The organism is Streptomyces sp. NPDC127098, from assembly GCF_042722465.1.
Taxonomy (GTDB): domain Bacteria; phylum Actinomycetota; class Actinomycetes; order Streptomycetales; family Streptomycetaceae; genus Streptomyces; species Streptomyces millisiae.
In genome coordinates this window covers 1-112820 of the sequence record NZ_JBHXFJ010000012.1, presented here as the reverse complement: position 1 = coordinate 112820, position 112820 = coordinate 1, and the positions used below count along the sequence as shown (strand labels likewise).

Below are 112820 nucleotides of genomic sequence, written 5' to 3'. Positions count from 1 at the left end.
GTCGCCGGTCGGATCGCCCCGGGTGACCAGCGTCTCCTCGCCGGCTGCCGGGCCCTCGCCGCGCCGGCCGGCGTACTGCACGTGGCGGCCGAACTGCTCGGACCAGAAGTAGGGCACCGGGTCGTGGACGGCGGTTTCGCCGCGAATGCCGGCGGCGACGGTGCGTGGGCCCTGCAACGCGTTGTCCCAGTGGTGGACGAGCAGCCGCCGGCCGTAGCGGGCGGAGGGGTAGGAGGCGCAGTCACCGACGGCGTACACGTCGGGCACGCCGGTGCGCAGGCCGGCGTCCGTGCTGACGGAGCTGTCGGGGGCCAGCTCGACGCCGGAGCCGGCCAGCCAGCCGGTGGCGGGGCGGGAGCCGACGCCGACCAGCACGGCGTCGGCACCGAGCACCGTGCCGTCCGCGAGCTCGACCTCGCCTGACCTGACGGCCGTCACCCGCTGGCCGGTGCGCAGCTCGGCGCCGGCCGCGGCGTACCAGCGGCGCATGGGCTCGGTGATCTCGGGCGGCAGCGCGCCGGGCAGCGGGTGGTGGGCGGCCTCCACGACGGTCACCCGGCAGCCGGCCGCGGCGGCGGCCGTGGCGACCTCGGCGCCGATCCAGCCGGCGCCGACCGCCACCACGCTGCCACGGGCGGCGAGCACGGGACGCAGGGCGCGGGCGTCGTCGAGGGTGCGCAGCAGGTGGACTCCGGGCACGTCGCGGGTGCCGGGCAGGGTGACGGGTTCGGCGCCGGTGGCCAGCACCAGGTGGTCGTAGTCGAGAGGGCCGGCGTCGGTGTGCAGGCGCCGTCGGGCGGTGTCCAGCCCGGTGGCGGCGCGACCGAGCAGCAGTTCGGCGTCGAGCTCGGCGAAGTCGATGTCCAGCGCGGCGGCGTGCAGCGCGGACTCGTCGTCCGGGGCGAGCAGCGCGGCCTTGGACAGCGGCGGCCGGTCGTAGGGCCGGTGGCGCTCGGCGCCGAGCAGCGTGACGGCGCCGTCCCAGCCCTGCCCGCGCAGTTCGACCACCGTCTGCACGCCGGCCAGGCCGGCCCCCACCACCACGACTCGTCGTCCGCTCACGCCGGCAAGCGTAGGCGCTCCGCTGGTGGCGCCACGATGCCGCCGTCGATCGTGCACGGCACCGGCGTGACCGGCCGGCTGGGCCCCGGCGGGGCCCCGGTACTAGGCTGGCGGCGAGCAACCGCACCCACGGGAGCCCGGGCGGACCGGGCTGAGAGGGAGGCTGGCCGGCCTCCGACCGTATGAACCTGATCCGGGTCATGCCGGCGAAGGGAGGAGTTCGCATGGGCCAGCGCGCCATGCCCCGTACCGAGGACCGTGCCGACGTGCTGGTGGTCGGTGGCGGCGTCATCGGCCTGGTCACCGCCTGGCGGGCGGCCGGGCGCGGCCTGCGGGTGGCGGTGGTCGACCCCGAGCCGGGCCGTGGCGCGGCGTGGGTGGCCGCCGGGATGCTGGCGGCCGTCACCGAGCTGCACCACGGCGAGGAAGCGCTGCTCGACCTCAACCTGGCGTCGGCGGCGCGCTATCCGGCGTTCGCGGCCGAGCTGACCGAGGCGGCGGGCGCGGACATCGGCTACCGCGACTGCGGCACCCTCCAGGTGGCGCTCGACGCCGACGACCGGGCGGAGCTGCGGGAGTTGGAGCTGCTGCGGCGGCGTTGCGGCCTGGCAGCGAGCTGGCTGACGGGCCGCGAGTGCCGGCGTCTCGAACCGATGCTGGCGCCCAGGGTGCGCGGCGGTCTCCGGGTCGACGGCGACCACCAGACCGACCCACGGCGGCTCGCCGCCGCGCTGCGCACGGCCTGCGAGCGCGCCGGGGTGGTCTTCCACCGGGACGAGGCGCGGGAGTTGACAGTGGTCGGGGACCGGGCCACCGGGGTGGTGCTGGCCGGCGGCGGCCGGCTCGGCGCCGGGCAGACGGTGCTGGCCGCCGGCTGTCGCAGCGGCGAACTCGCCGGCCTGCCGCCCGAGGTGCGGGCACGGGTGCCGGTGCGGCCGGTCAAGGGGCAGGTGGTGCGGCTTCGGGTCCCGCCCGGCTACGCGCCGTTCCTCTCCCGCACGGTGCGCGCCGTGGTCCGCGGGGCCCAGGTGTACCTGGTGCCGAGGCTCAGCGGCGAGCTGGTGATCGGCGCGACGACCGAGGAGTTGGGCTTCGACACGACGGTGACGGCCGGCGGCGTGTACCAGCTGCTGCGCGACGCGCACGAGTTGCTCCCGGGCATCACCGAACTGCCGCTGGTCGAGACGCTGGCCGGGCTGCGGCCGGCCACCCCGGACAACGCCCCGCTGCTCGGCCCCAGCGGCCTCGAAGGACTGCACCTTGCCACCGGACACGGCCGCAACGGGGTGCTGTTGACCCCCATCACCGGCGAGGCGCTCGCCGAGTCCCTGACCACCGGCGAACTGCCGGACTACGCCCGCCCGTTCACCGCCGGGCGGTTCGTGACCGAGACCCGGGAGGTGCCGGCGTGAGCGACCGGTTGTCCCTCAGCTTGTCCGTCAGCGTGAACGGCACCGCGCGGCGGGTGCCGGCCGGCACCACCCTCGCCGCGCTGGTGGCCGAGCTGAGCACGGCGCCGAGCGGCATCGCCGCCGCCGTCAACGAGACCGTCGTCCCGCGCGGGCAGTGGGCGGCCACGGAGCTGGCCGCCGGCGACCGCGTCGAGGTGCTGACCGCCGTCCAGGGAGGCTGACATGCCCGACGTACCCGAAGCGAAGGATCCGCTGGTCATCGGCGGGCTGCGGCTCTCCTCGCGGCTCGTCATGGGCACCGGCGGGGCGCCGAGCCTCGCGGTGCTGCGGGACGCGCTGGTCGCGTCCGGCACCGAACTGACCACGGTCGCCATGCGGCGCCTGGACCCGGGGGTGCGCGGCTCGGTGCTCTCGGTGCTCGACGAGCTCGGCATCCGGCCGCTGCCGAACACCGCCGGCTGCCACACGGCGGGCGAGGCCGTGCTCACCGCGCGCCTCGCGCGGGAGGCGCTGGGCACCGACCTCATCAAGCTGGAGGTCGTCGCGGACGAGCGCACGCTGCTGCCGGACCCGGTGGGCACCCTGGAGGCGGCGGAGACGCTGGTGGACGACGGCTTCACGGTGCTGCCGTACACCAACGACGACCCGGTGCTGGCGCGCCGCCTGGAGGACGCCGGCTGCGCGGCCGTCATGCCGCTCGGCTCGCCGATCGGCTCGGGCCTCGGCATCCGCAACCCGCACAACTTCCAGCTGATCACCGAGCGGGCCGGCGTCCCGGTGATCCTCGACGCGGGCGCCGGCACGGCCTCGGACGCGGCGCTGGCGATGGAACTCGGCTGCGCCGGCGTGATGCTGGCCTCGGCGGTGACACGGGCCCGCCGCCCGGTCCTGATGGCGGAGGCCATGCGGCACGCGGTGGCGGCCGGCCGCCTGGCCTTCCTGGCCGGCCGCATCCCGCGCCGCCACTTCGCGGAGGCGTCGTCGCCGGTGGACGGCATGGCCGAACTCGACCCCGAGCGTCCGGCTTTCACGAGCTGATCGTTCGTACTGATATACGATCCACGGGCGTCGCCATCGACGCCGGCCACGTGGGCCGAGGGGGAAAATTTCATCGCGTCCTCGTGGGGGGATCCATGACGACGGCATCGCCAGCGTCTCCGCCTGACCCGCCTGGCGGCGGACCGCCAACCACGCCGGCCACGGACGCGGCGCCGACGCCGACGGAGCCGGCGGACGCGCGACCGGACGTCGGGCCGACCGCCGCGCCCGGTGGCGAACCGGCTCCGCCTGGCGGCGTACCGCCGGCCGCCAAGGCCCGGACACCACCGGCGGCGGCAGGCACCACGGCTGCGCCGCAGGCGGCACCTGGCAACGCGCCAACCTCGCCCACGGCGGCAACCACGCCCGGCGGCCAACCACCGGCTCCGCCTGCCGGCGGAGATGCGCCGCAGGCGGCCCTGACCCGGCCGCCGCAGGCGCCGTCCAGCGCCGACACCACGCCGCCACCGAGCAGCGAGCCGGCCGCCACGCGCGGCGGCGACGCACCGCCCGCGCCCAGCGGCCAGCCACCGGCACCGCCGGACAGCGCGCCGCCGGCGCCCGACGCCGACGCAGCGCGGCCGGACGTCAGGCCGACCGCCGCGCCCGACAACGAACCGGCTCCGCCTGGCGGCGAACGGCCGACCATCGGGCCTCAGCCATCGGGAGACGCGGAGGCCGCTCCGCCTGCCGGCGGAGAGCCCGCCGCCGGCGACGACACACCGCAGGCGCCAACGGCCCGCACGCCACAGCCGCCGCCCGGCACCGACACCACACCGCCACCACGCAGCGAACCGACCGCCACACCCGGCGACGAACCACCCGCACCCACGAAGCCGTCCCGCCCCGGTCCCGCCCCCACGCCCGGCGGCCAGCCGTACCGCACGCCGCCGGCCGTCGGGCCCTGGGCGTCTCCGACCGCCGCGTCCGGCGGCGGGTGGCCGCCCGTGGTGGGCCACGGTGGCCAACCGGTCGGGCCGTGGCCGGCCCCGCCGTACGGCGGCCAGCCGCCGCCGGCCGTGGCAGGCGTGGCGGTCGTCGCGTTGGTGTTCGCGATCGTGCTCTTTCCCGTCGGGTTGATCCTCGGCATCGTCGCGCTGGCGCGCGTCGTCGAGTCCCGGGAGCGCGGCAGGGGGCTGGCCGTCGCGGCGATCGTCGTCGCCGGGCTGCAGATCGTGGGGCTCGCGTCCCTCTTCTCCTTCGTCGCGCTCAACGACGACCGGCGGAGCGACCGGGCCGGCGTCGAGGAGGCGCGGTCCGGGCCGCCCGCCGAGGACCCCGGGCGGGAGATCTCCGTGTTCGACCTGGCGGTCGGGGACTGCTTCTCGGCGGGCGCCGGCCTCGACAGCGTCACCGACGTGACCGTGCTGTCCTGCGGCGCCCCACACGAGTCCGAGATGTTCGCCGCCTTCGACATCGACGAGTACGGCGACTTCGGCCTCACCTACCCGGGCGAGGAGGCGCTGTTCGACGTCGCCGAGGTGGGGTGCGCCGAGGCGTTGCCCGGCTATGTGCTGGACGTCTGGGCCATCCCCCTGGAGGTCAGCTGGTTCTACTACTACCCGGAGGAGGTCGGCTGGCGGTACGGCGACCGCGAGGTGCTGTGCTACCTCGGCGACGTGAACGGCGGCGAGCTGACTGGTGGTTCGCTGCGCGGGGACGAGGCGGCGCTGACGCCGAGGGCGCTGGAGTACCTGGAGGTCACCGCCGCCGTGGAGGCCCTGATCACGCGCGAGCCGCTGGAGGACGCGTCGGTGGACGAGCAGCGCGCGTGGGCGGGGCAGATGGCGGACGCGCTGGCGCGCGAGGCCGACGCGCTGGAGGCGGGCGGCTGGTACGGGGAGGCGTCCCGGCTGGTCGACGACCTGGTCGCGGCACGGCGGGAGAGCCTCGATCACTGGCGGGCGGCGGCGGACGCGACGGCGCGGGCGGACCTGGACGCGCTGGTCGAGCTCGGCTACTCGACCCTCGGGGTGGAGATCGAGGTGGAGATCCGCCGGCTGCTCGACCTCGACGTCGGTGGGTGGTGAGCCGCGCCGTCCCGCGTTCGGTCACCGTTCGGCTGCAGTCCCGCCCCGACCTCGTCGTGGGCCGGTGGTGCGGGTTGGCCGGCTCGTAAACTGACCGACCGTGGACACCACCCTTCAGGACCCGCTGATCGGGCATGTACTTGACGGCCGTTACCGCGTCGTACGGCGGATCGCGGTCGGCGGCATGGCCACGGTCTACCGGGCCGTCGACACCCGACTCGACCGGGTGCTGGCACTGAAGGTGATGCACCCCTCGCTCGCGGGGGACGCGTCGTTCACCGAGCGGTTCATCAGGGAGGCCAGATCCGTCGCCCGGCTCGACCACCCCAACGTGGTGGGCGTTCTCGACCAGGGCACGGACGGCCCGTACGTCTACCTGGCGATGGAGTACGTCGCCGGCTGCACCCTGCGGGACGTGCTGCGGGACCGCGGGGCGCTCCAGCCGCGCGCCGCGCTCGACGTGGTCGAGCCGATGCTCGCGGGGCTCGCCGCCGCGCACCGGGCCGGTCTCGTGCACCGCGACATCAAGCCGGAGAACGTGCTGATCGGCGACGACGGCCGGGTGAAGGTGGCGGACTTCGGCCTGGTGCGGGGCGCGGAGGGGCCGACCTCGGCGACCACCGGGGCGCTGCTCGGCACCGTCTCCTATCTGGCGCCCGAGCAGATCGAGAGCGGCACGGTGGACGCCCGCACCGACGTCTACGCCTGCGGGGTGCTGCTCTACGAGCTGCTGACCGGCGTCAAGCCGCACCGGGGCGACTCGCCTGCGCAGGTGCTGTTCCGGCACGTGAACCACGACGTTCCCGCGCCCTCGGCGGCGGTGCCAGGGCTGCCGGCCGCCCTCGACGAGCTGGTGGCGCGGGCCGCCTCGCGCGACCCGGAGGGCCGCCCGGCGGACGCGGCGGCGCTGCTCGGCCTGGTCAGGGCGGCCAGGGCCGGCCTGAGCGACGCGCAGCTGGACACGGCGCCGCCGTCGGTGGCGGCGGCCGACCCCGGCGAGGTGGGGCCAGAGGACCGAACCCGGATCGTGCCGCTGCCGCCCGGGGTGCGGGCGAGTGCGCCGGACGGTGCGGGCGGCGGCCTGGACGACGTGGCGCACACGGCCAGGATCGATCTCCCGCCGCTGCCGCCCGAGGAGCCTCCGGGGGTGGTCCTGCGTCGCCGGCTCTCGCGCCGTGGCCTGGTGAGCCTGGTGGTGGGCGCGCTGCTGGTGCTGGGGATCGGCGTCGGCGCCTGGTACGTCAACTCGGGCCAGTTCCTGCGGACGCCCGGGGTGCTCGGGCTCAGCCAGGAGGAGGCCGAGGAACAGCTGCGCGCGGCCGGGCTCGACGTGCGGGTCGAGGAGGACTTCTCGGAGAACGTGGACCCGGGCCACGTCGTCTCCACAGAGCCGGAGCGGGGGGCCCGTGTCCGGCGCAACGACACGGTGACCATCACCGTCTCGCAGGGCCCGCCGGTCACCGTGGTGCCGAACCTGCGGGGCATCCCGCTGGACGAGGCGCGGGAGCAGCTGGCGGACGCGCAGCTGACCGTGGGCGAGGTGGTGGAGCGGTTCTCCACCGAGGTGGCGCGGGGCTCGGTGATCGAGACCGAGCCGGACAGCGGCACCGAGCGCCGCCCCGACACGCCGGTCGACCTGGTGGTGAGCCGGGGCGAGGAGGTGTCGGTGCCGGACGTGGTGGGTCTCACCGAGAGTGCGGCGCGGCAGCGGCTCGCGGCGCTCGACCTCGAGGTCGAGATCGCGTCCGAGCGGGTGTTCTCCGGGGAGGAGGCGGGCACGGTGGCCGCCCAGGACCCGCGGGGCGGCCGGTCGGCGGCGGCCGGGGAGACGGTCACGCTGACCATCTCCAGGGGGCCGGAGATGATCGTGGTGCCCGACGTCCGGGGCATGGACGAGGACGAGGCCAGGGACACGCTCGAGGAGGCCGGTTTCGAGGTGTCGGTGCGCCGGCTCTTCTTCACCGGAACGGTCTTCAACCAGTCGGTGCACAGCGGGGACAGCGCGCCGCGCGGCTCGACCATCACCATCTGGGTGCGCTGAGAGGGTGCCCGCCGGACACGACGGGCATCACTCATAAAATCACACCAAATCCGGGCATCCTTCTCCTTATTCGCCTTTGCCGCAGCGAAATACCGGCAATCGTGTGATGCCGCTCACAGGACGCACGTCACATACGAAAGCGCTTAGTGGATAACCCCCACGGCAATTACCCCTGCGACACGCCCGCGCAGGGGTGGGGGCATTTATCAGAAACACTACCGACGCTAGTACAAGCGGTCATTGCATTCGCTTTTTAAAGGCTGTTAACAAGTTCCTCGCAATCCCTGCGATCGCCCGCGATCCCCACGCGAGAGAACGAGGTCCCCGCAATGGCCGCTCAGCCCAGCGCTTCCCCATCAGGCAACAAGCCCCGCATGACCCGATTGCAGAGAACCACCACGACCGCGCTCGCCACCTGTGGCGCGGCCGCTCTCGCGCTGACCCTGGTGCCCGCGTCCGCCGGCGCGAACGAGGCACGGAACGTGGGCTGGAACGTGCGCGCCGACGACGTGCCGGGCCAGCGGGCCGACTCGGCCGCCCAGCCGGGCCAGGACGCCCACGAGGAGGCCCAGGCGCGCGCCGAGGCCGTACGAGCCGAGCTGGCCGAGCGCCGGGCCGAGAGCGAGCGGGTGGCCGTGGTGGACGCCGCGGACGCGGCCGCCGCCGAGCGGCAGGCCGAGGAGGAGGCCGAGGCCGAGCGCCGGGCCGCCGAGGCCCGCGCCGCCGAGGAGGAGGCCGCGAGCCGCGCCGCCGAGCGGGCCACCCAGGTCTCCGAGCCGGCGAGCGAGCCGGTCGCGGAACCGGTCGCGGAACCGGTGGCCGAGCCCGTGGCCGAGCCGACCGCCACCACCTACCCGGACAACCTGGACGGGTGGATCCGCGAGGCGCTCGACATCATGGCCGACCACGGAATTCCCGGCACCTACGACGGCCTTTACCGCAACATCATGCGGGAATCCAGCGGTAACCCGAACGCGGTGAACGACTGGGACATCAACGCGATCAACGGAACGCCGTCCATCGGCCTGCTCCAGGTCATTCAGCCGACCTTCGACACCTATCACGTCGAGGGCACGCCCTACGACCTCTACGACCCCGTCGCCAATATCGTCGCGGCCGCCAACTACGCCTGGCACCGCTACGGTTCGATCGACAACGTCAACGGCCCCTACTGATCGGGCCGATGGCGAACTCGCCACGACCGCCTGGCATTCTGGGTCGGTGAGCAGCTCTCTCCATCGCGAACGCAATCCGATCGGCGGCCACGTCCCCGTAGCCGGGGGCCTGGCCGCCGTCGGCGTTCCCTACGCCCACGCGCTCGGCGCCGAGACCCTCCAGGTCTTCGTCGCCAACCCGCGCGGCTGGGCGACGCCGCCGGGAAACCCGCGCCAGGACGAGGAGTTCCGCGTCGCCTGCGCGGACGCCGGGCTGCCCGCGTACGTGCACGCGCCGTACCTGATCAACCCCGGCTCGGCCGACGAACTCACCGCCGAGCGCTCCGTGGTGTCCCTGCGTCACTCGCTGCGCCGCGCCCGCGACATCGGCGCGCTCGGCGTCGTCGTGCACACCGGCTCGGCCACCGGCGGGCGCACCAGGGCGGTGGCCCTCGCCCAGGTACGGCGGCTGCTGCTCCCGCTGCTCGACGAGTTGACCCACCCCGACGACCCCTGGCTGCTGCTGGAGCCGACCGCGGGCCAGGGCGCCTCGCTCTGCTCGCGGATCGAGGACCTGGGTCCCTACTTCGACGTGCTCGACCGCCACCCGAGGCTCGGCGTCTGCCTCGACACCTGCCACGTCTTCGCCGCGGGACACGACCTGGCCGCGCCGGGCGGCGTCGCGGCGACCCTCGCCGAGCTGACCGAGGTCGCCGGCCCTGGGCGGCTCCGGCTGATCCATGCCAACGACTCCAAGGAGCCGGCCGGCGCGCACCGCGACCGACACGCCAACATCGGCGCCGGCCACATCGGCGCCGGGCCCTTCGCCGAGCTGCTGCGCCATCCGGCGACGGCCGGCGTGCCGCTCGTCATCGAGACGCCCGGCCGACAGCCGGGCCACGCGGCCGACGTCGCCCGCCTCAAGGCGCTACGCGCGGCAGTCTAGAGCTCGGGGCCCTCGCCGGGCTCCTCCTGGTAGGAGTACCGCTGCTCACGCCACGGGTCCCCGACGTTGTGGTAGCCGCGCTCCTCCCAGAAGCCGCGCCGGTCGGCCGTCATGTACTCCACACCACGCACCCACTTGGGGCCCTTCCAGGCGTACAGGTGCGGCACGACGAGACGCAGCGGGAAGCCGTGCTCCGCGGTGAGGAGCTCGCCGTCCCGGTGGGTGGCGAAGACGACGTCCTCCCGGTCGAAGTCGGAGAGCCGCAGGTTGGCGCTGTAGCCGTACTCCGCCCAGACCATCACGTGCGTCGTCCCGGGCGCCGGCGGCGCGAGCCGGAGGAGGGTGGCGGCCCGCACCCCGCCCCACTCCTGGCCCAGCATGCTGAACTTGGTGACGCAGTGCAGGTCGCTGACGACCGTCTCGTACGGCAGCGCGGAGAACTCCTCATGGGTCCAGCAGTGCTTGTCGCCGTCCGCGGTGGCGCCGAAGACGCGGAACTCCCAACGTTCGGGCCGGAATCGGGGCACCGGACCGTAGTGCGTGACCGGCCAGCCCCGCTGCGGTCGCTGACCGGGGGGCAGCCGCCCCGCCTCCCCCACTCGGTTGTCCGGCTGACCCATGCCTCCATGGTGACAGACCCCTCGGGACCGGCCGCACCGCCACCCCACGACCGCCGCGAAAACGGCGAGAACTGCGCAATTCGGTAAGCCTTCACTTACTGGACGGATCGCCCGCGCGGTGCCACGATGCGCGGACGGTCCGGCCGGTCTGCCGGAGACGAGCGAACGCCAGGGAAGGAGCGCGCCGCCATGCAGGGCGACCCCGAGGTCATCGAGTTCCTGAACGAACAGCTGACGGCCGAACTGACGGCCATCAACCAGTACTTCCTGCACGCCAAGATGCAGGAGAACTTCGGGTGGACCAAGCTGGCCGCCTACACGCGGGCCGAGTCGTTCGACGAGATGCGACACGCGGAGGTCCTGACCGACCGCATCATCTTCCTGGAGGGTCTGCCGAACTACCAGCGGCTCTTCCACGTGCGGGTCGGCCAGACGGTCACCGAGATGTTCCAGGCCGACCGGCAGATCGAGGTCGAGGCCATCGACCGCCTGCGGCGCGGCATCGAGGTGATGCGGGCCAAGCACGACATCACGTCGGCCAAGATCTTCGAGGCCATCCTCAAGGACGAGGAGCACCACATCGACTACCTCGACACCCAGCTCGAACTCGTCGAGAAGCTGGGCGAACCGCTCTACATCGCCCAGCAGATCAAGCAGCCGGGCAGCTCGGACGACGGGCCTGGCGAGGACCTCTAGCTCGGGTAGCCCGGGCCCGGGGCCCGGCCGGCCGCCCCCACCGCGTCGAGCGCGGCGGGGGCGACGGGGGCCTGCGGAGCGAGCGCCGCGGCCGACGGGCGGGCGCGGCCGAGTATGCACTGGATGCGCCGCACGCACGAACCGCAGTCGGTGCCGGCCTTGCACTCGGAGGCGATCTGCCGCGGCGTCACGGCACCGGCCGCGGCGCGCTCGCGCACCTGCCGCTCCGTGATGCCGAAGCACGAGCAGACGTACACCTTCAACCCTCCGAACAGCGACACAGCAAAGTGAGGTAAACCTAACCTTACCCGCTGCCCGGAGAGGGCGACACCCCGGGGTCTGTGGCTCCCGCCACCTACGCCCGGTACATCTCCGCCACCAGGAACGCGAGGTCGAGCGACTGGCTGCGGTTCAGCCGCGGGTCGCACGCCGTCTCGTACCGCTGGTGCAGGTCGTCGACGAAGATCTCGTCCCCGCCGCCCACGCACTCGGTGACGTCGTCGCCGGTCAGCTCGACATGGATGCCGCCCGGGTGGGTGCCGAGCCCCTTGTGGACCTCGAAGAAGCCCTTGACCTCGTCCAGCACGTCGTCGAAGCGCCGCGTCTTGTGGCCGGAGGCCGCCTCGAAGGTGTTGCCGTGCATCGGGTCGCAGACCCACGCCACCTGGGCGCCGGACGCCGTGACCTTCTCCACCAGCGTGGGCAGCCGGTCCCTGATCTTGTCCGCGCCCATCCGGGTGATGAACGTCAGCCGCCCCGGCTCCCGCTCCGGGTCCAGGCGGTCGATCAGCGCCAGCGCCTCCTCGGGCGACGTCGTCGGCCCCAGCTTGACGCCGATCGGGTTCCGGATGCCGGCCGCGAACGCGACGTGCGCCCCGTCGAGCTGCCGGGTCCGCTCCCCGATCCACACCATGTGGCCCGAGACGTCGTACAGCTGCCCGGTACGCGAGTCCGTCCGCGTCAGGGCGCCCTCGTAGTCGAGCAGCAGCGCCTCGTGCGAGGAGTAGAACTCCACCGAGTGGAACTCCGCCGGGTCCGCGCCGCAGGCCCGCATGAAGTTCAGCGCGTTGTCGATCTCCCGCGCCAGCGCCTCGTAGCGCCGGCCGGCCGCCGAGTTGCGCACGAAGTCCTGGTTCCAGGCGTGCACCTGGCGCAGGTCCGCGTAGCCGCCCGTGGTGAAGCCGCGCACCAGGTTCAGCGTGGAGGCCGACGCGTGGTACATCCGCCGCAGCCGCTCCGGGTCGGGCACCCGGGCCTCCTCGGTGAACTCCGCGCCGTTGACCGAGTCGCCGCGGTAGGACGGCAGCGTCACGCCGTCCCGCGTCTCCGTCGGCTTGGAACGCGGCTTGGAGTACTGGCCCGCGATCCGGCCCACCTTCACCACCGGCACCGCCGCCGCGTACTGCAGCACGGCGCTCATCTGGAGCAGCGTCTTCAGCTTCGCCCTGATCTGGTCGGCCCCGACCTGGTCGAACGCCTCGGCGCAGTCGCCACCCTGCAGCAGGAAAGCCTCACCCCGCGCCACCGCGCCCAACCGGGCGCGCAGCTGGTCGCACTCGCCGGCGAACACCAGCGGCGGATAGGACTCCAGGTCAGCGACGACGGCCCGCAGGGCGTCGGTGTCCGGGTAGTCGGGCTGCTGGGCCGCGGGAAGGTCACGCCAGGCGGGCGTGCGGTGGCTGCTGTCTGGGTTCACGCTCACGCGCTCCACATTACGGGGTGGTGTCCACCTCTTTTCGGCCCCGGCCGGGGAATGAGACGGGCCCGACACCGACCCCCCTGGTGTACAGTCCCCCACATGTTCGCGCAGCAGACCAGCTCCTGGTGGTGGACCGCTCATCCGGCGGCCCACTGATCGCGCGACACCCGAAACTCCGCGAAGGCCGCCCGAGGGGCGGCCTTCGGTGTTTCCGCGGGCCGTCCCCTCTCGATCTCCCAGCAGATCCCCGCAGAAGGGACCACCCTCCGTGCCCGACACCGCGCGCCTCCTGGCCGCCCTCCACACCGACCCCGACGCCAGCACCCCGTTCGCGCTGCTGCGCCGCCGCGCCCCGGGCCGCGACCCCGGCCTGGTCGAGCTGCTGACCGGCCCCGTCGTCGAGCTCGACCGGCTCGCCGAGCTGCCACGCCACGAGCACGCGCTCGCCCTGGTCCCCTTCCGCCAGCTCGCCGAGCGCGGCTTCGAGGTCACCGACGACGGCACCCCGCTCGCCGTGCTGCTCCCCGACACCGTGCGCGAGCTGCCGGTCGACGAGGTGCTCGCCGCCCTGCCCGACCACCATGTCGCCGTCACGGACGGCGGCTTCGACCTCGACGACGCGGCCTACGAGCGCGTGGTGGCGGACGTGGTGGAGCACGAGATCGGCGCCGGCCAGGGCGCCAACTTCGTGATCAAGCGCACCTTCACCGGGCGGATCGACGGCTTCACGCGCCGCGACGCGCTGGCCCTCTTCCGCCGGCTGCTGACCGTCGAGCGCGGCGCGTACTGGACCTTCGTGGTGCACACCGGCGACCGGGTGCTGGTCGGGGCGAGCCCCGAGGTGCACGTCCGGATGAGCGGCGACACCGTGGTGATGAACCCCATCAGCGGCACCTACCGCTACCCGGCGGCGGGCCCGAGCGTGGCCGGGCTGCTGGCGTTCCTCGACGACCGCAAGGAGACCGAGGAGCTGTCGATGGTGGTCGACGAGGAGCTGAAGATGATGTGCGCCGTCGGCGACCAGGGCGGTGTGGTCGTCGGACCCCGGCTCCGGGAGATGGCGCACCTCGCGCACACCGAGTACGAGCTCAGGGGCCGCAGCACGCTCGACGTGCGGGACGTGCTGCGGGAGACGATGTTCGCGGCCACCGTCACCGGCAGCCCGCTGGAGAACGCCTGCCGGGTGATCAACCGGCACGAGCACGGCGGCCGCGGCTACTACGCGGGGGCGCTGGCGCTGCTGACGGCGGACGGTGTGGACTCGCCGATCCTGATCAGGACCGCCGACATCGACGCGCGCGACGGCCGGCTGCGGGTAACGGTCGGCGCCACGCTGGTGCGCGGCTCCGACCCGGCCGGCGAGGTCGCCGAGACCCACGCCAAGGCGGCCGCCGTGCTCACGGCGCTCGGCGTACGCCCCGGCCGGCCGGCCGCCACCGGGACGCCGCTCCCCCGGCTCGCCGACGACCCGCGCGTACGGGCGGCGCTCGCCGCGCGGCGCGCCGGCCTGGCGCCGTTCTGGCTCCGGATGCGGGACGCCGCCGAGGCCGCGACCGCCGCCGGTCCCGACGTGCTGGTGCTCGACGCCGAGGACACGTTCACCTCGATGCTGGCCCACCTGCTGCGCTCGACCGGCGCCCACGTCACCGTCCTCCGCTACGACGCGCCCGACGCGCGGCGGCGGGCGCTCGCCCACCCAGGACCGGTCCTCCTCGGCCCCGGCCCCGGCGACCCACGCGACCAGGCCGACCCCAAGATGCGGGTGCTGCGCTCGCTCACGACCGAACTCCTCGCCGGACCGACCCCGGTGATCGGCGTCTGCCTCGGCCACGAACTGGTCGCCGCCCACCTCGGCCTCGAACTCGTCCGCAAGCGGCGCCCCTTCCAGGGCGCGCAGGAACGGATCGACCTCTTCGGCCACGAGGAGACCGTCGGCTTCTACAACTCGTACGTGGCCCACTGCGACGACGCCTCGGCGGCGGGCCTGGCCGCGCGCGGCGTCACGGTGAGCCGGGACGCGACGACGGGCGAGGTCCACGCGCTACGGGGGCCCGGCTTCGTCTCGGTGCAGTTCCACCCGGAGTCGGTTCTGACGCTGAACGGTCCGGTGATCGCCACGGCCCTGACATCCCACGCGACGGTCCGCGCGTAACGGCCTGGCGGCCAGTGCGGGGGCGCTCCGCTCGGGTGGGACGGCGACGCCGGCGTGCGGCGCGCTCGCGCTCCGCGCGGTGTTGCCCCCACCCACCCGCCCTGGACCGCGCTCCGCGCGGACGAAGGCGCGCGGCGCGCGCGACCCGGCGCTCCGCGCGGGGGCGACGGCGCAGCCGCGCCGCACGCGGTGCGTGGCCTGGAGCCGCGGCCCTCCGCGTCGGGGTCCCCACCCACCCACCCGCCCTTCTCGCGCCCCGGGCGGGGGCAGGCGCGCGTTGAGCGGCCGGGGGGCTGCGGGGGGTGCCCCGGCGCTCCGTGCGGGTGCGGGTGCGCGCCGCCGCGCTGCGCGCAGCCGGGCCGGACGCGGGTGCGCTGCCGGCAGGGCCGAGGGCCCACGGCGGCTGCGCCGCCGGGCCGCGCGGCCCGTGCCGCGCGAGGCCACCCTCCCCCAGCTAACGCTGGGAGGTGCCCCCAGGGGCGGGTGGGTGGGCGCGGCACCGCATGGCCGCCAGGCCGGCACGCGGCTGCGCCGCGCTTGGCCCGCGGGCCGCAGGCCGCGGGCCAAGCGCCCAGCGGAACCTCAGTCCAGGCCGCGTTCGATCGCGTAGCGGACCAGTTCGGCGCGGTTGTGGAGCTGGAGCTTGCCCAGCGTGTTCTGGACGTGGTTCTGGACCGTCCGGTGCGAGATCACCAGGCGTTCGGCGATCTGCCGGTAGGTGAGCCCCTTGGCGACCAGCCGCAGCACCTCCGTCTCGCGCTCCGTGAGGTGCGGGACATCGTCGGCGACGGCGGTCGAGGCCGCGGCGGCGGCCGCCAGGCGGCGGTACTCGCCGAGGACGAGGCCGGCCAGCCCTGGGGTGAAGACGGGTTCGCCGGACGCCGTGCGGCGGACCGCGTCGACCAGTTCCGCCGCGCTCGCGGACTTCACCAGGTAGCCGGTGGCACCCGCCTTCACCGCCTCCAGCACGTCCCGCTGCTCACCGCTCGCGGACAGCACGAGCACCCTGACCTCGCCCGCCAGCTGGCGGCAGACCTCGGCGCCCGGCAGCCCCGGCAGGTTGAGGTCGAGCACCAGCACGTCCGGCCGCGCGGCCCGCGCCCGGCTCACGGCCTGTGGGCCCTCGCCCGCCGTGGCGACGACCTCCATGCCGGCCTCGCCCAGGTCGCGGGCCACAGCGTCGCGCCACATCGGGTGGTCGTCGACCACCATCACCCGCACCGCGGCTGTCGACGAACTCACCGGTCCACTCCCTTCGGCACCCGCAACTCGACCTCCGTGCCCTGTCCGGGCACCGATCCCCACTCGGCGCCGCCGCCGAGGTCGCGCAGCCGCCCCCGGATGGACTGGGCCACGCCGAGGCGGCCCTCGGCCGCCGCCGCGGCGAGCCGGCCAGGGGGGATGCCGGGCCCGTCGTCCCGCACCGTGACGAGCACCGCGTCGGGCTCGTCCTCCAGCAGTATCCACGCGCTGGCGGTCGGCCCGGCGTGCCGGCGGACGTTGTCGAGGGCGGCCTCCACGGCGGCCGTCAGCTCACGCGCCGCCCGGGCCGGCAGTTCGACGGGCGTGCCGGGCCCCACCAGGGTGACGCGTTCGCCGCGTCCGGCGGCGGCCGCCAACAGCACCCCGACGTCCTCGCGTTCCGACGCCACCGGCGTGCGCGGGGGCGGGTCGGCGACCAGCGTCCGCAGCGCGCGCTCCTGTTCGCCGGCCAGCCGGCCGAGCTCCGCGGCCTCGCCGCCGAGCGCCGTGCCACGCCGCTGGACCATCGCCAGCACCTGGAGCACGCCGTCGTGGATGTCCCTGGCCAGCCGCTCGCGCTCCCTGGTGGCCGCCTCGATCCGCAGCGCCCTGGCCAGCGCCCGCTCGCTGGCCCGCGCCACCTCGACCACGTAGCCGATGGCGACGGCCGCCACGCACACCAGCACGGCGTTGTGCAGCGCCGTGCCGGAGAGGCGGCCGTCCTCGGCGAGGTTGGCGGCCCCCATGCCGACCGCCGCCGCTCCGCCCCAGCGCCAGCCGCCCTTGAGGGCGACGGCGAGCACCGGTCCCGCGACCCAGATCGACGGCAGCGTCGGACCGACCGTCGCGTGCGGGTCGGCGGCCAGGGTGAGGAGCGTGCCGCCCACCGCCATCGTCAGGTCGACGGCCAGGAACCCGGGGGTGCAGCGCTCGGCCGAGGCCACCAGGGGGGTGGTGAACAGCGTCCAGAGGGTGAGCGCGGCCAGGTAGCCGGCGCCGACCAGCGGTCGGCCGTAGTCGTCGTGGGCGAGGAGGAAGAGGCCGAGCGCGTAGGTCAGGGACAGCAGCCGGTAGCCGGTGAGCGCGCGCCACAGCGGTCGCTCCACGGACATGCGCTACTCCTTCGTCTCCCCCGGGGCCGCGTCGCCTGACTCGTCCTTGGCCGCCTCGGCCATCATCCGCTTGGCGACGGTGGCGTACATGTCCACGTACTCCTGGCCGGAGAGTTTCATGATCGCGTACATGACCTGGTCGGTCACCGAGCGGAGGATGAAGCGGTCCTCGTCCATCCCCTGGTAGCGGCTGAAGTCGAGCGGCTCGCCGATCCGGATGCCGGGCCGCATCAGCTTGGGGACGACCTTGCCCGGCGGCTGGATCTTCTCGGTGTCGATCATGGCGACGGGTATCACCGGCGCCCCGGTGGCCAGGGCTATCCGGGCCAGGCCGCCGGGCTTGCCGCGGTAGAGGCGGCCGTCGGGGGAACGCGTGCCCTCGGGGTAGATGCCGAACAGCTCGCCCCGCTCGATCACCGATATGCCGCTGCGTATCGCGGCCTCGCCGGCGGCGCGCCCGCCGGAGCGGTCCACCGGCAGCTGGCCGACGCCCTTGAAGAAGGCGGCCGTCAGCCGGCCCTTGAGCCCGGGCGAGGTGAAGTACTCGGCCTTGGCGATGAAGGTGACCTTGCGGTCGAGCACGGCCGGTAGGAAGAAGGAGTCGGAGAACGACAGGTGGTTGCTGGCGAGGATCGCCGGCCCCTCGGCGGGCACGTGTTCCCCGCCTTCCACCCAGGGGCGGAAGACCACCTTGAGTCCCGCCCCGACGGACATCTTCATCGCCCCGTACAGCACCCCGTCAACCTCCCGTGTTCTATGAGGCCGACCTTACTGGGGAATAGGGTTACTGGCGCCCTACGAGCCGAACGGAGCGAGCAGACGATGCGCCTTCTTCCCGGGGCGGAGCCCTACGCACACCACGGCTCGTCGACCGGCGTCCTGCTGTGTCACGGATTCACCGGCACCCCGCACTCCCTGCGCCCCTGGGCCGAACACCTGGCGGATCGCGGCCTGACCGTCTCGCTGCCGCTGCTGCCCGGGCACGGCACCCGCTGGCAGGACATGCGGCACACCGGCTGGGCAGACTGGTACGCGACGGTCGACCGGGAGCTGCGGGAGCTCGGGCGCCGCTGCGAGACGGTGTTCGTGTGCGGTCTCTCGATGGGCGGCGCGCTGGCGCTGCGGCTCGCGGCCCGGCACGGCGCGGCGGTGGCCGGGGTCGCCGTCGTCAATCCGGGGGTCACCTTCCCCTCCAGGGCGGGTTTCCTGCTGCCGGTGCTGCGCCATGTGGTGCCGAGCGCCAAGGGGATCGTCTCCGACATAGCGAAGGAGGGCGTCACGGAGTCCGGGTACGACCGGGTGCCGCTGCACGCGGCCCACTCGCTGCGCACGCTGCAGCGGCTGGTGCGGACCGAACTGCCGCGTGTCACCCAGCCGTTGCTGCTGATGCGCAGCGCGGAGGATCATGTGGTCGCGCCGGGGGACGCGGCGCTGGTCCGCTCCCGGGTGTCCTCGACCGACGTGACGGAGGTGCTGTTGCCGTCGAGCTTTCACGTGGCCACCCTCGACCACGACGCGGAGCGTATCTTTCAAGAGACGGACGCCTTCATCACCCGGCTTGCACCGGCTCGCGACAAGGAAGACTCTCCGTGACGGAACGTGACCAGGAGCGCGGCGACGGCCGTGATCCGATCGACGAGGAAGCCGCGTGGGCCGAGATCGTCGCCGGCTACGGCGAGGAGCCGGCCGATCCCCCTGGTGTCTGGCCGAAGGCTGGCGAGGTCGATCTGACGGACACGGTCGACCGGGTGCCGGTCGCCGAGCCCGCGGAAGGTCCTGCCGACGCCCCGGCGGGCGCCGGCCCCGCCGGGGGGCCGCTGAGCGGGCCCAGGGACTGGGAGGCAGCGGAGGACGAGGAGGAGGACCACTTCGTGCCGCCGGAGCCGCCGCCGCTGCCGGAGACGGACCTGACCACCAAGCTGGCGTGGATCGCGGTGCTCGGCGGCCCGCTGCTGCTGCTCGGGGCCGTGCTGCTGCAGCAGCGGATGACCTGGTGGCTCGTCACCCTGGGGGTGGGCGGCTTCCTGGGCGGCTTCGCCGCCCTGATCACCCGGTTGCGGGACGGCCACGACGACGACTTCACGGACCCGGGCAGCGGCGCCGTCGTCTGACCCGACCGCGTGGCCTCAGGCGGTGATCCTGGCCAGCACCGGCAGGTGGTCGGTGGCGGCCCGCAGGTCGGCCGGTGCCGGCTCCTCGGGCACGCCGCAGCCGAGCACCGTCACCGCCTGGGTGCACAGCACGGCGTCGATGCGACGCTCGGGGCCGGCCGCGGGCGAGGTGAACTCGCCGCCCTCGGGGGCGAGTTCCCAGGCGTCCCGCAGGCCGCGCGAGGCCAGCAGGCGGAACGCGGCGCCGCCCGGGTCCTCGTTGAGGTCGCCCGCCAGCACCGCGGCCGGGGCGCCGAGCGCGGCGAGCCGGTCGGCGACCAGCGGCGCGTGCCGGCGGCGCTCGGCGTCCCGCAGGCTCAGGTGGCAGCTGACCACGGCGAGCCTGGGTCCGCCGGCGAACCTGAGTACCGCGGTGGCCAGGCCCCTGCGGTGCAGGCCCGGGGTGTGGGGCAGGGTGAGGTCGCCGGCCGACTCGACGAGGACACGCGGCGCCGCCATGATCATCGGGCCGGTGGCCGAGGCGCCGCCGCTCACCAGGTAGAGGCCGGTCGCCCGCGCCAGCCGCGCCACCCGGCGCCGCCAGCCGAGGAACCGCGGGGCCTCCTGGACGCACAGCACGTCGGGGGCGCAGGCGCGGATCACCCGGGCGAGCGCCGCCGTGTCGTCGCGCATCGAGCGGATGTTGTAGCTGAGCAGTCGCACCTCGGTCGGCATGGGGCCGCCGGTGCTCAGCCCTGGCGGGCCAGGTCGGCGGCGCCCACGAGGCCCGCCCTGCCGCCGAGCTGGGCGGCGAGGACCTGGGCGTGCGGCCGGTAGCGGCCACCGACCAGCCAGCGGCGGAAGGACTTGCGGATCGGTTCGAGCACCAGGTCGCCCTCGTCCGAGACGCCGCCGCCCACGATGAAGGCGGCCGGGTCGAACAGCGAGGCGAGGTCGGCGAGGCCGGCGCCGGCCCAGCGGGCCAGCTCGCGGAAGGAGTCGACGGCGACCTTGTCGCCGCGCCTGGCCGCCGCGCTGACGTGCTTGCCCTCGATGCCCTCCGGGGTGCCGTCGCCCAGGCCGAGCAGCACCTCGGCGGCCTCCGGGGTGGCGGTGGCGCGCTGCCGCGCGTAGCGGACGAGGGCGCGCCCCGAGGCGTACTGCTCCCAGCAGCCCTGGCTGCCACAGCCGCACAGCAGCCCGTCCGGGACCACCCGGACGTGGCCGAACTCGCCGGCGACGCCGAACCGGCCACGGTAGAGCCGGCCGCCCACGATGATGCCGCCGCCGATGCCCGTGCCCAGGGTCACGCAGATGACGTCGTCGTGGCCGGCGCCCGCGCCGAACCGGTACTCGCCCCAGGCGGCGGCGTTGGCGTCGTTCTCCACGACCACGGGCATGCCGACCCGCTGCTCGACCTTGTCCTTCAGGGCCTCACGGCGCCAGTAGATGTTGGGCGCGAACAGCACGGTGGCCCGCTTGTCGTCCACGTAGCCCGCGGCGCCGATGCCCACGGCCTCGGCCGAGCTGTCGCTGCCCACGGTCTTGACGGCGTGCGCGATGGCCTCCACGACGCCCTCGGGGGTGGGCGGGGTCGGCACCTGGCAGGTGTCGAGGATGGCGCCCTGCTCGTCCACCACGCCGGCCGCGATCTTCGTCCCGCCGATGTCGACGCCGATGGTCAGTCCCATGTGTCCCTGTATCCCTCAAGTGATGTCAGTGGATCCCCGCTCGCGAACACGGTACCGGAGCGGGGCCGGGCTGACCGCCCCGCGTCAGTCCAGGTCGATGCGGTGCGAAGGGCCCTCGGCGGGCGGGTCGTTCGGCTTCTCGGACGCGGTCTCGGACTGCTCCGCCGGCTGCTGCGCGGGCCGCTCGGACGGCTGTTCGGCGTCCCGGGTCCAGCGCTGCTCGTGGGAGAGCACGGCCGCCCGGTAGGCGGCGAGCAACTCCTGGCCCGCGTTGGCCAGATGCTGGATCGCCTCGGCGTTGCGCTCCAGCACCGGCTCGACCGCGGCCCTGGCCTGGGCCGCGAGCCCGGCCCCCGCGAGGCCGCCGAGACCGCCGAGGCTCCCACCCAGGCGGCCGAGTTGGCCGGTGATGGCCTCCGCGAGCCTGCGCAGCTCCTCGACCGCGTCGCCGGTCGCGGGCGGCGGCTCGCCGTACTCGCGGCGCCGGCGCTCCCGCTCGGCGGCCAGGTCCTCGGCGCATGCCTCGGCCCAGGCGTCCTCGTCGGCGGCGCCGGCTCCCCGCGCGCCGTGCTGCTGTGCGTCGTCCCGGTCGACGTCGTCGCTCATCGCGGCCCTCCGATGCGTGTGCCGTCGCTCTCGACGGTACCCCGGGTCAGCCGGCGCGCGGGACGCCGGCCAGGGCCCGGTCCGGCCAACGGTCCGGGTCGGGGGCGAAGCGGACGGCCAGTTCCGCGGCGTCGGTGAAGGCCGCGCCGGCCACCGTGCAGCGGCGCAGCGCGGCGGGCAGCGGCAGGGCCCGGCGGAACGGGCCCGTGGTGACGAGGAGTTCGTCGCCGCGGCGGACCAGGCCGAGGTCGTCGCGGGTGGCGCCGGGCAGGGGCAGGTGCCAGACCAGCAGCCCGTCGGTGGCCAGCCGGTCCTCGACGGTCGGCTCGGCGGCGCCGGCGTCCCCCGGCTCGCCGAGCGGCGGCAGCGGCAGCTCGGCCAGGTCGGCGGGGCGCACCGGCCGGCCGAGGTGCGGCACCGGGTGCGGGGCGGCCAGGCGGGTGGCGCGGGTGAACTCGTCGAGGACCGCGCGCTGTCCGGCGGCCAGGCCGGCGAGCAGCGGGTCGCCCGAGCCGGCCGGCAGCAGTCGGTTGGCGATCAGCGCCTCGACGCCGACGCCGTGCAGCGCCAGGCCGGCGCGGGCGGCGCGGGCCTGCGCGGCGGAGCGCTCGGTGGGGTCGAGGACGAGCCGGACGGCGGTGCCGGGGCCCTCGACCAGCCGCTGGAGGGCGGCCAGCTCGCCGTCCCAGCGGTCCGCGGTCTCGTAGAGGCTCTGGGCCGGCAGCGGCACGCCCAGCAGCTGGGCGACCAGGGGACGCAGGGCGCGGGCCGTCTGCCGCTCGGGCGGCAGCAGCCGGCGCAGGTAGCGGCGGAGCTGCCCGGGCAGGGCGAGCGCGCGGATCGCCTCGGTGACCGGCGGCAGGTCGACCACCACGAGCGACCAGCGGGCGGCGGCGTGGGCGGTCCGCAGCGCGTGCAGCAGGGCGAGCGGGGCGGCGCCCGGCAGCTCGGTGAGCTCGTCGTCGTCGAGGACGCCGGCGCCCAACGCGTCGAGGGCCGGGCGCACGTGCCGCTGGGCGGCCAGCGCGCCGGCGCGGAACCGGCCGGCCGCGTCGATCCTGGCGACCGCCGGCCCGTCGGCGAACTCGACCGGCTCCTCAGGCCAGGCGGGCGGGGCGGTGCCGAGCAGCGCGGCGAGCCGGTCGGCCGGCTCCTGGCTGAGCAGCAGTGTCGACCGGCCGGCGCGGGCGGCGGCGACCGCGGTGGCGGCGGCGACCGTGCTGGTGCCGTCCCCGCCGGGCCCGGTCACCAGCAGGGTGCGGGCGCCGGCCGCCTCGCCCGTCACTCGGGGACGCTCTCGACGCGCTTCTTCAGACCGGCCAGGGCGCGGTCGATGATGACCTTCTCAGCCTTGCGCTTGATGCTGCCCAGCATCGGGATCTTGACGTCGACGGTCAGCTGGTAGGTGACCTCGGAGTGCTTGCCGCCGGCCACCGGCGCCACCCGGTAGGAGCCGTCGAGGGTGCGCAGCATCCGGGACCTCACCAGCGACCAGCGGATCTCGTTCTCGTCCGGGTACTGGTAGGCGAGGGTGTGCTCGTCCTTGATGGCGCCCGCGTCGAGCAGCAGCCTGACCTCCTCCGCGCGGCCGTCCGGGCCGCTCTTGAGGATCTCGGCCTCCTTGACCTCTCCCGTCCACTCCGGGTAGCGGCCGAAGTCGGCGATCACCGCCAGGACCTCGGCCGGGGTGGCTTCGATGGTGATGCTCGACCTGGTGTGCTCGGCCATGGCCATGGCTCCTCGCGAATCTCCCGCTGCCTTCCGTCGAAGGCTATCGCGCGCCGCCGCGCGCCCCGCACGGGAGGCGCTGCGTGCCGATCGGAGTACCCTGCGCGAGGGGCGGAAAAGCGACTTCCCCGGCAAAACACGGCAACAAGGAGCGTCAGTGCGCGAGTTCGGCCTTCCCGCCCGTTACGAGGTGCCGCCGGGCGGCAGCCTGGCCGACGTGCCACGCGGCAACGCGGAGCGCGTGCCGGACCTCGCGGTCCTGGCCAGGCGGCGGGACGACGGCGGCTGGGACGACGTGTCGGCGAGCGCCTTCCACGCGGAGGTGCGGGCCGTCGCCAAGGGCCTGCTGGCCTCCGGCGTCCGCCCCGGCGACCGGGTCGGGCTGCTCTCCCGCACCCGCTACGAGTGGACGCTCCTCGACTTCGCGATCTGGACGGCCGGCGCGGTCTCGGTGCCGGTCTACGAGACCAGCTCAGCCGAGCAGGCCGCCTGGAACCTCGCCGACTCGGGCGCGGTCGCGGTGGTCGTCGAGAGCCGGGACCACCTCGCGACGGTGACGGCGCTCACCGACCGGCTGCCGGAGCTGCGCACCGTGTGGTGCCTCGACCCGGACGAGGGGCCCGGCGCGATCACCGCCCTGCGGGCCGCCGGCGCCGACGTGCCGGACGGCGACCTCGACGCGGCCACGGCCACCGTCACCCCGGACTCCCCCGCCACCATCGTCTACACCTCGGGCACCACGGGCCGCCCCAAGGGCTGCCTGCTCACCCACCGCGCGTTCCTCACCGTCAGCGGCAACGCGCTCGCCCGCCTCGGGCCGCTGTTCCGCAGCGGCCAGGGCTCGCTGCTGCTGTTCCTGCCGCTGGCGCACGTCTTCGCCCGGATGGTCCAGGTGGCGACCCAGCTCGCGCCCATCAGGCTGGGCCACGTGCCGGACGTGACCACCCTCACCGACGACCTGGCCTCGTTCCGGCCGACCATCGTGCTCGGCGTCCCCCGGGTCTTCGAGAAGGTCTACAACGCGGCCAGGACCAAGGCCGAGGAGGAGGGCAAGGGCCGGGTCTTCGACCGCGCGGCGCACACCGCCGAGCGGTACAGCCGGGCGCTCGACACCCCCCGCGGCCCGGGAGCCGCGCTCGGGCTGACGCACCGGCTCTTCGACACGCTGGTCTACCGGCGGCTGCGGGCCGCCCTCGGTGGCCGCGCCACGCACGCCATCAGCGGCGGCGCGCCGCTCGGCGACCGCCTCGGGCACTTCTTCCGCGGCGTCGGCTTCACGGTGCTCGAGGGGTACGGCCTCACCGAGACGTGCGCGCCGACCGCCTTCAACCCGGCCGACGCGCCCCGCATCGGCACGGTCGGCCCGCCGGTGCCCGGCACGCTGATGCGGATCGCCGACGACGGCGAGATCCTGGTCCGCGGCGACCACCTGTTCCGCGGCTACTGGAACAACGAGGCGGCCACCCGCGAGGCCATGGCGGACGGCTGGTTCCACACCGGCGACCTGGGCTCCCTCGACGCCGACGGCTACCTGACGGTCACCGGCCGCAAGCGGGAGATCCTCGTGACGGCGGGCGGCAAGAACGTGGCCCCCGCGGTCATCGAGGACCGGGTGCGGGCGCACGCGCTGATCGCCGAGTGCCTGGTGGTGGGCGACGGCCGGCCCTACGTGGCGGCGCTGATCACCCTGGACGACGAGTTCCTGCCGCGCTGGGCGGCGGACCACGGCCTCGGTGACCTGCCGCGCGAGGAACTGCTGCGGCGGGAAGAACTCCGGGCGGCGGTACAGGAGGCCGTCGACGACGGCAACGCGGCGGTCTCCCGCGCCGAGTCCATCCGCCGCTTCCACGTGCTCCCCGGCCAGTTCACGGAGTCCGCCGGCCACGTGACGCCGTCGCTGAAGCTACGGCGGCATGTGGTGACGAAGGACTTCGCGAGGGAGATCGACGACCTGTACGGCGGGGCGTGACGCGCCCTCACCCACCGAACGTCTTTCCCGCACCCACGCTTCCGCTCGCGCGGAGCGCGACGCCGCGCGCCGGCGCTGTACGCGGCGGGTTTCCCCCACCCGCCCGCCCTTTTACGCGCTCCGCGCGGGGTGGCGGACCGAACCGCGCTGCGCGCGGTACATGGCCCGGCAGGGCCGTGGGCCCGCGGCGGCTTCGCCGCCGGGCCACGCGGCCCCCCGCCGCGCGACGACCCGCCCGGAGGGCGGTGGGTGGGCGCGGCACGGCCGCCAGGCCGGCACGGCCGCCAGGCCCGACCTCGGCGGCTTCGCCGCCTGGTCGGGCCGGGGCGGGCCGCGGCTCAGGCCGAGCGCCCAGCGAAACCGCTAGGACAGCCCCGCCGCGAGTCGGTCGACGAGGAGGTCCCAGCGCCAGCGTTCCTCGATCCAGGCGCGGCCGCGTTCGCCCATGCGGCGCCGTAGTTCCGGGTCCCGCAGCAGCGTCACCACCCGATCCGCCGTCTCCGCCGGCGCGGACTCCGCGCCGCCGCGCACCACCCAGCCGGTCTCGCCGTCGAGGACCGCGTCCGGCGCGCCGCCCGAGTCGCCGGCCACGACCGGCAGGCCGGTCGCCGACGCCTCCAGGTAGACGATGCCGAGGCCCTCCACGTCGAGGCCGCCGCGCCGGGTGCGGCACGGCATCGCGAAGACGTCACCCGCGCCGAAGTGCGCCGGCAGTTCGGACCACGGGATCGCTCCGGTGAAGCGGACCGAGGCGGCCACGTCCAGGTCGGCGGCCAGCCGCTCCAGGTCGCCGCGGTAGGGACCGCCGCCGACGATCAGCAGCACGGCGTCCGGCTCGGCGGCCAGGATCCGCGGCATGGCGCGGATCAGCGTGTCCTGGCCCTTGCGCGGCACGAGGCGCGACACGCACACCACCACGGGCCGGTCGGTCAGGCCGAGCGCGGCCCGGACGGCGGCGCCGCCCGAGTCTGGGTGGAAGGTCTTCTCGTCGACGCCCGGCGGCAGTTGGACCATGCGCCCGGCCGCCTCGCGGCTCAGCGCGCGGGCGATCCGGGAGCGGGTGTACTCGCCGAGGTAGGTGACGGTGTCGGTGTGCTCGCCGATCCGCCGCAGCAGTTGGCGCGCGCCGGGGAGTTGCGCCCAGCCGGCCTCGTGGCCGTGGGTGGTGGCCACCAGCCGCTCGGCGCCCGCGGCGCGCAGCGCGGGTGCCATCAGGCCGAGCGGGGCCGCCGCGCCGAACCACACGGCGGTGCAGTCGTGGTCCCGCAGCAGCGCGGTGGCGCGCCGGGTCACGGCGGGCGTCGGCAGCAGCATGGTGGTGCGGTCCCGGAAGACCGGGAACGCCTGCTCCGCGTCGAAGTCGGCCGTGGCCCGCCGGCCCTCGGCGTCCCGCTTCCAGGTGGAGGCGTAGACCACGACGCGGTTGGGGTCGAGGCGGCGGGCCATGTTGTGCAGGAAGGACTGGATGCCGCCGGGGCGCGGCGGGAAGTCATTGGTGACGATCAGCGTCTTACGCATCGGACGAGACGATACCGACCGCGGGTTCGGCCCGTCTCAGGGGCGCACGACGGAGGAGACCGGCAGCATGCCGACGCCCTCGTACCGCACGGTGGCGCCCGGGTAGGGCGCGTGCACGATCTGTCCGTCGCCGACGTACATCCCGACGTGGCTGGCGTCGGCCCGGTAGACGACGATGTCGCCAGGGCGGGCCTCGTCGAGCGAGACACGGCGGCCGGCCGCGGCCTGCCCCTGTGAGGTGCGTGGCAGCGAGACGCCGGCCTGGGCGTAGGCCCACTGGACGAGTCCCGAGCAGTCGAAGGCGGTCGGACCGGCCTGTCCCCAGGCGTAGGGGCGGCCCACCACGCCGCGGGCCGCGGCCACCGCCGCGGCGGCGCGGGCGCTGCCCGGGCCGGTCACGGGGGTCGGTGCCGGGGCGGGCCGGGTGTCGCGCGCCGCCCGCTCGCGTTCGGCGCGTTCGGCGCGCTCGCGGGCGGAGAGTCGTTCGTACTGCCGGCGCGCCGCGGCGAGGCGCCGCTGCGCGGTGCGCTTGTGGCGGTTGAGTTCGTCCTTCTCCGCGCTGAGTTCGGCGAGCCGCGCGTCCGCCTCGGCGCGTCGCCGTTCGAGGCCGCGCTGGGCGTCGAGCAGGTCGCGCAGTCCCTGGGCGCCGCGGGCGCCGGCGCGTTCGACGGCGGCGGCCCTGACGAGGTAGGTGTCGGGGTCGTCGGAGAGCAGCAGGACCAGCGTGGGGTCGAGGCCGCCGGCCCGGTACTGGGCGGCGGCGGTGGCGCCGATGACGTGCCGCCGGTCGTTGACGAGTTGCTGTCCGCGGGCCACCCGCTCCTGGCTGCGCCCGAGTGCGGCCTCCAACTCCTCGACCCGCTCGGCCGCGCCGTTGTAGGCCTCGATGGCGCGCTCGGCCTCGGCGAAGAGCCTGTCCACCTCCCGGGCCGCCTCGGCGCTGTCGGCCGGCGGCGCGGTCGGCGCCACGGGGGCCGCCAGGACGGGGAGCGCGGTCATGGCGGCCGCGGTGGCGGCCGTCAACACGGTGGCGCGGGCGGCCATGACCGGGCGCGATCGAGGGGGACGTCGGTGTCGATGCTGGACCACAGCGGGCCGCGCTCCCTTCGTTGGGGACGTGAGCGCAGCAGAATGTAGCCCCGTGGCGGCGGCGGTTGGCGAAACGACGTCACCGCGCGGCCCGGGTCCAGACGGCCAAACCGCAGGTCACACCGGGCGCGTGGGGGTACCGGGCATTCCCGGAATCACCTGGACGGACGAGGCCGGTCGGCCCCGGTCAGCCGACCCGCACGCCGAACATGAACGGCATCACGTCCACGCCGAGGTACTCGACGCCATCCGCGGGGTTCGCGGCGTGGATGATCTGGCCGTTGCCGGCGTAGAGGCCGACGTGGTGCAGGTCGTCGTAGTAGAAGACGAGGTCGCCGGGGGCGAGTTCGTTCATCGAGAGACGAGTGCCGATGGTGGCCTGGGACTGGGAGGTGCGGGGCAGCGAGACGCCGGCCTGCGCGTAGGCCCACGAGGTGAGGCCCGAGCAGTCGAACGAGTTGGGTCCGGTGGCGCCCCACACGTAGGGCAAACCGACCTTGCTGGCCGCGGCGTTGACGGCGGCGGCGCCGTAGGAGGACGAGGTGCCGTCGGTGATGACGGTACGCCCTGAGTCGCGGTTGGCGCGCTCCTGGGCCTCGGCCTGGCGGGCCGCCTCCTCGGCGGCGAGGGCGGCGCGCTCCTCCTCGGTGAGCTGGTTGAGCAGCGCCTGGGCCTCGCTCAGTCGGCCCTGGATCTCGTCCTTCTGCTCGCTGAGGTCGGAGCGGACCTGTTCGAGCTCGGCGAGCCGGTCGGTGGCCTCGTCGCGCCGCTGGTCGAGGTCGCGCTGCACGTTCTCGATGAGCCGCAGGGTCTCGGCCTGGCGGCCGCTGACCTGGCTGAGCCGGGAGGCCTGGTCGAGGTAGGCGTCGGGGTCGGAGGCGAGGAACAGCTGCACGGAGGGGTCGATGCCACCGGTCCGGTACTGGGCGGTGGCCACCGCGCCGAGGTTGGCGCGCAGTTCGTTGAGCTCCTCCTGGCCGCGGGCGGCGGAGTCCTGGAGCTCGTCGATCTCGCTCTCCAGCTCCTCCTCGCGCTCCTTGGCGCCGTTGTACTCCTCGGTGATCGCCTCCGCCTCCTCGTAGAGACGGTCGACCTCCTCCTGCACCTCTTCCTTGGTGGTACCGGGTTCGGCGCTGGCGGACTGGGCGGTCATGCCGACGGTGGCGGCCGCGGTGGCGGCGGCGCCGAAGAAGGTGACACGGGCACGGCTTGGCTGCTTGGGACGACGGTGGGACGCCACTGGGGCGAGCTCCTTCTTCCTCCAGCCGCCTGCCGGGAGTGTGGGGGCGGGGCCCCGGCTCCGCGCACCTGCGCCGCGGAATCGGCGGTTCCTCCACGGCCACCCCGGATGGGTGGACTACCGCGCGAAGGTTCGAGCCAAGACCCTAGCGACAGCGCAATCGCAGGTTCAAATCCCCACCGATATTTTTTACTTACCTCACACTGGGCGCAATCGGAGCCACACGCTCCGTACGCCGTGCGGGGGTTCGGCGCGCCCTCAGGTGCGGGCGAGCCGCTTCAGCAGCATCGCCGAGGCGACCGGGCGGGCGCCGGAACGCGCCACGCCGTCCGCCACCTCGCGGTCCGAGGACACCACGACCAGCGGCCGGCCGACCGGCTCGGCCCGCACCAGCTGTCTGATCAGTTCGTCCGCCGTCTGCCCCGGCCGACTGAACAGCACCCGTACCCCGCGCGGCGGCGTCACCAGCACCGGCGCGGCCAACTCGGCGCCGTCGAACACGCACGTCATCTCGGCGCCCGTCTGCGCCGCGAGCACCGCGAGACCGCGAAGCAGCCGCAGCCGCTGCTTCTCCAACGGCATCGTCGGATAGCCGGTCTTGGTCACGTTGTAGCCGTCGACGACCAGGTGCGCCTGGGGCAGCGCGAGCAACTGGTCGAGCAGCGCGGGGTCGTCGGCCGCCAGCGCACGCTGGGCCACGTCCTGCGGGGTCAACCCGCCGGGCTCCACCGCGTCCACCGTCTGCGCCGGCCGCAACGTGGCCGGCGGCAGGGCCAGTTCACGCCGCAGCCCCTGGGCGGCGTCCAACACCGTGTCCAGCAGCAGCCGCAGCCGCATGTCCTCGATGCCGCGCCCCTCGCGCACCGACTTCCGGCTCGTCTCCAGCGCCGCCTCGGCCTCCGCGAGCCGCGCCCTGAGCCGCCTGGCCTCGCCGTCCGCCTGCGCCTTGGCCGCCGCCGCCTCGGCCCGGACCTCGTCGAGCTCGGCCCGCGTCTTACGCAACGCCGCCTCGCCACGCCGCACGTCGCTGACGGCGCTGCGCAGCTTGCGGTGCACCGCGTCCACCTCCTTGCGCGCCGCCTCCAACTCGGCCCGCAACCGGTCGCCGTCGGTCCTGGCGGCGGCGGTGAGCTCCGCCAACTCCCGGCGCAACCGCGCCAGCTCACGCTCCCGCTCCTGGCCGGCCCGCTCCTCCTGGGCGCGCTGCGCCTCCTCGCCGGCGGCGGCCACCAGCTTCGCCCAACCGGGCGGGCGCAACACGAACGCCGCGGCCGCCACCTCGACGGGGTCGGCGGCCGGCGGCGGGGTGCCGTTCTCCACGGCCTCGGCCAGCTCAGGCTCCGCCTCACGCAGCCGGCCACCGACCCGCTGCCGGAAGATGGCGTCGCTCTCCAGCGCGGCCGCGATCGCGCTGCCGCCGAACTTCACCCGGCGCGCCGGCTGGAAACGGGCGTACTGCCGGAGCGAGGGCGGCAGCTCGGCCATCGTCAGTGAACCGAAGGCGTCCCCGGCCAGCACGATCACCCGGTGACGGACCCGCTCGGGCAGCGGTCGGTCGAGGGACTCGGCCGCCTCCGGCCGCCTCGCCGCCCCCTCGTCATCCGTGGGATCCGCCACCGCTCAGTCCGTCCGTCGGTTCCATGTCAGCGACTGCCGCTTCTCCATCCAGTGTCACCCTACGGCCTGGGACCCCTCGCGTCTGCCGCGGCCGGCGCGCGGCCACGGGCCACGACCACGAACGGCGGTGCGACAGCGGTACGACTAAGGTGTGGCCTGGTACGGCCTGGTACCGCGTCCGGAAGGGGCCAAGCAGTGATCACGTCGATCGTCCTCATCAAGACCAGCGTGGACCGCGTCCCGGAGGTCGCCGAGCGGATCGCCGCGCTCGACGGGGTCAGCGAGGTCTACTCGGTGACGGGCCCTCACGACCTGATCGCCATGGTCCGGGTGCGGAACCACGACGAACTGGCCGAGGTGATCCCGGGCCGCCTGAGCAAGATCCCGGGCGTCGAGTCGACCGAGACGCACATCGCGTTCCGCACGTACTCGCAACACGACCTCGAGGCGGCGTTCGCGATCGGCCTGGAGTAGTGCGCCGCTAGGCGGCGGCCTGCCGGCCCGGTGCTCCGCGCCGGGGTTTCCCCACCCACCCGCCCTTTTACGCGCTGCGCGCGGTGGGCAGCCCGCCAGGGCCGATGGCCCGCGGCGGCTGCGCCGCCGGGCCTCGCGGCCCGTGCCGCGCGAGGCCACCCGCCGAAGGGCGGGTGGCTGGGCGCGACACGGCCGACAGGCCCGGGTCTGCGGGCCGGCGGCCAACGCCAAGCGCAGCGACACCGCCGGTGGCCAACGCCAAGCGCAGCGAACCGTCAGGCGTGCGTGGCCGTGGACCAGCGGTGGAGGGTTTCCGCCGCCGCGCCCGAGTCGATCGCGTGTGCGGCGCGGACCATCGCGCCCTCGATCTGCTCCGCCAGCGGCGCGTCCGTCGGGCCCGCCGCCGCGACGAGTGTCGCCGCCGCGTTGAGCAGCACCGCGTCCCGGACCGGGCCGGTCTCGCCGTCGAAGATCCGTCGCGCCACGTCCGCGTTGTAGGCCGAGTCCGCGCCCCGCAGCGCCTCCACCGGGGCCAGCGCGAGGCCGACGCTCCGCGGGTCGAACCGCTCCTCGGTGACCGCGCCGTCCCTGACCACCCACACCGTGGACGGCGCCGTGACCGTCAGCTCGTCGAGCCCGTCGTCGCCGCGGAACACCAGCGCCGAGGAGCCACGCTCGGCCAGCACCCCGGCCATGATCGACGCCATCCTGGCGTCGGCCACGCCGGTGGCCTGGGCCCGCACCCGCGCCGGGTTGGTCAGCGGGCCGAGGAAGTTGAAGACGGTGGCGACGCCCAAATCGCGGCGCGCCGCGCCCACGTGCCGCAGCGCCGGGTGGAACTTCACCGCGAAACAGAAGGTGATGCCCGCCTCCAGGGCGACCTCCGCCACCCGCTCCGGCGTCAGTTCCAGGTTGACGCCGAGCTTCTCCAGCACGTCGGAGGCGCCGCTGGCGCTGGACGCCGCCCGGTTGCCGTGCTTGACCACCCGGACACCGGTGCCGGCCACGACGATGGCGGCCATGGTGGAGATGTTCACCGTCTTGGCCCGGTCGCCGCCGGTGCCGACGATGTCCACGGTCGGCCCGGGCACCTCGATCAGGTTGGCGTGCCCGTACATGGCCTGGACCAGGCCCGTCATCTCGGTGACCGTCTCGCCCTTGGCCCGCAGGGCGACGGCGAAGCCGGCGATCTGGGCGTCGGTGGCCTCGCCGGCCATGATCCGGTCCATGGCCCAGGCGGCCTCGTCGGTGGTCAGGTCCCGGCCCGCGATCAGCGCGCTCAGCACGTCGGGCCAGGTGCGCGCCGCCGCTCGGTCGCCTCCGGCGGGGATCACAGCGCTCATGGGAATCACCTCTGGCTTCGTGTGGCAGCGGCCGTCGCCTGGCCTTTGGCCAGAGCCTATAGCGCGAGTGGCCCCCGCCCGTGCACGGGCGGGGGCCACTCGGCTTCGGGAGCGCGGACGGTCAGTGGTGACCGTGGCCGCTGGTGATCTCCCGGTACTCCTCGCGGGTCGGCTTGGGGATCTGTGCCTGCTCCCCGTAGTAGCCGCGGCTGATCCTGGCCCGCACCCGCTCCACCGGGCCGATCCGGCGCCGAACGCCGTTCTCGTCGGTCTCCGGGCCGACCTCGTACGGCTCGTGCTGGTCGTGCGAGGTGAGCAGGTGCAGCTTCTCCTGCGCCAGCGGCTCGTGGACCTCGATGAACTCGCCGTGCGGCAGCCGCTTGATGATGCCGGTCTCACGGCCGTGCAGCACCTTGTCGCGGTCCCGGCGCTGGAGGCCGAGGCAGATCCGCCGGGTGACGAAGAACGCGATCACCGGCAGCACGAAGAAGCCGATCCGGCAGAACCACGTGATCGCGTTGATCGACAGGTTGAAGTGGATCGCGAACAGGTCGTTGCCACCGCCGATGGTGGTGACGACGAACGCGGTCAGCCAGGCCACGCCGAAGCCCGTCCTGGTCGGCGAGTTGCGCGGGCGCTGCGCGATGTGGTGCTCGCGGCGGTCCTTGGTGACCCAGCCCTCGAAGAACGGGTAGAGACCGATCACGGCGAGCATCAACGGGAAGACCGCGAGCGGGATCAGCAGCCCGAAGTTGAGCGTGTAGCCGCCTGGCAGCACCCACTCCCAGCCGGGCATCATCCGGACCAGGCCCTCGGAGAAGCCCAGGTACCAGTCCGGTTGGGCGTCCGTGGACACCTGGTCGGGCCGGTAGGGGCCGAGCAGCCAGATCGGGTTGATGGTCACCGTGGCCGCGATGATCGCGATCACGCCGAACACCAGGAAGAAGAAGCCACCGGCCTTGGCCATGTAGACGGGCAGCAGCGGGTAGCCGACCACGTTGTCGTTGGTGCGGCCGGGGCCCGCGTAGTGGGTGTGCTTGTGGTACACGATCAGGATCAGGTGCGCCACCACGAGGCCCAGCATGATCCCCGGCAGCAGCAGCACGTGGGCCACGAAGAACCGCGGGATGATGTCGTGCCCCGGGAACTCCCCGCCGAAGATGAACATCTGCAGGTAGGAGCCGACGACCGGCACCGCCAGGATCGCCGCCTCCATCAGCCGGATGCCGATGCCGGAGAGCGAGTCGTCCGGCAGCGAGTAGCCGGTGAGGCCGGTGAAGATCGCCAGCACCAGCAGCAGGAAGCCGAAGAGCCAGTTGATCTCGCGCGGCTTGCGGAAGGCGCCGGTGAAGAACACCCGCATCATGTGCATGAAGATGCCCACGACGAAGATGAGCGCCGCCCAGTGGTGGATCTGCCGGACCAGCAGACCGCCGCGGACCTCGAAGTTGATGTCCAGGGCCGACGCGTACGCCTCACTCATCAGCAGGCCCTGCATCGGCTCGAACGAGCCGTGGTACTCGACCTCGGCCATGCTCGGCACGAAGAAGAGCGTGAGGTACACGCCCGTCAGGATCAGGATGACGAAGCTGTAGAGGCAGATCTCACCCAGCAGGAACGACCAGTGGTCGGGGAAGATCTTCCGCATGTTGGCCTTGGCCAACGAGTAGATGCCGAGCCTGCCGTCGGCCCAGTCAGCGACCCGCTCTCCCGCGGGCGCCTTGCCGCGGTTCCGCGGGGCGTCGCCCGTCGCCTTGGGGGTATCCGTTGCCGTACTCATCCGCGCTCCCAGAAGCTCGGGCCTGGGGGCTCCTCGAAGTCGCCGAGCGCAGCGAGGTAGCCGTCTTCGTTCACCGTGATCCGCAGCTGCGGCAGGGGGTGCCCCGCCGGACCGAAGATCACCCGGGCGCCGTCCGCGAGGTCGAACGTCGACTGGTGGCAGGGGCAGAGCGCGTGGTGGGTCTGCTGCTCGTACAGGGTCGCGGGGCAGCCGATGTGGGTGCAGATCTTGGAGTAGCAGAGGATGCCCTCGTGCCCCCAGTCCGCGGACTGCCGGTCCTTGATGTCCTCGGGCTCCAGACGCACCAGCATGACCGCGGCCTTGGCGATCTCCACCTGGAAGTCGTGGTCGTGCGGGTCGAGGCCCTCGGGCATCGCCTGCACCAGCGCGCCGACCGGGATGTCCTCGGGGCGCAGCGGCTGCTGGGTGGACTCGTTGATGATCAGCGAGCCCTCACGCCAGCGGGTGTGCCGCAGCTTGTCGCCCGGCAGCGGGCCGAGGTCGCGCAGCAGGACCACGCCGGAGAGCGGCACCAGGGCCAGCGCGCCGAACATGGTGTTGCGGACCAGCTTGCGGCGCCCGAACTGGGACTCCGCGGCACCCTGCCTGAAGTCCTCGAAGACCTGGGCGCGGACCTCGGGGGTCGCCTCGATCGGGTGCCGGTCGTCGGCCATCTCCTCGTCCGACATCAGGGTCCGCGCCCAGTGCACGGCGCCGGCGCCGATGCAGAAGAGGGCGAGGCCGAGCGTCAGGCCGAGCGCGAAGTTGAGCCCGCTGACGTGGCCGAACGGCCAGATGTAGACGATCTGGTCGATCGGGATCGCGACGTAGGAGGCGATGAAGCCGATCGTGGCGAGGATCGAGACGACGAACAGCAGCGCCACGGTGCGCTCTGAGCGCTTGGCGGCCCGCTCGTCGATGTCCTGCCTGCGGTGCTCGTGCGGCGGGAGCCCCGGGTCGGCGAACGGGTCGTCCGCCGGGGCGAGTTCGCCGTGCGACGTGTGCTCGTCGTTGTTGTCGTTGTGGCTGCTCATGACTTCCTGGCCTTAGTGCTCCTGGCGCCGATCCACACGGCGACGGCGATCAGGGCACCGATGCCGAAGGTCCAGGCGAAGAGACCCTCACCGACCGGTCCGTAGCCGCCCAGCGTGAAACCGCCCTGGTTGGGCGAGTCGTTGGTGGCGACCTCGTCGAGCCAGGCGATGATGTCTCGCTTGTCCTGTTCCGTCAGCGTGGAGTTGGGGAACGAGGGCATGTTCTGCGGGCCGGTGAGCATGGCCTCGAAGATGTAACGCGGCTCGATGTTGTGGAGGCTGGGCGCCTCCTTGCCGTTGGTCAGCGCACCGCCCCGGCCGACGAAGTTGTGGCACTGCGAGCAGTTGCTGCGGAAGAGTTCGCCACCGCGGGCCGCGTCGCCCTCCGCCGGGTCGTAGGACGACTCCTCGGGCACGCTGGGACCGGGGCCGAGCGAGGCGATGAACGCGGCCAGCTGGTCGATCTCGGCCTGCGTGTAGACGGGGGGCTTGGCCGGGGCCTGCGGGCCCGTCTGGGCCATCGGCATCCGGCCGGTGCCGACCTGGAAGTCGACCGCGGCGGCGCCCACGCCCACCAGGCTCGGGCCGTCACTGCCGCCCTGGCCGCCCCGGCCGTGGCAACTGGAGCAGCCGACCTCGTAGAGCCGCTTGCCCTCCTCGATGGCGAGGGACTGGGCCGAAGCCTCGGCCTGGGCCTCTTCCGCGGGGGCGAGCGTGGCGTACAGCCCCCCTGTGGCCGCCAGCGCGAGGAGGAGGACGACGAACGCCGCCAGCGGATGGCGCCGTCGTACGGAGAGCTTTTTCACGGATTACCCCGGTGTCAGGATCTTCAGCGTCGGTGCGATGGTGGGAGGTGCGTCGTGCGGCGCGGCGACCGGCGCGGCTACTTGATCAGGTAGATGGTGGCGAAGAGGCCGATCCACACGACGTCGACGAAGTGCCAGTAGTACGACACGACGATGGCCGTGGTGGCCTGCTCGTGGGTGAAGCGCCGGGCGGCGTAGGTACGGCCCAGGACGAGCAGGAAGGCGATCAGTCCGCCGAGGACGTGCAGTCCGTGGAACCCGGTCGTGAGGTAGAACGCCGAACCGTAGGGGCCGGACGAGAGCGAGACGCCCTCGTGCACCAGCTCCACGTACTCGGTCACCTGGCCGCCGATGAAGATGGCCCCCATGATGAAGGTGATCACGAACCAGAACCGGAGCTTCTTCACGTCACCGCGCTCGGCGGCGAACACACCGAGCTGACAGGTGAGGGAGGAGAGCACCAGGATCGCGGTGTTCGCCGTGGAGAACGGCACGTTGAGGATGTCGGCCTGTTCCGACCAGAACTCGTCACCCATCACCGACCGCAGGGTGAAGTACATCGCGAAGAGGGCCGCGAAGAACATCAGCTCGGAACTGAGCCAGATGACCGTTCCGACGCTGGTGACATTCGGCCTGTTGACCGAGGGGATCGCGTGCCCGGTATCTACTGCTGTTGCTGTCGCCACGCCCGTCATTATGTCGGGCGCTTTTCCGGGGGTTGTCTCGGGGGTCGGGTTCGGTGTGTCCACGCCGTCGGCCTGGGGCACAGCCCCTGCCTGAGGCCGGGTTCCACGGAGTACGATCCGCGCAACGGCAACGAAGCTCGACCCGCGGAGGAACGATGGAGCGCACCGTCACGGTGCTGGTCTACAGCGACGACGTCAACACCCGCGAGCAGGTGCGGATGGCGGCGGGCCGCCGCCCGGCGGCCGATCTTCCACCGATCGAGTACCTGGAGTGCGCGACGTTGCCCGCCGTGCTGACGGCGCTCGAGCAGGGCGGCGTCGACGCCTGCGTGCTCGACGGCGAGGCGGTGCCCGCCGGCGGCATGGGGGTGTGCCGGCAGATCAAGGACGAGATCTTCGACTGCCCGCCGGTGCTGGTGCTGATCGGCCGCCCGCAGGACGCGTGGCTCGCCTCCTGGAGCCGCGCCGAGGCCGCCGTCCCGCACCCGGTGGACCCGACCGAACTGACGAACGCCCTGACGGGCCTCCTCCGAAGCGTGCTGGCTGCGCCGGCCTGACCGCCCCCCTGGCCGCTCGGCCCACGACCGGGCCGAGCGGCCCTCCAGCCCGGGCGAGCCGTCCGGCCACAGCCCGCAGGGACCACGGCCCCGGCCAAGCCCCGATGTCCCAGGCGAAGCCTGGAGGACCCGGCGCAGCCAAGGAATCCCACCGACCGGGCCACGCCCGGAGAACCCGGGACCATACGGAGCGGCCCCCCGAACCGGGCACAGCCCACGGAGACCACGGGCCGGGCCGAGCCCCGATGTCCCGGGCTAAACCTGGAGGCCCCAGGGCCAGGCGGAGCCGGAGGCCCTCCGGACCGGGCACAGACGCAGGGCCCACAGACCGGGCCGAGCTCCGATGTCCCAGGCGAAGCCCGGAGAACCCGGGACCGGGCGCAGCCCGAAACCCCCGAGCCCGGCCCGCAGGAACCACGGACCAGGGCCACCCCCGGAAGGGACCGGGCCGAGCCCCCCCAGGCAAAGCCTGGAGGACCGGGGTCGGGCGGGGCCCCCGGCCGGCGGGGGTGGAGGTCCTTCGGGGCCTTGACCCCGCCAGGGGTTATCCCGCTGCCAGCGGAGCGAGTCGCGCCGGGGAGGCGACGCGGTCCTGCGGCTGGTAGACGCCGCCCAGGGCGCTGCCCTGCAGCCATTCCTCCCAGGAGAGGTTCCAGTCGCCGAAGCCGTTGCCGAACGGCGCCATGTCCTCGCCGAAGCCGTTGACGTGCTCCACGATGTCGCCCGGCTTGACGAGTTCGTAGAACCAGCGAGCGTTCTCCGTCGACAGGCCGGTGCAGCCGTGGCTGACGTTGTCGTAGCCCTGCGAGCCGACCGACCAGGGGGCGCCGTGCACGTACTCGCCGCTCCAGGTCAGCCTGGCGGCCCAGTAGACGGGCAGGTCGTAGGACTCGGAGGAGCCGGCCGGGATACCGATGCTGGTGCCCGTCATCCGCACGTAGGACTCGCGGCCGAGGATGACCTTCTTGCCGCTGCGGGTGGCGAAGCCCTCCTTCCCGGTGGTGATCGGGATGGTGCGCAGTTCCTCGCCGTTGCGTGACACCGTCATGTGGTGGTTGGCGATGTCGGCGACGGCCTCGATCCGGTCGCCGGTGGCCAGTTCGAGCGCGTCGGTCTCGCCGCCGCGCAGGCCGTCCCTGATCTGGACGCCGTCAAGCGACGAGGTGACGGAGATCGTCGCGTCGGTGGGCCAGTACTCCTTGGGGCGGTAGTGGAGTTCGGTGCCGTCCACCCAGTGCCAGGCGCCCTCGACGCGCGGCTCGGAACGCACCTCGAGCGCGCCCTCCACCTTGGCGCGCTCCGTCTCGTCGTTGATCTCCTCGCTCAGCTCGGCCGTTATCGGCTGGCCGACGCCGTAGGTGCCCGCCTCGGGCCCGAAGGTGACGTCGAGCCGCTCGGCGTCGGACTCGCTGGTGCGGAAGGTGTGTTCGCCGCGTCCCTGGGATCCGCCACCGTTCTCGGTGGAGACGCGGACGGTGTACTCGGCGCCGGCGGCCAGTGGATCGGTGCTGCGCCAGGCGCGGCCGTCGGCGGAGAGTTCTCCGGAGACCCTGCGGCCGGCCGAGTCGGTGGCGATCACGTCGGTGATCCTGGATCCGGAGCCCTTGGTGCTGATCTTCAGCGGGTCGTCCGGGTTCACTTCGGCGCCGTCCCCCGCGGAGCCGAAGGAGAGCTGTCCGACGGCGTCGTACGGCTCGCCGGCGAGGGGGTTGCCGCCGCCACCGCAGCCGGTGAGGCCCGCGATCAGCGGGGCCAGCAGCAGCGCGCACCCGAGCTGTATCCGAGGTGTGTGACTCATAGCCACAACGTAGGGAGCCGAGCGCAAGGCGGCACGCCGAGTGACTGCAAACGGGTTGACCCCCGGCAGCGACGCTGCCGGGGGCCGAACGGGTCAGTGGGCGCCCGCGATCACTGCGTCTGGTTCTCGCCCCGGTAGTACTCGAAGACCCACAGCCACAGGCCGATGGCCACGAACGGCGCGGTGAAGAAGAGCAGCCACCAGCCGAAGACCGGACCCATGAAGGCGCACACCCCGCCGGCGCCGAGCGCCAGCGGCGCCCAGCTGTGCGGGCTGAAGAAGCCCACCTCGCCGGCGTCGTCGGCGACGTCCGCCTCCTTGTTGTCCTGCGGCCCGGTGTCCACCCGGCGGGCGGTGAAGACCAGGTAGAACCCGACCATGCCCATCAGGCCGAAGGAGAGGAAGAGGGCCGTGGTGCCGACCGGCTCCTTGGACCACACGCCGTAGACGATCGCCATCACCAGCATGAAGATGGCGACCCAGCTGAAGAGCCATCCCTGGATCCTCATTCGCCGGCCTCCTTTCCGGTGAGCGCCTCGGCCTCGTGGCGGGCTTCGTTCTCCAGCTGGTCGAGCGCGGCGACCTCGGGGTGGTGCAGGTCGAACGCCGGCGACTCGGAGCGGATCCTGGGCAGGGTGAGGAAGTTGTGCCGGGGCGGCGGCGAGGAGGTGGCCCATTCGAGGGACCGGCCGTAGCCCCACGGGTCGTCCGCGTTGACCGGCGTGCCGTACTTCCAGGTCTTCCACACGTTGTAGAAGAACGGCAGCATCGAGGCGCCGAGCACGAACGAGCTGATGGTGGAGATGGTGTTGAGCGCGGTGTACCCGTCCGCCGCCAGGTAGTCGGCGTACCGGCGCGGCATGCCCTCGGCGCCCAGCCAGTGCTGGACGAGGAAGGTGCCGTGGAAGCCGACGAACAGGGTCCAGAAGGTGATCTTACCGAGCCGTTCGTCCAGCATCTTGCCGGTCCACTTGGGCCACCAGAAGTGGAATCCGGCGAACATCGCGAACACCACGGTGCCGAAGACCACGTAGTGGAAGTGGGCGACGACGAAATAGGTGTCGGAGATCGCGAAGTCGAGCGGCGGCGAGGCCAGGATGACGCCGGTGAGACCGCCGAAGAGGAAGGTGATCAGAAAGCCGATCGACCACAGCATCGGGGTCTCGAAACTGAGCGAGCCCTTCCACATGGTGCCGATCCAGTTGAAGAACTTCACGCCGGTGGGAACCGCGATCAGGAACGTCATGAAGGAGAAGAACGGCAGCAGTACCGCGCCCGTGACGTACATGTGGTGGGCCCACACGGTGACCGAGAGGCCGGCGATCAGGATGGTCGCGGCGACCAGGCCGATGTAGCCGAAGATCGGCTTGCGGCTGAAGACCGGGATGATCTCGGAGACGATGCCGAAGAACGGCAGCGCGATGATGTACACCTCGGGATGGCCGAAGAACCAGAACAGGTGTTGCCACAGGATCGCGCCGCCGTTGGCCGCGTCGAAGATGTGGGCCCCGAAGGTCCGGTCGGCCTCCAGCGCGAAGAGCGCGGCGGCGAGCACCGGGAAGGCCAGCAGCACCAGCACGGCGGTCAGCAGCACGTTCCAGACGAAGATCGGCATCCGGAACATCGTCATGCCGGGGGCGCGCATGCAGATGATGGTGGTGATGAAGTTGACCGCGCCCATGATGGTGCCGAAGCCGGAGAGCGCAAGGCCCATGATCCACATGTCGGAGCCGACGCCGGGCGAGCGGATCGCGTCGGAGAGCGGCGAATAGGCGAACCAGCCGAAGCCGGCGGCGCCCTGCGGGGTGAGGAAGCCGGCGACGGCCAGCAGGCTGCCGAACAGGTAGAGCCAGTAGGCCAGCATGTTCAGCCGCGGGAACGCCACGTCGGGGGCGCCGATCTGGAGCGGCATGATCCAGTTGGCGAAGCCGGCGAACAGCGGCGTCGCGAACATCAGCAGCATCACCGTGCCGTGCATGGTGAACAGCTGGTTGAACTGCTCGTTGGTGACGAGCTGGCTGCCCGGCCTGGCGAGCTCGGCCCGCATCACCAGGGCCATCACACCGCCGATGATGAAGAAGGCGAAGGAGGTGACCAGGTACAGCGTGCCGATGGTCTTGTGGTCGGTGGTGGTGAGCCACTTGACCACGATGCTGCCGGGAGATTTCCGGCGCGCCGGCGGCTGGCTGGCTGGCGCCACCTGCCCGGCCGGCTGGCTCTCTTCGACGGTTGTCACGATCGGCCCTCGTTGGTCTCGGCGTTCACGGCGGCGTCGGTCTGCGGAATGCCCGCCGGGACATAGCCGGTCTGGCCGCGGTCCGCCAGGTCCTGCAGGTACTGGTCGTACTCCTCGGCGGAGACGACCTCGACGTTGAAGAGCATGCGGGAGTGGTCCTGGCCACACAGCTCCGCGCACTTGCCCATGAACACGCCCTCGCGGGTGGGGGTCACCTCGAAGGAGTTGGTGTGCCCCGGGATCGCGTCCATCTTCATCAGGAAGGGGACCACGTAGAAGGAGTGGTTGACGTCCCTGGACGTGATGATGAACTGGACGGTCTCGTTCACGGGGAGCACCAGGGTCGGCCCGGGGTTGTTGGTGTCCGGGTTCCGGTCCTGGAGGGTGCCGGACTCGTAGACGCCGTCCGCGTTCTCGGGGAAGCGCTCCTGGAAGCGGTCGGGGATGCCGGCCAGCGCCTCGTCGGTGCGGGCGTCGTTGTCGCTGGCGCCGACGGGCTCGATGTAGTTGAAGGCCCAGCTCCACTGGAAGCCGACCACGTTGATGATGTGGTCCGGCTCGTCCGAGGTCTTCAGGAGCTCGGTCTGGTCCCGGGCGGTGAAGTAGAAGAGGACCGAGACGACCACCAGCGGAACCAGCGTGTACAGGACCTCGATGGGGAGGTTGTAGCGGTTCTGCGGGGGGACCTCGACCTTGGTCCGCGACCGGCGGTGGAAGAACACGCTCCACAGGATCAGACCCCACACCAGCGCGCCGGTGACGAGCGCGGCGGCCCACGACCCCTGCCAGAGGGACAGGATCCGCGGCGCCTCCTCCGTGATTGGGGTCGGCATGCCGAGGCGGGGGAAGTCCTCGGAGGTGCAACCTGTCGCGGTTGCCAGGACCAGGCCCGCGATCAGCGCCCGCGGCAGAATCCTCCGCCGCATCGGGCGCCGCGACGAGCGGTCGGAGCCGTTGGGACTCACGTAGCGCCTTCCCGAGAGTCTCGCCCATGGTTCCGGGCTGCCGTCGCACGGAGCGGGGGCCGGCCCTGACACGGGCAGGGTTTGGATGTTTATGCGGACCAAACCCTACTCGACGCCACCTGGGGGCTCGCGGGGAGGGGGCGTTACGCGTCGCCGGGGCCGCCTCGCGGTTGTTAGCGTGCCGTGTGACCTACTTCGACGCCGCCTCCTCGCTGCCCCTGCACCCGGTCGCCAGGGAGGCGCTGCTCGCCGCGTTCGCGGACGGCTGGGCCGATCCCGCGCGCCCACACCGCGAGGGCCGGCGGGCCAGGATGCTGTTGGACGCGGCCAGGGAGACGGCCGCCGAGGCGGTCGGCTGCCGCCCGGACGAACTGACGTTCACCACCTCGGGGACGCGCGCCCTGCACACCGGGATCGCCGGGGCACTGGCCGGTCGGGCGCGGGTCGGCCGGCGGCTGCTGGTGTCGGCCGTCGAGCACTCGGCGGTGCTGCACGCGGCCGAGGCGCACCGGGACGCGGGCGGCACGGTCACCGAGATCGGCGTGGACGGCGGGGGCCGGGTCGAACCGGGGGCGGTCGCGGCGGCGCTGGGCGCGGGCGGGGAGCCGGCGGCGCTGGTGTGCGTGCAGTCGGCCAACCACGAGGTGGGCACGGTGCAGCCGGTGGCCGAGATCGCGGACGAGTGCCGGGCGGCCGGCGTGCCACTGCTGGTGGACGCGGCGCAGTCGCTCGGCTGGGGGGCGGTGCCCGGCGACTGGTCGCTGCTCGCGGGCAGCGCGCACAAGTGGGGCGGTCCCGGCGGGGTGGGGCTGCTTGCGGTCCGCAGGGGCACCCGCTTCGCGCCGCGCGGGCCGGTGGACGAGCGGGAGTCGGGGCGGGCCCCCGGCTTCGAGAACATCCCGGCGATCGTGGCGGCGGCCGCCTCGCTGCGCGCGGTGCGGGCGGCGGCGGACGAGGAGGGGACGCGGCTGCGCGGCCTGGTCGACCGGATCAGGGCGCGGGTGCCGGAGGTGGTGCCCGAGGTGGCGGTGGTGGGCGACCCGGTGCGCCGGCTGCCGCACGTGGTGACGTTCTCCTGCCTCTACGTGGACGGCGAGGCGCTGCTGCACGGCCTGGACCGGGCCGGGTTCTCGGTGTCCTCCGGGTCCTCGTGCACGTCGAGCACGCTGACGCCCAGCCATGTGCTGCGGGCGATGGGCGTGCTGTCGGAGGGGAACGTGCGGGTCTCGCTGCCGCCGGGGACCGGGGCGGAGGAGGTGGAGCGGTTCCTCGCGGTGCTGCCCGGCGTGGTGGCGGAGGTGCGGGGCCGGCTCGGCGTCTCGCCCGAGCCGCCGGCACCGGAGGTGCCCGAGGTGGCGCCGGCCGCCGAGGAGGTGACCGTGGACTCGCTGGGGAAGCTCTGCCCGGTGCCGGTGATCGAGCTGGCCAGGGCGATCGGCCGGGTGCCGGTGGGCGGGGTGGTGACCGTACTCGCCGACGACGATGCGGCTCGCCTGGACATCCCGGCGTGGTGCGCGATGCGCGGCCAGGAGTATCTGGGCGAGCCGCGGAACCATGCCTATCGGGTGCGGCGGCTGGCCTGACTAGACAAGGTGGGGGCGGACCTCGTCGGCCGCCTCCTCGCCGTAGGCCTTGGCGAACCGCTCTATGAACGGGCCGCGGTTGAGGGTGTACTCCTGGGTGCCGACGGTCTCGATGACGAGGGTGGCGACCATGCAGCCGACCTGGGCGCTGCGCTCGAGCGAGGCGCCCCAGGCGAGCCCGGCGAGGAAGCCGGCGCGGAAGCCGTCGCCGGCGCCGGTCGGGTCGGCCTTGACGTCCTCCTCGGGGCAGCTGACCTCGATGGTCGGCTCGCCCAGCCGCTCGATGCGGACGCCGCGGGCGCCGAGGGTGGTGACCCAGACGCCGACCCGCTCCAGCACCTCCTGGGCGGACCAGCCGGTCTTGGTCTCGATGAGCGCCTTCTCGTACTCGTTGTTGAAGAGGTAGGCCGCGCCCTCGGTCAGGGTCCTGATCTCCTCGCCCTCCATCCGGGCGAGCTGCTGGGAGTAGTCGGCGGCGAACGGGATGCCCCGGGTGCGGCACTCCTCGGTGTGGCGCAGCATCGCCTCGGGGTCGTCGGCGCCGATGTGCACCAGGTCGAGGCCGCCGACCCGGTCGGCCACGGTCTTGAGCTCGATCAGCCGGGCCTCGCTCATGGCGCCGGTGTAGAAGGAGCCGATCTGGTTGTGGTCGGCGTCGGTGGTGCAGACGAAGCGCGCGGTGTGCAGTATCTCCGAGATACGGACGGAGCTGGTGTCCACGCCGTGCCGGTCGAGCCAGGCCCGGTATTCGTCGAAGTCGGCGCCGGCCGAGCCGACCAGGACCGGGTTGGCGCCCAGCTGCCCCATGCCGAAGCAGATGTTGGCGCCCACGCCACCGCGCCGCACCTCGAGGGTGTCGACCAGGAACGACAGGTAGACCGTGTGCAGCTGGTCGCCGACGAGCTGGTCGGCGAAGCGGCCCGGGAAGGTCATCAGATGGTCGTTGGCGATGGAACCGGATACGGCGATGCGCACGATGTGTCTCGCTCCTGGGAGATCTGCGTAGGAAACCCCAAGGCTATCCGCAGCCGGGGTCCTGGAACCGGGTTCGGCCGATCACCGTCCAACGGGCATATCAAATGACTGATCAGCGCGACCAGCGGGGAGAGAAGCGTGGTTGACGAGGAGAGCGTCGAGACGCCGGAGGAACCGGACGAGTCGAAGCGCCGGCGGTGGCCGGCGGTGACGGCGGTGGCGGCCGCCGTCACGCTGATCGCGGGCGGCCTGTACGGGGCGCAGAGCCTGTGGGGCGACGACGGCTCCGACCCCGCGACGCCGTCGGCCGGCGGCGACGGCGGAACGTCGGCGGCCGAGTTGGTGCTCGACGACGCGGTGGGGGCGCCCGGCCTCGGGATCGCGACCCTCGTGCCGGCCGGCGAGCTGCCGAGCGCGCCGGAGATCGCGGCCGTCTACCGCTACCCGGAGCAGACGGTGTCGCGGGAGACGGCGGAGGAGCTGGCGGCGGCGCTCGGGGTGGAGAGCGAGCTCACCGAGCAGGACGACGGGACCCTGCTGACGCCCACCGACGACGCCACGCTGGCATCGCTCGTGGTGCGGCCCGAGGCACCCGGCACCTGGACCTACGGCCCCGGGCTCAGCGAGGAGCGCCAGTTGGCGCCGCTCGAGGGCGATCCGGTCGACGCGGAGGAGGCGCTGCGCGCGGCCGAGCCGGTGCTGACGGCGCTCGGCCTCGACGAGGACACGGCCCGGATCGACGCCGACACGGCGGAGGGGCCGCTGCGGACGGTCGAGGCGGTGCCACTGCTCGACGGACTGCCGACGGTCGGGCTCGAGACGACGCTCTACGTCGGCCCGGACGGCGCGCTCCAGGGCGCCATGGGCGCGCTGGCCCTGCCGGAGGCGGCCGAGGAGCACTCGACGGTCGGCGCGCAGCAGGCGCTGGACGCCTACAACTCGGACCCGAACCGGCCGGTGGTCGGCTACGCGGAGCCGCAGTGCGCGGGCGTCGCCGAGCCGATGCCGTTCGCCGAGGGCGAGCCGGCGCCGGTGCCGCCGATGGACGACGAACCGCTGGAGTGCGGCGCGGTCACGGACGACAAGCCGGAGTCGGCGGAGACGACGGCGGAACTCGGCCTCGTTCTGCACCAGTCGGAGGGCGAGCCGGTGCTGGTGCCGTCCTGGCTCTTCGAGATCGCGCTGCCGGACGCCGACCCGGCCGAGGCCAGTTGGCCCGCGGTCGAGTACCGCGCGGCGGACGCCGCCGAGACCGGCGAGGGCAGCGCTCCGGCAGATCCGGGCGAGGGCGGCGAGGGCAGCGCCCCGGCGAACCCGGGCGAGGGCGGCGAGCAGGACCTGGACACCGGCATGTCGGTGGAGTCCTACGAGCAGGACGACACGTCGCTGACGGTCACCTTCTGGGCCGGCGTCTGCGACGAAAACCGGCTGGTCGCGGAGGAGTCGGAGGACACGGTCCAGGTGAGCGTCGAGCCGGTCGACCCGCAGCCGGGCCGCGAGTGCATCGCGCTGGCCGAGGAGCAGACGGGCGAGCTGACGCTGGACGCCCCGATCGGAGACCGGACCCTGGTGGACCCGACCGGCGCGGAACTGTCCGTCCGGTAGGGAGTTTCGCCCCACCCACCCGCCCTTTCCGGCTACGCCGGAGAACGCTGGCGCGGCCGCTGCGGCGCGCAGCGCCAGCCGGCGGCACGCCCGTGGCCACTCCCCCCGCACAGCACCGGCCGGCCTCGTGCCTCGCCCGGCGGCGTGGCCGTCGAGGTGCCGGCCCATACCCGGCCCGCCGGCACGGGCAAGCGCTTGCCGGCCGTCCGAACGCCGCCGGCGGCCTGGTCGCCCCTTCGGGGCGCTCCCGCCGCCAGGCGGGGTCCGTATGGCGAAGGGGCCTGACCGGCGGCTATGCCGCCTGGTCAGGCCCCCGTAGGCCATCTCAGCCACCGCGCACCAGCAACCCGAGCAGCCCCTTCGGGGCGCTCCCGCCGCCAGGCGGGATCCGCTCAGGCCGCCAGGCCAGGCCGTCAGCTGAAGGAGTCGCCGCAGGCGCAGGAGCCCGTGGCGTTGGGGTTGTCGATCGTGAAGCCCTGCTTCTCGATGGTGTCGACGAAGTCGATCGACGCACCGCCCAGGTAGGGCGCGCTCATGCGGTCGGTGACGACCTTCACGCCGTCGAAGTCCTTGACGACGTCGCCGTCGAGCGAGCGCTCGTCGAAGAAGAGCTGGTAGCGCAGACCGGAGCACCCGCCGGGCTGGACCGCCACGCGGAGCGCGAGGTCGTCACGCCCCTCCTGCTCGAGCAGGCTCCTGACCTTCGCCACGGCCGCGTCGGAAACGAGAATGCCGTTGTCGACGGTCTTTTCCGTTACGGACATCTGCGTATCTCCCGGGTAGTACGGAATGCTCTGGCAGCGTGCTGCAACAGACGCCCGCTCCGATCTATTCCGGCTTCGGTGCGCCCATGCGCCTTTTCTCTCCCACTCATGCTCGCACACCCCGCCGCGACGCGGAACGCGTCACAGTGACGCTATCGGTGTCGTCAAACTGACGCGAAGGAGTTATGATCCATCGCGTCAATACGACGATAAAGGAAGGGTGCGTGCCATGAACACCGCCCAGACGCTGGGAGTCGAGCCCACTCCCCTCGCCCTCCTGCTGCTCGGCCGGAACGCCGACGCCGCGAGCGAGCGTGGCGTCGACTGCCCAGGGGATCTGCCGGCGCCGTCCGACCCCGACCTGGTGGAGCGGGCGCGGGCCGCCAAGGCCCGGCTCGGCGACCGCGTCTTCGTGCTCGGCCACCACTACCAGCGCGACGAGGTCATCCAGTTCGCCGACGTCACCGGCGACTCGTTCAAGCTGGCCAGGGACGCGGCCGCCCGGCCGGAGGCCGAGTACATCGTCTTCTGCGGCGTGCACTTCATGGCCGAGTCGGCCGACATTCTCACCTCGGACGCGCAGTCGGTCGTGCTGCCCGACCTGGCCGCCGGCTGTTCGATGGCCGACATGGCGACCGGGGAGCAGGTCGCCGAGGCGTGGGACGTGCTCACCGACGCCGGCGTCGCCGCCGACACCGTGCCGGTGACGTACATGAACTCCTCGGCCGACATCAAGGCGTTCACCGGCCGGCACGGCGGCACGGTCTGCACCTCGTCCAACGCCCGCCGCGCCCTGGAGTGGGCGTTCGGGCAGCGGCCGGAGGGGGCGGGCAAGGTGCTCTTCCTGCCCGACCAGCACCTGGGGCGCAACACCGCGGTCCGGGACCTCGGCATGTCGCTTGACGACTGCGTCGTCTACAACCCGCACCGGCCGAACGGCGGTCTCACGGCCGACCAGCTGCGCCGGGCCAGGATGATCCTGTGGCGCGGGCACTGCTCGGTGCACGGCCGGTTCTCGCTCGACTCGGTCGAGGAGGTCAGGGCCCGGATACCCGGCGTCCAGGTGCTGGTGCACCCCGAGTGCAAACACGAGGTGGTGGCGGCGGCCGACCACGTGGGCTCGACCGAGCACATCATCAGGATGCTGGACGCGGCCCCGGCCGGCAGCAAGTGGGCCGTGGGCACCGAGCTCAACCTGGTGCGGCGGCTGGCCAACCGGTACGCGCCGGAGGGCAAGGAGATCGTCTTCCTGGACCGCACGGTCTGCTTCTGCTCCACCATGAACCGGATCGACCTGCCGCACCTGGTGTGGGCCCTGGAGTCGCTGGCCGACGGCCGGGTGGTCAACCGGATCGAGGTGGACGCGGAGACCGAGCACTTCGCCAAGGTGGCGCTGGAGCGCATGCTGGCGCTGCCGTAGCCCCTGCCGGGCCCGCGAAGCCACGTACTACGGCGCCCGGCGCGACGGCCGGCGGGACAGGACCCGCGCCGCCGCGCCACCATGGGGTCATGCTGCTGCGTCAGGTACGTGACACCCGCGCCGACGCCGAGGCCGTGCGGCAGGTGGTGCTCGCCGCGCGGGGCGAGGCCGAGGAGGACTGGCCGCCGCCCCGCACCGCGCGCTTCCACCGCAGGGCCAGGCACCTGGCGGGCACCGACCCCGGTGGCTGCTGGCTGGCCGAGGACGTCGCGGGGCGGCCGGTCGGCGCGGCACTGGCCAGCAGGCGCGAGGGCCTGTGGGGGCTCTCGCTGCTGGTCGTGGACCCGCGGGCGCGCGGCAAGGGCGTGGGCACCGCGCTGCTGCGGCGTGCCATGACGCACGCCAGGGGCACGCTGCGCGGGATGATCTGCGGCTCGGGCGACCCGCTGGCGGCCCGGGTGCACCGGGCCGCCGGGTTCACACTGCACCCGGTGATGCGGCTGAGCGGCACGGTGGACGCGTCGCGGCTGGCCGCGCCGGACGGCCCCGCGATCGAGGGCGGCCCGGCGCAGATCGACCTGATGGACTCGGTGGACCGCCGGCTGCGCGGCGGCGCGCACGGCCCCGACCACCGGGAGCTGCTGCTGCACTGCCGGGTGGTGGTGGCGGACGACCTCGGCGGCAGCGGCTACTGCTACCTGGACGACGACGGCACCGTCGAGCTGCTGGCCGCCACCTCACGGCGGATCGCGGTGCGGCTGCTGGCCTCGGCGCTGCTGAGCCGGCCGCCGGGGGCGACGGCCACCGTGCCACGGCTGACGGCGGAGCAGGAGTGGGCGGTGGACGTGGGGCTCGCGGCCGGGCTCGAACTGGCCCCCGGCGGCTACCTGTGCCTGCGCGGGATGCGCCCGCCGGCCCCGTACATCCCGTCGGCCGCCTTCCTGTGAGACGGCCGACGACGGACCCCGAAGGATCAGCCGGAGCGCGGCCGCACCAGGCCCGTCTCGTAGGCGGTGACCACGAGCTGGGCGCGGTCGCGGGCCGAGAGCTTGGTCAGCAGCCGGTTGATGTGCGTCTTCACCGTCAGCGGGCTGACCGTGAGCCGCGCCGCGATCTCGTCGTTGGACAGGCCGCCGGCCACCTCGACCAGCACCTCCCGCTCCCTGGCCGTGAGCACGTCGAGCACGCCGTCGTCCAGCGGCTCGCTCCCGTCGGACTGGGCGAGGAAGCGGGCGATCAGGCCCCGGGTGGCGGTGGGCGACAGCAGCGACTCGCCGGCGGCGGCCAGTCGGATGGCGCTCAGCAGCTCCGCCGGCTCCGCGCCCTTGCCGAGGAACCCGGAGGCGCCCGCCCGCAACGCCTGCACCACGTAGTCGTCGGACTCGAAGGTGGTCAGGATCACCACCCGGACCGCGGCCAGCGCCGGATCGGCGCTGATGGCGCGCGTGGCGGCCAGGCCGTCCATGCCGGGCATCCTGATGTCCATCAGCACCACGTCGGCGCCGCCCTCGCGGATCACCCGCAGCGCCTCCGCGCCGTCCGACGCCTCGCCGGTGACACTCATCCCCGGGTCGGAGTCGACCAGCACCCGGAACGCACTCCGCAGCAGCGCCTGGTCGTCCGCCAGCACCACCCTGATCACAGCACCACCCTGCTCAGCTCACCACTCACGCGGGCTCACCCGCACCAGCCGCCGGTGCGGGCCACCGGCTCGCCCCGCTCCCCGTCCTCGGTCTCCGCCCTGGGCGGGCTCAGCGGCAGCGTGACCCGGACCCGGAAGCCGCCGTCGTCCCGCGGCCCGGTCTCGCACGTGCCGCCCAGCGCCACGGCCCGCTCCCGCATTCCGGTGAGGCCGTGGCCGCTGCCGGTGGAGTCGCCGAGCGCGGCGGTCGGGGCGGCGCCTACACGCTCGGGCACGGGCACGGGTCCGTCGTCCTCGACGAGGATGTCCAGGACCGGGTCGACGGCCACCCCGCGGCGCACGATGCGCACCCGGGCGCTCGACTCGGGCCCGGCGTGCTTGTGCACGTTGGTCAGCGCCTCCTGGACCACCCGGTAGGCGGCCAGGTCGACGGCGGACGGCAGCGACGCCTCGGCGGCCGGGGCGTGCACGGCCACCGACATGCCGGCCCTGGCGAAGCCGTCGACCAGCTCGTCCAGCACGGCCAGGCCCCTGGCCGGCTCGGTGGGCGCGATCGGCTCGCCCTGCTGGCGCAGCAGCCCGACCGTGCTCTGCAGCTCGCCGAGGGCCCGCCGGCTGGCCTGCCTGATGTGGCCCAGCGCCTCCTTGGCCTGGTCGGGCCGGGTGTCCATGACGTGTGCCGCGACCCCGGCCTGCACGTTGACCAGGGCGATGTGGTGGGCGACCACGTCGTGCAGCTCGCGGGCGATCCGCAGCCGCTCCTCGGCCACCCGCCGCCTGGCCTCCTCCTCGCGGGTGCGCTCGGCGCGCTCGGCCCGCTCCCTGATGGCGTCCACGATGGCGCGCCGGGTGCGCACCGCCTCGCCGAGCGTGGCCGCGAGGCCGAGCCACGCGACGATGCCCAGGTTCTCCGAGGCGTACCAGGGCTGGGCGCCCAGCGTCATGGTCACCGGGATGAAGGCGGCGACGGTGACCACGGCGACCCGGAAGGTGGTGTGCCGGTCGGTGCGCATCGCGACCGTGAAGACGGCGATCACCACCGTCATGGCCAGCGAGGCGTGCCGCTCGCTCGGCGGGTGGGACTGCGTGCCGAGCAGCAGCTCGACCACGCTGACCGCGCTGACCAGCGCCAGCACCGTCAGGGGGGCGCGGCGCCTGGCGACCAGCGCCACGCAGGCCAGGAACGTCAGCACCACGGTGTGGGCCGGCAGCTCGCGCTTGCCGAAGCCCGGCGTGCCGCCGGCGGAGGACATGGTCACGGACGCGATCAGCACCACCACGAACACCGCGGTGGCGATCAGCGCGTCGAGCGCTAGGGGGTGCACCCGCAGCCACTGCTTGGCCTGGGCGCCTTGCTCGGGATTCACGACGGCGAACTGGCTCAGTCGGGGATCAGGCCGTCTTCGGTGAGCATCGCCCGCACCTCGTCGATGGTCGCGTCGGGTGCGGGCAGGATCAGCTCGGACGGCTCGAGCGCGTCGTCCGGCAGGGGGGTGCCGAGCTTCCTGACGGCCGCGAGCAGGGCCCCGAGGGTGCGCCGGAAGCCGTCCAGGTCACCGGACTCGACCTCGGCGAGCAACTCGTCGTCGAGCTTGTTCAACTCGGGGAAGTGGCTGTCGTCCAGCCGCACCTGCCCCTCCCCCATGATCCGCACGATCATGTAGCCCTCCGGCCGTCTCGTAGGGGGTGGTCACCGCCGGTCGGCGGTCACTGCTTGTCGAACCGCGGAGAGCGCTGCTCCTCCTCCTGGCGCTCCTCGACCCCCGAGCCGCCCTCGATGGCCTGGCGCCCGGCGGAGCTGCCGCCGGCGAGCTCGGCCTTCATCCGCTCCAGCTCGAACTCGACGTCCGCGTTGCCGGAGATCCGGTCGAGCTCGGCCGTGAGGTCGTCCTTGGAGGTGCCGGTCGCGTCGTCCAGGGCGCCGGAGGCCAGCAGCTCGTCGATGGCGCCGGCACGGGCCTGGAGCTGGGCGGTCTTGTCCTCGGCGCGTTGGATCGCGAGGCCGACGTCGCCCATCTCCTCGGAGATGCCGGAGAACGCCTCGCCGATCCTGGTCTGCGCCTGGGCCGCCGTGTAGGTGGCCTTGATCGTCTCCTTGCGGGTGCGGAACGCGTCCACCTTGGCCTGGAGGCGCTGGGCCGCCAGGGTGAGCTTGTTCTCCTCGTTCTGCAGCGTCTCGTGCTGCTGCTGGAGGTCGGCGATCTGCTGCTGGAGCCCGGAGCGCCTGGTCAGCGCCTCGCGGGCCAGGTCCTCCCGACCCAGCGCCAGCGCCTTCCTGCCCTGCTCCTCCAGCTTGCCCGACTGGCCGTTGAGCTGGTTCAGCTGGAGCTCGAGCCGCTTGCGCGAGGTGGCCACGTCCGCGACGCCACGCCGCACCTTCTGGAGCAGCTCGAGCTGCTTCTGGTACGAGTAGTCGAGCGTCTCCCGCGGATCCTCGGCCCGGTCAAGGGCCTTGTTGGCTTTCGCGCGGAAGAGCATCCCCATCCGCTTCATCACACCGCTCATGGGCCTCGCGCGCCCCCTTCATGCCGGGCTCGAACCTGTGACCAACCTGTTGATCCCCTACTACCCTACGGGTCACCTCTCCATTAGCGCACCGCTCGGCCGCGAATGGCTCCTACCTCAGGACGATTACGCGGGGCGCCCGCGTACACCCCACGGCCCGGGTCCGACGCGTCCCGAAGCGTCCGTTGCGTGATCGTGCCTGGCGGCCGGGGTCGTCCCGCCGGACGAGACCGTAGGCTTGGAGTCGTGTTCCGAAGCCGTTCGAAAGAAGACCAGGCCCGCTCCGCAGAAGCCGAGCGGGAAGACCGTGGCCGCGACCCGCAGGCGCCCAAGGGGCGGCCCACGCCCAAGCGCAGCGAGGCCGAGGCGCTGCGGCGTGCCGTCGTCAAGCCGCCGACCAACCGCAGGGACGCGGCGCGGCGGGCCAGGGAGCAGCGCAGGACCGCGATGAACAAGCAGCGCGAGGCCCTGCTCTCCGGTGACGAGCGGCACCTGCCGGCCCGGGACCGCGGCCCCGTGCGGCGGTTCGTGCGGGACTTCGTGGACACCAAGTGGCACGTGGCGGAGTTCTTCCTGCCCATCGCGGTGCTGATCCTGGTGCTGAGCATGCTGCCGTCGCTGACCGCGCGGAACATCGCGTTGCTGATGTGGCTCGCGGTCATCGTGATGATCGTGTTCGACTCGGTGCTGATGTCGCGCCGGCTGAAGAAGCAGCTGCGGGCCCGCTTCCCCGGCGAGAACCTCCGCGGCACCACGGCCTACGCGCTGATGCGCACCATGCAGATGCGCCGGATGCGGCTGCCCAGGCCCCAGATCAAGCGCGGCGAGGAGCCCCGCCGCTAGGGCCTGTCCTGGCGTGACCGGCGACACTCGAACGGCGGCCGCCGCTCGCGGAGGACGCGGGCGGCGGCCACACTGCCGTTGTGAGAGGGCGCACCGACTCCCGGGACCGCCGGGACCCCCGAGCCAGCACGTGGACGGCCGCCGGCTGCGCGGCGGCGCTGCTGCTGGCCGGCGGCTGCACCGGTGGCTCGTCGGCCGCGGAGGATCCCCCCGTGCCGCACGCCATCCCGGGCGACCTGGAGGCCGCCTATCAGGACGTGGTGCACGACGTGCTGCCGTCCGTCGTGCAGATCACCACCGAGGACGGCCTGGGTTCGGGCGTGCTGTACGACGACTCGGGCCACATCGTCACCAACGCGCACGTGGTCGGCGAGGGCCGGGACTTCGAGGTGCTGCTCGCCACCAGCCAGACGCCGCTCAGCGCCCGTCTGGTGTCCTCCTACCCGCCGCAGGACCTCGCGGTGATCGCGCTGACCGACCCGCCCGACGGGCTGCGGGCCGCCGAGTTCGGCGACTCCTCGCGCGTGGAGGTCGGCCAGATCGTGCTCGCGATGGGGAACCCGCTCGGCCTCTCGTCGAGCGTCACCCAGGGCATCGTCTCGGCGGTCGGCCGCTCGGTCAGCGAGGGCGAGGGCCAGGCGACGCTGGGCAACATGGTGCAGACCTCGGCCGCCATCAACCCGGGCAACAGCGGGGGCGCGCTGGTCGACCTGTCGGGCGACGTCGTCGGCATCCCCACGCTCGCCGCCAGGGACCCGGGGCTCGGCGGCGGCCAGGCCCCCGGCATCGGCTTCGCCATCCCCGCCTCCACCGTGACCTCGCTGGCCGACCAGATGATCGAGCACGGCCGGGTGGTGGACTCGGGCCGCGCCGCGCTGGGCGTCTCGGTGCGCACCGTGCTCGGCGACGGCTTCGAGCCGGCCGGCGCCGCGATCGTCGACGTCACCGAGGGCGGCCCCGCCGACCGGGCCGGGCTGCGCCCGGGCGACGTGCTGGTGAAGCTGGGCGCCGACCCGGTCACCGACGTGGTGTCGCTCACCGAGGCGCTGGCCTCGCACCGGCCGGACGACACGGTGCGGGTGCGCTACGCGCGGGACGGCGAGCGGAAGTCCGCCGACGTCACGCTGGGCGAGGCGTGAGCGCTCCGCGGGAGGCGGATCCGCACCACTCGCCGGGCGCGGTGCCGCGGCGAACATCGGCAGGAACACCCGGCTCCGCTCAGCTCCCGGCAGGGCCTCGTCACTCGTCGAGCGCCGAGTGCAGGCTCATCGGCCCGTAGATCTCGCGGCCGTCCTCCAGGAGGGTCACCTGGTCGACGCCCTCGTCGAGGAGCTCGCTCCAGATCTCCCCGATCCACGACTCGGCGTCGCCCTGGGTCCCGAAGTCGCCCGGGTCCTGGGAGGGCTCCGTCGTGGTGCCGTCCGCCTTCTCGAAACGCCACTCCCACGCCATGTCCGCCTCCTGATGCACCACCCGGCCGCGACTTCCTGACCGCAGACTAGATCACCGACCCGTCCCGCGGGGCACATGTGCGCACATCAGCCGACGAGCCGGACCGATCCGAGAGGATCAGGCCATGGACGTCACCCTGCTCGGCACCGGTGCCCCCGCCGGCCTCCCCCGTCCCGGCTGCCCGTGCGCGAACTGCGCCCGGGCGCTCGGCGAGGACGTCAGAACGGCCACCTCGCTCCTCGTCGACGGGGTGCTGCTGCTCGACCTGACGCCGGGCGTCGCGCTGGCCGCGGCCCGGGCCGGGCGGTCGCTCGGCGGGGTCCGGCAGGTGCTGCTGACCCACCCGCACGACGGCCCGGCGCTCGAGTTCCCGCCCGGTCTGCCGGGCCCGGTGCGGCTGCCGGACGGCCGGGAGCTGACGCTGCTCAGCGGCCACCGGGTCACCGCCGTCGCCATGGACACCCCGGGCACCGGGTACGCGGTGACGGGTCCCGACGGCGGCCGGCTCCTCTACCTGCCGCCGGGCGGCGCGCCCGCCGGACTGGCCGACACCGCCCCCTACGACCTGTGCCTGCTGGACGTGGCGGGCCGGCCCGAGGCGCTGGCCAGGCTGCGCGCCGCCGGCGCGGTGGCGCTGACCACCGACGTGGTCGCGGTGCACCTGGACCACGACGTGCCGCCGGGCGACGAGTCGCGCAGGCGGCTCGCCGCGGCCGGCGCGCGTGCGGTGCCGGACGGCGGCACGCTGCTGGTGGGCGACTTCCGGGAGGTGCCGGAACCCCCGCGCCGCACCCTGGTGTTGGGCGGCGCGCGGTCCGGCAAGTCGGCGGAGGCCGAGCGGCGCCTCGCGACGTTCCCCGACGTCGTCTACGCGGCCACCGGCGGGGCGCGAGCCGACGACGCCGAGTGGCGGGCCCGGGTGGCGGAGCACCGGGAGCGGCGGCCGGCCGGCTGGACGACGGTGGAGACCACCGACCTGCTGCCGCTGCTCGAACTTCCGGACGCCCCACCGCTGTTGGTCGACTGCCTCGCGCTGTGGCTGACGGCGGCCATGGACGAGGTGGGCGCCTGGGAGGGCCAGGGCTGGCGGGCCGCCCTCGCGGAGCGGACGGCGGCGCTCGTCGCGGCGGTCAGGTCGACGCGGCGGCGGGTGGTACTGGTGAGCAACGAGGTCGGCGCGGGCGTGGTGCCCGGCACCCCGGCCGGCCGCCGCTTCCGCGACGAACTCGGCCGGCTCAACGCGGCGGTGGCCGCCGAGTGCGAACAGGTGCTGCTGATGACGGCCGGTTGTGCGCTGGCGCTGCGCGGCTGAGCCACGCTCGGGGGCGTGCGGGCCGGAGCGCTACCCTCGTGTGCCATGAGTGACGGCGGTGTGAACCTCGGCGGCGTGAACCTCGATGACTTCGGCGATCTCATCGAGCGGCCGAGTGCCAGGCTCCGGCGGCAGGCCGAGGAGCGGCGGGCCCGGATCGGCGTACCGCCCAAGGCACTTGGCCGGCTCGACGAGATCGGCGCCTGGCTGGCCGCCGCCCAGGGCCGGGTGCCGGTGGCCCCCGTCGAGCGGCCCAGGGCGCTGCTGTTCGCGGGCGACCACGGGGTGGCCTCGCTCGGCGTCTCGGCCCGCCCGGCCGGCGGCGCCACCGCCCTGGTGCGGGACGCGCTGAACGGCACCAGCCCGGCCGCCGTGCTGGCCCGTCAGGCGGGCGTACCGCTGCGGATCGTCGACCTGTCGCTGGACTGCCCGGCGGACGAACTTCCGGAGGAGGTCAGCCGGTACCGGGTGCGGCGCGGCTCGGGGCGGCTGGACATCGAGGACACGCTGACCGAGGAGGAGACCGAGCGGGCGTTCCGCGCCGGCATGGCCATCGCCGACGAGGAGGCCGACTCGGGCACCGACCTGCTGGTGCTCGGCGACGTCTCGGTGGGCGGCACGACCGCGGCCGGCGTGCTGATCGCCGCGATGTGCGGCACGGACGCGTCGGTGGTGACCGGCAGGGGCGGGCGGCACATCGACGACCTGACGTGGATGCGGAAGTGCGCGGCCGTCAGGGACGGCCTGCGGCGGGCCAGGCCGGTGCTCGGCGACCAACTGCGACTCCTCGGCGCGGTCGGCGGGGCCGACCTGACCGCGATGACGGGCTTCCTGCTGCAGTGCGCGGTCCGGCGCACGCCGGTGGTGCTCGACGGCGTCGTCTCGGCGGCGTGCGCGCTGGTCGGCCAGCGGATCGCCTTCCGGGCGCCGGACTGGTGGCTGGCCGGCCAGGCGAGCGGCGAGCCCGGGCAGGCCAAGGCGTTGGACCGGATGGCCATGGAGCCGCTCCTCGACCAGGGCGTGACGGTCGGCGAGGGCACCGGGGCGCTCCTCGCCCTCCCCCTGATCCGCGCGGCGGCGGCGCTGGCGGCGGAGCTGCCGACCAGGACGGACTGACCGACCGCCCCGCTCCGCGGGGTGGGCCCCTCAGCGCTCGTCGTTGGGGGGGCCGGCGAGGATGTTGCCGATGCGGCGGCCCACGCTGTCCCACCGCGCGTCGTGGCGCTCGGCCCGCCGCTCCGCCCGTGCCCGCACCTTCGGCCACCGCTTGTAGAGCCACCGTGCCCAGAGCGAGTCGGGACGCGCCAACCGCAGGGCGCCGACCAGCGCCACCGGCGGCAGCAGGACGCCGAAGACGGCCATCACGTACTTCCCCTTCACCAGCGCCACGAGCACCACCACCAGATTGGCGAGCACGGTCAGCACCAGGTTGAACCTGATCAGCCGCTCCACGGGGCCGGCGCCGTTGATGCCGAACGGCAGGAAGCCGGTGAGCAGGGTGCCCGCGATGGCCGCCGTCAGGACCACCGCCTCGACGCTGCGCCGGCCCTGTTCCGACCAGTAGACGTCGTGCAGGTAGAGGATCAGGGCGAACTCGTCGAGCACGAGCCCGGCGCCGATGCCGAAGACGACCGCCGTGGTGGCGCCGACCCAGCTCTGGGTGCCGGCGGCCACCCCGCCGAAGCCGCCGGCCAGCATCAGCACCACGCCGGGCACCACGTGGTGGACGTGCTGCCCGCCGGCCGAGACGTCGTGGAACGGTCCGCGGCCGGCCCGGATCAGCCGGGTGATGCAGCGCGTCACCAGGAAGGTGACGACGAAGGCCACCAGGGCGAGCAGCAGCGGCAGCTTTCCCGGATCGACGATGTTACGAGTCCACCAGTGCACCATGACCTCCCCAGCCTCCGGGGCTACGCTGCGGTCCGATGAACGCCACGCCGCCCGGGGCCCCGAGGATCACGATCACGGACGGGCCGCGGTTCGCGCTGGCCACGCTGACCGTGCTGCCGGTGCGCGGCGTCCGGTGGGACCGGGCGGTGGCCGGAGTGGGCATGGCGTGCGCGCCCGTCGCGGGGCTCGTGGTGGGGGTCGCGGCGGCGGCCGTCGCCTGGTTCCTGGGCGCGCTCGACACCGGACCGGCGCTGGTGGCGGTGGCCGCCACGGCCGTGCCGGCCGTGCTCAGCCGTGGCCTGCACCTGGACGGCCTGGCCGACGTCGCGGACGGCCTGGGCAGCGGCCGGCCGCCCCACGAGGCGTTGGCGGTCATGAAGCGGTCGGACATCGGCCCGTTCGGGGTGGTCACGCTGGTCCTCGTGCTCGCCGCCCAGATCGCGGCGTTGGCCGAGGCGGCGAGCCCACCGGCGGCGGCGCTGGTCGCGGCCCTGGTGTCGCGGGCCGCGCTGACCTGGGCCTGCCGGGCCTCAGGACCGCCGCCGGCACGTCCCGACGGGCTCGGCGCCACGGTGGCGCGGGCGGTGCCGCTGCCGGCCGCGGCGGTCGCGGTGGCCGGGGCCTGCGCGATGGCGGCCGGCGCCGGGGCGCTGACGGGCGGGGTCGCGGGCGCGCTCGCCGCGTGCTGCGCCGCGGTGCTCGCGCTGAGCGCGGCCGAGGCGCTGCTGCGTCACTGCCGGCGCCGGCTGGGCGGCGTCACCGGGGACGTGCTGGGCGCGGCGGCCGAGGTCGCGGCGACCGTGGCGCTGGTGGCACTGGCCGTGACGGCGGGTTGATCGACACCGGGCGTAGTCTTCTGGCGAATGCCGGGTATCAGGGCGGCGCCCGCCCCGCGCGGACAGTGACGACGACGAGGAACACCAACACAGTGACTGCACTCACCCTCAGCAATCTCGCGGCGACCGCGGTGCCGGCCGACGCCGTGGTCATCGGGCTCGCCAAGGGCGAGTCCGGGCCGGTCATCGCGCCCGGCTCGCCGGCCGCGGCGTCCGTCGACGCCGCCTTCGACGGCGGTCTCGCGGCCGCCCTGAGCACCCTCGGCGCCAAGGGCGACGAGGAGGAGATCACCAGGCTGCCGGCCCCCGAAGGGCTGCCGGTGCCGCTGGTGGTCGCCGTCGGCCTGGGCACCGCGCCGGAGTCGGGCGCCGACTACCGGGCCGAGACGCTGCGCCGGGCGGCCGGCGCCGCGGCCAGGGCGCTGGCCGGCTCGGAGCACGCGGCGTTCGCGCTGCCGGTGGGCGGCGCGGCGGGCATCGCGCCGGTGGCCGAGGGCGCGCTGCTCGGCGCCTACGCGTTCACCGCCTTCCGCGGCCGTGGCTTCTCCGGCGCCGACAGCGGTCCGCTCTCCCGGGTCACGCTGCTCGACGCGGACGCCGGCGACGAGGCGCACGCGGTGGCCGCCGAGCGCGCGCTGGTGCTGGCCGAGGAGGTCGCCAGGGCCCGCGACCTGGTCAACACCCCGCCGAACGCGCTGAACCCGGCCGGGTTCGCGGCCCTGGTGGAGACGGCGGCCGCCGAGTACGGCGTCGAGACGCTGGTGCTCGACGAGCAGGAGCTGACGGCCGGCGGCTACGGCGGCCTGCTCGGCGTGGGCCAGGGCTCGGCCTCGCCGCCCCGCCTGGTGCGGGTGGCCTACGCGCCGGACCCGGAGGGCGCCCCGACGCTGGCGCTGGTGGGCAAGGGCATCACCTACGACTCGGGCGGCATCTCGCTCAAGCCGGCCGGGCACAACGAGACGATGAAGTGCGACATGGCCGGCGCGGCCGCCGTGTTCGCGACGGTGCTGGCCGCCGCCCGGCTCGGGCTCCGGGTGAACGTCACCGGCTGGCTGGCGCTCGCCGAGAACATGCCGTCGGGCTCCGCGGTCCGGCCGGGCGACGTGCTGACCATGTACAGCGGCAAGACGGTCGAGGTGCTCAACACCGACGCCGAGGGCCGTCTGGTGATGGCGGACGCGCTGACCAGGGCGTGCGAGGAGTCGCCCGACGCGCTGGTCGACGTGGCGACGCTGACCGGCGCGATGGTGCTGGCGCTCGGCAAGCGCACCTTCGGCGTGCTGGGCAACGACGACACGTTCCGCGACCTGGTGCACGAGACGGCCGGGCAGGCGGGCGAGCAGTCGTGGCCGCTGCCGATGCCGGCCGAGCTGGCCGAGGGTCTGAAGTCGCCGGTGGCCGACCTGGCCAACGTGGGCGAGCGGATGGGCGGCGGGCTCTCCGCCGGCCTGTTCCTGAAGGAGTTCGTCGCGGACGGGGTGCGCTGGGCGCATCTGGACATCGCGGGGCCCGCGTTCAACGAGGGCGGCCCCTTCGGCTACACCCCCAAGGGCGGCACCGGATCCGCCGTGCGCACCCTGGTGCGTCTCGCGGAGCGGGCCGCCGGCGGGGAGCTGGCCGGCTGACCGGGGCGGGCCCGGGGCCGGTGCCCGGTCGCCGGGGCAGGGCCTCGGGCCCGTCCTCCGTCGCAGCGTGCAAAGATGGTGTCCCGGCAGGACAGGGCCGCGGCTCACCCACCAGGAGAGCCACACCACGCCGCCACCAGGCGGCACCGGAACCCGCCGGCCGGTCACCGTCGACCGGCCGCGGGCGAAAACCCCATCTTGGAGGAACGTGACGTGGCGAACGACGCCAGCACCGTTTACGACCTAGTGATCCTCGGTGGCGGCAGCGGTGGCTACGCCGCGGCCCTGCGGGCGTCCCAGCTGGGCCTGGACGTCGCTCTCATCGAGAAGAACAAGCTGGGCGGCACCTGTCTGCACAACGGCTGCATCCCCACCAAGGCCCTGCTGCACGCGGGCGAGATCGCCGACGCGGCCCGCGAGGGCTCCGAGTTCGGCGTCAAGAGCACCTTCGACGGCATCGACATCGCCGGGGTGCACAAGTACAAGGACGGCGTGATCTCCGGCCTCTACAAGGGCCTGCAGGGCCTGGTGGCCTCCCGGAAGATCACCTACGTGGAGGGCGAGGGCCGGCTGTCCTCCCCCACGAGCGTGGACGTCAACGGCCAGCGGTACACCGGCCGGCACATCGTGCTGGCCACCGGCTCCGTGCCGAGGTCCCTGCCGGGCCTGACGATAGACGGCGACCGGATCATCTCCTCGGACCACGCGCTGGTGCTCGACCGGGTGCCGAAGTCCGCGATCGTGCTGGGCGGCGGCGTCATCGGCGTCGAGTTCGCCTCGGTGTGGAAGTCCTTCGGCGCCGACGTGACCATCGTCGAGGGCCTGCCGCACCTCGTCCCCGTCGAGGACGAGAACAGCTCCAAGCTGCTGGAGCGCGCCTTCCGCAAGCGCGGCATCAACTTCTCCCTCGGCTCCTTCTTCAAGGGCGCCGAGTACACGGCCGACGGGGTGCGGGTCACCCTGGACAACGGCAAGACCTTCGAGGCCGAGGTGCTGCTGGTCGCCATCGGCCGCGGCCCCGTCTCGCAGGGGCTCGGCTACGAGGAGGCCGGGGTCGCGACGGACCGCGGCTTCGTCCTGGTCGACGAGTACTGTCAGACCAACGTGCCGACCATCTCGGCCGTGGGCGACCTGATCCCGACCCTCCAGCTGGCACACGTCGGCTTCGCCGAGGGCATCCTGGTGGCCGAGCGCCTGGCCGGCCTGAAGCCGGTGCCGATCGACTACGACGGCGTGCCGCGGGTCACCTACTGCCACCCGGAGGTGGCGTCCGTCGGCATCACCGAGGCGAGGGCCAAGGAACTGTACGGCGCCGACCAGGTAGTCACGCTCAAGTACAACCTCGCGGGGAACGGCAAGAGCAAGATCCTCAAGACGGCGGGCGAGATCAAGCTCGTGCGCGTCAGGGACGGCGCCGTCGTCGGTATCCACATGGTCGGTGACCGGCTCGGCGAGCAGGTCGGCGAGGCCCAGCTGATCTACAACTGGGAGGCGCTGCCCGCCGAGGTGGCCCAGCTGATCCACGCGCATCCGACGCAGAACGAGGCGCTCGGCGAGGCCCACCTGGCCCTGGCCGGCAAGCCGCTGCACTCCCACGACTGACCTGGCCGCGTTATCCCAGAGCGCGCATGACCATTTGCCACTTTTCGTAAGGAGCAACAGAAACCATGGCGGTTTCCGTAACCCTTCCGGCGCTCGGCGAGAGCGTGACCGAGGGCACCGTCACCCGCTGGCTGAAGTCCGAAGGCGAACGCGTCGAGGTGGACGAGCCGCTGCTCGAGGTGTCGACCGACAAGGTCGACACCGAGATCCCCGCACCCGCGGCGGGCGTGCTGACGTCCATCAAGGTCGGCGAGGACGAGACCGTCGAGGTGGGCGCCGAGCTGGCGGTCATCGACGACGGTTCCGGCGCGCCGGCTGCCGCTCCGGCGCCCGCGGCGCAGGCCCCGGCCGCGCCGGCGCCCGAGCCGACCCCTGAGCCGGCGCCCGCGGCGCAGGCCCCGGCCGCGCCGGCGCCCGAGCCGGCCCAGGCCCAGGCGGCGCCGGCCGGTGGCGCCTCCGGCACCGACGTGGTGCTGCCGGCGCTCGGCGAGTCCGTCACCGAGGGCACCGTCACCCGCTGGCTGAAGGCGGTCGGCGACTCGGTCGAGGCCGACGAGCCGCTGCTCGAGGTGTCGACCGACAAGGTCGACACCGAGATCCCCGCGCCCGTGGCCGGCACCCTGCTGGAGATCACGGTCGGCGAGGACGAGACGGCCGAGGTGGGCGCCAAGTTGGGCGTCATCGGCGCGGCCGGCGCCGCTCCGGCCGCAGCCCCCGCGCCGGCGGCCCCGGCCCCGGCTCCCGCCCCCGAGCCCACTCCGGCGCCCGCCCCTGCCCCGGCCCCCGCGGCCCAGGCACCGGCTCCCACGCCGGCCCCTGCCCCGACCCCGGCCCCCGCGCCGGCTCCGGCCCCGGCTCCGGCCGCCAAGCCGGCTCCGGCCCCGGCGGCCGCCGCGCCCGCCCCCGCGGCGGACGGCGCCTACGTCACCCCGCTGGTGCGCAAGCTGGCCGCGGAGAACGGCGTCGACCTGTCCACCGTCCGGGGCTCCGGCGTCGGCGGCCGCATCCGCAAGCAGGACGTGCTGAGCGCCGCCGAGGCCGCCCGCGCGGCCGCCGCGGCTCCCGCCGCCGCCCCGGCGGCGCCGGCCGCCCAGGCGCCGGCGCCCGTCCAGCCGTCGCCGCTGCGCGGCCAGACGGTCAAGATGAGCCGGATCCGCAAGGTCATCGCCGAGAACATGATGAAGGCGCTGCACAACCAGGCGCAGCTGTCCACCGTCATCGAGGTCGACGTCACCCGGATCATGCGGCTGCGGGCCCGGGCCAAGGACGCGTTCCTGGCCCGTGAGGGCGTCAAGCTCTCCCCGATGCCGTTCTTCGTGAAGGCGGCGGCGGAGGCCCTCAAGGCCCACCCGTCGGTCAACGCCCGGATCAACGACGACGGCACCATCACCTACCACGACGTCGAGAACGTGGGCATCGCGGTGGACTCGGAGAAGGGCCTGATGGTCCCCGTCATCAAGGGCGCGGGCGACCTGAGCCTGGCCGGCATCGCCAAGAAGACGGCGGAGCTGGCGGGCAAGGTGCGTGGCGGCGGGCTCTCCCCCGACGACATGTCGGGCGGCACGTTCACGATCAGCAACACCGGCTCGCGCGGCGCGCTGTTCGACACGATCATCGTGAACTACCCGCAGGTCGCGGAGCTGGGCATCGGCGCCACCGTGCGCCGCCCGGTGGTCGTGAACCACCCGGAGCTCGGCGAGACCATCGCCGTCCGGGACATGGTCTACCTGACCCTGTCCTACGACCACCAGCTGGTCGACGGCGCGGACGCCGCCCGCTACCTGGCGGACGTCAAGGCCCGCCTGGAGGCCGGCGCGTTCGAAGGCGAGCTCGGCCTGTAAGGGCTGTCCGGCAGCCGACGTGAGGCCGCGCCCCGCCCGGACCCTCCGGGCGGGGCGCGGCCACGTTGACCACCGAGTCGATCACCGATGGGAGAGTGAGCGAGCTGTGGGCATGCCCGTCATCCATTCGCTGCGCCAGCAGATCCGCGAGCACATCGTGGAGGGCATCGTCAGCGGGCGCTGGCAGCCCGGCGAGCGGATCGTCGAGCGGCGGATCGCGGCCGAGCTCGACGTGAGCCAGACGCCCGTCCGCGAGGCGCTGCGTGAGCTGGAGACGCTGCGGCTGATCGAGTCGGCGCCCAACAAGGGGGTCCGGGTGCGGGCGTTGACCGCCGCGGACCTGGAGGAGATCTACCCGGTGCGGGCCGGCCTCGAGCAGATCGCGGCCGAGTTGGCCGCCGAGCGGCTGGCCGGCGACGTCTCGGCGCTCACGCCCGAGGTGGCGGCGCTGCGCGAGGCGGACCGGCTCGCGGACGCGGAGGCCCAGGTGGGGCACACGGTGGCGTTCCACCACGAGTTGGTGAAGGCGTCGGGGAACAGCGTGCTGCTGCACACCTGGGAGTCGCTCGGCATCGAGATCTGGACGGCGCTGTCGATCCGCTGGCTCGGCACCCGGCAGCAGTCCTACGCCGAGGAGCACCAGGAGCTGGTGGACGCCTTCCTACGGCGGGACCCGCGCATCGGGGAGCTGGTCAAGGAGCACGTCCTGAACTGTGCACCGCGTGCCTGATGGCGGCGCCGGGCCTGGCACGGGATGCCAATTTCTCCGATTCGCCGATTTTTTTGCTCCGAACCTTTGATCGATCATCGATCAAAGGCTTACAGTCTCCCTGGAAGTGAGCCGCGCCGCACTGCCTGTCCTGCCGTCCGACGCGGCTCCCAGGGGAGCTCCGGTCCCGATTGTCGCGCCAACGCACGGGACCGGGCCCCTCATGGCCACCCATGATTTCATGGGTGGTCCCATGCGTGCTGCCCGACTGATCAGACTGGTCCTGCTGCTCCAGGACCGCAGGGCGATGACCGCCGCCGAACTGGCCGCCGAACTCGAGGTCTCCGAGCGGACGGTCGCCCGCGACGTGCAGGCGCTCTCCGAGGCCGGCATCCCCGTCTACGCGGACCGCGGTCGCGCCGGCGGCTACCGCCTCGTCGGCGGCTACCGCACCCGCCTCACCGGACTTGGCCGCAGCGAGGCCGAGGCCCTCTTCCTCTCCGGCGTCCCCGGCGCACTCCGCGACATGGGCCTGGCGGACGCCGCCTCGGCGGCCCAGCTCAAGGTCTCCGCCGCCCTCCTCCCCGAGCTGCGCTCCGCCCCCGACACGGCCGCCCAGCGCTTCCACCTGGACGCCCCCGGCTGGTGGCAGCCGCCCGAGACGCCGGAGCTGCTGCCGGCCGTCGCCGAGGCCGTCTGGGACGACCTCCGGATCCTGGTCACCTACCGGCGCGGCGACGGGGCGGAGGTGGAGCGGTCGTTGGACCCCTACGGCCTGGTCCTGAAGGCCGGCACCTGGTACCTCGCGGCCCGCCCGGCCGGCGCCGACCGCCCCCGGGTCTACCGGGTCTCCCGCTTCCGCTCCGTCACGGCGCCGGGCGAGCGCTTCACCCGCGACGAGTCCTTCGACCTCCCCGCCTTCTGGACCGACCAGGCGGCCGCCTTCGCCCGCTCCATCCTCCGCGCCCAGATCCACCTCCGCCTCTCCCCCGCCGGGGTGCGCGCCCTGCGCCACGTCACCGACCGCGAGGCCGCGGCCGAGGCGCTGGCGGCGGCCTCGCCCCCGGACGCCGACGGCTGGGTCACCACGACGCTGGCCGTGGAGTCCGAGGAGGTCGCCTACACGCAGCTGCTCGCCCTGGGCCCCGAGGCGGTCGTCCACGAACCCACGTCCCTCCGCGAGGCGCTGGCCGCGGCGGCGGAGCGGATGTCCGCCAACTACCGGTCCTGACCGCACGTCCCCTGTCAGGAGCGCGGTGCCTTCCTCCCGTGGACCGCGAGGTACTCGGCGGCCAGCCACGGCCCCAGGTCCTGGATCATCATGGTGAGCACTGCCGTGTCAGCCGTAGGCGCCTGGCCGACAGTGGCGGCCCGCCGCATCTGCTCGGCGCGCTGCGGGTAGTAGCGGGCGAACGCGTCGGCGGACTCAGCCAGATCGCTGGTCCATCCGCCCCACCACGGCATGACCAACGTGAACCCGGTACGCACGATCCGGCGGGCCACCGCACGGCTGAGCGTACGGCGCTCAGCGGGTGTGATGACGGAAGCCGCTCGCCGCCGCCAGGACGGCAGGGCGTCCGCGAAGTCGCCATTGGTCTCCCGAGCGAGCAGGGCGGAGGGGCGGTACCGCGGGAGCTTGGCGGCGAGGTCGTCACCCAGGAGGGGGGTGCACAGGCAGGCCACGAACCAGCCCAGGTCGTACCGCTCATGTTCACTCAGCAGGGTACTGGTGCTGAACAGGAGCACGCCGACCCCGTCGACCTGTGGAAACGAGGCATCAAGCCGGGACGCGAGCGCATCGGCGTCCGCCCTTTCGGCCGGAGAGGGCTCCGCCCTCGTGGCAAGCAGGATGTCGCAGTCGGAGACCCCCGGCCTGGCGGTGCCACGAGGGATGCTTCCGTACAGGTAGGCGCTGTGCAGCCGCGCGGGGCAGAAAGCCTCGGCGATCCGCGCCCGGGCGGCGGCGACCACCGGGACGAACTCCCGGGACACACGGTCCAGCGAGCCTTCCCGCGCGATGAAGCCGTCGTCATCCAGTCCCACACCAGTCATGGCACGAGTCTGCCGCCGCCCGCGCCGCGCTCAGACGTTACTGAGACAACGCGGCGCCCGCGATCGGCGCGTTGTGGGAGCCGTTCGCGCGGTACGCCGCGGCGTCCGGGGGATGGATCCCCGGCTACGGGACGTTCGCCCGGTCCCTGGTGGACTGGGGCGCCGTCGTCGTCGTGGAGGCCGACCGCCGTGGTTGGGGCATCGTGGGCCTTCGCGCCGCCTGACGCGCGGCTTCCCCTGGCTCCAGGAGTGGCAGGCCCGCCGCGTGGCGGCGGAGGAAGCCGGCGGTCGGGGTGTCGGCCTTCGCGACGGTGTCCGGGGGGCCCGCCGCGACCACCGAGCCGCCGGCCGGTCCCGCGCCCGGGCCCAGGTCGATCAGCCAGTCCACGGACGCGGCCACCGGAATGTCGTGTTCGGCCACGACGACCGTGTTGCCCGAGTCCAGCAGCGCGTCCAGCGCGTCAACCACCCGCTGGACGTCGGAGGGGTGCAGGCCGGAGACGGGCTCGTCGAGGACGACGAGGCCGGCCCCGCGGCTGGTGGCGCCGCGCCTGAGCGCGGACGCCAGCTTCAGCCGCTGTGCCTCGCCGCCGGACAGCTCCGTCGCGCTCTGGCCGAGTTGGAGATATCCGAGCCCGACCTGGCGGAGCGCCCCCAGGGTCTCGGCGAGCTGTGGGGGCTCGGCGAACCGCTCCACGGCCTCGTCGACGGTCAGCTCGAGCACTTGGTCGACGGCCAGCCCCCGGTAGGTGACGTCCAGGGCCTCCGGCCGGTACCGCCGGCCGTCGCAGGCGTCGCAGACCACCCACACGTCCGGCAGGAAGTGCATGTCGACCAGCTTGCGACCGTAGCCGGTGCAGGTCTCGCAGCGGCCGCCGCCCACGGTGTTGAAGCTGAACCAGGACGCGTCGAGGCCGCGTTCGCGCGCCGTTTCGGTGCCGGCGAACAGCCTGCGGATGATGTCGAACGCCTTGCTGTACGTGGCCGGGTTGGAGCGCGGGGTCCGGCCGAGCGGTTCCTGGTCGACGACGGCGACCCAGCCGAACCCCTCGAGGCCGGTCACCTCCCGCACCCCGTCGGCCACCGTCCCGTTCAGCGCTGCCTCGACGCTCGCCCCGAGCGCGCCGAGCAGGCTGCTCTTGCCGCTGCCGCTCACCCCGGTCAGGCAGGTGAGCCGGCCGACGGGAAAGCGCACCAGCTCCGCGGTCACGTTGTGGGCGCGCAGCCCACGCAGCTCCACCCAGCCGGTGTCGTCCCGGATCGGGCGGCGGTTCCGGCGCGGCCGCGGCGCTCGGCCGGACAGCTGACGCCCGGTCAGTGACCCCGGGTGGGCGGCCACGTCGGCGGGGGGCCCGGAGACCAGGACCTCGCCGCCGAGGCGGCCCGCGCCCGGTCCCATGTCGACCACCCAGTCGGCCCGGGCGATCAGCTCGGGGTCGTGCTCGACGAGGAGCACCGTGTTGCCGGCCTCGCTCAGCTCCAGGGCGATGTCGAGCAGGTGCGCCTTGTCCGCCGGGTGCAGCCCGGTGCCGGGCTCGTCCAGGACGAAGGTGATGCCGCTCAGCTCGGTGCTGAGCTGCGCGGCGAGCCGGGTCCGCTGCGCCTCGCCGCCGGACAGCGTCGTCGCGCTCCGGGAGAGCTGGAGGTGTGCCAGGCCGAGCCGGTCCAGGATGCCGAGCCGGCGGCCCAGGTCCTGGAGCAGTGGCTCGCCCACCTCGCGCTGACCGGCGTCCAGCTGGTCCGCGACCCGCCTCGCCCAGTCGCGCACCTCGCGTACCTCCACCTGGATCAGGTCGGGGTAGCTCAGCCCGCCGAGCCGCACGGACCTGGCCACCCGGTCGTACCCGCTGCCGCCGCAGCCGGCGCAGGGCTGCTTGCGCATGTACGGCAGGTAGCGCTGTTTGGCGCCGGCCGTCCGGGCGTTCACGAACACCCGCTCCACCTCGGCGAGCGCGCCCCGCAGCGGCTGGCTCGAGGTGTAGGTCATCCGGGCCCGCTCGTTCCTGTTCGGTATGTCGACGGTCGCTTCGATCCTCTCGTCACCCGTGCCGTGGAGCACGCGGTGCCGGAACTCCTCGGGCAGCGACCGCCACGGCCGGCCCAGGTCCACGCCCCGCTTCTCGGCCAACGCCGGTATGAACACGTGCTCGCCGGAACGCCACTTCGCGAACCAGGGCGAGGCGCCCTCGAAGAGCGGGAGGTCCGGGTGGGTGATGACCAGGTCCTCCTGCGCCTGCCAGCGCCCGCCCACCCCGTGGCAGTCCGCGCAGCCGCCCTCCGGCGAGTCGCGGTCGAAGTGGGCGGTCGTCAGTGGCCCGCCCCCGCTCTCGGCCGCCGGGTCGGCGCCGATCGTCGGGAGGCGCGAGTAGAGGAGCCCGAGGTGCCCGTCGATGCCGGTGATCGTCGCGACCGTGGAGCGCGGGTTGCGGTTGAGGCGGCGCTGGTCGACCGCCAGCGTCGCGCCGAGCCCCAGGATGCGGTCGACCTTGGGCCGGTTGCGCTGGGTGATGTACTGCCTGACGAACGGGGAGAGCCCTTCCAGGTACCGCAGTTGGGCCTCGCTGTGCAGGGTGTCGACGGCCAGCGAGGTCTTGCCGCTGCCGCTCACTCCGGTGAAGGCCACGAGCCGTCCCTTGGGGATGCTCACTGACACGTCCCGCAGGTTGTTGGTGCGGGCCCCCACCACGTCGATGGTCTCGTTCCCCATGTCAGGACCCGGACGACGCCGCGGTGAGCTTCGCGAGGTCGGGTGCGTAGACGGTCATCCAGTGCGGGCGCAGCCGGTAGTAGACGACGTCGTTCTCCCAGTCGAAGGCGTCCCCACCGTAGTGGTCCCTGAAGTAGGCGAGCAGCTCGGGCCAGTCCGCGTCCGGTTCGGCGTCCCGGGGGTTGAGGATCTCGGCCGTGCCGTGCGTGAACACGCCGAGGTCCTCGCCGCGCAGGTGGGCGGCGCTGACGGCGGGGCGGGCGGCGAGGTGGCGGGCCTTGGCGGCGGCCCGCGCCGTGCCGAAGTGCCACTTCCCGTGGAGGAAGTGCCCGTCCACGGCGCTGACGCGCGGTTCGCCCTTCGCGGTCACGGTGGACAGGGCGAGGACGCGCATGCCGGTGAGGACCTGGGTGAGTCGGGTGGCGGTCAGGGTCCGCTCGGTGTCGATGATCGAGCGGAGGTGCGAGGTGGAGCGGGGAAGCGAGGCGTCGAGGAGGGCCTGGAGCTCCGCGAGTTCCTCGGGGGTTTCGCGCATGGGGGTCCTTGTCGGTCCGGAGGTCGGGCGGGGGGTGGTCAGCGGTAGTCGGCCACGTCGACGTCCCGCCCCTCGTGAACGGCGTCCCTGATGTACGCCCAGGCGTCCGGTCGGGAGCCGTCCGTGTCGGTGAAGCCGTACTCGCGGGCCAGCTGGCCGCTGGAGAGCGACTGGCCGTTCCAGCGGGCGACGTCCGGGTCGCAGGCGAGCGCCGCCGCCGCGCGGCCGACGAAGGTGGGGGATTCGGAGATGGCGAAGTGCGGGTCCTGCTTGATGCCGTCCCGCCAGTTCTCCTCGGCCACCTTGAAGTGGGTGTCCAGCATCGCCTCGGAGCGCAGCCAGCCCGGGGTGAGTGAGACAGCCGTGCAGCCCGGCTCCCGCAGCTCCTCGCCGAGCGCGTAGGCCATCCGGATCGGCGCGGTCTTGGCCAGGTCGTAGTAGAAGCTCTCGCGGTAGCGGCGGTTGGACTCGCTCGTGCCGTCCGTCACCTCGATCACCAGACCGCCGGGGTTCCGGGTCAGCAGCGGCAGCGCGTGGTGGGAGGTGATGATGTGGCTCTCGACGCCGAGGCGCAGCATGCGCAGCCCGCCCGCCAGGTCGAGGTCCCACATCTTCGTCCCGAACGACAGGTCGAGCAGGTGGTCGCCGCCCCAGACGTCGTTGACCAGGACGTCGAGACGTCCCCGCTCGCGGTCGATCCGGTCGACCAGCGCCCGGACCCGCTCCGGCTCCAGGTGGTCGGTCGGCACGGCGACGCCCTCGCCGCCGGCGGCGGTCACGAGCTCGGCGGTCTCCTCGATGGTCTCGGTGGCCCGACCGACCTCGCTGACGGCCGTGCGGGTCGTCCTTCCCGTCACGTAGACCGTGGCGCCGACCGCGCCGAGCTCGACGGCCATGGCCCGTCCTGCGCCCCTGGTCGCGCCCGCCACCAGCGCGATTCTCCCGGTCAGCGGCTTGTCCTGCTGGTTCACGCACGTTCCTCTCACGTCGTGGATATCGACGGATCACACGCTCGCAGGGAAACCAGACATCTTCTGTCCGGCTTTCCCGGCGTGCGTACGGACGCCGCGGGCGGGATCCTGTTGTCGTGATGGACGAAACGGACTTCTGGGAGATCATCGACAGCACCCGGGAATCCGCGGGTGGCGATCCCGAGGCGCACGCCGACCTGCTGGTCGATCGTCTCGCGGACCTCGACCCGGAGGCCGTCACCGACTTCGCGCGGCACTTCGAGTCGCGCTTCGGCCGGGCCTACCGCTGGGACGTGTGGGGCGCCGCCTGGGTGCTGCTCGGCGACGCCGGGGACGCGGCGTTCGAGAACTTCCGCTGCTGGCTGATCAGCCGCGGCCGGCAGGTGTTCGAGGGCACCCTGCACGAGCCCGACGCGCTCGCCGAGCTGCTCGGCCCCGAGGGCTTCGACCGGCACACCGACGGCGACGCCGAGGACGTGGGGTTCGCCGCCTACGACGCCTACGACCGGCTGACCGGCACCGAGCTGCCCGACCTCGGCCTGCCGGAGCAGCCGCGCGATCCCGAGGGCGTGCCGGTGGACTTCGCGGACACGGAGGCGATGGCCGCCGCCTACCCGCGCCTGTGGGCCCTGGCGCGGCCGGCCCCGGGTGGCCGCGTCGACGCCTGATCCCCCAGGATGGGCCCATGCGGGAACCAGCGGAGCGCGTGGAACGGATCGCCGTCACCGGCTCGTCGGGGTTGATCGGCTCGGCGCTGGTCGCGGCGCTGCGGGCGGACGAGGTGAACGTGGTGCGCCTGGTGCGGCGCCCGCCGCGCGCCGCCGACGAGGAGCGCTGGGACCCGTCGGGCGCCGAGCCCGAGGTCAACCGCGCCGCGCTGGACGGCTGCACGGCCGTGGTGCACCTGGCGGGGGCCGGGGTCGCCGACCACCGGTGGACCCGCCGCTACAAGACGGAGCTCCGCGACAGCCGGGTGTTCGGCACGGCGTCGCTGGCCCGGGCGATCGCCTCGCTCGACGAGCCGCCGCGGGTCTTCGTCTCGGGCAGCGCCATCGGCTACTACGGCTACACCGGCTCCCGCCCGGTGGACGAGCACGAGCCGCCCGGCACCGGCTTCCTGGCCGAGCTCTCGGTCGACTGGGAGGCGGCGGCCGAGCCGGCGATTCGGGCCGGGGTGCGGACCGTGTTCGCCCGCACCGGCCTGGTGGTGGCCGCATCGGGGGGCGCCTGGGGGCGGCTGTTCCCGATCTTCAGAGCCGGCATCGGCGGCCGGCTCGGCAGCGGCCGACAGTACTGGAGCGCCATCTCGCTCGCCGACCACGTCGCCGCGCTCCGCTTCCTCCTCGACGACGTGCCGGGACTCGCTGGCCCCGTCAACCTCACCGGGCCCGAGCCGCTGACCAACCGAGAGGTGACCCGGGTGATGGGCCGGGTGCTGCGCCGGCCCACGGTGTGCGCGGTGCCGGCGCCCGTGCTGCGTCTCGTCCTCGGCGAGTTCGCCCAGGACGTGCTGGGCAGCCAGCGGGTGGTGCCGCGCCGGCTGCTCGACGCCGGTTTCGCCTTCGCGCACCCCACCGTTGAGGAGCAGGTGCTGGCCGCCGTGGCCCCGGCCTGACACCCGCCGGGGGCGGCACGCGACCTTCGTGCCCCCGTGCCCTGGTCCATGCGCTCTGCCGGATTGCGCCCGGCGTGAGAGGGTCTCTCCGGTTCGGGCATTGCCCGCGCCCCCAGCGGGCATCAGGACCCACGGACCCACACCCAGGGCCCGGGGGCCTCGCCTTCAGCGGCCGGCCATCCCCCGTCGACAGCGTCGTCCACGGGGCAACGGCCCGCGCCGAACGGCCGTCCCCCACGGGGATCCGAGCCCCGCCGCTCGCACGCACCGACCACCTCACCAGGAGGCCACGTGCTTCAGCGCCGACCGCACCGCGACCACTCCGACGTCGTCATCATCGGCGCGGGCCCCGCCGGGCTCGCCGCCGCACACCACCTGAGCACCGCCGGCCTCACCGTGACGGTGCTGGAGGCGGCCGACCGCATCGGCGGGCGCATGGCCACCGAGGACCTCGACGGCTTCCGCCTCGACCGCGCCGCCCACCTCGCCCTGCCCGGCTACCCCACCCGGGCCCAGCTGCCGGGGCCGCTCCCCACCCGCCGCCTGACCGGCGGCATCGTGCTGAAGTCCGCGACGCACCAACACCGCGTCGGGGAGGCCGGCGACCACGGCTCGGCCCGCGCCGGACACCGCTCGCTGACCTCGGCCTTCGACCAGATCTGGCTGCGGGCCAACCTCGCCAGACTCGGCCGGCTGCCGGACGCCAGGCTGCGCTCCCGCCCCGAACTGACCGCGGCCGCCGCGCTGTCGGCACGCGGCATACCGGCGCGAATAGCCGAGGGCGCGCTGCGCCCGCTGCTCGCCGCGCTGCTGCACGACCCGGAGCTCGCCACCTCAAGCCGGCTCGGCGACGAGGCGCTCCGGGCGTTCGCCCGCCGCGGCCTCGGCCTGCCGACCGGCGGCGCCGCCGCGCTGCCGGAGCTGCTGGCCGCCGCCCTGCCTGAGGGGTCGGTCAGGACCGGGGTCCGGGTGGTCTCGGTCTCCACGACGGTGGTGGAGACGGAGGCGCACGGTGCGTTCCGCTGCCGGGCCGTGGTGCTGGCCACCGGCGCCGAGGAGGCGGCCCGGCTGCTGCCAGGGCTGCGGGTGCCGGCGTTCCGGCCGGTGACGGTGCTGCACCACGCGGCGCCGGCCGCCCCGCCCGGCGGGCCCACGCTGATCGTGGACGCGGCGGCCCGCGGCCCCGTCTCGCACACCATGGACGCCTCGGCGATCGACCCGTCCCGGGCACCGGCGGGGCGCACGCTGATCACCTCGGTGGTCCTCGGCCCGCCCGCGACCGAACCGCCGGAGCTGCTCGACAAGGCGGCCAGGGCACAGCTCGGCGAGTTGCACGGCGCGCCGGCCGACGACTGGGAGCTGCTGGCCGTGCGCCACGACCCCCACGCCGTCCCGGTGTTCGCGCCGCCCTACCCGGGTGCGAGGTCGGCGCGGCTGCTCGACGGCCTCTACGTGTGCGGCGACCACCGCGACGTGCCGGGCCCGACCGGCGACCTCGCCTCGGCCGCGCGCGCGGCGACGGCGCTGTTGGCCGACGCGGGCGTGACACCGGTGTCCCGGCCGGTGGCCGCGGAGGCCGTCTGACGGCGGCCGAGGTTTTCCCCACCCGCCCGCCCTTTCCCGGCTCCGCGCCGCGCGTGCGGAGCGCTTCGCGGTGGGCGGGCCGGCACGCGCCGCGCCGCGGGCGCGCGCTGCCGGACCCGGGGCGAGCGGGCAAACACCAACCGCGCCGCCGGCGAGGCGGGGGCGCTGCGTGCGCCCACCGCGCCGCGAGCCGCGCAGGTCGCAGTGGCACCACCGCCCGCGGCCCAGGCACACGGTGCCCGACACGCGGTGCCGGGCAGGGACGGACGGGCGCACCGCGCCGCGCGCCAGGCCGCGGACGCGGACCCGGCAGGCCGCACGTGGCACCCGCGGACGCGGCACCACCGCCCGCGCCGCAGGCGCCCCGCGCCCCGCCGCTAGGCCAGCGCGGCGACCTTCTCCCGGTAGCTTCGGACCGGCGCCGCGTCCCTGAAGGGTTCGAGGCGGCGGTCGAAGTCCTGGATGTACTCGTGCGCCCGCGCCGACCGCATCTCCATCGCCTGCTGCGCCGCCTCGGCGGCGAGCGCGCAGGCCTGCTCCACGTCGCCGAGGCCGAGCCGGGCGCAGGCGAGCACCACGCGGCAGAAGAGCCGGCTGCGCGCGAAGTTGGCCGGCCGCAGCTGGAGGGACCGCTCGGCGTGCCGCGCCGCGGCGCGGTACTGCTGGAGATCCCGGTGGCAGTGGCCGAACTCGTCGGCCAGCTGCGCCTCGTCGAAGAAACGGGCCCAGCCCGGTGCGTCCTCCCCGGGCCGCGCCGACTCGAGCGCGCGCTCGGCGCGCGCCAGCGCGGCGGTGCAGCTGCGCACCTCGCCCAGCAGCCCGTGGCCGCGCGCCTCGACGGCGTGCAGCAGGGCCTGGACGACCGGGGCGACCGAGCTGGCCATGCCCTGCTGGGCGACCCTGGCGAGTTGGACGGCCTCCCGACCGTGGCCGAGGTAGACGGCCTGCCGGCTCATGGAGACCAGCACGTAGCTGCCGTAGCTGCGGTCGCCGGCGGCCTGGGCGAGGCGCAGGGCCTGCACGAAGTAGCGCTGGGCCAGGCCGTGGGCGGCGATGTCGTACGCGGTCCAGCCGGCGAGCCGGGTGAGGTCGGCGGCGGCCGAGAACAGCCGGCGGCCGGTCTGTTCGCCGTAGCTGCCGCGCAGCATCGGTTCGAGCTCGTGCTCCAGGTAGCGGACCAGGGCCTGCCTGGCGTGGCCGCCGCCGTAGGTCTGGTCGAGCTCGCGGAAGAGGTTGCCCACGGAGCGGAGCGCCGCGATGTCGCCGGCGGTGACCCGCTGTCCAGGGCCGCGCTCGACGCGGTCCAGCGGGCCCTGCCGCTCGACGCGGGTGGGCGGGCGGACGAGGCCCTGGGCGCGGGGGTGGAGCGGGCCGTGGGGGGCGTGCGGCGGGTGGGCGCCGGGCAGCCGGTCGGGGCGCTGCGGCCCCGGCGGCCCCGAGGGGCGGACGGCGCCGCGGCCCTGCTCGGGGACGCGCACCAGCGGTCCCGCGGGCGGCGCTCCGGCGGGCGGCTCGGCGGTGGCCGGCTCGCCGCGCGCGACCCGCTCGTCGGGGCGGCCGATGAGCCAGTCCCGGCTCGGCACCACGAGGCCGGCCGGGGTGAAGGCGATCTTGCGGAGCTCGGCGTAGCTGCCCGAGTCCTTGCGCCAGAGGCCGGCCACGATGTCGACGGCCTCGGCCGGGCTGGCGGCGAACTCGAGGCCGGCGTAGACCGGGGCACACGCCTCCAGGCCCAGGTCCTGAGCGGAGAGGCGGCGGCCGAGCCGGCGGGTGAACACCTCGGCGATCAGCGCCGGGGTGGTGCCGCGCGGCCGCTGACCGCGCAGCCAGCGGGTCACGGACGTCTTGTCGTAGCGGAGATCGAGGCCGTGTTCGAGGCCGAGCTGGTCGACCCGGCGGGCCAACCCGGCATGGGAGAACCCGGCCTCGGCGATCAGGGCGGCCAGCTGGCGGTTCGGTGTGCGCGGTGGCGTGGACTGCGGGGAGGGCGGGCCTCCGGGTCGTTCCGTGGACATCGGCGGTGCGGTCTCCTGCCTTACGGCTGTGCGGCTGGAACGGCGCGAATGTAACGGTCCTTCCTGGTTTCATCGGCTTCTGGGCCGAGGATTCATCCATATGTGTGAGCCATGGGGCGGCCCGGGCATGGTCGGGGCCCGGGCTTACAGTGGGGTTCAAGCGCCCAATGGCGCCTTGTACGAATGTGCGAAGGGAAAGCCGCCGTGAGCGAGCTGCGCTTTGTCCATCTGGGCTTCGGATCGGAGGCCGTGGAGTATCACGCGGCCTGGCAGGAGCAGCGGCGGGTGCACACCGCGCGGTTCTCGGACGAGATCCCCGACACGTGCCTGTTGCTCGAGCACCAGCCGGTCTACACGGCCGGCCGGCGCACGGCGGACAGCGAGCGGCCGCTGGACGGGACGCCCGTGGTCGACGTCGACCGGGGCGGGAAGATCACCTGGCACGGGCCCGGGCAGCTGGTCGGCTATCCGATCCTGAAGTTGCCGCGCCCGGTTGACGTGATCGCGCACGTCCGGCGGCTCGAGGAGGCGGTGATCCGGGTCTGCGCCGACTTCGGCGTGGAGACGTCCCGGGTGGAGGGCCGCAGCGGGGTGTGGGTGCTGGGCGAGGCGCAGCGCGGCGCGGACGGCGCGGCGCGGCTCGGCGGGCTCTCGTTGGACTTCGACCCCCGGCTGCACGACGAGGAGTTCGACCCGCGGCTGCACGGCCCGGAGTACGCGCCGTCCAACGCGGGTCAACGTGGCGAGGACCGCAAGCTGTGTTCGATCGGGATCAGGGTCGCCAAGGGCGTCACCATGCACGGCTTCGCGCTCAACTGCGATCCGGACATCACGTCGTTCGACCGCATCGTGCCCTGCGGCATCAGGGACGCCGGCACGACCTCGCTCTCCGCCGAACTGGGCCGCCGGGTGCCGGTCTCCGAGGTCCTGCCGGTGCTGGAGAAGCACCTGGGCGACGTGCTGGCGACCAGCGTGCCGCTGCCGCGCGCGGTGTGACGCGCTCCTCCCCACCTGGCCGCGTCACCCGTACAAGCCAAGGCGTACGCTGTGATACGCCGTAGATTCGAAAGTGGTAGGGAGCCGGACGTGTCCGCTGTCGCACCCGACGGGCGCAAGATGCTGCGCCTCGAGGTCCGGAACAGCCAGACCCCCATCGAGCGCAAGCCGGAGTGGATCAAGACCCGCGCTCGTCTCGGTCCTGAGTACCAGGCGCTGCACGGCCTGGTGAAGCGCGAGGGGCTGCACACCGTCTGCCAGGAGGCCGGCTGCCCGAACATCTTCGAGTGCTGGGAGGACCGGGAGGCGACGTTCCTGGTCGGCGGCGAGCAGTGCACCAGGCGGTGCGACTTCTGCCTGATCGACACGGGCAAGCCGACCGAGGTGGACCGGGACGAGCCGCGCCGGGTCGCGGAGTCGGTGCGGCAGATGGAGCTGAAGTACGCGACCGTCACGGGCGTCGCCAGGGACGACCTGCCGGACGGCGGCGCGTGGATCTACGCCGAGACGGTGCGGCAGATCCACGCCCTGGTGCCGGGCACGGGCGTCGAGGTGCTGATCCCGGACTTCAACGCGGTCCCCGAGCAGCTGGCCGAGGTGTTCGGGTCGCGGCCCGAGGTGCTGGCGCACAACGTGGAGACGGTGCCGCGGATCTTCAAGCGGATCCGGCCGGCGTTCCGCTACGAGCGGTCGCTGCGGGTGCTGACGCTGGCCCGCGAGGACGGTCTGGTCACCAAGTCCAACCTGATCCTGGGCATGGGCGAGACGCGGGACGAGATCAGTCAGGCCCTGCGCGACCTGCACGAGGCGGGCTGCGAGCTGATCACCATCACGCAGTACCTGCGGCCGACGCCGCGGCACCACCCGGTGGAGCGGTGGGTCAAGCCGGAGGAGTTCGTGGAGCTGCGGCAGGAGGCCGAGGAGATCGGCTTCGCCGGCGTCATGTCCGGGCCGATGGTGCGTTCGTCGTACCGGGCCGGGCGCCTCTACCAGCAGGCGATCGCGCGCCGGGGCCAGACCAGGGCCGCCTGAGTTTCACCCCCGGGTCATGGGCCCGAAACACCGTTCGATAACAATAGAAGGACACTTGACGGACCGCCTGGGGAGGGGCTGGCCATGCGCACTCTGCGTCTGCTCGAGGAGAGACTGCTGCGGGGAGGCCGTCGCACGGCCCTGCGCAACGCCTGGGCGGCGGTCCAGGAGGACCGTGAGCGGGCGGCGGCCCGCACGGAGGCGGAGCGGGCGCTGACGGCCGTACGTGACCGGCCTGCCGGCCTGAGCGGTCCGAAGGTTCCGCAGGCCACGCGTTCTCCGCAGTAAGCCCGCGCCGCGGGCCGGCGCGCCCGGCCTGAGCGGTGCGGAGCGAGACCCCGCTGCGGGCCGGCGCGGCCACGGCCGCCTACCGCTGCGGTCCAGCGGCCTGAGTGGCCCGAAGGATCCGCACACCAGGCGTCCAGCGGGCTGAGCCCGCGCCACGGGCCGGCGCGGGCGGCCTGAGCGGTGCGGAGACCACCGAGCGGAGCGAGACCGCGCCGCCGGCCGGCGCGGCCACGGCCGTAGGGCCGGTCCAGCAGCCTGAGGGTCCGAAGGATCCGCACACCAGGCGTCCAGCGGGCTGAGCCCGCGCCGCAGACCGGCGCGACCGGCCTGAGCAGTGCGGAGACCACCGAGCGGAGCGACCGGCGCAGCGCGACCGGCCCGCCCGCCGCAACGGTCCGAGCGCACCACGGCCACGCGCGCGCAGCGCCTGGGCCGCCCGGCGTGCTGAGGAGGCGGAGCCGGCCCGTAGACTGACCGGTATGGCGCGGAAGGACAAGGAACAGGATTCCGAAAACCCGGGGCGGCTCAAGCAGATCGCCCTGACATACCGGATGACCCGGCGGAACGATCGCTGGATCGGCTGGATCATCTCAGCGGTGGGCCTCGGCACGTTCGGTGTCGTGCTGGCCATCGGTTTCCTGATCGGTCACCCGATCTATCTCGGCATCCTCGGCTTCCTGGTCGCGCTGCTGACCACGGCGATCGTCTTCGGCCGCCGGGCCGAGCGGGCGGCGTTCAGCCAGATGGAGGGCCAGCCGGGTGCCGCCGCCGCGGTCCTGGAGAACATGCGGCGTGGCGTGAACTTCACGCCGGCCGTGGCCATCAACCGCAACCAGGACGTGGTGCACCGCGCGGTCGGCAAGTTCGGCGTGGTGCTGGTCGGCGAGGGCAACCCGAACCGGCTCAGGACCCTGATGGCGGCCGAGAAGCGGCGGATGAACCGGGCGATCTCCGAGGTGCCCGTGCACGATGTGATCGTCGGCCGCGGCGAGGGCCAGGTGGAGCTGAAGAAGCTGCGCTCCACGATCCTCAAGTACCCCAGGGTGCTGGGCGGTCCCCGCGTCACCGAGGTCAACGACCGCCTGCGGGCCATGGGCGACCTGATGAGCAACATGCCGCTGCCGAAGGGCCCCATGCCGAAGGGCATGCGCCTGCCCAGGGGCGGCGGGGGCCCGCGCCGCGGTCGCTGACCGCCCCCCGGAACGCGTGACGAAGGCGGCCCGGCCCCCGAGAGGGAGCCGGGCCGCCTTCGTGTCGTCTCGCGCTACGCCCGGACCTGGACGGCGTCGGTGAGCTTGTCGTGGAGGCCCCGGGTGTCGCGGTCCCAGATGAGGGCGGGGATGGCCAGCGACAGCAGCACGGAGCGGAGCGCGGCGCGCGGGAAGGTCAGGCGGCCGCCGCCGACGTGGATCACCCGGAGCCCGAGCAGCCGCTTGCCCGGCGTGCGGCCCAGGGTGCCCACCGTGAGGACGGACATCACGAGGAAGACGAGCAGCGTCCAGCTGTTCGCCGCCCGTACCTGACCGTCGGCGAGCAGACCGTATGCGATCAGGCCGCACAGCGCCCAGTCGACGAAGATCGCGGCCACCCGCCGCCCGGGCGGGGCGATCGAGCCCGGGCCCTCCCTGGGGAGCCCGAGCCGGTCCCCCCGATAGCTGAAGTCGGCGCCCGTCTCGTCGGTCACCACGCGTGATCCCCGGTTCTCCACGCTTCCACCGTAGCGCGCGGGCCCGACGGACCCGTCACCGGTATCAGCGGAGAAGTCCGGTTAACATCGGCGAAACAATTGGGTCATGCCCGAGAAATGGCACGTCCTTAGGGTCGACCCCGGCAGGCCCACGTACCGGGCCATTCCCCGAGCTGCACACTCCCCGACCCCAGGGCCGGGGGTAGGAGGACACCGGATGTTCCAGAACGCCGACGAGATCAACAAGTTCATCGCGGAAAAGGACGTCAAGTTCATCGACGTCCGCTTCTGCGACCTGCCGGGCATCATGCAGCACGTGACCGTTCCGGTCGGCAGCTTCGACCCGAACGCGAGCCTGATGTTCGACGGATCGTCGATCCGTGGCTTCCAGGCCATCCACGAGTCCGACATGGCGCTGGTCCCCGACCTCTCCACGGCGCGGGTCGACCCGTTCCGCAAGGACCTCACCATCAACATCAACTTCTTCATCCACGACCCGATCACGGGCGAGGCGTACAGCCGTGACCCGCGGAACGTGGCGAAGAAGGCCGAGGCGTACCTGGCCTCGTCCGGCATCGCCGACACCGCCTTCTTCGGCCCGGAGGCCGAGTTCTACGTGTTCGACGACGTCCGCTTCGAGACCAAGTCGAACGCCGGCTACTACTACATCGACTCCGAGGCGGGCGCCTGGAACACCGGCGCCATCGAGGAGGGCGGCAACCGTGGCTACAAGGTCCGCTACAAGGGCGGCTACTTCCCGGCCCCGCCGGTCGACCACTTCGCCGACCTGCGCGCCGAGATCTCCCTGGAGCTGATCAAGGCCGGCCTCGAGGTCGAGCGCCAGCACCACGAGGTGGGCACCGCCGGCCAGGCCGAGATCAACTACAAGTACAACACGCTGCTCGCCGCCGCCGACGACCTGATGCTGTTCAAGTACATCGTCAAGAACGTCGCCTGGCGCAACAACAAGACCGCCACCTTCATGCCCAAGCCGATCTTCGGCGACAACGGCTCCGGCATGCACGTCCACCAGTCCCTGTGGCTGGGCGGCAGCCCCCTCTTCTACGACGAGCAGGGCTACGCGGGCCTCTCCGACACCGCCCGCTACTACATCGGCGGCATCCTGAAGCACGCCCCGTCGCTGCTGGCCTTCACCAACCCGACGGTGAACTCCTACCACCGCCTGGTGCCGGGCTTCGAGGCGCCGGTCAACCTGGTCTACTCGCAGCGCAACCGCTCCGCCGCGATGCGCATCCCGATCACCGGCTCCAACCCGAAGGCCAAGCGCGTCGAGTTCCGCGCGCCCGACCCGTCGTCCAACCCGTACCTGGCCTTCTCGGCGCTGCTGCTCGCCGGTCTCGACGGCATCAAGAACAAGATCGAGCCGGCCGAGCCGATCGACAAGGACCTGTACGAGCTGGCCCCCGAGGAGCACGCCGAGCTCCCGCAGGTCCCGACCTCCCTGCCCGCGGTCCTCGACGCCCTGGAGGCGGACAACGAGTACCTGCTGGCCGGCGGCGTCTTCACGTCCGACCTGATCGAGACCTGGATCGACTTCAAGCGCGAGAAGGAGATCGCCCCGATGCAGCTGCGGCCGCACCCGCACGAGTTCGAGCTCTACTTCGACGTGTAAGGGCGGATCCCGCGTCACCGAGGGCCCGGTCGTCGTCCCCGCGAGGGGTGGCGGCCGGGCCCTCGGCGTTCCCCGGCTCAGGCGGCGCAGAGCCGGTCGGCCAGGGTGGTCATCGCGGGGGTGCCGGGGGTGGTGCCGGTGCTGGCGAGGGCGGCGCTGAGCCGCTCGGGGCGGCGGAGCAGCCGGCGGCGGTGGGGGTGCAGCGTGGCGGTGGCGAGCAGCCAGCCGGCGAGGGCGTGCGGGTCGTCGGGGGTGGCGCGGAGGGTGGCGGCGCAGCCTGCCTCGGCGAGCGCGGGGCGTCCGGCGGCCAGGAGCTCGTCGGGCGTGACCGGCGAAACGGGCGGCTCCCGGTACAGGCGTAGCCGGTCATCGACCCAGAGCGCGCGAGCGACGGGCCGGACGACCGGCGCGGTGTCGGAGCCGGCCGGCTCAGCCGCCAGGCGGTTCCGCAGCCGCCATTCGACGGCGTGGCTGACGGCTGCCGCGGCGGCGCGGGCGGCGATCGCCGGCGGCACGGGCTCCCGCCGCCAGCCGCGGAGCGTGCCGGCGAGCCCGTCGACCAGTCGGCGGCCGGTGGCGGTGAGCCGGTCGGAGGCGTGCAGGGCCCGCACCACCCGGCCCGTCTGGATGCGCAGCAGGGCGAACTGGAAGGCGGCGACATCCCTGTCGACCACGGATGGTTCGGCCATCCGGTCACGCCAGAAGCCAGCGACGCCGACGAAGGCGTAGGCACCCCGTGCAGCAGCCCGGTCAGATGCCGGGGGTCCGGACGCCAGGGGGCGTAGTGGATCTCCGCCCGGTCGTCGTCCAGCAGCGGGAACAGGTGCAGCAGCGCGCTGAGCTTGCTGTGCTGGAACTCGTGGACCATGGCCTCAGCGAGGGCCATGCCGGTCGCGGGCCGGGAGACGACCATGGAGCCGAACGCGTCACCGGTGGTGGCGCTGAGCATCTCCCCGGGGGGCGGGGCGGCGGCACGGCCCCAGGGGACGATCCGGCGGATGTCCTGGACGCGCAACCGCCCGGGGCCGGGGGCCGCCGGGCGGAGTATGGCGGTGGCCTCGGCGAACAGCGCCCGCCAGACCCCGACTTCGGCGTCGTCGAGACGCTCGGGGGCTATCGGCTCGGTCAGGTCGCGGTAGGGGTCGACGTCGTCCAGGAAGGTGCCGGGGGCGAGGCGGCGCAGCGGCTGCCAGTCCCCTGTGTCGTGCCGGCCGAGCGGGTGTACGGTCACGGCGCGGCCGCCGGGCTGGGCGAGGGTGAGCCCCGGGCCACGCAGCCGGGCGGTGGCCGTCGTGAACTCGGGCCCGGAACCGGGCTTTTCGAGGCGGGCGAGGCCAAGGGTCGGGAGCACCACGGCGCCGTCGACGACGGGGACGGTGACCTCGGCGTCCAGGCCGGCGAGGGCGCGGGCGGCCAGGCAGACGGCGTGCAGGTGGCCGATGTCGGCCCACAGCGGCGGCCCTTCGGCCGAGCCGTGCAGCCGCCGCAGCAGATGGGCCGTCCAGCAGCCGACCTGCGGGCTGAGCAGCAACTCCTCGACCGCGTCCGGCCGGTGCTCGGCTGCCTCGGTGATCAGCCGCCAGGCGGCGGCGACGGTCCCGGTGCGGGCCAGCTCCTCGGGATGTTCCTCGAGCCGGTCGAGGAGCTCGGCGAGCAGCATGAGACGGCGGTTGCGCTCCCCGCCGCGGAGGAAGCCGATCGCCTCGGGAGAGCCACCCCCTGAGGCGAGTTCGTCGAACCAGTCACCCGGCATGCACATTCGCTGGTAGGGCTGGCCCAACGCGGCTTACCGCCTCTCCTCAGGGTCGGTCCAGGGAGGTGCCCGGCGGGTTCGTGCCTCCTCCCGTGCTCATGGCGGCACTTCTGCCCCATCGAGCCTCGTCGAGCAGACGCCGGGTCCGCATGGACGCCGGGAGGCCGCGCAGCGCGGCCAGGCTCACCCCCGTGAGGTCGGCCATGTCGGACGCGATCTGGTCCATCACCGGCTCGTCCAATCCGTGATCCCCCTTGCCGTCTACTGACGGAGCGTGATAGCGAACCCGGTCACTCGGATCCCTTCCCATGATGACGAACTGCGGGCGTGCTGGGAAGCCTGTGGCAGGCGCCAGTCGATCTGGTCGACGACACCTGACGGGCCGGGCACTGGACGTGATCCACGCGATCGAAGGCGGGCCGAGCGATGGGGAGATCTTCGCCCAGAGCTTCGACCGTACGAAAGGGGGTCCGTGCGGCCCTCGTGGCCGCCGGGGCGACGGACCGAAGTGTTCCTCGCGTTCGAGGCCACGGCCTCGGACGTGCACCTTTCGATCACTCAGAATTGGTTCGGTTGCGGTTGATCCCGCAACGGGGACGGGGATCGGTACGAGGGAAGACTCAGCGGGTCGGGCCACCGATGACGTTCCGCTGGAGTGGCTTCCCTTATGCCGACGATGTGGCCGCCTCGCTGACCAGCGCGCCGGTCGGCATCCCCAGTGCCGTCAAGCGTATCGTCGATGACCACATCGACGTCAGACTCGGTCGCGCGATTCTGCGCCTGTCCGCGCGGCGCGATCCGGCCCGGCAAAGGGCGGAGGACGTGCTATGAAGTGGGACGACGTCACACTCGTCATCCTCGCCGCGTTCGGCTGCTTCACGTTGCTGCTGACACAGGTCAGCGAAGTGCTGTCGAGGCTGCCGCAGATCATCCGCGCATGGCGGCAGGTGCGACGAGAACTGAGCGGTGATGGTGATTCCGCCTCCCGGGATCACTCGGGAAGAGTCACCACCCCGGGCCCAGCCACGGTCGATCCCAGAGGGAGGAGCCGTACCTCTGGAGAGCCCGACGGCGGGCGCGACGAGGATTGATCTGATCGATAGCGCAGCTCGGCGGGCGCCGGTTGGAGCAGATCCACGCGCCCGCCGGGGGCAGGGGCGTTCCTCCGAGCTCAGGCGGCGCAGAGCCGGTCGGCCAGGGTCGCCATGGCGGGGGTGCCCGGGGTGGTGCCGGTGCTGGCGAGGGCGGCGCTGAGCCGTTCCGGGTGGCGGAGCAGCCGGCGGCGGTTGGGGTGCAGCGCCGCGGTGGCGAGCAGCCAGCCGGCGAGGGCGTGCGGGTCGTCCGGGGTGGCGCGGAGCGTGGCGGCATAGCCATGCTCGGCGGCCGAGGGTTGGCCGGCGGCCAGTAGTTCGTCGGGGGTGACCGGTCTCGTGGGCGGCTCACGGTAGAGGCGAAGGCGTTCGTCGGACCAGACGGTCGGGGCCCCGCCGGGGCGGTTCTGGTTCCGCAGCCGCCATTCGACGGCGTGGCTGATGGCGGCCGCAGCGGCGCGGGCGGCGATCGCCGGCGCCACGGGCTCCCGACGCCAGCCGCAGAGCGTGCCGGCGAGTCCGTCGACCAGTCGGCGGCCGGTGGGGGTGAGCCGGTCGGAGGCGAGCAGGGTGCGCACCACCCGGCCCGTCTGGGTGCGCAGCAGGGCGAACTGGAAGGCGGCCAGGTCGCCGTCGACGACGGCCGGTTCGGCCATCCGGTCGCGCCAGAAGCCAGCGACGCCGACGAAGGCGTAGGCGCCGTGCAGCAGCCCGGTCAGATGCCGGGGGTCCGGACGCCAGGGGGCGTAGTGGATCTCCGCCCGGTCGTCGTCCAGCAGCGGGAACAGGTGCAGCAGCGCGCTGAGCTTGCTGTGCTGGAACTCGTGGACCATGGCCTCAGCGAGGGCCATGCCGGTCGCGGGCCGGGAGACGACCATGGAGCCGAACGCGTCACCGGTGGTGGCGCTGACCACCCCGGACCGTGGCTCTCCTGATGTGCCGGCCCAGGGAACGATCCGACGGATGTCGGTGACGCGCAACCGCCCGGGGCCGGGCGGCGCCGAGCGGAGTACCGTCGCGGCCCGCTCGAACAGCCGCCGCCAGGTGTCGACTTCGGCGTCCTCCAAGCGCTCGGGCGGTATCGGCTCGGCCAGGTCACGGTAGGGATCGACGTCGTCGAGCCAGGTCGCGGGGCCGAGGCGGCGCAGCGGGAGCCAGTCCGCGGTCTCGCGCTCGCTGAGCGGGATGACCGTCACCGCGCGCCCGCCGCGCTGCGTGAGGGTGAGCTTGGAACCGCGTAGTCGGGCCGTGGCAGTGTCGAACTCGGGCCCGGAGCCCGGCTTCTCGAGCCGAGCCAAGCCGAGCGTGGGCAGCACGACCGCGCCGTCGAGGACGGGGACGGTCAGGTCGGCGTCCAGGCGGGCCAAGGCACAGGCGACCAGAGAGACGGCCAGCAGGTAGCCGGCGTCCACCCAGAGCGGTGGCCCGCCGGCCGAGCCATGCAGGCGACGCAGCAGGTGGGCCGCCCAGCTGCCGGTCTGCGGGCTGCACAGCAACTCCTCGACCGCATCCGGCTGGTGCCTGGCAGCCTCGGTGACCAACCGCCAGGCGGCGGAGACGGACTCGGGGCCGGCCATCGCGCCGGAGTGTTCCTCGACCCGGTCGAGCACCTCGGCCAGCAGAATCAGGCGGCGGTTACGCTCGGCACTGGCCAGAAAGCCGACGGCCTCGGGAGAGCCGCCCCCGGAGGCGAGTTCATCGAACCAGGGGCCCGGCATTCGCATCCGCTCACAGGGCTGCTCCAATGCGGCTCTCCCGCCTCTCTCGGTCGGCGTTACGCGACGTTGCTCGGCTGGCTGGTATCCCCCATCACGTTGCTCCGGCCGCGCCGCACCTCGTCGAGCAGGCGGCGAGGGCGCGCGGAGGCGGGGAGCTCGCGGAGCGTGTCGAGACTGACCCGCGTCAGGTCGGCCATGTCGGACGCTATGTCGTCCGTCGCCGGCTCGTTCAATCCGTGGACCCCCTTCCCCACCTGCTGGCGGGCGTGAAAACGGACCCGGTCGCCCCGGATCCCTTCCCATGATGACGAACGGTGGGCATGCTGGGAAGCCCGTGTCATGCGTGAGCCCCGATCAGCGGCGCGGACCGGTGAACTTCCCGATGGCGGTTGCGAGTGCGACGGCGCGCTCCTCGTCGTCATCGAGCGCGGTGACGACGTCGTAGAGCGCCCAGAGCTCCTCAGGGCGGCGCTTCAGGGCCGTGACGATGGCGACGAGGTCGGCGCGGGGCAGCGGGTGCCTGCGCATCCGGGCCACGGTCTTCGGGGGCAGCCCGAGGACCATCGTCTGGCGTTGGTCAGGGTCGGCCGCCAGCGGATAGTCGAGCAGCACATCGACCAGCGGGCCGATGGCAGCGACGGGCGCGGCCTGGCGTGGGGCCGGGGTCGGGATGACCTCGCGGCGGTGGCCGAGGAGGGCAAGGGTGGGGAGTTGCTCGGTGTCCCCCCGCTGCCCCAGCAGTTCGAGCCGGGCGGTCGTGCGCTCATACAGGGCATCGGCGTCCGGCGGCCACGGGCCGGCCGCAGGGCCCTCGGCGAGCCCGTTGAGGACGTCGAGCAGGGCGTCGGAGAAGAGACCAGCGCGTCGCAGCGGGTCGTTGGCGGCCCGCTGGCCACGGGTGGCGGCGAGGAGCACGGCCTGCTGATGGGCACCGGTGCGTCGACCGGCGGGCAGCATCTCTGTCGGCAGACTGTTACGGAAGCGATGGTCCTCGACGAAGGTGCGACAGGTGTCGACCACCCAGATCTGTCGGGTGCGGCCCGGCAGAAGCTCGCTCGCGAGGGTGGCGCGGGCGGACTCCAGGTGCAGGTTGCGCTTGTCGGCCGCGGTCGCGTCGGCGCAGAACAGCCGGTTGTTCTCCTGCTCATCGAGCACGCCGTGGCCACCCCACCAGATCCACACCACCTCCGCAGCCAGGGCGGGGAGTTCGGTGAGCAGCGTGTGCCGGATATCCGCCTGGCCGGCGGGGCGGTGCTCCACATCGACGTGGTGTCCGTCCTCGGGCGCGAGGTGGAGCAGCACATTGCGCTCCGGCACGCCACGGCTCAACAGCCAGTCGCGGAAACGCAGCGCGTCACGCGCCGGCCCCGGCAACCGCCAGGCGGGGCCGGCCGCGTAGCGCTCGATGCCGACGACCAGCGCGACCGTGCGTCGGGGGGTCATGAGTCTCCTCGGGCGAGCGCTGGGGCGCGGTGCGCTACATCGGCATGGGCGCCAGGTCGGACTCGATCCGCTGGTGCATGCGCGCGGCCATCAGCCAGGGGTGGTCAGGGTTCAGGATCTCGGAAAGACCCTTGACTGCTTCCGCGTTGACCGTGTCGGCCTCCTCGCTCAGCCCGAGGCCACGCAGGTCGAGGGACAGGTTGGCGCGGCACACGTGAGTCAGGGGGTGGTTGGGGCCCGACACCTCGGCCAGCGCGGTGAGCGTCGCCTCGTCGAGGGCCCTGGCACGCCCGAAGTCGAAGCGCGCGTAGTGGTTGCTGGCCTGGCCGAGGTCGCAGACCAGCGCCGAGACGTGCCGCTCCCCCAGCGTTTCACGGAACAGCCCGGCCGCTTTGGCGTGCAGCCGGTCGGCCCCGTTGAGGTCTCCCTCGGCGCGCAGCGTCGCCGCGTGGTTCACCATGGCCGTCAAGGTGTAGGCGTGCCGGTCGCCCATGCCCTCCCGATAACGGGCCAGCACCCGGGCGCCGAGCTCGTGGGCGGCGGGCAGGTCACCGCGCAGCCGCCGGTCCACGCTGGTGTTGATGGCGGCACTGAGGGTGTCCGGGTAGTCCGAACCGTAGCGGGTGATGAACCGCTCCAGGGTCTCCTCGCCCAGCGCGCTGGCATCGGCGTAGAGGCCGTCCCTGCGCCGGCAGACCGCCAGGTTGCGGGCAGCGCGGATGGTGGCCGCGTTGTCCTCGCCCAACACGTTGCGATAGATGCGGTAGGTCTCCTCCTGCATCGCGCGGGCCGCCGAGAAGTCGCCGGCCTCGCAGATGTCGATGGCCAAGCCGTTCACCGTCTGGAGGGTCTGGACGTGGGCCGGACCATACAACAGCTCCCACTGCCTGGCGGTCTCCTCGTCCAGTTCCCTGGCCGCGACGAAGTCGCCGACGAGCCGTAGGGAGACGCCGAGGTTGTGGGCAGCCGCCAGGGTGGCGGGGTCCTCCGGGCCGAACAGGTCGCGGGCGCGGTCGTACGCCTCGGTGTCCAGCGCCACGGCCTCGCGGAACGCGCCGCGGTAGCGCAGCGAACCGGCCATCTGGCTCATGGAATCGAGCAGTTCCTCGTCAGGCACGTCCGTGGTGCGGCAGACTTCCAGGGCCCGGGTGTTGAGGACGAAGGCCTCGTCGGTGTGGCCGAGCACGCGCAGCACGAACGCCAGCCACTTGGACATCTGGATGACGGTGAGGTTCTCCTCGCCGGACTGCGCCTGCCAGGCCGTCCACGCCTCACGCGCCAGGTCGGCCGAGGCCTGGTGCGCACCCCAGTTGTAGAGGTAACGCACGACGCCGTCCACCAGCTGCCGCACCCAGGGGTCGGCACTGTGCACCGCGCCGGAGGCGATCACGTGCGGCACCAGGGCCTGGTAGGCCGGCCATTGGTCGGTGCTGCGGGCATTGCCCGGCGTGGCGGCGGCCAGCAGCACCTGAGCGGAGGTACGCCGCCTCGCTGCCTCCTCAGCGGAGAGGCCGGCCAACAGGACGGTCTGCATCAGGCGGTGCAGCTGGATGGTGCCGTTCTTGTGGTCGAGCTTGATCAGGGAGAGCTTGCTGAGATCCCGGGTGGCCCTGGCGAGCAGCACCGGGTCGCGCAGGATCGGGTCGAGTTCGGGGCTGACCTCCACGTTGCGGGTGCCCCTGAACATGCTCTGCGGGATCGGCTCGGGGGCCATGCAGGCGCAGACCTCGAGGAGTTGACGGGCGGCCGGGTTGGTCTGGGAGAGCCGGTCGAGCGAGATGTTCCAGGCGGCGGCCACCGACACCGGGTAGTCGGGCGAGGGATCGAGCTCCAGGATGCCGGGACGGCGCTCGTTGAGCAACGTGAGGTACTGGGAGACGGGCATGCCGGTAGCGGCGTGCCAGGCGCCGGCCTGTTCGATGGCGAGCGGCAGGTCGCCGAGGGCCTCGGCGAGCTCGTCGGCCTCCTGAGCGCTGAGGTCACGGGAACGGCGTTGGAGGAGGGCGACGCTCTCCTCGCGCTCGAACACGTTGACCGTGAGCGGGTTGGCCACGCGCTCCCAGTCCCGGTTGCGTGAGGTGACGATGATCTTGCCGGGGCCGCCGGTCGGGAAGTAGCCGCGTACGGTTTCGATGTCCTCCGCGTTGTCGAAGACCAGGAGCCAGTTGTCGTAGGGCTTGCCGCTGCGCAGCGCCTCGCGGACGGCCGGGACGGCGGTGTTGGCCTGCGGCCCGACGTCCAGGTTGAGGGCGCGGGCGAGGTCGGCGAGGGCGCCGAGGATCAGGCTGTCCTGTTCGGCGGGGATCCACCAGATGACGTTGTACTCGTGGCTGTGCCGGTAGACGTACTCGATGGCGATCTGCGACTTGCCGACGCCGCCCATGCCGTGCAGCGCGTGCGGCAGCACGGCGGCCGTCACCTCGCTACGAAGCTGTTGCTCGACCGCAGTCAAAAGGCTTTCGCGCCCGGTGAAGTTGGGGTTCTTCGGCGGTACGTTCCCCATGATCCGCGGCTGCCCGATGCGCGGGTAACGGGTTGCTGACGTGTTGGGCGCCATGTCCTGGTCGGCCTTCCGAGCTGAGATTTCTGGAGTGTCGGGTGACGGCGTCGGCACACCGCCTCCGTGCGGGTCGCGTGGTCCTGCTTGCTGTATGCCCTGATTCACACGGTTGTCACCGGGTGGAGTCAGGACCTCACGTCGGGTGCGGCCATCGGCCAGGCCGGCGACGCGCGCGGCGCGGCGGGCGTACGGGCCGGAGAGCGCCTTCAGGACGGCGATCTCGATCGGCAGCCAGGCGCGGTTCTCCTCGGTGAGCTCGGGCAGTGCGGCGCCCTCCGGGTCCTTGAGGGCGGCCTTGAGGCTGGCGCCCCGGCCCCTGCCGCCGCTCAGCTCGGCGAACAGGCTGACGGTGCGGGCGAGTTGGGTGCGGCTGCCGGTGGCGAGCAGTGCCTCGCGGATGCCGGGCGCGAAGTCGGGGGCGCCGCCGTGCCTGGTGCGGGTCCAGTCGAGCAGGCCGCCCATCATGATCTCCGCGATGTGGACCGGGCGCGCCTCGGGGAACGCGCGCCGGCACAGCTCCTCGATGAGGTCGAACTCGAAGGGGACCGCCGCGAGTTGAGAGGCGAGCCGGCGGGCGGTCGGGCTGGCGAGGGAGGCGAACCTGGCGACGGCGGCGGCCGCGGTGCGCTGGTTGGCGGCCCGGGGGGCGCGGAGCCCCGGGGTGGGCGTGCCCTGGGCGAGGGTGCCGGCCAGCACGAAGGGGAGGGCACGCCGCACGCCGCTCTCGCCGGCGACGACGGCGGCCCAGGCCGTGAAGGGCTCGGGCTTGAGGCTGAGCACCGGCACGGGCACCGGGTCGCCCGGCGGGGTCGGCGGGGGGCGCAGCGGGTCGGCCCCGGCGGGGGGCGGGCGGTGGCCGACCCTGCCGTTGGGCGCGGCGAAACCGCCGGCGGCCAGCTCGGCGCGGAAGGGGTTGAGCGAGGTGCGGTGCCAGAGGTAGGTGGGCAGCAGGTGGACCAGCGCGGTGGGGCCGCCCGCGGTGAGGCGCTCCAGCAGCGCGTCGGCCGTGGGAGAGGCCCAGCCGTGGCCGAGCCCGTCGGTGACGACGAGGTGGACGCGGGTGCCGCGGGCGTCGATGAGCTCGGCCGGGTCGCCTTCGCGGCCGCCCGGCCAGCGCAGCGTGGCCTCGCCGTCGCGGGGTAACGCCAGGCGCACCACGCGCACGTCGCGGAAGGCGCCGCTGCGCTCGGCCTCGGTGGCGAGCGAGGCGACGGCGTCGTCCCAGATCCGCATGGTGGGGCCGTCGTCGGCGAGCACCACGAGGTCGAGGGCGGTCTCGCCGGCCGGCCGCAGGTAGGGGATCCACAGGTCGTCGGTGATGCCGTGCCTGGCGGTGCGCTCCTCGTCGAGGACGGCGCGGCTGCGGGACGGCACGCGGCGGCGCAGCCCGTGCAGGGCCTTGGCGAGGCGGACGGGTGCGGGCGACGGCGCGGCGGAGGCGCGTGGGGGCGCGCCGAGGTCTTCGGTGGCGCGAACCGGCGCGACCGGGGCCGTGGCGGTGTTCGGTGCCGGCTCGCGCGGCGGGGGCTGCGCGGGGTCGCCGGTGTGCCCGGTCGGCGGCGGGACCGGGGTGTGCGGGGGCCGGGAGGGGGCGTCGGCACTCGGTGCGGGGTCGGCGGGCGCCGGCCGCGGCTGACCGGTCTCGCGCTGGTGGCGTGCTGGGCGGTCGTCGCCCGGCTCCGCCCCGGCTGCCAACCGGGTCGCCGTGAGCCAGGCCGCGTCGGCGATCTCCCACCAGTCGGGATCGCCGGCGGTGGCCTGCCGCGCCTGGTCGCGGGGGGCGGGTGCACGCTCCCGGGGAAAGCCGTTCATCAGCGGCCTTTCGCGAGGTCGCGGAGGAGCATCTCGATCAGCTTACGCCCGTCCTCATCCCTCTGGAAACCACCGGCCGTGGTCAATTGAACGGCGTTCAGCAACTGGTCGACGGACTGGGTGCCGCCGTCCCGCACGCGTCGTTCGAAGTCGTCGACGAGGGCGGTGACGCCCTCGGGGCTGCGGCGCAGGTGGCTGGCGACGATGGCGAGCAGCTGCTGGCGGCTCGGCGGCAGCATCTCGAGGGGGAGGCAGCGGCGGCGGAACGCGGCCGGGAACTCGCGCTCGCCGTTGCTGGTGATGACGACCAGGGGGAACTCGCGGCACTCGACGCGGCCTCCGACGATCTCGGCGCGCCGCTCGGGGTCGTCGGTGAAGACGCTGGCGTCCCGCAGGGCGCCGCGGATCAGCTCGGGGATCTCGTAGCTGCCGTTCTCCAGGACGTGCAGCAGGTCGTTGGGCAGGTCGATGTCGCTCTTGTCGAGCTCGTCGATCAGCAGCACCCGGGGGCGCTCCCAGCCGAGCAGGGCGGTGCCGAGCGGGCCGAGGGTGATGAAGTCGCCGAGGTAAGGCGGCTGTTCCGGCGGGACGCCGCCGGGCTCGGTGGGGCCGCCGGCCCGCCAGGCGGCGATGGCCTGGGCGCGACCGATGGAGTCGTACTCGTAGAGGCCGTCGCGCAGGGTGGTGCGGCTGACGATGCTCCACTGGAGGACCCGGCCGAGGCCGAGTTCCCTGGCGGCGAGGTAGGCGAGGGTGGACTTGCCGACGCCTGGCGGCCCGGTGACGAGCAGGGGGCGGCGCAGCACCAGGGCGGCGTTGACGGTGTCGATCTCCTCGTCGCGCAGGTTGGGCCTGGCGACGGTGGCGCCGCCGAGCCGGCGGCGCGCGGCCCGGTCGTCCTCGGGTGGCGGCGGTTGCAGGGGCTCGCCGCTGAACTCGCGCCAGGGGGGCGGCGCGGGGATGGCGGCCGGGCCGTCCTTCGGCGGCACGCCGGTGCCGTGGAAGATCCGCCAGGAGTCGCGCCCCTCGGGGCCGGTCGTGCCATCCGCCGCCGGGGACTCTGACTCGGTCACGCCGGAACCTCCTCGCAGTCGATGAGTCGGAAGGGATCATCCCAGAAGAGCGCGATGTTCCGGCCGAGTTGCTGAAGTCCTTCGACGTCCGTCTCGGCCAGGATCCGCATCTGCAGCACCTTGCGCGGGAGTTGGGCGTGCTGGAAGCCGATGAGGAGGCGCATCATCTCGCGGGCCATGGGGTCGGACTCGGGCCTGCGGTCCCAGAGGGCGAGGCCGACGCCCTCGGCGATGGCGGCCTTGAGCGGTTCGAGGCCGTGGCCCTCGATGGCCGGGGCGTCCATGGTGACGGCGGTCAGCCGGTCGTTCTGGAAGAGGGCCTGGCGCCAGCGCGGCAGTTCGGCGGGGTCGGCGGCCCACCAGTGGTGGGCCTGGGTGACCGGGCCCCGGCTGAGGGTCTTCCAGCGGGCGCGCCAGGCGCGGTGCTGGATCGGGTTCCGGTCGCGCATCCGTTCGAGGCTGCGGAGGTGGACGAGGTAGCGGGGGCCGATGGGGACCGGGTCGCCGGTGTCGGTGCCGAGTTCGAGCCGTGCCACGTCGTGGTTGAGGAGCGAGTAGGGCAGGACGAACTCGACGTAGGCGGGCTCCGCGTCGTCTTCCGGCAGGTCGGCCCAGAGCCGCTCGCCCTGCCGGATGGCGCGCTCCACGGCGCCCGAGAGGCCGTCGAGCGTGGTGACCTCGGACTCGCCGGAGCGCGGGTCCCAGTAGCCGGGGAGCTCGTTGATCCAGTAGCGGACGAAGACGTCGGGCGAGCCGTCGTCGGCCGGGTCGACCATGACGACCAGGCACTTGGGGATGGTGTCGTCGGGGGCCGCGATGCTGGCCAGCCGCCGGCGGCGCTCGCGCAGGGCGTCCAGGGCGCCGGCGCTGGCGGCCCATGCCTCGCACCAGTCGCGGAGCCTGGTGGCCTGGGCGGTGGCGGCGAGTTGGGCGGCGCACTCGAGCAACAGCACGGCCGGCAGCAGGCCGTCCGGTTGGGCGGGGACATCCAGCAGGTGGTCGAACAGGTCGCCCGCGGAGAGGTGTTCCGGCGTCTCCAGGTGGAGCGCGCGGGTGAGCGCGGCGTGCAGCGCCGGCCCGGGAACGGCCGCCTCCCGCAGCAGCTTGCGGGCCACCCCGGCGTCGTGGTCGGGCAGCACGGGGGCGAGCCCGTCGATCCTGGCGCGGACCTCGGAGGCGATCTCCTCACCGCTGTGCAGGCCCACCGCGAACAGGAGGGCCTCGACCCCCTGTTCGCGCTCGCGTAACACGGCGCTCACCAGGACCACCATGTCGTTGCGCGCGTCCCTGCCCAGCAGGTCGACGTGTCTGCCGAGATATTCGCCGACGGTCTGGCCGAACTCGAAGCGGAGTGCCGGGTCCCGGACACAATCCAGTTCGCAGAGCTCGTTGACCAATGTGGCCTTGAGTCGCAGGTACTCCTGGTGCGACTCGCCCGGCGTCCTTATCACCACCGACCCTCCCCCAAAAAAGTCGGTACCCCTGCCGATGACGAAGCGTGAAGTTACCACGCCATTTTGCCTGCTACCAGGGCCGTGTGAAACGGCCGGGGGTGCGGGAATCCGGCGCCCCCGGCCCGGCGCGGCCGGCTCAGCGCTGTTGCGCGGCGGCCGCCTCCCGTCGGCGCCGTCCCCGCCTCATGAGCCCGACTCCGGCGCTGACCAGGGCGAGCAGGAGGATCACCGCCCCCACGACGATGTTGCTGACGATCATGCCCGCGTCGGGATGGCGCCCGACGACCCACGGCGAAATGGCCAGCCAAATCCCGATGCCGGCGATGGCGAGGCTGAGCCCGCGCATGTTCTCGGCCCGGCTGAGCCCGAGTGCCAGTACGGCGACGGCGATGCCCATGATGAGGTTGTTGGTGGACAACCCCGGCTGGGCGGTCGTGAAGTGCAGCGTGTAAGACGACACCGCGGCGTACAACCCGGCCAGGAACAGCGGGGCGTCGACCAACGCCACGTCGCGGCCGCCCATTACCCGGTTATACCGCTGCCGCATTTCCATCTCGTCCGGATGACCCGCGAGATCCGCCCGGTGGCGGTGTGAGACGTCGGACATGGCGATCCTCCTTCGCACTCCGATCCGCCCATGTGAGCTATGTCCAGTATCCCCTAATGGTCCGATCGAGGTAATCGAGCACCCGGCTGGCGCCCGCACCCACAACTGAGTAACGTTGATTACATGATTACAGAGAAGGGGCAGCAGGAGCTGCGCGGCTGGATCGCGGGGCGGCTGCCCGAGGGGTGGTTCACGGAGCTCGCGGAGGTCGTCATCGACCGCGAGGAGATCACGGTCATCGGCCGGCTGGCGGAGCCCGAGCTGCCTCCCGGCGCGACCGAGACCGAGCGCGAGGCGGCTCTGGAGGGGCGGGTGACGGAGTTCCGCGAGCGTACCCGGATGAGCAGGGTGGAGATCGCCCGGGAGGCCAACATCCGCTTCCGCAGGCAGCTTTCCTGGGGCGTGCGGTGCGGCGAGAACCTGACGATGTTCACCCACATGTCGGCGCCCGTGATGAGCCGGCTGCGGCAGTCGGAGCGGATGGTCCTCGACACGCTGATCGCCGGCGGGGTGGCGCGCAGCCGCAGCGACGCGCTCGCCTGGTGCGTGCGGCTCGTCGCCCAGAACACCGACGAGTGGCTCGGCAACCTGCGGGACTCGCTGATCCAGGTGCAGCGGGTGCGGGAGTCGGGGCCGGACGCCGGCGCCCAGGACCTCACGCTCGAGTTCCAGCTGGAGGACGCGAAGTAGCACCTCGCGCCGAAGGAGACCCGTGTCGGCCGCCCGCCGCTGGGTACCCGGGGCGCCCCGAGGCTAGGAGGTACAGCCATGCAGCAACGGGGCAGCAACCGTCTCAACGTCCATCGTGACGACCTGATGAAGCACGACCTCCAGGGCATGCTGCGCTCCGAGCACCCGACCAGGGCCGAGGAGTGGCGGGACCAGGAGCCGGCCGCGGAGGACGACCCCGCGCTGGTCGACGGACCCGTCCCGCGGCAGAGCGCGGGCGGCCCCCGGGAGGCCGAGGACGAGGCGTTCCGTTTCGAGCTGGCTCGCCATCTGCGGCGCAGCGTGTTCCCGGCCGACCGCCGGACGCTGCTGCGCACGCTGGACGAGACGCACGCCCCGGACGTTCTGGTGGAGACGGTGCGGCGGCTGCCGACAGACCGGACCTACGCCAACGTGCAGGAGGTGACCGCGGCCCTCGGCCGCCGTCCGGCCGCCTGAGCCCACCCCCCGAGACGGCCCGCGCCCCCGGCACGGGCCGTCTCATGCGTGCCCGGCGCCCGGCGAGCTGTCGCGGCCGTTGACGCCGCTCACCGTATACGTTTGACTGAGTCAATGACCGAGTCAACGATGGCGGCGGCGACCGGGACTCCGGGCCCGCCGTCGACGGCCGAGGCCGTGCGCCGGATCAGGGAGTTCAACCGCGACTACGTCAGGCTGGTCGGCGCCTACGACTACGCGCGCCGCACCGGCACCCCCTACTCGCTGCCCGAGGCCCGCCTCATCTACGAGCTGGGCGGCGGCGGGTGGGCCAGGACCACCGAGCTACGCCGCGCGCTCGACATGGACGCCGGCCAGCTCAGCCGGCTCCTGGCGCAGGCCGAGGCCGCCGGGCTGCTCGTCCGGGAGCGCGACCCGGCCGACTCGCGCCGCCAGCTGGTCTCCCTCACCGGCGCCGGGCGGGAGGCGGCCGCCCTGCTCGACGCCCGCTCTTCCGAGGTGATCGGCGAGCAGATCGCCAGGCTGCCGAGCGCCGACCGCGAGCGGCTGCTGGCCGCGCTGGACACCGTCGCCGGACTGCTCGGCCTGGGCCGCCGCCCGTCGCCCGAGCCCGGGTTCCGGCTGCGCCCGCCGAAGACCGGCGAGCTGGGCTGGGTGATCGAGCGGCACGCCGTCCGCTACGCCGACGCCTACGGCTTCGACGCGGCCTTCGAGGCACTGGTCGCCGACGCGGTGGCCCGGTTCGCCGCCGCCCGGGAACCGGCTCGGCAGGCCTGCTGGATCGCCGAACGCGCCGGTGAGCCGGTGGGGTCGGTGTTCTGCGTGGACGAGGGCGACACGCTCGACGGGCGGCCGGCGGCCCGGCTGCGGCTGCTGCTGGTGGAGCCGGCCGCCCGGGGCCTGGGCATCGGGCAGGCGCTGGTCGGCGAGGCCCTCGCCTTCGCCCGCGCCGGCGGCTACCACGGCATGGTGCTGTGGACCAACGAGATCCTCGCCAGCGCCCGCCGCATCTACCAGGCCATGGGGTTCACGATGGTGGCCAGCACGCCGCACACGAAGTTCGGCGTACCGGCCAACGGCGAGGACTGGGAGCTGCGCTTCTGACAGGGAGCCTCAGCGGTGCGCAGGCGGCAGCTTCTCGTCCACCAGCGCCAGGATCTCCGTCACCCGCAGCCCGAACCGGACGTCGCACGGGTGCGGCCGGCCCGTGCGGGCCGACTCGACCAGCGCGTCGAGGGCCCGCAGGCAGGGCCGCACCGCCCCGCCGTCCCCCCGCTCCGGCAGCGTGGTCACCCCGGCGGCGCCGCGCAGTTCCGCGGTGACCACGGACGCCTGCGGCGGCACGGTGTGCGAGACCGTGATGGTGCTCGACGCGCCCGAGACGTGCCGCAGCGCCACGTGCACCATGTCCCCCGGGCCGCGCGCCGCCACCACGCCCTCCGGGCCCGTGATGTCGCCGAGCGGCGGCAGCAGCAGTGACAGGGCGTGCGGGCCGACGTCCCACAGGGCGCCGCGCTCCATGCGCCAGAGCGAGTCCGAGTAGGGCGTGTCCGCGCCGCCGAACACCGGCGAGAACCAGTCGGCGCGCCCGGTCAGCCAGCCGTCGGCGCCGCTCTGCGCGGCCACCCAGGCGGCGGTCTCGGGCGCGAACCGCAGCGTGAAGAACACCACCGAGGCCACCCCGGCCGACTCCACCGCGGCCGCCAGCTCCCTGGCCCCGGCCACCGTGGTGGCGACCGGCTTGTCGAGCAGCAGGTGACAGCCGGCCGCCGCGGCCCGCGCCGCGAGGGGTGCCTGCACGTCCGGCGGCAGCGCGAACGCCACCGCCTCGCAGTCCGCGAACAACTCGTCCGCGCCGTCGTAGGCCCGGGTGCCGAGATGTCCGGCGAGCTCGGTCGCGGCCTGGGGCCTGCGGCCCCAGACCCCCACGAGTTCCGTCTCCGGGTGCTCGACGAGCGCGGGTCCCTGGGTCAGGCGCGCCCAGGGGCCGGTTCCGAGCAGTCCGATCCTCATGCGGTCTCTTCCTTCCGATCGCGACGGCCAAGCGTAGGCCGTGTGCCGATCACGAGTCCGCGCCGTTCCCGCCGAAACGTAGTTCACACCGCCTTAACAGACGGGCAACTGACGGGAAATGCCTGGTGGTGATGGTTTGGGCAGCGCTGTGACGCACCCGCGAACCTCCCGGAGGAGCACGACCGTGAGCTACAAGGCCGAGTACATCTGGATCGACGGCACGTCGCCGACCGCCAAGCTGCGCTCGAAGACCAAGATCGTCGCGGACGGCGCCGAGCCGCCGGAGTGGGGTTTCGACGGCTCCAGCACCAACCAGGCCGAGGGCCACGCCTCCGACTGCATCCTCAAGCCGGTCGCCACCTACCCGGACCCGATCCGCGGCGGCGACCACGTCCTGGTGCTCAACGAGGTCTACAACGTCGCCGACGGCGCGCCCCACGTCTCCAACACCCGTGCCCTGCTGCGTCCGATCGCCGAGCAGTTCGCCACCCAGGAGCCGATCTTCGGCATCGAGCAGGAGTACACCTTCTTCAAGGGCTCCCGCCCGCTCGGCTTCCCGGAGAACGGCTTCCCCGCCCCGCAGGGCGGCTACTACTGCGGCGTCGGCGCGGACGAGATCTACGGCCGTGACGTCGTCGAGGCGCACCTGGAGAACTGCCTCAAGGCCGGCCTCGGGATCTCCGGCATCAACGCCGAGGTCATGCCGGGCCAGTGGGAGTTCCAGGTCGGCCCGCTCTCCCCGCTCGAGGTCTCCGACCAGCTGTGGATCGCGCGCTGGCTGCTCTACCGCACCGCCGAGGACTTCGGCGTCTCCGCCACCCTGGACCCGAAGCCGGCCAAGGGCGACTGGAACGGCGCGGGCGCGCACACCAACTTCTCCACCAAGGCCATGCGCGAGGGCTACGACGCGATCATCGCCGCGTGCGAGTCCCTGGGCAAGGACGGCAAGCCGCTGGAGCACATCAAGAACTACGGCGTCGGCGTCGAGGACCGCCTCACCGGCGCCCACGAGACCGCCCCCTGGGACCAGTACAGCTACGGCGTCTCCAACCGCGGCGCCTCGGTCCGCATCCCGTGGCAGGTCGAGCGGGACAAGAAGGGCTACATCGAGGACCGCCGCCCCAACGCCAACTGCGACCCGTACGTCGTCACCCGGCTCCTGGTCGACACGGTCTGCACCGAGCTGGCCTCCGCCGGCCTGGTCTGACCGGTCTCCGGCCCTCCAAGACGTCTCCCCGGCCCACGGCCAGCAGCTCGGGCGTGGGACCGGGGAGGCACCAGCGGCGCTGTCGAGGGCGCGTCCGCCATCCGGCGGGCGCGCCCTCCGCCGTTCCCGGCCACCCACCGGGTGTACCCAGGTACACCCCGGCGTCGGGCGGCCCACCCCCGTGACGCGCTCCCCCACCGACCCGCACACTTGATCACACACGGTACGGGCCGACGAGAGGTGCGAGAAGGACATGGACTGGCGACGGCTGCGCGACGCCCTGCTGGCGAGCGCCCGGGGACTGCTGCTCATCCCACTGACGGTCGGTCTCTCCACCGTGCTGTTCGTGCTCTTCGCGGTGTCGGTGGCCCTGACCCCGATCGGCGTCGGCGTCCTCACCACCCCACTCGTCGTCGACGCGATCCGCGGCCACGCCAACCTGCGCCGCCGGCTGGCCGCCGACTGGTACGGGGTCACCATCACCGCCGGCTACCGGACGCCGAGGGGCGACCGGCGCGGCGTCGCGGGACAGGTCGAGCGCTGCGTGACGATGCTGCGCGACCCGGCCACCTGGCGCGAGGCCGGCTGGCTGCTCGTCGATGCCGTCGCCGGCCTGTTCCTCGCGGTGCTCCCCGTCACCCTGCTGGGCTACGCCGTCTTCGGCCTGGTGCTGCTCGCCGGCGTCTGGGTACCCATCGTGAACGCGGGCGGCACCCACTGGTTCGCCTTCGTGCCCGTGAACTCGTGGTTCACCGCCCTGCTCGCCGCACTGACCGGCATCGGCTTCGGGCTGCTCGCCCAGTACGTCAACACCCCCCTGATCCGCGGCCACTTCCTGATGACCAGGTCCCTGATCGGGCTCTCCGAGCGGCAGTTGCTGGCCCAGCGGGTGGAGCGGCTCAAGGAGACCAGGCACGACGCGGTGGACGGCGCCGCCGCCGAGCTCCGCAGGATCGAGCGCGACCTGCACGACGGCGCCCAGGCCAGGCTGGTGGCGATGGGCATGAGCCTGGGCACCGTCGAGGCGCTCATCGAGAAGGACCCGGAGCAGGCCAGGCGGCTGCTCGCCCAGGCCCGGGCCAGCTCCGCCGAGGCGCTGACCGAACTGCGCGACCTGGTGCGCGGCATCCACCCGCCGGTACTGGCCGAACGCGGCCTCGGCGACGCGGCGCGAGCGCTCGCGCTGCGCATGCAGCTGCCGGTGGAGGTGGATGTCGAGCTGCCCGGGCGGCTCGAGGAACCGGTCGAGTCCGCCGCCTACTTCGCCCTCAGCGAGGTGCTGACCAACGCCGCCAAGCACTCCGGCGCGAGCAACGCCTGGCTCGACATCTACTACAGCCGGGCCGAGAAGACGCTGCGGATCGCGATCACCGACAACGGCCGGGGCGGCGCCGACCTGGACGCCGGCACCGGGCTGCGCGGTCTCGAACGCCGGCTCGGCCCCTTCGACGGGGTGCTGGCCCTCAGCAGCCCGGCCGGCGGCCCGACCCTGGTCACCATCGAGATCCCCTGCGCGCTCGTCGAGTAGGCACCTCCGGCGCACCCGTCGCCCGCCGTTCGCTCACCCATCACCCACTCGAACACCAACTCGCATACGCTGACGCCGCGTTGACTGATGTCCCCCAGCGAAGCGAAGGCGGCGACGCATGCGAAGAACACGGATCCTGGCGCGCGTGGCGACCCTGCTGGGCGCCGCGCTCGCCCTCACCGCCCCCCTCCCGGCCCAGGCGGCGGACCCCGCGCCCCGGGCCGCCGGGTACTCGGAGACCACCTCGGTCGGCGTCCACAACGCCTACCTCCAGGAGACCTTCCCGTACTTCGCCGACGCCCTCGACTCGGGCGCCGGCATGCTGGAGCTCGACGTCTGGACCAACTTCTTCGGCGGCGGCTGGCGCGTCTCGCACAGCAACCCGTTCGGCAACGTCAACAACTGCGAGAACGCCTCCTCCGCCGACGACTTCAGGACCGGCGCCCGCAACCAGTCGCTCGCCGGCTGCCTCCGGGACCTCCGCGTCTGGAGCGACGCCAACCCCGGCCACCGGCCCATCCTGCTGAAGGTCGAGCTCAAGGACGGCTTCGCCGCCAACCTCGGCCGCGGCCCCGCCGAGTTCGACGCGCTGGTGCGCGGCATCCTCGGCGACGCCGTCTACGGCCCCGGCGACCTGGCCGCCGACCACGCCACCCTCGACGAGGCGGTCCAGGCCGGCGGCTGGCCGAGCCGCGACGAACTGGCCGGCAGGTTCCTGATCCACCTCATCCCCGGCACCGTCGAGGAGGGCAATCCGCTCGACACCCTGTGGACCGACGTCGAGTACGCCCGCCACCTGCGCGACTCCGCCGCCGTCGGCACCCTGGACACCACCACCGCCTTCCCGGCCGTGCACGGCGCCGAGCCCGGCGACCCGCGCGTCTCCCGCTACGCCGACGCGACGCTGCGCCCCTGGTTCGTGGTCTTCGACGGCGACGCCACCGCCTACGCCGGCGGCATCGACGTCGGCTGGTACGCCGACCGCGGCTATCTGGTGGTGATGACCGACGCCCACGCCGTGCCGCCCGCCATCAGCGCCACCAACCCCACCGAGGCGCAGGCCGCCTCCCGGGTCGCCGAACTGGCCGCCGCCGGCGCCAGCGTCGTCAGCTCCGACTGGCACTCCCTGCCGTCCGTGCTCGGCACGGTGCTCCCCCGCGGCTGAACCCCACCCGTCCGCACCCGTCCGCCCCGATCCGTGCCGGGCCCGGCCGACCCACGGCACCGGCGCGGATAGGGTTGGGACCGCAGCGTCGTCACCCACCCCGGAGTCCCCCGTGCGCGTAGTCCTCGCCGAAGACCTCTTCCTGTTGCGGGACGGTCTGGTCCGGCTCCTCGAGGCGCACGACTTCGAGATCGCCGCCGCCGTCGACAACGGCCCCGAGCTCACCCGGGCCCTCGCCGAACTGCGGCCCGACGTGGCCGTGGTGGACGTCCGGCTGCCACCCTCGTTCACCGACGAGGGCCTGCAGTGCGCCCTGGCCGCCCGCCGCGAACAGCCCGGGCTGCCGGTGCTCGTCCTCTCCCAGCACGTCGAACAGCTCTACGCGCGCGAGCTGTTGGCCGACGGCACCGGCGGCGTCGGCTACCTGCTCAAGGACCGGGTCTTCGACGCCGACCAGTTCGTGGACGCCGTCCGCCGGGTCGCGGGCGGCGGCACCGCGATGGACCCGCAGGTGATCCAGCAGCTGTTGGCCCGCCGCACCCACAACTCCCCGCTGGAGAAGCTCACCCCGCGCGAGCTGGAGGTCATGGAGCTGATGGCGCAGGGCCGTTCCAACGCGGCCATCGCCGAGCGCCTGGTCGTCACCGAGCGTGCCGTCGCCAAGCACACCTCCAACATCTTCGCCAAGCTCGGGCTGCCGCCGTCCGACGACGACAACCGCCGGGTGCTCGCGGTGCTCGCCTACCTCGAACGCTGACCCGGCCGCCGCGCGGCGTAACCAGCCGCGCGGCCACTCGTTCCACCGGTGTGTTCCACAGCGATGTGACCTCCCCCGACGCACCCACCGACGCCACCGCCGAGCCCGTCGGCCTCGACCGGGCCGAGGCGGCGCTCGTCGAGCACTATCCGCGCCTCGTGCGGCTCGCCTACCTCGTCCTGCCGCACACCCTCGGCCGCCAGCGGCGGGTGCTCACCGCCCACACCATCGCCCAACGCGCCCTGCCCCGCGGCTCGTCGGACCGGGACACGCCGCCGGCCCTGCCCGCCCAACGCGGCGGCACCGACGCCGGCTACGACTACCTGCGGCTCCGCGTGCTGCGGGCCGCGCTCGACGCGCCCCGGGCCAGGCGCCGCCTGCCGCGCCCGCCGTGGGCGCTTCCCCAGGTGGTGGGGCTGCGGCTGCTCCCCGGCGCGGGCGAGCCCGAGGAGGTCGCCCTCGACCAGCGGCTCGCCGAGCTCGCCCCGGCGGGCCGCGCCGCGTACGCGCTGCGCCGGGTCGACGGCCTCGACGAGCAGGCCGTCCGCCGCCTGCTGGCCGCCGCCGGCGTCGGCGAGGCGGAGTCCGCGGCCGCCACCGACGAGGCGGCCGGCCTGGCCGCCTCGGCCGAACTCGCCGACCCCTGCTCCCTCCAGGCCAGGCCGACCGACCTGCTGCGCCGCCGCCGGCTGCTCAGGCGCGCGCTCGTCGGCGGCGCCGCGCTGGCACTGGTGGTGGCCGGCGGCCTCACCCTGCTGCCGGACGGCTGGGGCCCGGACGGCGCCGCCGCCCCCAGCTACAGCCGCAACGAGGCGGCCGAGGCCGCGCTCGACCCGCAGGCGCTGCGCCGCATCCCGGCCGACACCTGGCAGCGCTCGGCGCGGCTCGACTTCTCGGTGTGGCCGGCCAGGGGCGGAGCGGTGGACGACACCGGGCTGCTGCGCAGGGCGCTCGCGGTGTGGGCGCGGCCGGGCGAGGACGTCGTGGTCTCGGCGACCCCTGGCACCCAGACGGGGCCGGCCCCTGGACCGGCCCAACTGCTGTACGCGGGCGAGGCGGGCGGCACCTCGGTGGTGCTGCTGCACGACGGGCTGCGCCTGGTGCGGTACGCCGAGCGGCCGGGCGCCGACGGCGGCCAGGTGGCGCTCGACTTCGCCCGGGTCGACGGCGCCGACCTCGTCTCGTCGGCGGCCGTGGTCGTCGGCCGCGGCGACGGCAACGTCCGCTACCTGCTCGCCCCCTGGATCACCGAGGCCGGCGCCGTGGACCTGCTCGACCCCTCGGGCACCACCGAGGAACTGGCCGTCGACGAGGACGGCGTCACCGGCGCGCTGCGTACCGTCTCCGCCGGGTCCGAGGGGCAGCCGGGCCGGTGTGCCTCGTTCGCCGCGCTCGCGGTCACCCCGCGCGGGGTCGCCGATCCGTACCTGCTGGCCGACCTGGGCGAGTTGGCGCCCGCGGCGCTGACCGGCGGCGCGCCGGGCGAGCCGGGCAACTGGACGGGATCGGCGGCTGCGCGGGCCCAGTGGGCGCGGATGGCCTGCCAGTTGCCGCTGGTGGGCGGTGCCGGGGTGCGGTCGGTCAACGCGTGGCACTTCGCCGAGCAGTCGCTCCCCGACGACGGCGGCACCGCCGACTGGGTCTGCCTGCGCGCCGACACCTGGCGGGGCACCGGCAGCAGGTCGCTCGCCTTCTTCATGCCGCCGGCAGAGCGGGCCGCGGAGCCGGCGTCCGTCACGGCGAGCGCGGAGGACAGCGCGTCCTGCGGCGAGCGCCAACCTGACGTTCTCAGCGGCGTGTTGTGGAACTCCCCGACAGGCGACTGGTACCTGGTGGCAGCCGCGAGCGAGGGCGTCAGCGAGATCGTGGCCGACGGCGCGGTCAGCGGCGAGACCACGGGCCGCACCCTGGCCCTCCCGGCCGAGGAGGGCGCCCGCACCGACCTCACCGCCCGCCTGGCGAACGGCGACGAACTGCGGATGCTCGGCCAGTAAGCCCTGCCGGGCAGAAGGCCATCGAAGGCCCCCAGGGAGCCGGCGAGGCCGCCGGTCCGGGTATCCCGCGGCCGTGGCCACGGCGGGAACCGGTCGGCCGTCGACAACATCAGAGGGGTATGAGGAGAGTTTTCGCGCATCCCGGCCCGCTGGTCGCCGTCTCGCTGTTCGTGCTGGTCGGTTGCGGCACCGAAGAGCCGTCCGCGCCGCTCGGCGCGTCGGTCGTCGAGGAACTCGTCTACCAGGGCACCGCGATCGGGGTGTTGGAGAGCGGTGACGAGGGGCCACGGCTGTGCTGGGCGATGATGGAGTCGATGCCGCCGCAGTGCGCCGGCGGCGTCGAGGTGGTCGGTTGGGACTGGAGCGGCCTCGACGCCGAGTCGGCTTCCGGCACCACCTGGGGCAGTTACGACGTCGTCGGCACCTGGGACGGCGAGCGGTTCACGCTGACCGAGCCGCCCACCGCGCCGAGCCCGCCGCCCGCCCCCGAGGACACGTTCGAGACGCCCTGCCCTGAGCCCGAGGGCGGTTGGGAGCCGGTGGACCGGCCCCTGGTCGAGGACGGCACGGCGGGCGAGGTGATCGCCGACGCCTCGGCCATCGACGGCTACGCCGGCGGCTGGGTCGACGAACGGGCCGACACCACCATCGTCAACGTCCGCTTCACGGACGACCCCGCCCCCCACGAGGAGCGGCTGCGGGAGCTGTGGGACGGTCCGCTGTGTCTGACGGCGGCGGAGCGGGACTACGCGGAGCTCATGGCGATCCAGGAGGACCTGGTGGCGGAGTTCCCTGAGATCGACTCGGCCGGCGTCGACGACACCCGCAACGCGGTCGCCGCCACCGTCCTGGTCGCCACACCGCCCCTGGAAGCGGCCCTCGCCGAACGCTTCGGCGAGGGCGCGGTGATCCTGGACGGCATGCTCAGCCCGGTCGAGTAGCGGACCGGTCAGCCACAGGTGGGTTGGAGCGCCAGCGCGGTGTTGCTCCCCAGGGTCGCGGTGAACTGGCGGGAGCCGTTGACCGTGACCTGGTTGCCCGTCTGGACGTCGCAGTAGGTGCCGGGGGCCAGCGACGTCTGGTAGGTGCGGGTGAGGGCGGAGCCCTCGTGGTTGATGGCCACGAAGCCGCGGTCGCCGCGGCCGAAGGCGATGGCGTCGTTGCCGTTGTCCCACCAGTCGGTGACCGGCTGGCCGCTGGTGGCGTTGCGGAACGCCACCATGGACTCGATCTCCGGCCAGGCGTGCTGGCACTTCCAGCCGTCCTGCCAGCAGGCGTTCACCCGACCGTTGTTGGGCGGGCCCGCGTCGTGGTCGGAGAACTCGTAGCCGGAGTGGACGTCCGGCGAGCCGTAGGGCCAGGCGAGCATGAAGACGTTGGCCAGCGTGTAGTTGGCCCCGGAGCGGTAGTTGAGGGTGGAGCCGTTGCGCTCGGTGTCGTGGTTGTCGACGAAGACCGCCGCGGGGCCGTCCGGCAGGTAGCCCCAGCCCTCGCCGAAGTTGCGCAGGTAGGCCAGGTTCTCGTTCTCGAAGACGCGCTTGAGGTCGCGGCCGTAGCGGAACTCCTGGACGTCGCCGTTGCCCAGGTACTCGTTCGGCTGAACGGCCTCACCCGCGCCGTGGATGACCTCCTGCTTCCAGTAGACGTTCGGGTCGTCGAGCAGCGCGCGGATCGCGGCCAGGTCGGCGGCCGGCATGTGCTTGGCCGCGTCGATCCGGAAGCCGGCGACGCCGAGCGACAGCAGGTCGTTCATGTAGTCGGCGATGCGCTGGCGGACGTAGTCCTTGCCGGTGTTGAGGTCGGCGAGGCCGACCAGCTCGCAGTTCTGGACGTTGCCGCGGTTGGTGTAGTCGCTGATGTTCTGCCGGCAGCTGTTGAAGTCCCAGTCGCTGTAGGGGGCGTTCGGGTAGTCGTACTTGGTGTAGGCCGAGCCGCCGGTGCCGGTGCCGCTGCCCGCGGTCATGTGGTTGATCACGGTGTCGACGACGACGCCGACGCCGGCCGCGGCGCAGGTGTCGACCATGTTCTCGAACTGCGCGCGGTCGCCGAGTCGGCTCTGGACGCGGTAGCTGACCGGCTGGTAGGCGGTCCACCACTGGCCGCCCTGGATCTGTTCCTGGGGTGGGGAGACCTGGACGTAGCCGTAGCCGGCGGGGCCGAGCCGTTGGGTGCACTCGCGGGCGATGGAGTCGAAGTTCCAGTTGAACAGGACCGCGGTGACGTCCCTGGCGCCGGGCGGCGCGGCCTGCGCGGGGGACGCGGCGGTGAGCGAGACGACGGAGCCGGCGACGGCCAACAGGCCGGCCAGCACCGAGTTGACGAGCCGTCTGGTACGCATGACGCCTCCATGAGGTGGGGGTGGGCGAGGCAACGCGCCATGCCTGCAAGAACACGTAAGAAACCGCAAGAGATTGCGGTCAGACCGTAGGGGCGACCGCCTGGGCGGTCAAGGGCTCGCGCACGACGGACGAAACCTCACCGTCGCACCCCGGAAATCCGGGCCCCTCCCAACTCGGCTCGTGCGCAAGCTCTTTCGCAAGAGATTTCGGAGTGCTAGCTTGCCCAGCAGCCCCCCGGTCGGTCGAGGGCCCACCGGCCCCACGCGCCCGGCCGACCGGGGGATGCGAGTGCCTGGCCGGCCGGCGCCGCAGCCGTCGAGCCGCGGACCACCAACTGCGGTTGACCCCGATCCTCCGGGGAGCGACCCCCGGACCCCCGCAGCCCTCACCGACCACCCGGCGCCGCCGCCGTCGAGCCGCGGACCACCAACTCGGGCTGGAAGACGAACTCGGTGCGCTGCGCGAGGTTGCCGCCGATCTCCTCCAGGAGGGTGTCGACGGCGGCGCTCGCCATGGCCCGCACGGGCTGCCGGAGCGTGGTCAGCGGCGGGTCGGTGAAGGCGAACAGGTCCGAGTCGTCGTAGCCGACCACGGAGACGTCGGTCGGCACGTCGAGGCCGCGCTGCCGCACCGCGCGGATCGCGCCGAGCGCCATCATGTCGCTGCCGCAGACGATCCCGGTGCAGCCGGCGTCGAGCAGCGCGGCGGTGGCGGCCTGGCCGCCCTCGACGCTGTACAGGGTGTGCCGGATGACGCCGCGCCCGTCGAGCTCGGCGGCGAAGCCGGCGACCTTGCGCTGCACGGGCACGAAACGCTGTGGGCCCACGGCGAGACCTATCCGCTCGTGCCCCAGGGCCCGCAGGTGGCGCACCGCGATCCGGGCGGCCGCGCCGTCGTCCGGGGAGACGAACGGCGCGTTGACGCGCTCGTTGAAGCCGTTGATCAGCACGAACGGCACGCCGCGCCCGGTGAGCCTGGCGTAGCGCGCCGGGTCGGCCGTGGTGTCGGCGTGCAGCCCGGACAGGAACACTATGCCGGTGACGCCGCGTTCGACGAGCTGGTCGACGAGCTCGTCCTCGGTGGCGCCGCCCGGCGACTGTGTGCAGAGCACCGGGGTGTAGCCGTGGCCGGCGAGCGCCTGCTCTATGACCTGGGCGAAGGCCGGGAAGATCGGGTTGGTCAGCTCGGGGATGACCAACCCGATGAGTCCGGCGCTGCGTTGCCGCAGCCGCAGCGGGCGTTCGTAGCCGAGGACGTCGAGGGCGGCGAGCACCCGTTGGCGGGTGGCCGCCGCCACGCCCGACTTGCCGTTGAGCACCCGGCTGACCGTGGCCTCGCTGACCCCGGCCTGGTGGGCGATGTCGGCGAGTCGGGCGGTCCTGGCGTCCGGGCCCGGTTCCGTCACTCCCGCCACCAGACGGTGGTGTCGGCCGCCAGGGTGGCGCCCTCGTGGCCGGGGCCGCTGGCCAGCAGCAGGCTGCCGCCCGGGGTCAGGATCTCCGGCAACTCGACGCGCTCCCCCGTGGTGTTGACGGCGCAGACCACCGCGGGTCCCGCTGCCCCCTCCCGCCGGAAGGCCAGCACGCCCGGCGGGGTGGGCAGCCACTCGACACGGTCGCCCGCGCCGAGCGCCGGCTGCTCGCGCCGGATGGCGAGCGCCGCCCGGTACAGTTCGAGGGTGGCGGCGGGGTCGCCGGTCTGCTCGGCGACCGACAGCTTGCCCCAGGACGCCGGCTGCGGCAGCCAGCTGCCGCCGTCGCCGAAGCCGTAGGAGCTGCCCTGGGCGGTCCACGGGATCGGCACCCGGCAGCCGTCCCGCAGGCCGTCCTGGCCGTCGCCGGCCGCGTCTTCGTGGTGGCCGCGCCGGAAGAACGCCGGGTCCTGGCGCGCCTCGTCCGGCAGGTCGAGGACCTCGGGCAGGCCGAGCTCCTCGCCCTGGTAGAGGTAGGCGGAGCCAGGCAGCGCCAGCATCAGCAGGGTGGCGGCCCTGGCGCGTTCCAGGCTGCCGCCGAGCCGGGTGCGGTGCCTGACGACGTCGTGGTTGGAGAGCACCCAGGTGGTGGGGGCGCCGACGGGCCGCATGGAGTCGAGCGAGCTGTCGATGACCCGGCGCAGCTCGGTGGCGTCCCACGGGGTGGTCAGGTAGTGGAAGTTGAACGCCTGGTGCAGCTCGTCCGGGCGGACGTAGAGCGCGGTGCGGTCGGCGTTGGGGGTCCAGGCCTCGGCGACGGCGATCCGCTGGTGCGGGTACTCCTCGAGGACCTTGCGCCAGGAGCGGTAGATCTCGTGGACGCCGTCCTGGTCGAAGAAGGGCAGCACGTCGGTGCCGAGCAGCTTGAGCTGGCCCGGGTGGCCCATGTCGGGCAGCCCGGCGGCCTTGATGAGGCCGTGCGCGACGTCGACGCGGAAGCCGTCGACGCCCATGTCGAGCCAGAAGCGCAGCACGGAGCGGAACTCGTCGTGGACGGCGGGGTTGTCCCAGTTGAGGTCGGGCTGCTCGGGCGCGAAGAGGTGGAGGTACCACTCGCCCGGGGTGCCGTCCGGGTTCCTCGTGCGGGTCCAGGCGGGGCCGCCGAAGATGGACTCCCAGTCGTTCGGCGGCAGTTCACCGGTCGGCCCCTTGCCGGGGCGGAAGTGGTAGCGGTCGCGCAGCGGGGAGCCCGGGCCCTGGCGGAGCGCCCGCTGGAACCACTCGTGCTGGTCGGAGGAGTGGTTAGGGACCAGGTCGACGATGATCCGCAGGCCGAGGTCGTGGGCGTCGCGGATGAGGGCGTCGGCGTCGTGCAGGTTGCCGAACATGGGGTCGATGGCGCGGTAGTCGGCGACGTCGTAGCCCGCGTCGGCCTGCGGCGAGGCGTAGAACGGGCTGAGCCACACGGCGTCCACGCCGAGTTCGGCGAGGTAGGGCAGCCGGCTGCGGATCCCTGGCAGGTCGCCCATGCCGTCCCCGTCGCCGTCGGCGAAGGAACGCGGGTAGACCTGGTAGATGACAGCGTCACGCCACCAGTCGGGCCGGCTCGGGGCGCCGGGGCTGGTCGGCTCGGTGCGGTCGGCGAGGTGCTGTGTCATGTCATCCCTGTGTGGTTGGGGACCGGTCAGGACGGTCTCGACGGTGCCGGGTCAGGACTTCGTCGCGCCGGCGGTGAGGCCGGACTGCAGGTGGCGCTGCGCGTAGCCGAAGACGAGGGTGGCGGGCACGGCGATGAGCACGGCGGCCGCGGTCATCAGGTGCCAGTCCTGGGTGTGCTGGTTGACGAAGGTCTGCAGGCCGCCGGCGAGGGTGAGGTTCTCCTCGCCTGTCATGAAGGCGGTGGCGTAGGCGACCTCGGCCCAGGCGGTGACGAAGGTGTAGAAGCCGGTGACGGCCAACCCGGGCCTGGCCAGCGGCATGACGAGCCGCCAGAAGGTGCCGAACGGCGACAGGCCGTCGACCCGTCCGGACTCGTCGATGGAGACCGGGATGGTGTCGAAGAAGCCCTTCATCATCCAGGCGCAGAACGGCACCGCGATGGTCAGGTAGGTGACGACGAGCGCGACGGGCTGGTTGAGCAGGCCGTAGCGCGACATCAGGTTGTAGAGCGGCACGATCAGCACCGCCATGGGGAACATCTGGGTGATCAGCAGGGTCCACATCAGCGGGCGCATGCCGGGGAAGCGGAAGCGGCTGAGCGCGTAGCCGGTGGTGGCGGAGATGAGCACGCCGATGACCGTGGTGACGAGCACGATCAGCACCGAGTTGCCGAACCAGGAGAGGAACTCGGTGTCGTTGACGACGTGGTCGTAGTTGTCGAGCGTGAAGCCGGAGAGGAACGAGAGCGTGAAGGTGTCGCTCTTCGGTTTGAAGGAGGTGACCAGCAGCCAGAACGGCGGGAAGACCGCGATCAACGCGGCGCCGAGCAGCGTCAGGTGGAGCCCGACCGAGGCGAGCCGGGAGCGCTCGCCGCGGGCGGCCTGCCGGCCACGGCCAGCCGGACCCGTGCGTCCCCCCGCACCGTGTGCCTCCGACCGCGTCGCGTTGGACCGTGTCGTGTCAGACGTACTCATGTTCACCACACCTCTCCCTGCCTGCGGAGGGCCCTGCGGTAGCCGATCGCGAACAGCACCAGGAGCAGCAGGATGAGCACGCCCCAGGCGGCCGAGTTGGCGAAGTCGCGCGGGCTGGAGACGAAGGCGAGCCGATAGGCCTCGGTCACCAGGATGTCGGTGGATCCGGCCGGACCGCCGCGGGTCAGCAGGAAGATCACCGGGAACATGTTGAAGGTCCAGATGGTGCTCAGCAGGACCACGGTCATGGAGACGGAACGGACGCCGGGCAGCGTGATGTTGGTGAACCGCTGCCAGGGGCCGGCGCCGTCCATCTCGGCCGCCTCGTACTGCTCGGCGGGGATGGACTGGAGGGCACCGAGCATGGCGATCAGCATGAAGGGCACGCCGAGCCAGACGTTGACGGCGATGACGGCGACCTTGGCCCAGGTCGGGTCGGAGAGCCAGCTGACGCCCTCGATCCCGGCCTTGTCCAGCAGGCTGTTGAGGATGCCGTTGCGCTCGTTGTAGAGCATCCGCCACGCGAAGACGGAGACGAACGCGGGGATGGCCCAGGGCAGGATGAGCGCCATCCGGTAGAGGGTGCGGCCGCGGAAGGAGCGGTTGAGCATCACGGCCAGGCCGAGGCCGATGAGGAACGTGACGCCGACGCAGGCCACGGTCCACACGACGGTCCAGCCCAGCCGGTCCCAGAAGTCGCCGTCCTGGAGGATCCGGGTGTAGTTCTCCAGGCCGACGAACTCGTAGGTGGCCTCGATGGTGTTGACGCCGATGGTGCGCTCGACGTTGGCCTCGTCGGCGTCGGTGAGCGACAGGTAGACGCCGCGGACCAGCGGCCAGCCGATGATCACCCCGATCACGGCGACCACCGGGGCGATCATGGCCCAGGCGTACCAGTAGGTGGCGAGCCGCCTCCGCAGCGGCCCGGGGGCGCGGTCCGCGCCC

General features: G+C 73.5%; 102 protein-coding genes, 1 pseudogene and 1 riboswitch (1 of these 104 running past the window's edge). Of the genes and pseudogenes, 48 read left to right on the top strand and 55 right to left on the bottom strand.

Annotated features, from left to right (window positions below):
- Positions 1–1062 carry the 5' portion of an NAD(P)/FAD-dependent oxidoreductase gene (locus ACFWI8_RS10920; RefSeq protein WP_387088436.1) on the bottom strand. It extends 171 nt beyond the left edge of the window, so the window shows 1062 of its 1233 coding nt (coding positions 1–1062); it begins with the start codon at positions 1060–1062; the stop codon falls past the left edge of the window.
- Between the two features lie 119 nt (positions 1063–1181).
- A riboswitch (TPP riboswitch) is annotated at positions 1182–1294 on the top strand.
- Between ACFWI8_RS10920 and thiO the strand changes: the two genes are divergently transcribed.
- From thiO to ACFWI8_RS10885, 7 genes are all read left to right on the top strand, one after another.
- Complete coding sequence (thiO, locus tag ACFWI8_RS10915) at positions 1287–2474, top strand: glycine oxidase ThiO (RefSeq protein WP_387088433.1); 1188 nt, start codon at positions 1287–1289, stop codon at positions 2472–2474. (Overlaps the previous riboswitch by 8 nt.)
- Positions 2475–2482: 8 nt before the next feature.
- Positions 2483–2695, top strand: coding sequence for a sulfur carrier protein ThiS (thiS, locus tag ACFWI8_RS10910; protein ID WP_387088510.1), 213 nt, complete (start codon positions 2483–2485; stop codon positions 2693–2695).
- Between the two features lies 1 nt (position 2696).
- On the top strand, positions 2697–3512 hold the full coding sequence (locus ACFWI8_RS10905) for a thiazole synthase (protein ID WP_311604308.1): 816 nt from the start codon (positions 2697–2699) through the stop codon (positions 3510–3512).
- Between the two features lie 1028 nt (positions 3513–4540).
- The gene (locus ACFWI8_RS10900) at positions 4541–5542 is read left to right on the top strand and encodes a septum formation family protein (RefSeq protein WP_387088430.1); all 1002 of its coding nucleotides are present in this window, start codon (positions 4541–4543) and stop codon (positions 5540–5542) included.
- Between the two features lie 100 nt (positions 5543–5642).
- A complete protein-coding gene (pknB, locus tag ACFWI8_RS10895) occupies positions 5643–7583 on the top strand; it encodes a Stk1 family PASTA domain-containing Ser/Thr kinase (protein WP_387088427.1) in 1941 nt (646 codons plus the stop codon).
- A 374-nt stretch (positions 7584–7957) separates the two neighbouring features.
- A complete protein-coding gene (locus ACFWI8_RS10890) occupies positions 7958–8758 on the top strand; it encodes a transglycosylase SLT domain-containing protein (RefSeq protein WP_387088424.1) in 801 nt (266 codons plus the stop codon).
- A 46-nt stretch (positions 8759–8804) separates the two neighbouring features.
- Complete coding sequence (locus tag ACFWI8_RS10885) at positions 8805–9683, top strand: deoxyribonuclease IV (RefSeq protein WP_387088421.1); 879 nt, start codon at positions 8805–8807, stop codon at positions 9681–9683.
- Here the strand turns inward: ACFWI8_RS10885 and ACFWI8_RS10880 are convergent.
- Positions 9680–10303, bottom strand: a complete 624-nt coding sequence (locus ACFWI8_RS10880; protein ID WP_387088418.1) for a sulfite oxidase-like oxidoreductase — start codon at positions 10301–10303, stop codon at positions 9680–9682. The two genes, ACFWI8_RS10885 and ACFWI8_RS10880, sit on opposite strands and share 4 nt — an antisense overlap.
- Positions 10304–10492: 189 nt before the next feature.
- Between ACFWI8_RS10880 and bfr the strand changes: the two genes are divergently transcribed.
- Positions 10493–10999 carry a bacterioferritin gene (gene bfr, locus ACFWI8_RS10875; protein WP_311604299.1) on the top strand — a complete coding sequence of 169 codons (507 nt, stop codon included), beginning with the start codon at positions 10493–10495 and terminating at the stop codon, positions 10997–10999.
- Here bfr and ACFWI8_RS10870 read toward each other — a convergent pair.
- Together ACFWI8_RS10870 and ACFWI8_RS10865 are read right to left on the bottom strand one after the other, a co-directional pair.
- On the bottom strand, positions 10996–11280 hold the full coding sequence (locus ACFWI8_RS10870; RefSeq protein ID WP_387088415.1) for a bacterioferritin-associated ferredoxin: 285 nt from the start codon (positions 11278–11280) through the stop codon (positions 10996–10998). The genes bfr and ACFWI8_RS10870 overlap by 4 nt on opposite strands.
- Before the next feature lie 74 nt (positions 11281–11354).
- Positions 11355–12710 (bottom strand): class II 3-deoxy-7-phosphoheptulonate synthase, encoded by a 1356-nt coding sequence (locus ACFWI8_RS10865; RefSeq protein WP_387088412.1) that lies wholly within the window; start codon positions 12708–12710, stop codon positions 11355–11357.
- A 42-nt stretch (positions 12711–12752) separates the two neighbouring features.
- On the opposite strand from ACFWI8_RS10865, the gene ACFWI8_RS10860 reads away from it, so the two are divergent.
- Both ACFWI8_RS10860 and ACFWI8_RS10855 read left to right on the top strand, forming a co-directional pair.
- A complete protein-coding gene (locus ACFWI8_RS10860; RefSeq protein ID WP_387088410.1) occupies positions 12753–12854 on the top strand; it encodes a trp operon leader peptide in 102 nt (33 codons plus the stop codon).
- 112 nt (positions 12855–12966) lie between these two features.
- Complete coding sequence (locus ACFWI8_RS10855) at positions 12967–14850, top strand: anthranilate synthase family protein (RefSeq protein WP_387088407.1); 1884 nt, start codon at positions 12967–12969, stop codon at positions 14848–14850.
- Positions 14851–15432: 582 nt separating this feature from the next.
- Here the strand turns inward: ACFWI8_RS10855 and ACFWI8_RS10850 are convergent.
- From ACFWI8_RS10850 to ACFWI8_RS10840, 3 genes are read right to left on the bottom strand one after another with little or no spacing between them, the layout of a single operon-like run.
- A complete protein-coding gene (locus ACFWI8_RS10850; protein ID WP_387088507.1) occupies positions 15433–16062 on the bottom strand; it encodes a response regulator in 630 nt (209 codons plus the stop codon).
- Between the two features lie 26 nt (positions 16063–16088).
- Positions 16089–17204, bottom strand: a complete 1116-nt coding sequence (gene macS / locus ACFWI8_RS10845; RefSeq protein WP_387088404.1) for a MacS family sensor histidine kinase — start codon at positions 17202–17204, stop codon at positions 16089–16091.
- 3 nt (positions 17205–17207) lie between these two features.
- Positions 17208–17939: a lysophospholipid acyltransferase family protein gene (locus ACFWI8_RS10840; protein WP_387088401.1), complete on the bottom strand. Its 732-nt coding sequence runs from the start codon at positions 17937–17939 to the stop codon at positions 17208–17210.
- 87 nt (positions 17940–18026) lie between these two features.
- Here ACFWI8_RS10840 and ACFWI8_RS10835 point away from each other — a divergent pair, with 87 nt between their 5' ends.
- Entirely contained in the window at positions 18027–18797 is a 771-nt protein-coding gene (locus ACFWI8_RS10835; protein WP_387088398.1) for an alpha/beta hydrolase, read from the top strand.
- Positions 18794–19315 carry a hypothetical protein gene (locus ACFWI8_RS10830; protein ID WP_387088395.1) on the top strand — a complete coding sequence of 174 codons (522 nt, stop codon included), beginning with the start codon at positions 18794–18796 and terminating at the stop codon, positions 19313–19315. Before ACFWI8_RS10835 ends, ACFWI8_RS10830 begins: the two co-directional genes overlap by 4 nt.
- Positions 19316–19330: 15 nt before the next feature.
- Here ACFWI8_RS10830 and ACFWI8_RS10825 read toward each other — a convergent pair whose 3' ends face one another.
- From ACFWI8_RS10825 to ACFWI8_RS10805, 5 genes are all read right to left on the bottom strand, one after another.
- Positions 19331–20029, bottom strand: coding sequence for an endonuclease/exonuclease/phosphatase family protein (locus ACFWI8_RS10825; protein ID WP_387088392.1), 699 nt, complete (start codon positions 20027–20029; stop codon positions 19331–19333).
- A gap of 14 nt (positions 20030–20043) precedes the next feature.
- Complete coding sequence (locus ACFWI8_RS10820; RefSeq protein WP_387088389.1) at positions 20044–20985, bottom strand: ROK family glucokinase; 942 nt, start codon at positions 20983–20985, stop codon at positions 20044–20046.
- An 84-nt stretch (positions 20986–21069) separates the two neighbouring features.
- Positions 21070–21591 (bottom strand): DUF5304 family protein, encoded by a 522-nt coding sequence (locus tag ACFWI8_RS10815; RefSeq protein WP_387088387.1) that lies wholly within the window; start codon positions 21589–21591, stop codon positions 21070–21072.
- 46 nt (positions 21592–21637) lie between these two features.
- A complete protein-coding gene (locus tag ACFWI8_RS10810; RefSeq protein ID WP_387088384.1) occupies positions 21638–22876 on the bottom strand; it encodes an ArsA-related P-loop ATPase in 1239 nt (412 codons plus the stop codon).
- Positions 22873–23319, bottom strand: coding sequence for an SRPBCC family protein (locus tag ACFWI8_RS10805; protein ID WP_387088381.1), 447 nt, complete (start codon positions 23317–23319; stop codon positions 22873–22875). The genes ACFWI8_RS10810 and ACFWI8_RS10805 overlap by 4 nt, the downstream gene beginning before the upstream one ends.
- 157 nt (positions 23320–23476) lie before the next feature.
- Between ACFWI8_RS10805 and ACFWI8_RS10800 the strand changes: the two genes are divergently transcribed.
- Positions 23477–25288, top strand: a complete 1812-nt coding sequence (locus ACFWI8_RS10800) for an AMP-dependent synthetase/ligase (protein ID WP_387088378.1) — start codon at positions 23477–23479, stop codon at positions 25286–25288.
- 363 nt (positions 25289–25651) lie between these two features.
- Here ACFWI8_RS10800 and ACFWI8_RS10795 read toward each other — a convergent pair whose 3' ends face one another.
- From ACFWI8_RS10795 to ACFWI8_RS10780, 4 genes are all read right to left on the bottom strand, one after another.
- Entirely contained in the window at positions 25652–26806 is a 1155-nt protein-coding gene (locus tag ACFWI8_RS10795) for a glycosyltransferase family 4 protein (RefSeq protein WP_387088375.1), read from the bottom strand.
- A 36-nt stretch (positions 26807–26842) separates the two neighbouring features.
- A complete protein-coding gene (locus ACFWI8_RS10790) occupies positions 26843–27850 on the bottom strand; it encodes an NlpC/P60 family protein (protein ID WP_387088372.1) in 1008 nt (335 codons plus the stop codon).
- A 232-nt stretch (positions 27851–28082) separates the two neighbouring features.
- Entirely contained in the window at positions 28083–29135 is a 1053-nt protein-coding gene (locus ACFWI8_RS10785; RefSeq protein ID WP_387088370.1) for an NlpC/P60 family protein, read from the bottom strand.
- 258 nt (positions 29136–29393) lie between these two features.
- Complete coding sequence (locus tag ACFWI8_RS10780; protein WP_387088367.1) at positions 29394–30752, bottom strand: NYN domain-containing protein; 1359 nt, start codon at positions 30750–30752, stop codon at positions 29394–29396.
- A 195-nt stretch (positions 30753–30947) separates the two neighbouring features.
- Between ACFWI8_RS10780 and ACFWI8_RS10775 the strand changes: the two genes are divergently transcribed.
- Positions 30948–31226: an Lrp/AsnC ligand binding domain-containing protein gene (locus ACFWI8_RS10775; RefSeq protein WP_311604950.1), complete on the top strand. Its 279-nt coding sequence runs from the start codon at positions 30948–30950 to the stop codon at positions 31224–31226.
- Between the two features lie 275 nt (positions 31227–31501).
- Here ACFWI8_RS10775 and trpD read toward each other — a convergent pair whose 3' ends face one another.
- The 5 genes from trpD to ACFWI8_RS10750 form a co-directional block, all read right to left on the bottom strand.
- Positions 31502–32569: an anthranilate phosphoribosyltransferase gene (gene trpD, locus ACFWI8_RS10770; RefSeq protein WP_387088364.1), complete on the bottom strand. Its 1068-nt coding sequence runs from the start codon at positions 32567–32569 to the stop codon at positions 31502–31504.
- 121 nt (positions 32570–32690) lie between these two features.
- Positions 32691–34349 (bottom strand): cytochrome bc complex cytochrome b subunit, encoded by a 1659-nt coding sequence (locus tag ACFWI8_RS10765; RefSeq protein ID WP_387088361.1) that lies wholly within the window; start codon positions 34347–34349, stop codon positions 32691–32693.
- Complete coding sequence (locus ACFWI8_RS10760) at positions 34346–35383, bottom strand: Rieske 2Fe-2S domain-containing protein (protein ID WP_387088359.1); 1038 nt, start codon at positions 35381–35383, stop codon at positions 34346–34348. Before ACFWI8_RS10760 ends, ACFWI8_RS10765 begins: the two co-directional genes overlap by 4 nt.
- Positions 35380–36189 (bottom strand): c-type cytochrome, encoded by an 810-nt coding sequence (locus ACFWI8_RS10755; RefSeq protein WP_387088357.1) that lies wholly within the window; start codon positions 36187–36189, stop codon positions 35380–35382. The genes ACFWI8_RS10760 and ACFWI8_RS10755 overlap by 4 nt, the downstream gene beginning before the upstream one ends.
- Positions 36190–36266: 77 nt before the next feature.
- Positions 36267–36884 carry a heme-copper oxidase subunit III gene (locus ACFWI8_RS10750; protein ID WP_311604596.1) on the bottom strand — a complete coding sequence of 206 codons (618 nt, stop codon included), beginning with the start codon at positions 36882–36884 and terminating at the stop codon, positions 36267–36269.
- Positions 36885–37030: 146 nt separating this feature from the next.
- Between ACFWI8_RS10750 and ACFWI8_RS10745 the strand changes: the two genes are divergently transcribed.
- A complete protein-coding gene (locus ACFWI8_RS10745) occupies positions 37031–37432 on the top strand; it encodes a hypothetical protein (RefSeq protein ID WP_387088354.1) in 402 nt (133 codons plus the stop codon).
- A gap of 544 nt (positions 37433–37976) precedes the next feature.
- Here ACFWI8_RS10745 and ACFWI8_RS10740 read toward each other — a convergent pair.
- From ACFWI8_RS10740 to coxB, 4 genes are all read right to left on the bottom strand, one after another.
- On the bottom strand, positions 37977–39230 hold the full coding sequence (locus ACFWI8_RS10740) for an Ig-like domain-containing protein (protein ID WP_387088351.1): 1254 nt from the start codon (positions 39228–39230) through the stop codon (positions 37977–37979).
- A 110-nt stretch (positions 39231–39340) separates the two neighbouring features.
- Positions 39341–39739, bottom strand: a complete 399-nt coding sequence (locus tag ACFWI8_RS10735) for a cytochrome c oxidase subunit 4 (protein WP_311604592.1) — start codon at positions 39737–39739, stop codon at positions 39341–39343.
- Positions 39736–41466, bottom strand: coding sequence for a cytochrome c oxidase subunit I (gene ctaD / locus ACFWI8_RS10730; RefSeq protein ID WP_387088347.1), 1731 nt, complete (start codon positions 41464–41466; stop codon positions 39736–39738). Before ctaD ends, ACFWI8_RS10735 begins: the two co-directional genes overlap by 4 nt.
- Positions 41463–42431: a cytochrome c oxidase subunit II gene (coxB, locus tag ACFWI8_RS10725; RefSeq protein WP_311604590.1), complete on the bottom strand. Its 969-nt coding sequence runs from the start codon at positions 42429–42431 to the stop codon at positions 41463–41465. Before coxB ends, ctaD begins: the two co-directional genes overlap by 4 nt.
- Positions 42432–42616: 185 nt before the next feature.
- Between coxB and ACFWI8_RS10720 the strand changes: the two genes are divergently transcribed.
- On the top strand, positions 42617–44014 hold the full coding sequence (locus tag ACFWI8_RS10720) for a cysteine desulfurase/sulfurtransferase TusA family protein (protein WP_387088343.1): 1398 nt from the start codon (positions 42617–42619) through the stop codon (positions 44012–44014).
- On the opposite strand, the gene ACFWI8_RS10715 is transcribed toward ACFWI8_RS10720, so the two are convergent.
- Positions 44015–44989: a carbohydrate kinase family protein gene (locus ACFWI8_RS10715; RefSeq protein WP_311605027.1), complete on the bottom strand. Its 975-nt coding sequence runs from the start codon at positions 44987–44989 to the stop codon at positions 44015–44017.
- Positions 44990–45127: 138 nt separating this feature from the next.
- Here ACFWI8_RS10715 and ACFWI8_RS10710 point away from each other — a divergent pair, with 138 nt between their 5' ends.
- Positions 45128–46594 (top strand): hypothetical protein, encoded by a 1467-nt coding sequence (locus ACFWI8_RS10710; protein WP_387088340.1) that lies wholly within the window; start codon positions 45128–45130, stop codon positions 46592–46594.
- 413 nt (positions 46595–47007) lie between these two features.
- Here the strand turns inward: ACFWI8_RS10710 and ACFWI8_RS10705 are convergent, their stop codons facing one another.
- Positions 47008–47358 (bottom strand): iron-sulfur cluster assembly accessory protein, encoded by a 351-nt coding sequence (locus ACFWI8_RS10705; RefSeq protein WP_311603708.1) that lies wholly within the window; start codon positions 47356–47358, stop codon positions 47008–47010.
- A gap of 229 nt (positions 47359–47587) precedes the next feature.
- On the opposite strand from ACFWI8_RS10705, the gene nadA reads away from it, so the two are divergent.
- Together nadA and ACFWI8_RS10695 are read left to right on the top strand one after the other, a co-directional pair.
- On the top strand, positions 47588–48778 hold the full coding sequence (gene nadA / locus ACFWI8_RS10700) for a quinolinate synthase NadA (protein ID WP_387088337.1): 1191 nt from the start codon (positions 47588–47590) through the stop codon (positions 48776–48778).
- An 89-nt stretch (positions 48779–48867) separates the two neighbouring features.
- On the top strand, positions 48868–49725 hold the full coding sequence (locus ACFWI8_RS10695; protein WP_387088334.1) for a GNAT family N-acetyltransferase: 858 nt from the start codon (positions 48868–48870) through the stop codon (positions 49723–49725).
- Positions 49726–49751: 26 nt separating this feature from the next.
- Here ACFWI8_RS10695 and ACFWI8_RS10690 read toward each other — a convergent pair whose 3' ends face one another.
- From ACFWI8_RS10690 to ACFWI8_RS10675, 4 genes are read right to left on the bottom strand one after another with little or no spacing between them, the layout of a single operon-like run.
- On the bottom strand, positions 49752–50420 hold the full coding sequence (locus ACFWI8_RS10690) for a response regulator (protein ID WP_387088331.1): 669 nt from the start codon (positions 50418–50420) through the stop codon (positions 49752–49754).
- A gap of 35 nt (positions 50421–50455) precedes the next feature.
- On the bottom strand, positions 50456–51787 hold the full coding sequence (locus ACFWI8_RS10685; protein WP_387088328.1) for a sensor histidine kinase: 1332 nt from the start codon (positions 51785–51787) through the stop codon (positions 50456–50458).
- Positions 51788–51801: 14 nt separating this feature from the next.
- Positions 51802–52080, bottom strand: a complete 279-nt coding sequence (locus ACFWI8_RS10680; protein ID WP_387088325.1) for a hypothetical protein — start codon at positions 52078–52080, stop codon at positions 51802–51804.
- Positions 52081–52127: 47 nt separating this feature from the next.
- Positions 52128–52925, bottom strand: a complete 798-nt coding sequence (locus tag ACFWI8_RS10675) for a PspA/IM30 family protein (RefSeq protein ID WP_387088322.1) — start codon at positions 52923–52925, stop codon at positions 52128–52130.
- 246 nt (positions 52926–53171) lie between these two features.
- Here ACFWI8_RS10675 and ACFWI8_RS10670 point away from each other — a divergent pair, with 246 nt between their 5' ends.
- Together ACFWI8_RS10670 and ACFWI8_RS10665 are read left to right on the top strand one after the other, a co-directional pair.
- On the top strand, positions 53172–53768 hold the full coding sequence (locus ACFWI8_RS10670; protein ID WP_311603699.1) for a DUF3043 domain-containing protein: 597 nt from the start codon (positions 53172–53174) through the stop codon (positions 53766–53768).
- A gap of 80 nt (positions 53769–53848) precedes the next feature.
- Positions 53849–54907, top strand: a complete 1059-nt coding sequence (locus ACFWI8_RS10665) for a S1C family serine protease (RefSeq protein WP_387088317.1) — start codon at positions 53849–53851, stop codon at positions 54905–54907.
- A gap of 100 nt (positions 54908–55007) precedes the next feature.
- Here ACFWI8_RS10665 and ACFWI8_RS10660 read toward each other — a convergent pair whose 3' ends face one another.
- Positions 55008–55220, bottom strand: a complete 213-nt coding sequence (locus tag ACFWI8_RS10660; RefSeq protein ID WP_387088314.1) for a hypothetical protein — start codon at positions 55218–55220, stop codon at positions 55008–55010.
- Positions 55221–55344: 124 nt separating this feature from the next.
- Here ACFWI8_RS10660 and ACFWI8_RS10655 point away from each other — a divergent pair, with 124 nt between their 5' ends.
- Together ACFWI8_RS10655 and cobT are read left to right on the top strand one after the other, a co-directional pair.
- Positions 55345–56532 (top strand): bifunctional adenosylcobinamide kinase/adenosylcobinamide-phosphate guanylyltransferase, encoded by a 1188-nt coding sequence (locus tag ACFWI8_RS10655; protein ID WP_387088311.1) that lies wholly within the window; start codon positions 55345–55347, stop codon positions 56530–56532.
- Between the two features lie 45 nt (positions 56533–56577).
- Positions 56578–57648, top strand: coding sequence for a nicotinate-nucleotide--dimethylbenzimidazole phosphoribosyltransferase (gene cobT, locus ACFWI8_RS10650; RefSeq protein WP_387088308.1), 1071 nt, complete (start codon positions 56578–56580; stop codon positions 57646–57648).
- 30 nt (positions 57649–57678) lie between these two features.
- Here the strand turns inward: cobT and ACFWI8_RS10645 are convergent, their stop codons facing one another.
- Positions 57679–58422, bottom strand: coding sequence for a hypothetical protein (locus tag ACFWI8_RS10645; protein ID WP_387088305.1), 744 nt, complete (start codon positions 58420–58422; stop codon positions 57679–57681).
- Positions 58423–58457: 35 nt separating this feature from the next.
- Between ACFWI8_RS10645 and ACFWI8_RS10640 the strand changes: the two genes are divergently transcribed.
- From ACFWI8_RS10640 to ACFWI8_RS10615, 6 genes are all read left to right on the top strand, one after another.
- Positions 58458–59258 (top strand): adenosylcobinamide-GDP ribazoletransferase, encoded by an 801-nt coding sequence (locus ACFWI8_RS10640; RefSeq protein ID WP_387088302.1) that lies wholly within the window; start codon positions 58458–58460, stop codon positions 59256–59258.
- Between the two features lie 92 nt (positions 59259–59350).
- Positions 59351–60883 carry a leucyl aminopeptidase gene (locus ACFWI8_RS10635; protein WP_387088300.1) on the top strand — a complete coding sequence of 511 codons (1533 nt, stop codon included), beginning with the start codon at positions 59351–59353 and terminating at the stop codon, positions 60881–60883.
- 213 nt (positions 60884–61096) lie between these two features.
- Positions 61097–62485 (top strand): dihydrolipoyl dehydrogenase, encoded by a 1389-nt coding sequence (gene lpdA, locus ACFWI8_RS10630; RefSeq protein ID WP_387088297.1) that lies wholly within the window; start codon positions 61097–61099, stop codon positions 62483–62485.
- A gap of 65 nt (positions 62486–62550) precedes the next feature.
- Positions 62551–64326 carry a 2-oxoglutarate dehydrogenase, E2 component, dihydrolipoamide succinyltransferase gene (gene sucB, locus ACFWI8_RS10625; RefSeq protein ID WP_387088294.1) on the top strand — a complete coding sequence of 592 codons (1776 nt, stop codon included), beginning with the start codon at positions 62551–62553 and terminating at the stop codon, positions 64324–64326.
- A 106-nt stretch (positions 64327–64432) separates the two neighbouring features.
- Positions 64433–65056: a GntR family transcriptional regulator gene (locus ACFWI8_RS10620; RefSeq protein WP_387088291.1), complete on the top strand. Its 624-nt coding sequence runs from the start codon at positions 64433–64435 to the stop codon at positions 65054–65056.
- Between the two features lie 232 nt (positions 65057–65288).
- A complete protein-coding gene (locus tag ACFWI8_RS10615) occupies positions 65289–66266 on the top strand; it encodes a helix-turn-helix transcriptional regulator (RefSeq protein WP_387088288.1) in 978 nt (325 codons plus the stop codon).
- A 14-nt stretch (positions 66267–66280) separates the two neighbouring features.
- Here the strand turns inward: ACFWI8_RS10615 and ACFWI8_RS10610 are convergent, their stop codons facing one another.
- The 4 genes from ACFWI8_RS10610 to ACFWI8_RS10595 all read right to left on the bottom strand — a co-directional run bounded on the left by ACFWI8_RS10610 (position 66281) and on the right by ACFWI8_RS10595 (position 71300).
- Complete coding sequence (locus tag ACFWI8_RS10610; RefSeq protein ID WP_387088285.1) at positions 66281–67087, bottom strand: nucleotidyltransferase; 807 nt, start codon at positions 67085–67087, stop codon at positions 66281–66283.
- A 124-nt stretch (positions 67088–67211) separates the two neighbouring features.
- Entirely contained in the window at positions 67212–69794 is a 2583-nt protein-coding gene (locus tag ACFWI8_RS10605) for an excinuclease ABC subunit UvrA (protein WP_387088282.1), read from the bottom strand.
- A gap of 1 nt (position 69795) precedes the next feature.
- Positions 69796–70329 carry a pyridoxamine 5'-phosphate oxidase family protein gene (locus ACFWI8_RS10600; protein WP_387088279.1) on the bottom strand — a complete coding sequence of 178 codons (534 nt, stop codon included), beginning with the start codon at positions 70327–70329 and terminating at the stop codon, positions 69796–69798.
- 38 nt (positions 70330–70367) lie between these two features.
- Positions 70368–71300: an SDR family oxidoreductase gene (locus tag ACFWI8_RS10595; protein WP_387088276.1), complete on the bottom strand. Its 933-nt coding sequence runs from the start codon at positions 71298–71300 to the stop codon at positions 70368–70370.
- Positions 71301–71419: 119 nt separating this feature from the next.
- Between ACFWI8_RS10595 and ACFWI8_RS10590 the strand changes: the two genes are divergently transcribed.
- The 3 genes from ACFWI8_RS10590 (at position 71420) to ACFWI8_RS10580 (ending at position 74499) form a co-directional block, all read left to right on the top strand.
- Positions 71420–71968, top strand: a complete 549-nt coding sequence (locus ACFWI8_RS10590; protein ID WP_387088504.1) for a DUF4240 domain-containing protein — start codon at positions 71420–71422, stop codon at positions 71966–71968.
- Between the two features lie 17 nt (positions 71969–71985).
- Complete coding sequence (locus ACFWI8_RS10585; RefSeq protein WP_387088273.1) at positions 71986–72915, top strand: TIGR01777 family oxidoreductase; 930 nt, start codon at positions 71986–71988, stop codon at positions 72913–72915.
- A 291-nt stretch (positions 72916–73206) separates the two neighbouring features.
- Positions 73207–74499 (top strand): FAD-dependent oxidoreductase, encoded by a 1293-nt coding sequence (locus tag ACFWI8_RS10580; RefSeq protein ID WP_387088270.1) that lies wholly within the window; start codon positions 73207–73209, stop codon positions 74497–74499.
- Between the two features lie 377 nt (positions 74500–74876).
- Here the strand turns inward: ACFWI8_RS10580 and ACFWI8_RS10575 are convergent, their stop codons facing one another.
- Positions 74877–76514 carry a regulator gene (locus tag ACFWI8_RS10575; protein WP_387088267.1) on the bottom strand — a complete coding sequence of 546 codons (1638 nt, stop codon included), beginning with the start codon at positions 76512–76514 and terminating at the stop codon, positions 74877–74879.
- A 204-nt stretch (positions 76515–76718) separates the two neighbouring features.
- On the opposite strand from ACFWI8_RS10575, the gene lipB reads away from it, so the two are divergent.
- The 4 genes from lipB (at position 76719) to ACFWI8_RS10555 (ending at position 80020) form a co-directional block, all read left to right on the top strand.
- Entirely contained in the window at positions 76719–77510 is a 792-nt protein-coding gene (gene lipB / locus ACFWI8_RS10570) for a lipoyl(octanoyl) transferase LipB (RefSeq protein ID WP_387088264.1), read from the top strand.
- 90 nt (positions 77511–77600) lie between these two features.
- Positions 77601–78542 (top strand): lipoyl synthase, encoded by a 942-nt coding sequence (lipA, locus tag ACFWI8_RS10565; RefSeq protein ID WP_311601943.1) that lies wholly within the window; start codon positions 77601–77603, stop codon positions 78540–78542.
- A gap of 84 nt (positions 78543–78626) precedes the next feature.
- Complete coding sequence (locus ACFWI8_RS10560) at positions 78627–78830, top strand: hypothetical protein (RefSeq protein WP_387088260.1); 204 nt, start codon at positions 78627–78629, stop codon at positions 78828–78830.
- Between the two features lie 479 nt (positions 78831–79309).
- Complete coding sequence (locus tag ACFWI8_RS10555) at positions 79310–80020, top strand: DUF4191 domain-containing protein (protein WP_311601941.1); 711 nt, start codon at positions 79310–79312, stop codon at positions 80018–80020.
- A 74-nt stretch (positions 80021–80094) separates the two neighbouring features.
- Here the strand turns inward: ACFWI8_RS10555 and ACFWI8_RS10550 are convergent, their stop codons facing one another.
- Positions 80095–80538, bottom strand: a complete 444-nt coding sequence (locus ACFWI8_RS10550) for an RDD family protein (protein ID WP_311601940.1) — start codon at positions 80536–80538, stop codon at positions 80095–80097.
- Between the two features lie 196 nt (positions 80539–80734).
- On the opposite strand from ACFWI8_RS10550, the gene glnA reads away from it, so the two are divergent.
- A complete protein-coding gene (gene glnA / locus ACFWI8_RS10545; RefSeq protein ID WP_387088256.1) occupies positions 80735–82150 on the top strand; it encodes a type I glutamate--ammonia ligase in 1416 nt (471 codons plus the stop codon).
- A gap of 77 nt (positions 82151–82227) precedes the next feature.
- Here glnA and ACFWI8_RS10540 read toward each other — a convergent pair whose 3' ends face one another.
- The 3 genes and pseudogenes from ACFWI8_RS10540 to ACFWI8_RS10530 form a co-directional block, all read right to left on the bottom strand.
- A complete protein-coding gene (locus ACFWI8_RS10540) occupies positions 82228–82839 on the bottom strand; it encodes a hypothetical protein (protein WP_387088513.1) in 612 nt (203 codons plus the stop codon).
- A 101-nt stretch (positions 82840–82940) separates the two neighbouring features.
- Positions 82941–83810, bottom strand: a pseudogene (locus ACFWI8_RS10535) (aKG-HExxH-type peptide beta-hydroxylase); the annotation flags it as partial.
- Between the two features lie 139 nt (positions 83811–83949).
- Entirely contained in the window at positions 83950–84129 is a 180-nt protein-coding gene (locus ACFWI8_RS10530; RefSeq protein ID WP_387088253.1) for a hypothetical protein, read from the bottom strand.
- A 413-nt stretch (positions 84130–84542) separates the two neighbouring features.
- On the opposite strand from ACFWI8_RS10530, the gene ACFWI8_RS10525 reads away from it, so the two are divergent.
- Positions 84543–84734: a hypothetical protein gene (locus ACFWI8_RS10525; RefSeq protein WP_387088250.1), complete on the top strand. Its 192-nt coding sequence runs from the start codon at positions 84543–84545 to the stop codon at positions 84732–84734.
- Positions 84731–84994 carry a hypothetical protein gene (locus tag ACFWI8_RS10520; RefSeq protein ID WP_387088247.1) on the top strand — a complete coding sequence of 88 codons (264 nt, stop codon included), beginning with the start codon at positions 84731–84733 and terminating at the stop codon, positions 84992–84994. The genes ACFWI8_RS10525 and ACFWI8_RS10520 overlap by 4 nt, the downstream gene beginning before the upstream one ends.
- Before the next feature lie 80 nt (positions 84995–85074).
- Here ACFWI8_RS10520 and ACFWI8_RS10515 read toward each other — a convergent pair whose 3' ends face one another.
- From ACFWI8_RS10515 to ACFWI8_RS10485, 7 genes are all read right to left on the bottom strand, one after another.
- Positions 85075–86739 (bottom strand): HEXXH motif domain-containing protein, encoded by a 1665-nt coding sequence (locus ACFWI8_RS10515; protein WP_387088244.1) that lies wholly within the window; start codon positions 86737–86739, stop codon positions 85075–85077.
- A gap of 29 nt (positions 86740–86768) precedes the next feature.
- Complete coding sequence (locus ACFWI8_RS10510; RefSeq protein ID WP_387088241.1) at positions 86769–86909, bottom strand: hypothetical protein; 141 nt, start codon at positions 86907–86909, stop codon at positions 86769–86771.
- Between the two features lie 157 nt (positions 86910–87066).
- Positions 87067–88155, bottom strand: a complete 1089-nt coding sequence (locus ACFWI8_RS10505) for a caspase family protein (RefSeq protein WP_387088238.1) — start codon at positions 88153–88155, stop codon at positions 87067–87069.
- 34 nt (positions 88156–88189) lie between these two features.
- Positions 88190–92527 (bottom strand): FxSxx-COOH system tetratricopeptide repeat protein, encoded by a 4338-nt coding sequence (gene fxsT / locus ACFWI8_RS10500; protein WP_387088235.1) that lies wholly within the window; start codon positions 92525–92527, stop codon positions 88190–88192.
- Complete coding sequence (locus ACFWI8_RS10495) at positions 92527–93600, bottom strand: AAA family ATPase (protein WP_387088232.1); 1074 nt, start codon at positions 93598–93600, stop codon at positions 92527–92529. The genes fxsT and ACFWI8_RS10495 overlap by 1 nt, the downstream gene beginning before the upstream one ends.
- On the bottom strand, positions 93597–95054 hold the full coding sequence (locus tag ACFWI8_RS10490; RefSeq protein ID WP_387088229.1) for a hypothetical protein: 1458 nt from the start codon (positions 95052–95054) through the stop codon (positions 93597–93599). The genes ACFWI8_RS10495 and ACFWI8_RS10490 overlap by 4 nt, the downstream gene beginning before the upstream one ends.
- Positions 95055–95190: 136 nt before the next feature.
- Entirely contained in the window at positions 95191–95661 is a 471-nt protein-coding gene (locus tag ACFWI8_RS10485; RefSeq protein WP_311601929.1) for an SPW repeat protein, read from the bottom strand.
- A 123-nt stretch (positions 95662–95784) separates the two neighbouring features.
- Between ACFWI8_RS10485 and ACFWI8_RS10480 the strand changes: the two genes are divergently transcribed.
- The 3 genes from ACFWI8_RS10480 (at position 95785) to ACFWI8_RS10470 (ending at position 97932) form a co-directional block, all read left to right on the top strand.
- The gene (locus ACFWI8_RS10480; protein ID WP_387088226.1) at positions 95785–96351 is read left to right on the top strand and encodes a hypothetical protein; all 567 of its coding nucleotides are present in this window, start codon (positions 95785–95787) and stop codon (positions 96349–96351) included.
- A gap of 78 nt (positions 96352–96429) precedes the next feature.
- On the top strand, positions 96430–96828 hold the full coding sequence (locus ACFWI8_RS10475; protein WP_387088223.1) for a DUF2795 domain-containing protein: 399 nt from the start codon (positions 96430–96432) through the stop codon (positions 96826–96828).
- A gap of 114 nt (positions 96829–96942) precedes the next feature.
- Positions 96943–97932: a GNAT family N-acetyltransferase gene (locus ACFWI8_RS10470; RefSeq protein ID WP_387088220.1), complete on the top strand. Its 990-nt coding sequence runs from the start codon at positions 96943–96945 to the stop codon at positions 97930–97932.
- Positions 97933–97941: 9 nt separating this feature from the next.
- Here the strand turns inward: ACFWI8_RS10470 and ACFWI8_RS10465 are convergent, their stop codons facing one another.
- Positions 97942–98841, bottom strand: coding sequence for a Gfo/Idh/MocA family protein (locus tag ACFWI8_RS10465; protein ID WP_387088217.1), 900 nt, complete (start codon positions 98839–98841; stop codon positions 97942–97944).
- Positions 98842–99025: 184 nt separating this feature from the next.
- Here ACFWI8_RS10465 and glnII point away from each other — a divergent pair, with 184 nt between their 5' ends.
- The 6 genes from glnII to ACFWI8_RS10435 all read left to right on the top strand — a co-directional run bounded on the left by glnII (position 99026) and on the right by ACFWI8_RS10435 (position 106433).
- Positions 99026–100048, top strand: coding sequence for a glutamine synthetase (gene glnII, locus ACFWI8_RS10460; protein WP_387088214.1), 1023 nt, complete (start codon positions 99026–99028; stop codon positions 100046–100048).
- A 253-nt stretch (positions 100049–100301) separates the two neighbouring features.
- The gene (locus ACFWI8_RS10455; RefSeq protein WP_387088211.1) at positions 100302–101576 is read left to right on the top strand and encodes a sensor histidine kinase; all 1275 of its coding nucleotides are present in this window, start codon (positions 100302–100304) and stop codon (positions 101574–101576) included.
- 118 nt (positions 101577–101694) lie between these two features.
- Positions 101695–102741, top strand: coding sequence for a phosphatidylinositol-specific phospholipase C domain-containing protein (locus ACFWI8_RS10450; RefSeq protein ID WP_387088208.1), 1047 nt, complete (start codon positions 101695–101697; stop codon positions 102739–102741).
- Positions 102742–102853: 112 nt separating this feature from the next.
- A complete protein-coding gene (locus tag ACFWI8_RS10445) occupies positions 102854–103498 on the top strand; it encodes a response regulator transcription factor (RefSeq protein ID WP_311601919.1) in 645 nt (214 codons plus the stop codon).
- A gap of 65 nt (positions 103499–103563) precedes the next feature.
- On the top strand, positions 103564–105492 hold the full coding sequence (locus ACFWI8_RS10440) for a hypothetical protein (RefSeq protein WP_387088204.1): 1929 nt from the start codon (positions 103564–103566) through the stop codon (positions 105490–105492).
- 119 nt (positions 105493–105611) lie between these two features.
- Positions 105612–106433, top strand: a complete 822-nt coding sequence (locus tag ACFWI8_RS10435; RefSeq protein WP_387088201.1) for a hypothetical protein — start codon at positions 105612–105614, stop codon at positions 106431–106433.
- Between the two features lie 8 nt (positions 106434–106441).
- On the opposite strand, the gene ACFWI8_RS10430 is transcribed toward ACFWI8_RS10435, so the two are convergent.
- From ACFWI8_RS10430 to ACFWI8_RS10410, 5 genes are all read right to left on the bottom strand, one after another.
- Positions 106442–107830 (bottom strand): alpha-amylase family protein, encoded by a 1389-nt coding sequence (locus tag ACFWI8_RS10430; RefSeq protein ID WP_387088198.1) that lies wholly within the window; start codon positions 107828–107830, stop codon positions 106442–106444.
- 386 nt (positions 107831–108216) lie between these two features.
- The gene (locus ACFWI8_RS10425; RefSeq protein ID WP_387088501.1) at positions 108217–109248 is read right to left on the bottom strand and encodes a LacI family DNA-binding transcriptional regulator; all 1032 of its coding nucleotides are present in this window, start codon (positions 109246–109248) and stop codon (positions 108217–108219) included.
- Positions 109233–110900, bottom strand: a complete 1668-nt coding sequence (locus ACFWI8_RS10420; protein ID WP_387088195.1) for a glycoside hydrolase family 13 protein — start codon at positions 110898–110900, stop codon at positions 109233–109235. The genes ACFWI8_RS10425 and ACFWI8_RS10420 overlap by 16 nt, the downstream gene beginning before the upstream one ends.
- Before the next feature lie 51 nt (positions 110901–110951).
- Positions 110952–111875, bottom strand: a complete 924-nt coding sequence (locus tag ACFWI8_RS10415; protein ID WP_387088192.1) for a sugar ABC transporter permease — start codon at positions 111873–111875, stop codon at positions 110952–110954.
- A gap of 2 nt (positions 111876–111877) precedes the next feature.
- Entirely contained in the window at positions 111878–112795 is a 918-nt protein-coding gene (locus ACFWI8_RS10410; protein ID WP_387088498.1) for a carbohydrate ABC transporter permease, read from the bottom strand.
- Between the last annotated feature and the right edge of the window lie 25 nt (positions 112796–112820).

Coding starts and splice junctions, on each gene's coding strand:
- thiO (WP_387088433.1), top strand. CDS start 1,287: ATGGGCCAGCGCGCCATGCCCCGTACCGAGGACCGTGCCGACGTGCTG.
- ACFWI8_RS10905 (WP_311604308.1), top strand. CDS start 2,697: ATGCCCGACGTACCCGAAGCGAAGGATCCGCTGGTCATCGGCGGGCTG.
- ACFWI8_RS10890 (WP_387088424.1), top strand. CDS start 7,958: ATGACCCGATTGCAGAGAACCACCACGACCGCGCTCGCCACCTGTGGC.
- ACFWI8_RS10880 (WP_387088418.1), bottom strand. CDS start 10,303: ATGGGTCAGCCGGACAACCGAGTGGGGGAGGCGGGGCGGCTGCCCCCC.
- bfr (WP_311604299.1), top strand. CDS start 10,493: ATGCAGGGCGACCCCGAGGTCATCGAGTTCCTGAACGAACAGCTGACG.
- ACFWI8_RS10860 (WP_387088410.1), top strand. CDS start 12,753: ATGAGACGGGCCCGACACCGACCCCCCTGGTGTACAGTCCCCCACATG.
- ACFWI8_RS10850 (WP_387088507.1), bottom strand. CDS start 16,062: ATGGTGGTCGACGACCACCCGATGTGGCGCGACGCTGTGGCCCGCGAC.
- macS (WP_387088404.1), bottom strand. CDS start 17,204: ATGTCCGTGGAGCGACCGCTGTGGCGCGCGCTCACCGGCTACCGGCTG.
- ACFWI8_RS10835 (WP_387088398.1), top strand. CDS start 18,027: ATGCGCCTTCTTCCCGGGGCGGAGCCCTACGCACACCACGGCTCGTCG.
- ACFWI8_RS10825 (WP_387088392.1), bottom strand. CDS start 20,029: ATGCCGACCGAGGTGCGACTGCTCAGCTACAACATCCGCTCGATGCGC.
- ACFWI8_RS10820 (WP_387088389.1), bottom strand. CDS start 20,985: ATGGGACTGACCATCGGCGTCGACATCGGCGGGACGAAGATCGCGGCC.
- ACFWI8_RS10815 (WP_387088387.1), bottom strand. CDS start 21,591: ATGAGCGACGACGTCGACCGGGACGACGCACAGCAGCACGGCGCGCGG.
- ACFWI8_RS10805 (WP_387088381.1), bottom strand. CDS start 23,319: ATGGCCGAGCACACCAGGTCGAGCATCACCATCGAAGCCACCCCGGCC.
- ACFWI8_RS10795 (WP_387088375.1), bottom strand. CDS start 26,806: ATGCGTAAGACGCTGATCGTCACCAATGACTTCCCGCCGCGCCCCGGC.
- ACFWI8_RS10790 (WP_387088372.1), bottom strand. CDS start 27,850: ATGGCCGCCCGCGCCACCGTGTTGACGGCCGCCACCGCGGCCGCCATG.
- trpD (WP_387088364.1), bottom strand. CDS start 32,569: ATGAGCGCTGTGATCCCCGCCGGAGGCGACCGAGCGGCGGCGCGCACC.
- ACFWI8_RS10765 (WP_387088361.1), bottom strand. CDS start 34,349: ATGAGTACGGCAACGGATACCCCCAAGGCGACGGGCGACGCCCCGCGG.
- ACFWI8_RS10760 (WP_387088359.1), bottom strand. CDS start 35,383: ATGAGCAGCCACAACGACAACAACGACGAGCACACGTCGCACGGCGAA.
- ACFWI8_RS10750 (WP_311604596.1), bottom strand. CDS start 36,884: ATGACGGGCGTGGCGACAGCAACAGCAGTAGATACCGGGCACGCGATC.
- ACFWI8_RS10745 (WP_387088354.1), top strand. CDS start 37,031: ATGGAGCGCACCGTCACGGTGCTGGTCTACAGCGACGACGTCAACACC.
- ACFWI8_RS10740 (WP_387088351.1), bottom strand. CDS start 39,230: ATGAGTCACACACCTCGGATACAGCTCGGGTGCGCGCTGCTGCTGGCC.
- ACFWI8_RS10735 (WP_311604592.1), bottom strand. CDS start 39,739: ATGAGGATCCAGGGATGGCTCTTCAGCTGGGTCGCCATCTTCATGCTG.
- ACFWI8_RS10705 (WP_311603708.1), bottom strand. CDS start 47,358: ATGTCCGTAACGGAAAAGACCGTCGACAACGGCATTCTCGTTTCCGAC.
- nadA (WP_387088337.1), top strand. CDS start 47,588: ATGAACACCGCCCAGACGCTGGGAGTCGAGCCCACTCCCCTCGCCCTC.
- ACFWI8_RS10695 (WP_387088334.1), top strand. CDS start 48,868: ATGCTGCTGCGTCAGGTACGTGACACCCGCGCCGACGCCGAGGCCGTG.
- ACFWI8_RS10680 (WP_387088325.1), bottom strand. CDS start 52,080: ATGATCGTGCGGATCATGGGGGAGGGGCAGGTGCGGCTGGACGACAGC.
- ACFWI8_RS10675 (WP_387088322.1), bottom strand. CDS start 52,925: ATGAGCGGTGTGATGAAGCGGATGGGGATGCTCTTCCGCGCGAAAGCC.
- ACFWI8_RS10660 (WP_387088314.1), bottom strand. CDS start 55,220: ATGGCGTGGGAGTGGCGTTTCGAGAAGGCGGACGGCACCACGACGGAG.
- ACFWI8_RS10655 (WP_387088311.1), top strand. CDS start 55,345: ATGGACGTCACCCTGCTCGGCACCGGTGCCCCCGCCGGCCTCCCCCGT.
- cobT (WP_387088308.1), top strand. CDS start 56,578: ATGAGTGACGGCGGTGTGAACCTCGGCGGCGTGAACCTCGATGACTTC.
- ACFWI8_RS10645 (WP_387088305.1), bottom strand. CDS start 58,422: ATGGTGCACTGGTGGACTCGTAACATCGTCGATCCGGGAAAGCTGCCG.
- ACFWI8_RS10640 (WP_387088302.1), top strand. CDS start 58,458: ATGAACGCCACGCCGCCCGGGGCCCCGAGGATCACGATCACGGACGGG.
- sucB (WP_387088294.1), top strand. CDS start 62,551: ATGGCGGTTTCCGTAACCCTTCCGGCGCTCGGCGAGAGCGTGACCGAG.
- ACFWI8_RS10615 (WP_387088288.1), top strand. CDS start 65,289: ATGCGTGCTGCCCGACTGATCAGACTGGTCCTGCTGCTCCAGGACCGC.
- ACFWI8_RS10610 (WP_387088285.1), bottom strand. CDS start 67,087: ATGACTGGTGTGGGACTGGATGACGACGGCTTCATCGCGCGGGAAGGC.
- ACFWI8_RS10605 (WP_387088282.1), bottom strand. CDS start 69,794: ATGGGGAACGAGACCATCGACGTGGTGGGGGCCCGCACCAACAACCTG.
- ACFWI8_RS10600 (WP_387088279.1), bottom strand. CDS start 70,329: ATGCGCGAAACCCCCGAGGAACTCGCGGAGCTCCAGGCCCTCCTCGAC.
- ACFWI8_RS10590 (WP_387088504.1), top strand. CDS start 71,420: ATGGACGAAACGGACTTCTGGGAGATCATCGACAGCACCCGGGAATCC.
- ACFWI8_RS10585 (WP_387088273.1), top strand. CDS start 71,986: ATGCGGGAACCAGCGGAGCGCGTGGAACGGATCGCCGTCACCGGCTCG.
- ACFWI8_RS10575 (WP_387088267.1), bottom strand. CDS start 76,514: ATGTCCACGGAACGACCCGGAGGCCCGCCCTCCCCGCAGTCCACGCCA.
- ACFWI8_RS10560 (WP_387088260.1), top strand. CDS start 78,627: ATGCGCACTCTGCGTCTGCTCGAGGAGAGACTGCTGCGGGGAGGCCGT.
- ACFWI8_RS10555 (WP_311601941.1), top strand. CDS start 79,310: ATGGCGCGGAAGGACAAGGAACAGGATTCCGAAAACCCGGGGCGGCTC.
- glnA (WP_387088256.1), top strand. CDS start 80,735: ATGTTCCAGAACGCCGACGAGATCAACAAGTTCATCGCGGAAAAGGAC.
- ACFWI8_RS10540 (WP_387088513.1), bottom strand. CDS start 82,839: ATGGCCGAACCATCCGTGGTCGACAGGGATGTCGCCGCCTTCCAGTTC.
- ACFWI8_RS10530 (WP_387088253.1), bottom strand. CDS start 84,129: ATGGACCAGATCGCGTCCGACATGGCCGACCTCACGGGGGTGAGCCTG.
- ACFWI8_RS10525 (WP_387088250.1), top strand. CDS start 84,543: ATGACGTTCCGCTGGAGTGGCTTCCCTTATGCCGACGATGTGGCCGCC.
- ACFWI8_RS10520 (WP_387088247.1), top strand. CDS start 84,731: ATGAAGTGGGACGACGTCACACTCGTCATCCTCGCCGCGTTCGGCTGC.
- ACFWI8_RS10510 (WP_387088241.1), bottom strand. CDS start 86,909: ATGGCCGACCTGACGCGGGTCAGTCTCGACACGCTCCGCGAGCTCCCC.
- ACFWI8_RS10505 (WP_387088238.1), bottom strand. CDS start 88,155: ATGACCCCCCGACGCACGGTCGCGCTGGTCGTCGGCATCGAGCGCTAC.
- fxsT (WP_387088235.1), bottom strand. CDS start 92,527: ATGAACGGCTTTCCCCGGGAGCGTGCACCCGCCCCCCGCGACCAGGCG.
- ACFWI8_RS10485 (WP_311601929.1), bottom strand. CDS start 95,661: ATGTCCGACGTCTCACACCGCCACCGGGCGGATCTCGCGGGTCATCCG.
- ACFWI8_RS10480 (WP_387088226.1), top strand. CDS start 95,785: ATGATTACAGAGAAGGGGCAGCAGGAGCTGCGCGGCTGGATCGCGGGG.
- ACFWI8_RS10475 (WP_387088223.1), top strand. CDS start 96,430: ATGCAGCAACGGGGCAGCAACCGTCTCAACGTCCATCGTGACGACCTG.
- ACFWI8_RS10470 (WP_387088220.1), top strand. CDS start 96,943: ATGACCGAGTCAACGATGGCGGCGGCGACCGGGACTCCGGGCCCGCCG.
- ACFWI8_RS10465 (WP_387088217.1), bottom strand. CDS start 98,841: ATGAGGATCGGACTGCTCGGAACCGGCCCCTGGGCGCGCCTGACCCAG.
- ACFWI8_RS10455 (WP_387088211.1), top strand. CDS start 100,302: ATGGACTGGCGACGGCTGCGCGACGCCCTGCTGGCGAGCGCCCGGGGA.
- ACFWI8_RS10450 (WP_387088208.1), top strand. CDS start 101,695: ATGCGAAGAACACGGATCCTGGCGCGCGTGGCGACCCTGCTGGGCGCC.
- ACFWI8_RS10435 (WP_387088201.1), top strand. CDS start 105,612: ATGAGGAGAGTTTTCGCGCATCCCGGCCCGCTGGTCGCCGTCTCGCTG.
- ACFWI8_RS10430 (WP_387088198.1), bottom strand. CDS start 107,830: ATGCGTACCAGACGGCTCGTCAACTCGGTGCTGGCCGGCCTGTTGGCC.
- ACFWI8_RS10420 (WP_387088195.1), bottom strand. CDS start 110,900: ATGACACAGCACCTCGCCGACCGCACCGAGCCGACCAGCCCCGGCGCC.
- ACFWI8_RS10415 (WP_387088192.1), bottom strand. CDS start 111,875: ATGAGTACGTCTGACACGACACGGTCCAACGCGACGCGGTCGGAGGCA.